We start from the raw sequence: 85,706 nt of genomic DNA, 5'->3' as shown, positions 1-85,706 counted from the left end.
TATATCAACTCTTAACTTTGAAGAAACAAGGAATTGTATAGCGGTAGCTATCGAAGAAAGATCAAAAATTTACAAAAAAGTGGTTAAAAAGGCATGAGTAACAATACAATATATCCAAATGTCAGAAAAAATGCCATCATTGCATTTATCTGGGTGAGAAAACAAAGTTAATCAAAATCCTCTATAGTATAATAATGATTAGCATAATATAATTGAGGGGATATAGGCAGGTGAAGGTACGAGAAGTATTGCAATCGTTATCATTGCTCTTACAATCAGCATCTCGATGCTTGGCTGTATAGAAGAGAGATCGAAAGGTTATAATGAAACTGGCTATCCAGATAGATATTTTGAGCATCCAAAGCTTGGTTGGTATATTAACAAAACATATTATATATACGAAACTCAGGGAATCGATGCAGCAAAGGCATACTATTCACATGACTCAAATGTAATTCTGGAGAGGGACAGCATTAAAGTGAGAATTATAGCCAAAGAAGAGGTAAATCAGACCAATCTTAATGTTTTAACGTCGCTTGGAATAAATATAATTACAGTATCTTCGACCCATATAGGAGCATTTGTTCCGATTCCAAAAATTCGTGATCTGGGGGAGCAGGAGTTTATTAGAGTTATATATCCTGACGTCAGGCCACGTCCACAGAATTCATAAGGAAAATAAGGAGGTATAAAAAATGAGAAAAATGATAGTATATATAACGGTAACGTTAGTAATGTTTTTAAGTGTCGGTATAACTACTGCTGCATCAGGAGAGGTTAAAAGTGCTGTATTTGGACCAGTTACTTATGAACGAACCACTGGCTCTCCGGATTTATTTGAGGCTGACTTCACAGTTCCAAGTCCAGATGATAACTTTACACTATATATTAAAAATGGAAACAGGAAAAACAGAGTAAGCAGCGCAATAATTACACTTAATGATAATGTTATTGTAGGGCAGAATGAATTCAACCAGCAGGTCGAGTTCATAAACAAATCCATAAAACTTAGACCTCACAACGTACTTCAGGTAAAATTGAACAGCAATCCTTCGCAGACTCTGACAATCTGGATCGAAGGAGAGTATCTTGGCCCTGTGGTTGATATACTATTTCCGATAGATAATACTTCTTTGCCAGTTACAGTTCCTCTTGATGGCTCTCAAGTTATTTTAAATACGACCGTTATCGGAACAATCCAAGGCCAAAATATAACAACAGCCACTCTTAAAGTCAACAATTATACTTTTACGATACCTGTTATTAATGGTAGTATTAGCCATAATATCACACTAATAGAGGGATTGAACAAGATAATGGTCAATGCCGTAGATTCTGCTGGAAATGTTGGAAGTAGATCCATTCAGGTTCTTGTACAGAATACAAACATGGATCTAGATATACCCTTGCCTCCGCCAAGTCCTTATCAAAATAAAAAACTGGGCACTGCTTTAAATTATACAGCCTATCTTTATGAGACCCAAGGAATGGATGCTGCACGCTCTTTCATAGCATCAGGTCATACTATAATAGAAGGAGATAACATAAGTTCCAGGATCGTAATAAAAGAATTTAATCAAATGAATCTGGATATTTTGGTATCACTGGGGATTAATATAACATATATTGATGGAAACATGCTGTATACCTGGACTCCGATCCAAAAAATTCGTGATCTGGAAGAGATTGAATTCGTGGAAATGATATATCTCGACTCGAAACCAGTTCCCCAATCTATAATAGAAGGCGATGCATAATCGGTTCGGATAAAGTTAGAAGGCTCGGCTTTACCGGGCTGAGACCTGATGGCTCGCGTGTGAAAATCGCCGTAATTGATGGTGGATCGCTACACGAAGCTAAAGTAATGGATGTTATTCGCTCAATTTCACCCGATGCCCAAATAACCAATTATAGCGGGAACTGGCTAAAAGGAATAGAAAATGCCAGAGGAGATGCAGTGGATATAATTTCAGTATCCTTAGCAGCACCGCACTTGAGGTTAGATGATGATAATAGGGATCTATATGAGCAAATAAAATTTTCAAGACAAAATGGGACTTTATATATAAACTCTGCCGGGAATTACGCCAACCTACATTACATGGGTACATTCCAGGATAGCGATAATGATGGAATGCATGAATTCTCAACTGGTTTATGGAGAGATGAGACGTTAGATGTTAAACTCTCTAAAATTCTTGATGGTAATATTTCTACATACCTATACTTAGACCCACAGGATGCAGATAAACTTGATATACGAGCTGGTGGAATCGAGTTAATTCCAGTTCTGAATCTGCTATATCCTGTAATTTTTGAAAATCCATCAAAGTTAGGGAATGATGGAGTCAAATGGGTAGAAATTTCAACCAACCGCTCAATCTCAGACATATATTTTTTAGTAACCAACGCCACAGGCTATAATTCTTCAGATGTAATTGGCACACCATTCCACATCTTTGTATATCCTGAGGCTAAAGAAATTCCTTTAATAAATATAAAAGTAGATGGGCAGCACCGATGGATAGATCACCCTGTTCAAGAATCCAGTATTTCAGCACCTGGGACAAGTAAATACTCTTTCACTGTAGGAGCAACATATTCTAATCTGGTCAAATCATATTCTGATAAAGTGGCATTTCTGGCCGCTGTAAGCGGGATAATACCTGGTCAGATCCCTCCAGCATTAGCAATAATACTTGATTCGCTTGCCATCGGGGACACTTTCCCTCAGGATGACCTTGCATATTTCAGCAGCCAGGGCCCGGTATATGATGCCGCAGGCAACAGTATAATCAAGCCGGATATAGTTGCCCCTACCTTTGTATCTACAGATAACGGTATTTTCGGAGGTACATCTGCCTCGGCCCCTCATGTTGCTGGCGCTGCTGCTCTATTGCTGAGTGCAAACCCGAATCTTACCGCTGACCAGGTACAGCAGGTTATTGAGGAGAGCGCAGTAGACCTTGGAGAGGCGGGCAAGGATAATAAATACGGCGCAGGAAGAATAGACATATACGAGGCAGTGAAAAGGGTAACACCTGATCTCGAGCCATCTAATATCCAGGTTATTCCAGATATTGTGACAAAAGGACAGAATATTACTTTAAAAGCCGATGTTCGCAATACAGGATACTGGGATGCTCAGAACATAGAGATGCAGTTCCTTAAAAATGGTACCATTATTAACGCTTCTATAATACCTGTATTAAAAGCCGGGAATATGGTAACAATAGAAACAAAATGGGTACCTGATAACCTTGGTTCGTATAATATCTCTGTAAGCGTTGATCCGGGAAACAGGGTTCCAGAATCCAATAAGAGCAATAACTATGTGAGCAGAATTGTAACAATAGTTCCACTGCCTGATTTTGTAATGTCTCCTATAACCCTTTCCACTGAAAGACCAGTTGCTTATACACCCTTCTATGCCTATGCCTCTATCTACAATGAAGGCACTGATACCGATACTCTTTATTACGTCTATGTGACCGCTACCCTGAACAGTGCTCAAGCATCCGCCTGGGTACCTGTATTCTCAGGAGGGCGCACAGATCTGAGTGTAGAGATTACCTGGTACCCAGGTACCTATACACTGACGCTAACTGCAGACCCACTTGATTACATCAGGGAGATCGATGAGACAAACAATGCTGCAAGTAAGACATTCACTATCTTTCCTTCTCTGACGATCTCAAGCGCAGAGCAGAGGAACGCCTCGCTGAACATCAGTTATAAGGAGACAAAAGGCCTGCAGAAGAAATAGATACCAGGATGGTGGCCCGGCGCCACCAATTATTACTACAGGATTTTAGCAAACTTTTAAAAACATTCTCTCATATTAGAGACCATCCGCCAATTCAGATGCTGTAAATGTATGAGTCCATCCGGATGGCACTATATAAGTAGTATAAACACCAAGGGGGAACCATGACCCACTACCTTGGCGAGTTATTACTGTACTGGTGTCCTTCCTGCAACCTCCCCGTACTTGGGGAAACCTGCGCCTGCACAGCCAGTACAAAGAAGATCGAGATAACCCCTCCAGGTGATATCAGACCGGCTTTTAAGTACGATATTGATCTTATCAACAGGACTACCGAGAGACAGTTCGGTGTAAAATTAATCCCTGAAGGTAAGCTTGTAGTCCTGAACAAGGCACCGTATGAGGACAGGATGGATGAGGTGGTCTTTGATGGTGCAATCATGGGCTCAATTCGTTTTGAACTTGAGAAGATGGAATGGGTATTCATTCCAAGGCTTGAGGGAGCAAGGCTGCTTACAGGGGGTAGAAAATGGGTAATTGTTGATGAAGGAGCAGTTGATTTTATTATAAAAGGTGCCTCAGTGCTTGCACCCGGGGTTAATGATGCTGATATAAGTATCATAGAGGGCGACGAGGTCATTGTGCTTACGCCGCACAAAGAGGTCATTGCAACAGGCAGGGCAAGAATGAGCGCAGAGCGAATGCTCACCCATGAAAAGGGCATTGCTGTGAAAACACGCTGGAACGGGAAACCTGTGCCTGTGGAACAACACACGGGACAGAAAAGAACCTGGGATGACGCTGTGGCTGCAAATATGCATATATTGAAAAAATTCGAGGAGAAAGCGCATAGTTTCATAAAGAACGTGATCAAGACCTCTAACAGACCGGTGAGCGTATCATACTCTGGTGGAAAGGATAGTCTTGCCACCCTGCTTCTTGTTCGCGATGCAGTTCCAGATTTCGATATACTTTTTGCTGATACGGGCCTTGAGTTCCAGGAGACTATCGATAATGTAAAACAGATAGCACAGGAGCTCTCTTTGCCTCTTAGATCCCATTCCTCTGGCGATTCATTCTGGCAATCCATAGATAATTTCGGACCGCCCACAGTAGAGGCAAGATGGTGCTGCAAGGTCTGCAAACTCGGGGCGATAGCGCAGTTAATCGAGAATAACTATGAGGATGGCTGCCTTACATTTATAGGACAGCGAAAATACGAAAGCGAAATAAGGGCAAACAGCGAGCACATCTGGAGAAATCCATGGGTGGGCAACCAGATAGGAGCTACCCCTATCCAGAACTGGACAGCACTGCATGTATGGTTATATCTTTTCTGGAAAAAAGCAAAATACAATCCTCTATATGAGGAGGGTTTTGACAGGATCGGGTGCTGGCTGTGCCCTTCAGCAAGCATGGCAGATTTTTCACGTCTGGCAGAGGTTCACCATGAGTTAAGTGAGAAGCTTGAAAGATATCTTCGTGAATATGCCGCCCGGAGTGGATTACCTGATGCATGGGTAACATACGGCTTCTGGCGCTGGCAGGTTCTTCCAAAGTCGATAAGATCGATCGCAGAAAAGATGGGTATTGATACTGTCCCAAAACCTGAGAAAAAACCAGTTCATTTTGCCATGACAGTGGGCTACAGGCCATGCAAAGCAGGCGGAATAACAGCAGAGGGCAGCTTCGGTACGTCCCTGAATCTCCCGGAGGTCTCAGAGACAGGACTGCTCAGGGTAATCGGAAGTACAAATTCCATTGATGGGGTAATTCTTACACAGCGAGGGGAGGAGAATGTGCATGTATATGCGAGCGGTACAGTGGTGGCAAGGGGTAGGGATGAGAAAAACACAAGACAATTAATTGAACTTGCAGAAAAAACTATATGGCGCGCCCTATCATGTACAGGATGCGGGGTATGTGTGGGCCAGTGTAAAGAGCGTGCAATCAGCATCAACGGCACAGCAAGAATCAACGAGAGATGTACACACTGCGGAAAATGCATCCGGGCATGTCCTGTGGTGAAGTTCGGTTCAGTTATTTAAATACGTGCGGTAATTAAGAATCAATGATACATATTCTCGAAGGCACGGCATTTATAGATAATCTGGATGAATTCCTGCATAAGATCAAGAAAATAAGTAAAGAGAGAAATATAACCATACAGGCACTTGATGCCGATAAACTGGCAGGCGAGAAGCATATCAGGTTCGCGGTAGAAAAAGCAATAAACTCATTCAAAACAGGCAGAAATATAGCAAACGATCTTGATAAAGAAATAATGCTCTATGCCTCAGGAACACGGCAGATAAATAGAGCGATTAGGCTTGGAGTACATAAGGGGGAAAATAACATTGTCCTGGTTGCAGTCGGGGAAGATCATGCAATACCAGGACTTGATGAACTATTTAATGAAATAAAACCCGTACATGTGCTTCAGTACAATGAATCCAAGAAAAAAGCAATCATGCAGGCCTTCGGTATCACTAAAGAAGAAATAGAAGCTGTGGGTAATGAGAAAATCCCTGAATTTGTATTAGAGAGGGTCGCACTCGTAGATGTGATTAAGTAGTACAATGACGATTTGAATAAATAAGTATATAAAGTGCTACACCACAAACGAAACTTTAATAACCATATAATTACGTTCAGATAACCACGCTCCGATAGTGTAGCACGGCCAATCATGTCAGACTCTCACTCTGACGACTGGGGTTCAAATCCCCATCGGAGCATTTTGTTATTAGTACGAATCCTGCCTTCGTCCTGCTATACAAAGACATATTAGAGTAAAATGACATTTATTTTCAGGATTCACCAACCATTTGCAGCACAATCTTTCTTGTCTTTTCGATCCTATCAAAGTTTATATAAACTATCTGCTGCCAGGTTCCAAGGGTCAATCTTTTTTCAACAAAAGGAACTGTAAGGCTTGGACCAATGAAAGTTGATCTTAGATGCGAGCCTCCATTGTAATCACCCCATGTTCTGTGATGGTGGTAGTTCCTGTCTAATGGTATCAGCGTATCAAGAGTTTCTGAAATATCTTTTGAAAGGTTCGACTCGAATTCCATGGTTGTTATTGCTCCAGTGGAGCCAATGCAAAAGATCGTGACCGTTCCATTTTTTATTTTTGAATTTTTAACAGCATCCGAGACTTTTTCAGTAATATCAACAATCCCACAATCCTCTTTACCAGTGACTGAAATCTCTTTTGTTTCTACAGGCATGAAATAATATAGGTGGATCGGATAAATATATTCTTGTATATCTCTATGTTACAGGCATTATTAACTTTAGCATCGCAACAATGACCGCTACAGCCAGCAAAGGGATTATAGCAACTGAAAGAGCTGCACTTAACCAGGAGAGTATGATATACAGATATAGAATGTTGATCCCGAAGTAGTTCAATGCATAGATCGCTGCCACAATAATAATTAGACCTGGAAGCATGCTAATGATATCGGTTCTACTGGGCGCTGCACCAGCTCCCAGCGTCAGTGCGAGGTAAAGAAAAACATATGTTCTCCAGTTCAAATAATCCAGGCCCGTGATAAAAGAAAGAGTTCCCTCGAGTAAAAATCTTGTTTCTATAAATATGTCAAAAGAACCTGGTGGGGAATCAAAATGCACTCCAAAGTAGCGGCTTATAAGCAGCAGTATTGCCGGACATCCGATCAATGGGGCAACTGATATAGCAGCATTTCCAATGAAAGGTATCTTTGGAGCAGTATGTTCTATGTATCCAAGGGTGTTCCCTGATGGCATAACGCTGAAATCTGTTATGCGTGCACCCATGAGCAAAGCAACCACTGCGTGACTGGATTCGTGTACTATTGTTCCTGGCAGCATAAGAACAACGTACAGAGTTTTCGATACTGACGACAGGGAACAATGTAAGTATCCTGAGATCAGATAAAGCGCAATTGCCAGGAGTAGTATGATATACATATTTAGTTGTACCAGTCAAGCATATGCATGACCTTGATAAATCGTTTTTTGTTCATTGTGGTTCTCTTTTCAGTATAGTTTTTGGCTAATAAAAGCATGCGGCTGGATATAGCCTTCTGGTTGGAGCGCAGAAGCTTTTGACAAATATCATCTCCCTGATACGGTTCGCCACAGGAAAGAGCAGTGTGCTTGAGCCTTTCCCTGAGACAATAAACCAGCGGTTTGAGAGGGGCGGAGCTGTGAGGCCGTATTAACTGTTCGGCGAGGAATTGGATAATATCACAGGCAATGTATCGCCATGTCTTATTTTAACTATCAGCCAGCCTTCAAGGACAGACTCAAGTTCCTTATGGCACTCAAAAATAACAATGAAAAAGACGATTATGCGATGTATATTGAACTTTTTCATACCAGAGCGCAAAGCCCGGCAATATTTACGACCGGCTGTGGAGAAGCAGCATCAATATAGAACACGGATGACACGGATCAGACAGGTTTTCGCGGGTTTTTTTAAAATTACCGATATTTTCAATCTGTGCGCGCCCGTGTCATCCGTGTAGTCCGTGTTCTATCGCAAAATTCATCTGGCGCGTCTGCGTTTATCTGCGGCCAATATTTAGTAAAAAGATGCTGGACTTCGCGGAAAATCAATACAAACATGCTAGGGACACTTATTTTATTTAACTGTCAAAGTTAGGTAGTATAGTGGGCAGTATGGATAGGATAGGAGGTGGAAATGGTTAAAAAAGATTTTTACCTGCCCACTATTTGTTCGTATATATACGAATAAAGTACTTAAAGCTAACTGAAGCAGAAGTATCTACCCTTTCGTTCCTTCAGCCCTCCTCTGCAGCCAGTTCTACAAAAAAATTAACAAATGTTTTAAAACTGCCATGAATTATGATAATACAGCCGATAGCCATTACAATTATGCCTATCAATATAGTCACTATGTCAGGCTCCCTTCTCGCCATACCAATGCCGATAAGTATGATAATCCCTCCAGTTATCCACCATAATATCAGGTAGACTATCATTTTAAACACAACCATCAGAGGTTTTATCCAGCGGGCCATACTACCATCCAGCTTTTATTGAGACCAATTTATTTCTAATTTCATTCCAGTAACAGTCTATTCCAGCCATGGCCACAGTTCTAAATTAAATTTGATACATAAAAACCCAGTATTATGAAAACCCCCCTTCCTCCGAGACGGGGGATGAGAACTATGGAGAGGATAATAAAAAAAACAATCGAGACAGATATTGATGAGAACATAAAATTAAATAGGTTTATCTGTCCTATGAGGAACCCGATATAAAGATATACGATAACTTCCAGTATCTTAATCATCTACTCCCTCCCATCTCATAATAATTAATAATATCATTTTCGTCTCTCACCGGATTAACATCTTGCTATGGCTGCTTTTGTTCTGTTCCCTTTGAGCAGATCAATTAAAAAGACTTTTACATAATGGCATATTAACAGGTATGGTAGTAAATGCCATATAACAACAGGTTGCTAAAAACAATAATTACAATCCTTCTTATATTACTGATCAGCTCATCTTCTTTTTTATATTTGAGCATTAAGGAAATAAAAACGAAGGATGAAACTGTCAGCTCCCTGAAAGATCTCACAGAGAAACAAAAAGAGAGGATATCAGAACTTGAAAGAAGTAATGATAATTTGCAGCTTAATCTATCCAGGAAAGAGGAGTTATTGAAGAACGAGACACAAACAAGACAGAGATACGAGGAAGAGCTCATCAACCTCGCAATGGTCGCTAAAAGCGAATCATGGGTCCTGGCACTGGATGATAATGATAAAGGCAACTTGATCCCGCTTGAGATTATAATAAAAAGTGGAAGAGGGGATCTTTTTCTTAATGTGGCCAACGTACTGTTCGATGAGACACTCCAGTCATCAGCTCAGACTGCGATCAAGGTCGCACGTGAGGTCACAGGAACAAGCCTGGTTGATAAGGATGTATTAATTTATATAAAAGCCCCTGTTGATACACGGGACACGACAGTCTCAGGCGGGAGCGCTGGCAGTGCCATCACCCTGGCCGCAATAGCCGCAATGCAGGGTAAAACACTGAGAGATGATGTATTAATCACTGGATCGATAAGAGAAGATCACTCAATCGGGAGGATAGGAGGGGCAAAAGAAAAAGCGCTGGCTGCAAAACAATACGGTGCAGTGCTGTTTCTTGTACCCACCGGGCAGAAAAGTGAAGTGGGAGAGATCGGGATTGAAATCATGGAAGTTAGAACTATAGAGGATGCTGCACGGTATTCCATACAGTCGTCTTGATCAGGGACATGCGCAAGCTTCATTTATCTATAGAACATTAAATCCTTAGATGAAGATTTTAGAAGGCTACCGAGCGTTTTTTGATAGATCCGATGACCCGAATCTCAAAGCTTCGAGAAAAAAGGACGGTATGTTTTTCATTTTTCGCTCAATAGATGCATGGAAGGAAGAAAAATGCAAGGATGAGGATGTTCCTGTAAAAGAACTTATCCTGGATGAGTTTAAAAAAAACAGGTTCATTGCCCACCCTTAATCTTTATAGTTAATTATATATATCCAGAGATACACGGGATAGCCAAAAACGAGGAAATTAATGGGCACTGTAAGAACTGCTATCCCAGGGCTTGATGAATTAATCGAAGGAGGTTATATCGAGAACGATATAATCCTTGTGACCGGTGGACCAGGGGCAGGTAAAACCACATTGGGTATACAATACCTGGTCGGGGGAGCAACGAATTTTAATGAGCCCGGAGTACTCGTTGTTATGGACGGAACACCGGAAAGAATAATCAGGGACTCATGGAGATTTGGCTGGGATATTGAGAAACTCATATCACAGAAGAAAATTAAAATAATATATGCAAACCCGTTCAAATACACAAAGTTTACAAAAACGCCAGAGGACAGAACCCCATGTGTTATCGTTGCAAGTAAAAATATCGCCGATACCCTCAGGCAAATTCAAATCGAAGTTGAAGAAATACAAGCAAAAAGACTGTTCATCGATTCCATAACATCCCTTAAATTAGCTGTAGACAGAACAGATGTCAGGCAGATCGTATCTGAATTGATCAAAAATCTTGAATATCTTGATTGTACTACCCTTATGACCAGCGAGATGCATAGTGCACAGTCATTCAGCATTGAAGAATATCTCTCATCAGGTGTTATCAGGCTGCATATATTCAGGGCAGGAGGATGCCGGCTTCGAGCAATAGAAATATTAAAGATGAGGGGCGTCAAGCATGATGAGAGCCTGCACCCATATGAGATTCAGGAAAGAGGTATAGTCGTTCATTCAACTGAAACCGTGATGAATGATAAGATTAGCCTTTTTGATAATATGGGCTGGTAATCTGGAGCAAGATAACATCGAGGATTGATATGGACCCAAGTTATGATGAGATAGTCAGGAAATTCGAGAGGTATGTATTCCAGACCTACACACGCCAGCCTCTGGCAATAAAAAGAGCAAGGGGAGCTGTTGTGACAGATATCAGTGGAAAAGATTACATAGACTGTGTGGCCGGGATTGCTGTGAATAATGTAGGCCACTGTCATCCTGCAGTTGTTGGTGCTATAAAACACCAGGCCGGGCAGTTAATACATGTATCCAACCTCTATTACACTGAAGAACAGGCAGTTCTTGCTGAGGAGCTTGTCAATCTGACAGGGATGGACAGGGTGTTTTTTTGTAACTCAGGAGCAGAAGCAGTTGAGGGAGCATTAAAACTTGCACGCAAAGCCTCGGGTAAAAAAGAGTTCATCGCGGCAGAACATGCTTTTCACGGAAGGACACGGGGTGCACTCAGTGTTACGCATAAAGAGAAATACCGCAAACCTTTTGAGCCGCTCTCACCCGCTGTATTCGTCCCGTATAATGATACTGATGCCATCCGGGCGGCTATAACTAAAGAAACAGCAGGCGTTATCCTTGAGCCGATACAGGGTGAAGGCGGGGTGATAGTACCTTCTGATGATTATCTCAAAGAAGTGCGGGAGATCTGCGATGAGACAGATACACTATTGATACTGGATGAGGTACAGACTGGCTTTGGAAGGACAGGAAAATGGTTCGCTAAAGAGCACTTCGGTATCAGGGGTGATATAATGACAGTGGCTAAAGCCATGGGAGGAGGGTTCCCGATGGGCGCAATGCTTGCTTGTGAGGATATAGCTGTAAAATTCGAGCGCGGCGATCATGCCTCGACCTTTGGTGGAAATGCGCTTTCCTGTGCTGCAGCACTTGCGAATATAGAAGTAATTAAGAACGAAGGACTTGTTGAGAGATCAAGAGAACTGGGTGAATACCTCATTAATAAGCTCAATGCCCTGGATAAGAGCTATATCAGAGAGATCCGGGGTAAAGGATTGATTGTAGGTATGGAACTCTCAATTAAATGTGATGATATCGTTAATAAGGCAAGAGACAGAGGCGTGCTGCTCAACTGTACATCAGAATCAGTGCTTCGCTTTATCCCGCCTCTTACTATCACGAAAGAGCAACTGGACAGGGTGGTGGAAGTACTTAATGGGATTTGATACACTGCTTCGACCTGCTGTAAGAGATATTGAGGAGTATGTGCCCGGGAAATCCATCGAGGAGATAGCCAGAAAATATGGACTCGATCCTGCCGGGATAATCAAACTGGGATCGAATGAGAACCCGCTCGGACCTTCACCCCGCGCCGTGGCTGCTATCAGAGAAAAAGCAGAGAGAATTCACATATATCCACCTTCAGATGCACTTGAGTTAAGAAGTGCAATATCAGGCAGCACAGGCTACAAGGTTGATAATATCGTAGTATCAGGAAACGGCATGGATGGAATACTTGATACAGTGATGAGGCTCTTCATGTCGCAGGGAGCAGAAACAATAATCCCGCTGCCTACTTTCTCTTATTATGATATCGCAACACTTGCAAATGGCGGGAAGCCAGTATTTGTAGAGAGAGATGCGAATTTTAAGATCAGATATCAGGATATCCTCGATAAAGTAAATAACAATACAAGGATGATCTTCCTCTGTTCGCCTAATAATCCGTCAGGAAATGTTACAAGTGAAGAGGAGGTGCGGCAGATCCTTGAATCGGTTAATGCAATTGTGTTCATTGATGAAGCTTATGTGGACTTCGCACAAACAAATCTTGCAGGACTGGTGAGAGAATATGAGAATATAGTAATCGGGCGCACGTTCTCTAAGGTATTCGGTCTTGCAGGGATGCGCCTGGGTTATGCACTCGTACCCGAATGGCTCTCCAGGGAATACATGAAAGTCATGACTCCGTTCTCTGTTGATGTACTATCGCTTGAAGCCGGTATTGCAGCGCTGAACGACAAAGAGCACCTGAAGATGAGCATCGAGACCGTAAGAAAAGGACGCATACAGCTTACAAGAGGGCTTGAACCATACTGTAAAGTATATCCCTCTGAGGCGAATTTTATCCTGATAGATGTGTCACCCCATACAGCAACCGGGATCTCAGAATCGCTCTTAAAAAGGGGCATAATAGTGCGTGACTGCACATCGTTCAGGGGCGCAGGAAGATCTCTGATACGGATAAGCGTGGGCACTCAAGAGCAGAACCAGAAGGTCATAGATACTCTGCAGGGTATCGGTTTATGATAATATCTCTTACAGGCACACCAGGTACTGGAAAAACCACTGTCTGCGGGTTAATACAATCCCAATACAGCGAGCAATATCATGTTATCGACCTGAATAAACTCATTATTGGTGAGAAGCTCTACACAGGAAAGGATGAGATGCGGGATTGCTATACTGCTGATCTTGAAAAGCTGGAAGAGCGGGTGAAGCAGATAATCGATAAAACACCAGAAGGTAAGGACATCCTCATGGAAGGCCATCTCTCGCATCTTCTGCCTGCTGATGCTATTATCGTGCTCAGGGCATCACCTGCAACTCTAAGAGAGCGTCTTATTAAAAAGGGCTATTCCTCTGAAAAGGTAAAGGAAAATGTAAATGCTGAGGCACTGGACGTAATACTTGTAGAGTCTGTGCAAAAAAGCAGCAGTGTCTATGAGATTAATACTACTGATATGATACCCCGGGCCATTGTAGAAGCAATTATTTTTATAATAGAGTCCTTGAGAGATAGAAAAATACCGGCCGGGTTTCTACCTGGAGAGATTAACTGGATAGATCAGGTAGAGCTATAGTATTACCAGGAGCTCTAATATAGTAGTACTCTAAATTTTTTCCAGTTCAGTCGGCAACTTTATATAACCCAAAAGCTAAACTACCAATCATTATCACCATGATAAATTAATGCGAAGTGAATAATAATGGATAAGGATAGAAAAACTAATGGATCTGGCTGTCCACAAACCTTTGTCTGCACTTTCTGCAAGCAGGAGTTTGTGTCAATGAACTCTATATTCAATCATATGAGCGAGATGCACTACTCTGCTCAAGATATATATAAAAGTAGAAAATAGTTTATAATTATATTTAATATCGTGATTTAATATATTCTGTCTGCTCTGGTAGTTACCAAGACTACTGTAAACATGACGATAACCGATAGTTTAAAGTAGTAGATAGTATAAAAGAGGACAATTCTGTTAGCCGTAGGAGATATTTAATCGAATACTACGGGAGGAATCTTAGTGGAACACGACAAAATACTAGATGCTGTAAAACAAGCTTTGGAAAAATCGCCACAGCGTAAATTCTCAGAGAGTATTGATCTAGCGATAAACCTTAAGAATCTTGATATGAACCAGCCGCAGAACAGGATGGATGAAGAGATTATCCTGCCGAACGGTCCTGGAAAGACGATAAAGATTGCGGTATTCGCTAAAGGTGAAACTGCCCAGAGGGCAAAAGGCGCAGGAGCTGATTATGTCTTCGACCCGGATGAGATCAGTGTCCTTGGGGAAGATAAATCAAGAGCAAAATCGCTTGCTGATGAAGTCAACTTCTTTATAGCTGAAGCTGCACTCATGCCTGCAATCGGTAAAACCCTTGGTCAGGTACTCGGACCGAGGGGAAAAATGCCCATACCCCTGACACCGGATAAGGATGTTGTTCAGCTAATCAATAGATCCAGGAATGCCATAAAAGTGAGATCCAAGGATAAGATGACATTCCATATCCCGGTTGGAAGAAAGGATATGGACCCTGTGAAAATATCAGAGAATATCGAGGCGATAGTAAATCGTATCGAACACAGGTACGAACGTGGTCTATACAACGTAAGATCAGTGTATGTCAAGACTACTATGGGGCCATCGGTAAAGGTGATCTAAATGGCAGCAGAGACTAAACATCACAGTACTCACATCCCTCAATGGAAAAAGGATGAGATCGAGGATATAAAGAAATTGATATCAGCCCATTCTGCAGTAGGCATTGTTGGAGTTCATGGAATCCCATCAAGCCAGCTTCAATTAATGCGCAAAAATCTGCGCGGTATGGCAGATGTTAAGGTATGCAGGAATAACCTTATCTACCGTGCACTGGAAACATCATCTGATGATGTCAAACAGATGAATAAGTATGTAGAAGACCAGACCGCTTTATTATTCAGTAACGAGGATCCCTTTAAATTATACAGGATTTTAGAGAAGGGCAGAGCATCCGCACCTATAAAAGCCGGGGGAATAGCACCAAGGGATATTGTTGTCCAGAAAGGTCCTACCTCTTTTCCACCTGGGCCAATAGTAGGAGAACTGCAAAGTTCAGGGATCCCGGCAGGCATAGAAGGCGGAAAAGTCGTAATCAGGGAAACAAGGACCGTAGCTAAAAAAGGTGACGTGGTCAATGCTAAACTCGCATCAATCCTTGCCCGCCTTGAGATTCAACCAGTAGAACTGGGTCTTGATCTTCGGGCAGTCTATGAAAAAGGCATAATATATGAATCTGAGATACTGGCGATTGATGAAACTAAATACATTGGCGATATAACCCAGGCGGTTCAGAGGGCATTTAATTTATCTATCAATGCGGCATATCCGTCAAAAGCCACGATCGGCACCCTGCTTGCAAAAGCAGCGTCGGAATCAAGAAATCTCGCTATAAATGCTGAGATAATAATGCCCGACTTTATAGGAGAATTACTTGCAAAAGCGAATACTCAGATGCTATCCCTTGCCCAGGTTGCATCACAGAAAGATGCAAATGCTATTAGTAATAAGTTAAGGGAGACGCTCCTGACTTCACCAAAAGAAGAAAAGGAACCTGAAGTTGTGGCGGCAAAAGAAGAGAAGACGGAAGAACATAAGAAGAAAGAAGAAGATGAAACAGCTATTGCAGCGGGCCTTGGTTCGCTGTTTGATTAAGTTTAATAAAAGGTGATCAAAATGGAATACGTATATGCAGCGCTGCTATTACACAGCGCAGGAAAGAAAGTTACAGAAGAAGGAATTGCTGATGTGATTAAGGCAGCAGGTCTGGAAGTTGATGTGGTAAGAGCAAAAGCCCTTGTTTCAGCTCTTGAAGGTGTCAATATCGAAGAGGCAATCTCAAAGGCTGCATTTGCAGCTCCAGCTCCGACTGCAGCACCTGCGGCTCCTGCCAAGGTAGAAGAGGCACCGAAGGAGGAGAAGAAGGAAGAAGAGGGGAAAGAAAAAGCTGAAGAGAGCGGAATGGAAGGACTCGGAGCGTTATTCGGCTGAGAACCAGCATTCCTCTTCTTTTTTATATTCTATTATTTTACAAGTTTTAACGCTGTTTTTAAGTCGATAGGTTTGATAAAACAGATACCCTGAATAACCCTGATTTTAGCTCTTCTATGTTGAATTTCACATCAAGGAACTGTTCTGTTACCCATATACTGGTCTTTGTGTGAAGGGTAATGGTTCTTGTTGTAAAAGAGCCGCCTCCAGCCAGTGCTATATAAGGGATTAACTGATCTGCAAGATAGATATCTACCCCTGCGCCGGATTTAAGTTCAGCAAGTATTGATTCTGCCGCACTGCTGCCTACTTTTTCAGCTCTTAAGCCAGGTCTGCCAAGAGCAGTCCCTCCGGCTGTACCGCACCATAATGTCAGGCCGCTTCCGGTTGATGGTTGTTCATTTACCTCAAGTGATATCTTCGCAGGATATCCTGCCTCGCGCAGTATTTTCTCAGCCGATGAAGCCTGCCGCTCAGTCACATGAGGCGGCAGACCAGATGAATGGGAGATCCCCTCAATGATAGCGCATTGATTCATATCAAAACTCCTGTCTCTTAATACCGAGGGATTGATAATAGCCTCAACATTCCCTCCTCCGCGCGGATAATAGCCCCTGCGTATAACATTAATCCCGCAATCATATCCCATACGAGAAAGTGCACCCAGTGTGACGAATCTCATGTAATCAATGGACGGTGACCAGGACACGTCTGTTCCGCCGGTAATACTTACTCTTACAGGCTGTGGCGCAAGCATGGCAGCAGGCATAAGACACTGGAGAAGAAGGGATATACTGCCGGCAGTGCCGATATCAAATTCATATGCGCCTCCTTTTATTTTTCCGGGCTTAAAACTCAACCGGGTGGAATGAAGTGAGCAGCCCTCCATCTCTGCTTCACAGATGGATGCAACGCTCTCCACGGCTTTTACATGCTGCGCCGCAAGTCCTGGTTTTGGCCGCTTTTTCCTGATATTATATATTTCAACCGGTTTTCCAGTAACCGCAGAAAGCGCTACTGCTGTTCTTAAGATCTGGCCCCCGCCTTCACCATAAGACCCATCCAGCTTCATAAACCCATTATCCATCTGTCCGCTCATAAGCCTTATTGTTAAGTAGCGATATTTATCGACTATGGTACCGGTATGTATAGCAGGTATGGCTCTCAATAGATCAATAGTAGCGTCTATAGGGAAGAATCCTGTCGATTCTGCAACTAAAGCAAAAAAGCTGGGTGCAGATATTATTGAGATCAGGCTTGATCTTCTGGAGATTGATATGGATATGCGCCTGATACTTCAGGATCTGGGGAAAACAGGATTGCCCGTTATTATTACCAACAGAATGAAGCAGGAGGGGGGCGCATGGTCGGGTGGCGAAGCCGAGCGCATCCTGGCATTGATCTCCCTGTTACCTCTTGCCGATGCGGTAGATATAGAATTGTGCGCAGAGAACAGGGATGCTGTTGTTAAAGAAGCTAAAAGTGCCGGGAAGATGGTTATAATATCCACGCATGATTTTAAAAGAACTCCGGGTTCTGAGGATATGGTGGAGATCATAAACGAATCCTTTGATTCAGGCGCTGATATCGCAAAGCTTGCCGTAACGCCGAACTCGCTTGAGGATGTGCTGCGGTTGTTCGATGTTACCCTGCATGCTAAAGATGCGGTGTGTACGATAGCCATGGGTGAGATAGGCAGGCACTCGCGCGTTATTGCGCCGATCTACGGCTCTATCATGACCTACGGATATGTTGAGAGCGCAACAGCCCCCGGGCAGCTCAGGGTGGATGAGATACGGTCGATATTGAAGAAAATAGCTTGAGTGAGATCATGAAGAGAATATACATTCGGATAATCGGGTTCATAATGTGTATTCCATTTATATATGCACTGTATTTTTGTACAGTCACTCAACCCACACTACTAATTATACCATGTATCCTGGGTGGCTCAACTTTAGCACCCTACGTGGTTATTGCATTAGCTATCGGTCTTTACCTCCTGATTACAGGTTAAAGCAGACATAAAAAAATTAATTGAAAAAATCTGATAAGGGTTTGTAGTAAAAATAGCAGCCATAATTTAACTATGAGTTAGAGCTATTATTGAGATCAAGTAGAGTGGCTTCAAAGAGTGGTTCGAGATAGGTAACAATTGAAGAGGTGATAATTCATTCCTGATTGGCCAGTCATCTGATTAGCCGTTTAGCCCTGCATTTTAACCCATTTTCCCGATTCATCTTTTTTATACTCCTTTTCAACCGCGGCCCATGCTACTTTGAACGCAACTTCCTCGCTCGATTGTTTCTGGCCGCCTCTTCTTTTCTCAGGCTCTTTGTACTGCTCCCATGCATTGTTGAACGCCTCCATGAATATGTGCTGTGCATGCTCTGGTAGGTTATTGCGGACTCGTTCAGGTAAATCTTTTAAACTGTTATAGTATGGCATTTGCTCCACTCCCAATTATCTTTTAGTTTAAAGCCTTTTGATATCCTAAATCAGGATTTAACTCCCATTAGACTTTAACATAATTATCATTAATATCCGGTCTATAAAAGGACTATGGTACGTTCTATACCTTAACATGAGAAAATACCAGACGAAAACCGAACTTCAAACCCACAGCTGAAAACATCTGTGATAAAAATAAAGTATATCTGTTGGTAAGCTGTAACTATCAGTATATACACAAATCAGTGTATATAAAGTAAAGAGTGGGTAGAAGAATATGACAAAATATGTAGTTGAATCAACGCACACTCCTGAAGAGTGTTTGCAGGCGCTTGATAAAATGCTTGAGAAAGGAGAAGATGTACTTAAACAATTCGCTTTTGGGTGCAAATCTGGTGAACATACAGGCTGGGCATATATAGATGCAGATAGCAAAGAAGAGGCATTGAAAATAGTACCAGAATTTTTAAGAGATAAAGCGTGTATCCATGAAGTCAGCATATTTACTCCCGAAGAAATAAGAGCGGCTCACGAAAAAGTATAATTTTTTTTCTTTTTTTTCATTAAAATTACTTGAAATTTTTCTTAATTTATAGCCTCTTGCCATTTCACCCCGGCTATCCTATAATTAAACCACCCTATCACCTTAACTCACTTATAAAAATAATCCGTAAACAAATCTTAAAAACAAATAGACCACCAACAACCAAATTAAAATAATAATTGCAGCAATATGAAGTATTGCTCCTCGACCGTATGAACATCAGAATTAATATCAGGATGCGGGGGATGGGATTCGAACCCACGAACTCCTGCGAGACAGGATCTTAAGTCCTGCGTAATTTATGGCGTAAGATTTATTGGTAAGCAAGCTAATCTAAGCACATGAAATATGCACCCGAGTTCACAACCGATATTGCAGGAAAGAATGTAGATATAGTGAAAAATTACAGGCGCGCTCTTGAACTGCAGCAGCTTGGTAAGCTTACAGTTAATGGTTATCTCTGGAAGATATACACACTTCTGGAATACTTCAAGTTCAAGCCCGCAAGTGAGATCACAAAAGATGATATTCAGGACTACATCATTCACAGGCGCAATAATAACAAGCAGCGCACCGTGAACGGTGATATCATTGCTCTCAGGAAGTTCTATGACTGGCTGAAACCGGGTAATGATTACTTCTCAGATATCAAAGTGAGGCAGCCGAAGAACTATTTACCTGTCGAGCAGCTTATCACGCCAGAAGATGTCAAAAAGCTGATCAGCACATGTAAGAGCCAGAGGGACCGCGCTATTATCATGCTGCTGTGGGATTCTGGATGCAGGTTGAATGAAGTCCTGAGCCGGAACATTAACCACATACAGCCTGACGAACATGGCGCCACAATGATAGTGAGCGGCAAGACAGGAATGCGTAAGATCAGGTTAATAGATTCTCTACCTGACATTAGGCTGTGGCTTAATCAGCATCCGCTAAAAAATAATCCAGATGCACCGCTGTTTGTCACAGAAAGGCGCTATGACCACAAAGAAGCTAAAGTCACGGCTGAGCGCAGGGTAGATCAGCGCACGGTCCAGAACATGCTTAAAACTGTGAGTAAATTAGCAGGGATCAACAAAAACGTTCACCCTCATGCGCTCAGACACGGCAGGCTTACTTTTTTCGTAAAACAGGGCTTCCTGGAGTCAGAGCTAAGGATCCTTGCAGGCTGGGAGAAAGAAAGCGGCATGCCTGCTACCTATGTTCATCTTGCAGGCGGTGATGTTGATCGGAAGCTCCTGGCTAAGAACGGCCTGATCACGGATGATGAAGAACTGATATTCAAGACTCTTAAGCCAGGGAAGTGCCCGCGCTGCACTGCCGAGAACCCTGTAGATGCTAAATTCTGCAGTGTCTGCGGGTTGGTACTCAATAAGAGTGCTGCAAAGGAGATTGAAGAAAAGAGCCAGACCATCCCTGAATTGTTTGCACTGCTGCAGAAGGACCCTGAAATCCAGAGATTACTTGCCAAGCACTTACAGGCATGAATTTTCTCGTCAAAAACATAACCTGTCGAGCGTGTTTAGCTTTAAAGAGCTTATATTACACCTGTAATACAAAGAAACGTTTAAAAAGCTTAGTTTTTGAATTAGAGGGCTATACATGGCAATAGTAAGTAAATAATTAAATAGTTAAACACGTATTATTACAGTGGAGGAAACATGAAATATACACGAACAATTCAAGCGCAGCACGGGTCGTATGTCTCCGTTTTACCGAAGCCCCTTGTAGAGTTGATGGAGCTTCGGGCCGGCGACAAAATCGTATTCAGGCTGCTAAAAAATGGGAAGAAGATTGTGGTTGCGCCGGTCAAGCCTGCCAAGACCAAGGCCGATGCAACACACGCAAATCACGTGGATGTGACCGCGGATGATATATTACCCTTGTAATATCATAAACTTTTGCTTTTTGGTGGCGGCATGTTGACCCTAACCCCGGACCAGGCCCAAAAAGCGAGGGCGCTCGCGGGTACAAATGAAAAACTACTCCCCGGTTTTAGCCCTTTAGAGCGCGCCTTTATTCTGACTTTAAAAGAATATTTAGGTGATAGCCTTTGCGGAGGTTGCGAAGTACCGCTGTCGGCTGAGTACGCAGTGAGTGACGTGGGGCGGCCAGATGAGTGGCCGGAGTGCCAGGCCTGCAGAAGGGCAGTCCAGGCAGCAAAAAGGGGTTTAAAATGAGCCGAGATGACATAGCTAACACACTCTCTTTCTTTTTTAAATACAGCCCCGTGCTAGAGATTAGAATACCCAAGGCGAAGCTGAACGGAAAATACGAGACAACAATAGCGGGATACTTTAATAACCTGGATAAAGCAGTCCAGAGCGTAATAAAATATGATACCAAAGTACCAGGGATATACGTTACTCTCAACCCCGTGAACCCGGCGTTACTATCCAGATGCAGCAACCGTCTAGACGAAAACTCTAAATTGACCACATCTGACAAGGACATACTCAAGAGGACGTTTTTGTTAGTGGATATAGACCCCATACGGCCTGCGGGTATATCTTCAACCGATGCAGAGCACAACGCGGCAATAGCAAAAGCCTATCACATCCGGGAAATTATGGCAAAACATGGATGGGCTGATCCGGTCGTTTGTGATTCGGGGAACGGTGCAAGCCTGATATACCATATAGACCTACCAAACAACGAAGAAAGCACCCAAACCGTCAAGAAGTGTCTGGAGGCATTCGATCTTGTTTTCGGTGATAAGGAAGTAGGGATTGACTTGACGGTATTTAATGCATCGCGGATAGTCAAGCTCTATGGGACTGTCGCCAAGAAGGGAGATAGCACCGCCGAGCGGCCGCACAGGGAGAGCAAGATACTGGAGGTACCTGCAGAAATAAACCCTATATCAGTAGATCAGATCGGTGAACTGATAGCAGTTATACCTGTGGAAGAAGAACACAAGCCAGACAAGGGATATTCCAATGGCTTTGACATCCAGGCCTGGATGAAGCAATACGATATAACAGTCGCTTCCACTAAGCCATGGAATAGTGGCACTATGTACGTTTTGGATAAGTGCCCTTTTGATGCGAGTCATAGATACCCGGATGCAAGTATCATACAAACGCAATCCGGGGCATTAGTTTTTCATTGTTTTCACAACTCATGCGCAAAGCATGACTGGAGGGCATTGAGAGATAAGCTAGAGCCGAACAGAGAAAAGAGAGGAAGTGAACCGCGTGAGAAGCAGAAGGCTAGTGGAAGCAAGGGCAATGGAGATTCGCAGGCTAGCGCACTCATACACTATGTCGAATCGAGTGATGTCGAGCTATTTCATGACGACGTCCTGAAGCTGTATGCGCGGATCAAGATCAATGGTGTCAATAAGATACTGTCCCTCAAGTCGCAGACCTTTGGAAGCTGGCTGTCAGGGAGGTATTATAGAGAGACTGGCACTGCGCCCGGGAGCGATGCTATCAACAGTGCATTGAGCGTAATTAAGGCAATAGCAGAGCACGACGGAAAGCAGTACAATCTATCCGTGAGATGCTGCTGGCACGATGGCGCCATCTGGTATGACCTGGCAGACTGGACAGCAGTCAAGATAACAGCGCAGGGCTGGGGGATTATGAAGGATGTGCCTATCCTGTTCATGACGCTATCGCACATGAAAAGCAGTAGTCCTACTCAAAACGCACCTATCGCAGAGGTGAAGAAGATACTTGAGTTTATCCCTATCAAAGATGAAGGGGAAAAGCTGCTATTCCTGGTAGCTCTTGTGTCTTACTTTATCCCGGATATCGCTCACGTATGCTTAGTATTTTACGGCGAGAAAGGCGCTGCCAAAAGCACTGTGAATGCCCTCATCAAGAGGCTTGTGGATCCGAGCGCCTTATCTCTCCTCTCCCCTGCCCCACGATAAGAAAGAGTTTGTACAGCAGCTGGCGCACCATTACTATGCCCCCTACGATAATATCACGTCCCTGCAGACATGGCAAAGCGATATACTCTGCAGAGCTATCACTGGCGATGGCATAACAAAGCGTGAGCTCTACAGCGATGATGAAGATTTTATCTACAAGTACAGGCGCTGCATAGGGCTTAACGGTATTAATGTAGTGGCGACTAAACCTGATCTGCTGGATAGGAGCGTATTGATAGGGCTCGAGAGAATACCAAGAAACAAGCGAATACCGGAAGCTAAATTCTGGGCCGCCCTTGAAAAAGTACAGGGAGAGATACTGGGCGGGATATTCACGGCAGTGTCAAGGGCCATGGCGCTGTATCCTTCTATAGAGCTTGATGAGTATCCCCGAATGGCAGACTTTGCTGTGTGGGGATGTGCGATTGCCGAGGCGCTGGGATATGGTATGGATGCTTTCCTGGATGCATATGATGCTAATATCCGGGCACAGAATCGGGAGGCGCTGGAAGGCAGCATTATAGGTGATCTGATTCTTAAGTTCATGGGGGACAGGACAGAGTGGCAGGGTACACCCTCCGAGCTGCTAATCGAGCTTGAGTTGCTGGGTGAAGCATGTCGAGTGAATACCAAGGCCCAGGGATTTCCGAAGGCGGCCAACACACTGACCAGGCGGTTAAACGAAATAAAAACAAACCTGCTGGAAGAAGGCATAATATTTGTGGCCATTCGAGATGCCCAACAGAGAACTATACAGCTTTCACGTTCCCCCTTACAAACTGCGGATAATACCGTCATACCGTCATTACCGTCATTTCCACGAGCAGGAGACAATGACGGTATTGATGACGGTACCAAAAATGAAAAGAATAGTATCGTCATTCATGAGGGTGGGACCAGAGACGTGACGACACCAAAAATAGTATCGTCATTAGTATCGTCATCAAGAAAACAAGAACCTGCAACACACCATGACGGTATGACGGTAATGACGATATTATCCAAAGTATCTAAGGGGGAGCCCTCACAGATCGATAAGCTGAAATTAGCTCGCAATCGCATCCTGCGAGATTACGGCTACCAACCAATAAACGCAAACGCCATGGAAGAAGAAGTCAGGTACTTCATAGGCGACATGTGGAGGGAACATAAGCTTACGATGTCCCACGAGGAAGCAGAGCTGCTAATCAAAGCCGCGATTACAGATCGTGACAGGGGGCGGTGAGACTATGAGCGGCGACACCTTCATGAATTGGCTGAAAGGCCAGAAGAAACGTGATGATCCAGTTGGCGACTTAGCAAGGGATGTGCTTCAGGACTCAAGAACCAGACGATTCACAACATATCTCCAGCTAAGGCGATACCTGGATAGCCGGGGGGTGCATAATTGTGTTAGTGAGGCGTGTAGGAGGGCGAATGATGAGTATCAGCATTCTAAAAGAGGAGATTAATATGATCCGCTCCTGCTCACTCCTTGCCTGCTCGAACTGCCCGCACAAGGAAGCCTGTCCTTTTTCTGGCGCTTTACGCGGCGAGAAAGGCATGTCAACGGCTATTATTATTTTAGAATCTTATTTTAATCATGCCCCTGGAGCCGGGGAAGGCGTGGAAGGAGGGCGTTATGCACCCAAATTGTAACCCTAACAGTGACCAGAGTTGTGACCACAACCCAGCTAAGAAGCGCGGCCGCGGTAGACCAAAGGGGTTGATACGGGTCAGTAGGTCTACGCATGGCGGTTTCACCAAAGATCCCATGCGCCTGCTCGATTTCTGGAAGAAGAACAAGCCAGATGTTGCTAAATTTGTTGAGGATGTATCCGAGTCCTTCAGACGGCAGCTTGACTGGGAACCAACGGACCCGCGCATGACTGAGCTCCTTTTCCTTTCGATCCAGATCGCTTCCCGCAATTTAATGACTGACACCGCAGCCGCAGCAGATTTCAAGCGGGCAGTGAAAGATTCAAAAACAGGCGCAGTCGTGAGATGGAGGGCGCACCATCTGCTCACCCCGATATTGAAATTCGATGTCAGGATACATGAAAAACTCAAGAATTTTGGGTTGTATGCTGAACAGGGGCCGCGCTACAACATGGAAGATTTGTATAAATTATTAAAAAGTAAAAATATAGAAGGAGATGATACATTTATGAAAATACTGGCGATCATGGCCACAAAAATGAGTGATCGAGAACCAGCGGAGGAATAGATGACGTTCAGATTCGAAATCTATTCCAAAAGTTCCGATGGTTTCGGGTCAGGAAGCTACGCGCCACATCTGCTGCGCGGGGCGTCCGTCCAGATCGAGCGCTCTTTGACTGAGGGCGACATCCTGAAGATCACCTCGAAGCGAAAAGATATGGATCCGCAGATCGACAAGACCAGGCCGGTCAGGTTCTATAAAGACAGTGTAAAGCTCTTCGATGGGCTCCTCAGGGCCCCGGAGTACACGCAGCAGTACAACAAACTGAGGACGCTGACCACAACAGCCTATTCCTGGGAGAAGGAGTTGAACTCAATTCGATTGCCTCCAGCCGGAGTCGATTATATCGATAAGTCGATCAATTTCATCTTCAATGATCTCTGCAGGATCAGCAACGATTACGGTGTCACGAAAAAATCCCTCTACAGATACGATACTTCAAAAATCCCTTATTACGGCGAACTCTCTGGTGTCTTCGAAACTGAGATCACAAGAACGTATAGCGGCAGCATCTGGTCTGCGATGCAGGATTTAACGCAGGCGCTGGATACCGCTTCAGTCAATCATGTCTGGGAATTTGCCTTGCGGGTAGACGCGCTGCAGTCTGATTTTAATATCTATATCGTTCCGATGCTGCTGAAAGTAAGTGATGCTGATGCAGCTGCAACCTTCACGGATCCGAAGCTCATCCTTCCAAAAAACACCTGGCGAGACTACCGACTCATAAATTTTATGGACGTGTGGGGGGCAGGGCTGCTGAAAAACCAGATCTACGCGCCGACCCCGATACTGAATGAAACGGCCATCCCAACCAACGAGGAGTACTTCAACGCAGCGGTTCAGCCGTCGGCGCGCCACTACCTGCTGGTCACGGTCACAAACCCAACTGGCACAGACAAGACCGGGAGCATACTGATCAATGGCTCTGACGATGCTTACCCGCCGCCACCGAACGAACTAAGTGAAAGGTTTTTCCTGCAGATCCCTGCGTACACGGCACGAACACACTTCACGGACCACCGTTATGCCGGCCTGGCAACGGGCGCGCTGAACAGCTTCAGAGCGGACTCGCTCTCAGGATGCACCTTAAAGGTTGAGGAGGTACTGCACGGGGTCGCCGGCCGCAGCATCAACGCCTTTGGCCTGAAGCGAAAATCGGTTATCGACAGCTCACTCGATAGCCAAACCAGAGTGAACGCCCGCTCTGACAAGGCTGTGCGGTTGTACCACGCGCCATTGATCTACCTGGAGGGCAACATCAAGGAAGACTATGCGGTATTTTCAGACCTGGTCGGGAAGAGGGTGGACTTTTACGATAACTTCTCAGGCGCTATGGAAGCGTTTGTCTGCACGAAGCAGCGGCTCACATTCGCCGGGACGCAGGCCAAAATGAGGATCGAGGGGATGCGATACAACATCGACTGGGAATATTCAGAATAGATTAAAGTCATAATATAATGACAATATAGAAAAAGAAGGAGAATAAGAAAATATGCAATCAAGCACAAAAACAAGACAACTTGAAGACGAGATCAGAAGTAAAGACGCCGAGCTCAAGAGGCTGCAGGCACAGCTAGACGCTGCAGAGGCTGAGAAGAGGGCGCCGCTGATCAAGCGGATCATCGATGCCGCGCCTGTTTTCCGAGAGGATGACTTTACGGGCTGGACCACAGAACACCTCACAGATCTCGCGGACCGGGTGGAGAGGCATAATGACATAAAAGCGAGGATCAACGATGCATACGCGAAAAAGGCGGGTGTCTGAAATGCAACTAAATAAAGAAACCATCAAAAAACTCGAACGGCTGAAGGCCGAAGCTGAAGCGAAGATTTCAGCAGCGAGAGCAGATATATTGAAGTATATCACCCTGGATCCGAAATATTCCGTTATAATTGATCCGTCGTATCGGGAGGAGGCGAAGTCGATCTCTGAGACTATGTTCGCCCTGCGCCAGGAGAGTGTTAAGCTCGAGAAGCTGATCGATGCAGTCAAAGAAGCCGCCAGAACTCTGGACGTTGGAAACTTTGAGTTCGGGGCTGAGCGAATGCGGTACGTTAGCTCGATCGCAACCAATGATCAGACACTCAAGCAGGGTGTGATTAAGGGCGTCCTGTCAAGAGAGAAATGCGCTAATCTCGAGGCTGCCATAACAGAGGCTGAATCAAAGTTGAAGAAGCACGATGAGGTAACGGCTCCGCTGGTCGCCAGGCTTGATGCGATCCCGGACTTCCCGCTACCTGCACCGCAGCGGTGAGCTATGGGGGGGCAGAAGAGGCACAGGATAGAAACACGGCAGCATAAACTCCATCCAAAGGGGTGCAAGGTCAACGACCTGACGAAGAAGCCTGGCAGCAACTGGTGGATACGGGAGGATTCGAGGCGCCGCCGAGAGCGATAACAAAACTTGATATCCCGCGGGTTCGGTCCTTTAGCCTCCGTGCCCGCGGAATATCAGGCATTGGATTTTTACACTGTTCCTGAAACTTAAGCCAAAAATCTAAAAAAAATTTTGGTGACGGGTACTCAATTTTACATAGAAAATTCTGCTAAAGTTTCCAGGCGATTTATGGGGATAGGATAACGTGGGTCGTATCAGCTTGTACCAGTGGCAAAAAAAGGAGCTACTTCATCGTAATAAACATGATAGCAGCAGGGGTAAGGAAGAGGATAGTCATAAGAATAACCAGGATAGCTATTGCATACGGCGACACTTCGGCCCGTTCATCATTCGATACTTTACGCAGCCTGGATACGATATTGAGATTATTCATAATTGATCACCCCTGACAACTTCATTTAATCAGCCTGCTGCATGTATCAGTGGCAAAAAAGAGAGGTACTACCCCCGGTAATACTCATCATATGCGCGGCCGAGATAGCAGACAAGATTCTTGTGGCACAGTTCAGGGAGATAGCACCGTGGATTAAATACCAGGTTGCAATATTGACAATTCAGATACAGGTCATTTCGATCTTTAGCATATTTAGTGATGGGAGCCATAATGATCCCACCTGGCAACTTCATTTAATCAAGTAGCCAGCAGCAAAAAAGAAAGAGACTACTGACCTGCAGGACCCTGCAGGATATAAGCTCTGCAGTATCCGCCCATGATGTACGGCTTTGGGCTCTGCATCCCATGAACAGTGGCTTTGGTGTAGCAGGCGCAATCCACCCGGCACATCATCTTTGAGAGGGGACAGAACATGTGTTCACGGTCTTTGTTCTTCCGCTCAGCCTCTTCAATCACGTCTGCAAGGGTTTTCTCGATCTCTTCTACACACTCTTCTATTGATTTTGGATTATTCATAATGATCAAGCCCGGCAACTTCATTTAATCGCCCGCTACCCGGTGGCAAAAAAAGAGCAAAGAGGATGAGATCTATTCCGTTTTTTGATTCTCCAGGCGCCAGGGGATTTCTCTTGAGATCACACCGAGGTTGGAGGAACACATCTCCAGGTAGGATTTCATAGCGGACGCTGCAATATCCTCTGCGCTTTCTCCCGTCATGGTGGTATAGTTCCTTAAGAACACATGATACTTGCGCGGCAGCCTGATGCTTACACAGATCTCTTGTTCTGCACTTGCTTTATCTGTTTTGTTTTTTTCACACATTTTAATCACCTTTTTGGATGTAGCCATACAGCTACACACCTGATAACTTCATTTAATTTGTTTTCCCACCCGCTATCCCGGCGCCCGGCAGGAGGGGGGGCTTTCCCCTCCCTTCTTCAAGCTCTTTACCATTCCTTTCAAGGAGATAGCACTCTACCGTCTTACGTGGCAGGTTAAGTACTCTTGCGATCTTCTCAAGGGGCGTTCTCATCCTGTGCAGCCTGTCAATCTCTTGCTTCTGATGTGTATGTAAGTGATGGCGTTTCTTCTCATAGAGGTGATACGTTACCGTCCTATAGGGCAGGTTAAGCACCCGCGCTATCTCTTTAGGGGGCGTTTTCATCCCGTACAATCTATCAATTTCCTCTATCTGGCATCTATGAAGGTGATGATATTTGCGGGTTGGCTCTCCTGGTGCGAGCCTCCAGATCGTGGAGATATTTTTATCGAGCCTTGCGGCTACCTCCTGGATCGATGCTCCGCTCTGAAACAGGTTATATGCTGTTACTTCCTCTTCAATGGTCATCGGCGGCCTTCTTTTGGACACTTCGACCATCCCAATGACCTTGTAGTAGTGCATCAGCAGTGAATACTGCGCGTCTGCAGATCGAACCTCCTCGATGATTCTGATGTGGCCGGTGCTTTTAGTCCTGGCAAGGATGGTCACTTCCTTGAGTTGACGAGGATACCACTGCCTTAATGGGGCCCCTCTGGTCGGGTGTGGATCCAGTGGAGCGTGCTGGTCATCGAACAGAGGAACCTCGAATACAGGCAGATCTTCGCCCAGCGCCAGATCGGACATTACTCCACCTCTTCTTTCTTCGCGTACTCTACAGAGAGCTCAGTGATCGCGTTCCTGAGGATCTGCACTGTGTTGCGCTCTGAATATACGCCAGGATTCGCCAGAGCTTCTGACATCACACCGTATGCTCTGCACAGCCAGTCATGGAATGCATCCCTGGATAGCTTATGCTGGGCTTTATCAAAGACAGCATCAAGAGGGGAAGTGGTCATTTAGACCCCTCCCAGAAAGTAGCTCATATCCCTGGCGACCGCGATTTCATGTTTACAGTGGTTGCCTTTCTTCGAATCAGGACATGAGCAGGTGATATCCCGTTCCGTGACGTTGACTCTGTACCTGTGCCTGTTCTTGCTGTTCACTGCCTCGAAGAACTCAAAGCGGTTCAGGATGGTGATATCTGCTGACCGTGACAGTCTGCCCAGCATTCCCGGATCCGAGACGTTCATGAAAACGCGATCCTTTCGCATCATCTACATCACCACCCGAGAGTTGCATGCCGGGCAGTCCACCTTATTATCTGTCACGAATTGTTGATAGGTGTCTATGCCACGCTTCCGATGGCCACAAGCAAATACTATCAAGATGATCCGGGAGAAGTATTTCATAACTTCTCCCCTGCATTACGCAGCATCTGTTCGAGCTCGCGCATCTCGTCAACGTACTCTCCCCACTTCAGCATCGATGCTGGATCGAATGGGTCTGGTATTGGCGCTTCGCGTGCACGCTTGATGAAATGTTCTCGTATCTGTTCTCGCTCTGACGATTGAGCGAAAGGCTTAATTCGATTCGATTCTATATCCATGGTTACGTCTCCTAAACAGACGGTAAGCGCATCTTCGGCACTCGCAGGATAGTACCCCTGCGACTGCTTGCGCTTCGGAGTCCTTTTGACTCACCCATGGAAACTTCATTTAATTGCATTCCCCACCGTGTGGCCTCAGGTACTCACCTGAAGAGGTCCCGTAAAGCTCTTAGTCTCCGTTCCTGGCGCTGGAACCTTGCAGCTTGATTGTTCATCGAACAGTCCAGCGCGCGGCGGATCCTCTCGTCCACCGAATGGATATTGTACTCGCCTGCAGCGATGTAGCAAAAGCCGTTCACTGAATCGGGACATGGATCGTCGGAATTGCATTTTACAAACGGGCTGAATACCTTTCTATCGGGTACAGGGCCATCACCAGTACACGGTTTGTTGGATCTCTTATACTCACGAAAGACGCTGTTAACCTGGCACCAGGTTGTCCTCTCGTTGTAATCCGACCAGCTGGCTTCAGCATGGATTATGGCACAGATCTCATCAACGCTGTAGCCGCAGAACTTCAAGAAGCCTGCAAGCCAGAGGCGGGAATAGTGATCAGGATCCTCTGAGTGCAGAATGTTGTTGAGCTCCTGCCGTTTCTCAAAGGATATGACCTTCGAGAGGCCAGTATCAGCTTTGCCCGTCATCTGCGCGTCCATATGATCACCCATCAAAACTTCATTTAATTTCATGCTCCAGGAGGGCAACAGCAGCCAACACTGGAGGAGGGGCAGCATCCAGCCATTTCTTCACTCGATAGTACCCCACTCAACGGGAGGATGGCGCTGTCTCCATTGCATATCTATAATTTACACTGTTAGAGAGTAAAATGCTCAGGATGCGATATAGGACGTTTTAAGCAAAAGAGTATGAGTGTATCGTCTGGCAGGAGAACGCTTGAAAGCTTTTAACGGCAGCCTGGAAAGAAATTGAGTTTGAGGGGTGCATGGCTCTTGCAATGGCTGTAAATAATACTATTGCATTGTAAAGATAATGTGAATACAACACGAAGTATAAGTTGCGAAATATATATATGCATGTGCGTTCCTATTTCGAACATGTTCATAAAATGGGCATATATTATTCTGATGGTTGCTTTGTTGCTGCCCCTCTCCGGATGCATCGGCAGCCCTGAAGTCGAGCCCGTCGCCGTTGATCTCGATGGGGCCGTGACCGGGCAGCCCGTGGCGACTGTGTCTGATGCCGAACGTGCCGATATAGCACGCGCTGAGGCATACCGCGCAGGGCTTGAGGGAAGGATCATTGAGGAAACGACGAAGTGGCGCAGGCTCGATGAGAGCTACGCCGAGGATATCAGGAGAATCAACAGCACCGATCTCACGAAATCGGGAAAGTTCATCAACAATGCTGAGAAGGAGCGGATGCTGTACAACAGCCTGAGACTTAACAACGTACTGCTCTACGATATTGAGATAAGCAAACTCGCCCTGTTCATAACCCATCTTGAGGAACTTGAGAGGAGCCAGGCTGGCTATGATATCGGGAAAGCTGAGAGGACGGGCATTGCGCTCAGGGAATACAGGAATGGGTACGAAGCGCTTAAGCGGCTGCGGAATGAGGAAAAAGACAAGATATTCAACCTGCCTATGCAGGCCGTGCCCGGAGAACTCTACAACATGGTTACGCTTGGCGACGATACGCATTATAAAGAAGGGTTCAGGGGATCCGGGCCGAGTCTTGCTGACCCGGAGCAAATAAAAGGTATGTTCGATCTGCGCGAGATGGCGGATGAATATGATGGGTTAGTCAGATGACCCGCGAAGTGTGATCAGCCTTGCCGTGACCTGCCTGTGGCAGATCGCGCAACGCCCTATATCGCATCCTGGAGGCTCAACTGTGTAAAGGTTCTTTCAAAATGCAGCTTTTTGAAACAAAAAAGATAAGATCACGTCTCTGCTGCAGCCAGCCTCTTCTCCAGGTCTGCGATCTTGTGCTCCAAGGCAGTTATCTTTTCGAGGACAGGAATACGCTTCTCAAGTGAATCGAGCCTGTAATGCAAGCCTGTAAATTCAGATTTTGTTTCATTTCTGAGGCTGTTTATCTTGTCCTCGAGGCGTGCTATCTCAGATCTGATCTCGTTCCTGAGACCTTCCGTTTCTGATTTTGTTTCATTTCTCAAGCTGTCTATCTTCTCGTTCGTTGAATCGATCCTTGTGTTGATTGCCTTGAGCTCGCCTTTTATTTCGCTGAGCTCAGGCATCAGGACTTGCTTTATCCAGCCGGGTACTTTTTCTGCGGTCATATATCACTCATCTCTCTATCTCCGGACGGCTTAATCTTATGCTCGCCGGTTTCCTTCGGCTTTTTAGACCAGTTAACAAGCAGAAAAAAGTCCTCATTGCGCCTGCGGCGTGAACACGGCCGCATTGTCCTGCAGGAAGTCCTGCCTCGTTCTTCAGCAGCTAACCTGCGCGCCGTTGTGACGTGATGGGTGGAAACGTGAAGGCGATAGGCTGCCCCCGCTGAAAGCGGCGCTTCCACGGGTCTGGGCGAAGCCCGGCGCTGAATGATAATTTAGTTGCTGCAGATGGATTGACTAATAGTGCTACCACACAGGATGACGATACTATACTTCTCATTTATAGTACCGTCATCAATACCGTCATTGTCTCCTGCTCGTGGAAATGACGGTAATGACGGTATGACGGTATTATCCGCCGTTTGTAAGGGGGAACGTGAGTGATAAGGTATGCGAGGGATGGGATTTGAACCCACGAATGCCTGCGCAATTGGATCTTAAGTCCAACTCCTTTGGCCGCTTGGATACCCTCGCAAAGTATATCTTCTTTAACGATAATTTGTTATTGCGCCCTTTTTTTAGTTTTACGTAATATAAATCTTGTGTAGCGTTTCGAGTATAATCTTAAGTCCTGCACCTTTGGCCTCTTTTGTATTTGGCCGGGCTTGGTTACCCCCGCAGATGGCTATCGTAAATGTATCTTGGATTATTTTAAGTTAACGTATTACTCGATATAATTATGTATAACTCGATTCAATTATGGCATATGTCCCTGCCCTTTATTACGTTCTCGCGCAACGTTTTCATCCCTCTTACCAATATCTGCAGGAATAAGTGCGGTTATTGCGGCTTCAGGCGCATGATAGGAGAACCTGAGGCAAAACTTCTCTCCCCTACTGAAGTAATGGATACACTTAAAAGAGGCGCACTTGCAGGCTGTACCGAGGCGCTATTCACGTTTGGAGAGCGACCACACGAAGTTGAAGGCTTCATGCCCCTGCTAATGGAGCTGGGATATGATTCTATTATTGATTATCTTGTAGAGCTGTGCAGGCTGTCAATAAGACTTGGTCTTTTACCCCACAGCAACCCCGGCATACTTGAAGCATGGGAGCTAAAAAAACTAAAACCATATAATGCCAGTATGGGACTCATGCTTGAGACCGTGGGTATTATCGATGCGCACGAGGGCTGCGCAGGCAAAGATCCAGAACTGCGGATTAGAACTATCAGGACTGCGGGTGAACTGGGTATTCCTTTTACTACAGGAATCCTTGTGGGCATAGGCGAAACATGGGAAGACAGAGTGCGATCGATCCATGCTATCAGGGAGATCCATGAAGAATTCGGCCATATTCAGGAGGTCATTATCCAGAATTTTATCCCCAAGCACGGAACTAAAATGGCTTCATGCCCTTCTCCTGGATTAAATGAGATGAAAAAGACAGTCTCGATGGCAAGACAGATTCTTCCCGGGGATGTGGCTATACAGGTGGCTCCCAATCTGATCGGCCCGAAGGAACTGATAAGGTGTGGCGCCTCTGATCTTGGTGGGATCTCACCCCGGACTATCGACTATATCAATCCTGAATCCCCATGGCCAAACATTATGGAGCTGCAGGCCATGGTAGATCTTCCCCTGCGGGAGCGATTACCTGTATATCCGCAGTATATTAAAAGAAAATGGTACAGTAAAGAGATTGCGCAGCTTATTCACAGTCTTTCTGATGCTGAAGGTTTTCGTAAACCATATTAACAGGTATCGCATTTAAACCCCAAATTCAGGTGGTATTATACAGATACTACAAAGCTTTAAGGATGATGTCCTCGGGCATATCGAGACAGGAAACTGCACAATGGACGATGCGCAGGCTCTTTATAATAGTCCATCGTTTCTTTTTCCCCTTGCTGACAGGCTTAGAAAAAAAGCAGTAGGAGATAAAGTAACCTATGTGATCAACAGGAACATCAATTTTACAAACAGGTGCATCGGAACATGCAGGTTCTGCGCGTTCAGGAAGCCTGATGGATATATCTTATCCATACCTGAGATCCTTGGAAAGGTAAGAGCCGCAGTCAAGATCAATGCCACAGAGGTATGTATCCAGGGTGGGCTTCTTCCTGATCGGGACGTTCTCAGCTACTGTGAGATTCTTGAGGCGATTAAGGAAGAATTCCCGCAACTGCATATCCATGCATTCTCTCCCATGGAAGTGCACCATGCCGCCCGGAACAGCAATGTAAGTGTAAAAGAAGCGCTCTTGAACCTGAGAAAATCAGGTCTTGGCTCCATGCCCGGTACGGCTGCAGAGATACTCGTTGACAGGGTTAGAAAGGAGATATGTCCTGAGAAGCTAACAACCAGTGAATGGATCGATGTTGTCAGGAGTGCCCATAAATCGGGAATTCGCACGACTGCAACGATCATGTATGGGCATATCGAAAACCTGGAGGAACGGATCGAGCACATTTTAATAATCCGTGATCTACAGAAAGAAACGGATGGTTTTACAGAGTTTGTACCCCTTCCATTTATGCCATCCAATAACAGCCTGGGCGCAGGAAAGCAGATCTATTATGGGTTCGAGGATCTAAAATTCCATGCGCTTGCCAGGGTACTCCTGTATCCACATATCAGGAACATCCAGGCAAGCTGGGTAAAGCTCGGTAAGAAACTGGCACAATCTGCTCTAAACGCCGGGGCGAATGACCTGGGAGGAACACTGATGGAGGAGAATATATCCAGGAGCGCAGGTTCAAGAAATGGAGAGTACATGGCGCCGGAGGAGTTTGAGCACCTGATAAGAGAGATAAACAGAATACCCCAGCAGCGCGATACATTATATAGATCTATAAATGAGACCATAGCATAACTTTTTCATAATCCAGCAGCATTATAATCTATCCTCATGGTCTCTTAAGCATCAAGGGTTGCGCCCCTTGAGCACTTAATTATAACACTATTAGTCGAGTTTAAACCCCATGATTATCAAAAGAAAGACGAGTACTGGCTGGTGAATTAAATAAACTGTCAGAGAGTTTTTACCTAAGGATATGAATATGCCAGCCAGCTTGCTTTTAAATCTTCTATTTGCTCTTCTGGTAATATATTTCCCGGAATATGCACCAAGCAAAAGCACTCCAAGCCATGGTATCAGGGGAAAGTAATCGAATGTAGAAAAGTTTTCAGGTATAAGGCCTAACCATAACAGGTAAGGGAAATCGAATTCTGTTCGCTGTAAGTATAAGCCTGATAGTATAATCGATACCCCGGCAATTAAGTTGAGTTTACTGTATTTAATGAAAAATGGCACAAGAAAAGAGCTAACAGCAAAAAAATGCAGTATGCCGAAGTATATTGTTCTCTCTGGCACCAGTATGTAAGTAAAAAGAGTAATTAAAAAAGCAAAAAGCAGAAGCTTTAACCCTCTTACAAAATATCTTTTGTTAAAATTCTTACTCTTCTCATAGCTTATATAGGCAACAACGCCTGATAAGAAAATAAAAATAGAAGCTATTGATCTTGGAAAAATAAACCAGTAGAGATAACTTGATGATAAGTAGATCAGTCCGAAATAACTTAAAGTGACGGAATAATTAAACAAAACCATAAGAATAATATCAACCCCTCTGATAAGATCAATGGCCTGGATTCTCTCTCCATCTTTTAACAGTGAACCATACGTAGTCATATTGCCTTGAGCTATTTAGAGAGAATTATAATACATCCAATCCTTAATATAGTGGCATCCTACTGAACTAAAACACGGAAGAATAACTATGATAACCCTACCTTCAGATGAAAAAATCCATGGAATATTTAAAGAATGCTGTGAGAAACTGGATATTGATAGCTCCAGAAAAAATATGGAGGAGCTGGTCATCTACGATATGACCGATGGTACCAGGACGTCTACCGAACTTGATGGATCTGAGGCATATTTCGATGGTGGATTATTTGTCATGAGATTTATCCACTTTCTCAGAGTGCTGGGTGCAAAGAACAGCTATATCAATGTTATACACGAGGGACATAAGGAAAGAGTAAATTACAGTGATATATATGAGGGCATGCGGCGGCATGTTGAAATGTACAGGGAGTATTCCAGGAAGAACAATGTCAGGTTAAGGTTTGTGGGTAAATACGACAGCAGTATTGGCCCGAAGGATGCTGATTACGATCTGAGAGAGGATCTAAGAAGCCTTGAAGAGATAACTGCAATAAGCGCTGAGCATACCGTGCATTTCCTGATTAACTACTCTACTAGATGGGCTGCATATGAGGGAAAGGAATTTTTTAAAACACTGCCAGAGGCAAATGTAATCCTCAGGCATGCCAAGGGTTATGTGAACGGCGATATGTGGCTTTATGGAAAACTGGATAGCAACAGCTTTGTTTATGCCCAGAACGGCTCTTCTAACATAAACTGGAGCGATAGGCAGATTATTATGCTTATTGCCCTGTGTTTGAGAAGCATGCTGCTTAATAAAGGAACACATCTATCTAAGAAATACGAAGGGAATGAAAAAGATATAGTAAGGAAAAAAAGAGAGATTGAGCTTTCGTTCATCCATAGATCCTTTTACGATAGATCGATAGAAACAAAATTACAGAAAAGGGTTATTATTTTCAGCTCGTATGGCCCGGAGATCTATGAATTTTAAAACCCATCCCTCACATAAAATCCGCAAGCCCTTTCTGCTTCACCTTATCGCTCTCAAATAAAGACCTCATCTCAAGCTCAAGCAACTCCAGCCTCTGCTTTGTGTACTTTCGCACATTGTACTCATCCGCGATCCGAATCGATGTCTCAAGGTATTTCCTGACCGAGCCTTCATGGACCGTAAGCACGATATTCCCCCCGCACTTCGAGCAGTTCCCGCGCAGGGGAGGGCGCCTGTATTTGGCATTGCACTTGGTACACCTGACCTTCTGTTTTGAGAACTGGCGCAGGTTCCCGATCAGATCAGGCAGGAAGTGCGAGTTAATGATCCTCTCTGCAACATCCTGCGCATCCACAGCCTTTATCTTCCGGGCCAGGGCAAGCTGTGCATCCATCTTTTCGATCATGCTCCCGAGCGTTTTGTATGCACTGTTCTTTGGGCCTGCTGCTATATTCGTGGTATCATGAGTGAAGCCAAAGCCCTCATACTGTCCTGGCGTGCCAAGCCTTCCGCTCACAGTATCTATGAGCCTGGCAAGGTCTTTGGGATTCTTGTATTCCAGCGTTGCCTCATAGAACTCAAGAGGGTACTGGAAGAGCACATCTATGTTATGCGCCTCCTTATCGACTTCATTTGGATCGATGCGCGAGGTCAGCACAAGAGGCGCATCCATCTGTCCGCCTCGTTTATCTGGAAGATATGAGCGCGAGAAGTTCAGAAGACCATCCATCAAGAGCATCACGCAGTCCTCATCGCCGTCGCACTGAAAGGTAGTAATTCCCGAGCAAATGAGGCTGTGGTGGGTATCGACTGTCAGATTATATACATATTTATCTTGAGAGCTTATCTCTTTTCTTTCTACAACTTTATCAATGAACACATCTTCATCAAAACAGGTTCTTGACCGACCTTTCTTAGCCAGCCATTTTTTAAGCAATTCTTCAGCATGCTTCTGCTTTTCACCGAGGAAGCCTATGTCTTCTATGAATCTTCTTGCTTCGCTGCCATAAATCCTTATCTTATATGAATGGATCAATTTCGGTTTTCCATAGAATTTTAGAATGAGGTTGCTTTTTACAGCCCGTTCTTCCTCGTAGATAGAGTGCTTAATTCCAGAAAACATCAAAAGGAAAGACACACCATCTATCAGCCATTTATTTACTGAAGTTAAATTGACCTCTAACGTGCTCTGCAAAGAGCACGATCCATCTCCGGTGAAATAACCTCTCAAAAATGCACTTATCTTATCCTCTGGTAGAGAGTACACAAAGTTCGGAACCCTCTTTGTTTTCGCATCTTTACCGACTTTCAGTTTCTCAAAAAGTTCGTAGACAAATCTTGAGCATATCGTTACATGGTTTCCTGAAATACTGGGGCATAAGCCAAAAACAGCGTTTATTTTTTCTTTTAATATGCGTTTTGTCCATTCTTTAGTAGCGGTTACAGATACCTGATGACAATTGATTTGATTCTTCTTAATAAACCCTTCAGCTAAATAAAATCCTAACAGTGATAAGAAATCTTCATCCACGGTTATGCTGGGTTTTATAGAAACCTTATCTCTTCTGCTCCCTATCAGGTAATTTCCTGTATCGATTACGTCAGGATTAAATCTGTTGACCAGCTCTAACGGATATGATTTTCTGTAAATATAATTCGTAAATGTCTTATAACTCATTCCAAGATTTTTGCTTATCTGTGAAAGAGGTACATTCTCCTCGAAAACATCGCTTTCTGTCCTTATCATTATGTCTTCAGCGTCGCTTATCGAAAGCAGGTCGATGTTCTCTTTAGTTTCAACAGGAGGTCTTTTGAGGTTCCAGGGGATTAATAATTCATCTGCATACTCCGCCCTCACTTTTATTCCTGATTTATCCGGGAACGGATGATCTTTAGTCACGATTATCTTTCTACCGCTTTTCGTTTTTATTTCGATCAGCTTTTCAGGAGGAATATGTTTTGAAACATGGGTTATATCCGCCAGCTCGAATTTTTTTGTTTTTATGTTGAAAGCGAATGTTTTCAGGCCTTGTATCTCCTTGTATTCGGTTCCAAAATCATCTTTTTCTCTTTTGCCGGTAAGACCGTGTTCAACAAGCTCGCGAATCGTTAAAAGCTCAAAGCCATCTCCTCTGTAAATCAATAATTTTTCATCTCCATGGAAGCAGTTACGTCTCTTTGCAGCATGGAAGAAGGGATGGGCATAGCCCACGGATGCGGACGTGAACCCGACCAGACGCCCGAGCACGCCTGCCGATGTATGGGGTGCAAGCCCTATTACCAGCTCTCCGATCAGGTCATCAATGCTGCCCAGAGAGTAATAGGGCTCTACTTTATAATATTTTGTCAGGAGGTCATCAATGAACCCTGCAGTCTTTAAGAGGTATTCAGCGCAGTCTTTTGAGACGATAATATCCTGGACTTTAAGCTCAAGTACCTGGTTCTTCTCAGCAAGCGGTTTTCCATGGATATCATACATATAACCGAGTTGCTTTAATTTTTCCACAGTAACGCCTATCTCATCAGGCCTGATATGCGTAAGAGGCAGATCCGATAGATCGTATCTCACAGTCCCGTCCTTGAACATCACGATATCATGTTTTGCGCGCAAAATCCCCTTCTCAAGCGGCTCAGGCGTCTTGTGTTTTGATGTAAGCCCTAAAACACCTTTTATCGATTCAAAAACATCCCTCTCGCCCACATTACTCAGGGCAAGCTGGTACTCTGATTTAAAGTCGATATCCATCTCTGTGACCGATGTCGTCTCTTTTTTACATTTAGGGCACAGGGGCTTATTTACCTCTATATTGCAGGATGGACATCTAAGCAGCAGATGCGTGAACTCACCGCATTTGCACCTGTTCTTGAATGTGCGGATTTTACACAGAGGACAGATGCGCTCACCTGCCTGGACTGTTATCGTACCTATCTTCTCTTTCTGGACAGATAGCCCGACTCTGAACTCGCTATTCTTTTCCTCACCGTTATCGACATAATCCTTTGCGCTCTTAAGTGAGCGCCTCCTCCCTCCTGCCTCGCCGATAGGGAAAAGCACATGAGGCGCAGGCCTCATCTCGCGCTTATCAGACTTCTCAGGCCTCCCCATCCTGCCCCCGATCCTTGTTGGTGCCCTTTTTCTGATCGTGATACCGCTCACTTTTGAGACTGTATCCATGATGTTAGATTCCGGCTCAGTCCATGTTTTGTTCAGGCTGCAATCAAGCCCGAGGCACCTCAGGAGAGGAAGGGGCTCCTCAATATGGATCTGCCTGTCGCGTACTTTATGGGGCACAAGAAGTATCTCAAGTATGTCTTTTATTTTATCATCAAGAGGAAACGAGACTATTTCAGCGTATATACCATTCTTCTGTATGTACTCTGCAAGCTCAATATACTGCTCTATGCTGATATCATGCCAGAGATAGGTATATTTTGGATGAAGCGGCACCGCATAGGTATCGGATAAGGAAAGTGCGGTTTTTTGATCTGGATTTTTCAGGTCTCCAGGTTCTATGGATGTTCTTGCCCCGAGTTCCTGTATCCACCACTCATAGCAGTATGAGGATGGCGCAAGGGGGTGGTTATTCTCAAGAAAATCCCCGAAGTTTATTAAGAGCTCACCGATATCAAGGATCACCTGTACTGACTGCCTTATCCTGAGGGCCTCTTCCTGGGTATCCACCCTCAGAACATCCCCGTTGAGCAGGCGGACAGTTGGCCCTTCAATCGTATCCACAGGCGCTATGCCTGCAGCTTTCCCCGGCCGCTCTACCTTGATCTGCGTGCCTGCTGCGATGAAATCTGCCATAATTACCATTGTGGCCGGGCTGATGCCTGCAGCGGCAAAACTTGTATTCCTGCTTCTTCCGTACCTGAGCCTGAATCCCCCTGGCATTGATGGGTATGAAAAAACAGGCCTGCCTGCTATCAGGTCCTGCAGGTACTTGTCCTTCGGCTTAAGTACTGCCGAGGTATCATCACTTTTAACCGTAACATTAAATTTATCAAGCCAGTCCCAGCCATCAAGCCTGAGCTTATCAACATGTTTTTTCACTTTCGGGGCCTTGAGGGCTATGCCTTCTGCAATGACAAGCGCCATGCCGCCGCGAATCCTGTTTGTCTCAATACGCGGAAGGTCGCGCCTTCCCTCAACCTCTGCCTCTTCTGTGGGCTCACCGTCTATGCATATAGGACAGTTTTTCACGATAAGCCGTATCTCGTTATCAGAGGGCAGGTACTGGAGATTGGCAACCCTGCGGTACGCTGTGATCTCCTCAACATACCGCTCAACCTCCTCAGGTCTCGGAATAAACGGGCTAATCCCCAGGCTCCTGCGCACATAATCTGCAGCAAGGACTGATAGTGCCTGTGCAGTACCGCCTGCACTCCGGATAGGGCCTGAGTAATATATACGGATATAATCCGAGCCGTCATCATTCTTTGAGAGATCGATCCTGGCAATACCTTCAATCGGGGCAGCTACCACTCCCTCTGTGAGAACTGCAACTGCTACCCGCACGGCTTTATCAATAGCATCTTTTTTAGATTCAAAGCTTGAGATTTTCCCACCTGCCACATCAAGGCCCACCTGCAGGGCAGCCTCTTCACGCGACATGGTCATCTCAAGTTCCCGCAGTCTTTTTGCAACCCCCTCCACGCCAATTAGCTTCTCGACCCGGTCAGCCAGGTCCTTTGCAATGGGTATCTCTATTTCTGGCCTTGGGTCGGCGCCGTTCGCTCGCGCACGGTTGGCGAGGGCGATGGCGCGGTTAAGTTCGGATTCGAGGGTGTTGAAGTAGGCGAGCATTGTGTCGCTGGCGGTGAATTTCATTTATTGAGCCCCCAACATTCCTTATTTTTTCGGATTGATTGAAACTTATTAAAAATTCTCTGTTTGATAAACATTACATGCTGATTTCAGGCTAAAATGAGATAAAGCTTGTCGTGATTATCAATTGCCTAAAAATGTTCGTAAAATCCACGTCATCCATATTCATCAACCGCGAATCAGAACAAAACCACCTTGAGTAGGAATACTCAAAAGCACGCCCGCCTTCCCGTCCATCCTCCAGAAATACTGAGATACATTCTTCTCGAAGACAAAGATTTTTTTTGGTCGTAAGCGGCTCTCTTGTGGGAACGATGCTAAGGGAAGTATTGTGAACTGGAACCATAAGTTGAAAGCAAAAACTCATAAGTTGAAAGTATGAACCCGTCACTACCTCGTGATGAAGAGGCTGTCCGGTAATTACTTGCAGTAATAAAAATCAACAAAAATTTTTCCTCGTTTTTCGATTTAAGGCCCTAATAAGTCTCCTTTTTTTCAAGGCTTTGAATTACTAGACAGACTCTGAATCACGAGGCATCCACGCGCTGGTGCATGAGGAGTTCTATCGTTCACTTGTCGCTTTTGGCTTTTGCTAATTGGAAGGGCACGAAACAAGTGGAATAAGTGATATAAGATTTTGAGATATATTTAACATAAATGCTAAATAGAATCAAAGGTTTTAGAGTATTATGACAAGGCAAGAAAGATTACAAATTATTAAAGAAATCGAAGAGGAACGAGGTTCAAAGATTATATCATATATTGCAGGAGATAGAAGGGGATTAGAAACAAGAATTGCAAGCGATATATTTCCTCTATTTTTTAAACACCTTTCACAGATAGGCCATCAAGATTCGATAGACTTATTTTTGTACAGTACTGGTGGCATAACTATAGCTGGGTATGGTTTAGTAAATTTAATTCGAGAGTTTTGTGATAAACTTACTGTTTTTGTTCCGTTTAAAGCATATAGCTGCGCAACTCTTATTGCTTTAGGGGCAAACGAAATTATTATGACAAAAATGGGGCAATTAGGTCCAATAGATCCATCCGTTAATCATCCTTTAAGCCCTACAGTTCCTATTCCGGGTCAACCAGGCGCTGTCATGAATGTTCCTATTAATGTGGAAGATGTTGTGGGTTATATGGACCTCGGTAAAACTCAAGCAGATTTTAAAAATGAAGATTCTAGGGTAAAAGCATTCGAACAGTTATCTTCAAGAGTAAATCCTATCGTTTTGGGTGCAGTTTATAGAGCAAGGGAGCAAATAGCATTCTTGGCAAAGACTTTACTTTCATATCATATGTCAGATGAAGATAAGATAGATTTTATTGTTAACACTTTGACAAAAGAGAGATTCTCACATGATTACCTGATTGGGCGAAAAGAGGCAAAAGATGTCTTTAAGTTAAATGTAATTGATGTTTCGGAAAGTCTGGATAAGAATACAGTCAAGCTTTACGATAAATACAATGAACTTCTGTCCCTTGACACACCTTATAGTCCAGAGGTCTTTCTAAGAACAGTTGAGACTCAAACAGGAAACTTTAATAGGGGTATCATTGAGTCTATAGATCTAACTCATGTGTATCGAACAACAAAAGAGGTTAGAAGGATGCAAATAAATCAGCCAGGGATACCAATGCCTGTGGTGGCATTCCAAGAAAGAGTACTGAGTGATGGATGGTTAATAGATAATACTATATAGTTTACCATCATACATATTGATAGGCAATATCGGATGTGTTAATAATGGAAACTTCAAGTTCTACAGATTCACCTTTCAAAAGTGCTGGATTGACGTCAGCGCGTCAAATAATTGACGTTACTACAAATATTATTTTCTCTGTAGAGAACACATCTTCAGCATCACCCGAACCTTTATTTCCTATACTTTCTGAAGAAGAGTGTTAGAAATATACTAATTTTTTCCGTGCCGGCACAATCCTAAAATCCAGTGATTTTTTGTCTGAGATTCTCTGATATGAAACATGATTCAATCTAAGCTGCTGGTAAATTAGCCCAAGTTGATTGAAAAATTCTGTTTTAATTTTCTCCCATGCAGTTCTTTTTTCTTCCAACATTTTACCACAATGCTTGCATAGATATTTGCCAATTTTTATTATGCCAAGACTTTTTTTAGTATACTCGTTGTAGCCGTTATGAACCATATTGTTCCCACATTCAGGACATTGAGGGGAAATTTTTCGGCGAAAGATGTTATTTTCAGTGAATTCAAACTCATTCCCAAACTCATTGAAAACATTTTGGTGGTTACCAATTCATAGGTTTACCATTTAAACTTAACTGTTTTTTATGCTTGCAGTAAACCAGTGTAACAGTTACAACATACAAAAGTAAAAATTATGTTAGCAAATTCTTATGCTATTGTAACATGTTACAACAGGAATAATGGCAAAGGAATTCATACGGGAAATCAAGGGGCGTAAGTACAAATATCTCACATATTGGGACAGGGTGGAAAAGAGATCAAAACAAAAGTACTTAGGAAGAGTTGATATTGAGAAAACAATAATTCTGAAGGTGCCTAATGAAAAAGAAGCTGCTGAAGTAATAGTAAAGATCGGAGGAGGTTTAATAGAACGAAAACATTTGGAAAAATGGATTAAAAGATTGAAGATTAAAGAGAACATGGATATGTTGAGGAGTCTATTCGTTGAACAATGATTTTACCTATTGTAACAAGTTACACTGGTACGGTAAAAGTTACCAATGGTTTTGAGTATGCGTTGGTAACCACCATTTTGAAGATTGGATATTTCGGAAAAGTTATTAAGGTTGGAAGCTATTGTTACCATTGCTAAAACCAAAGTAATATCATTACATTAAAGAATAAATAAGTATCTGTTGTGATGATATTACTCTTTTATTCATAACTAGATATTGAGATAGTGCCTTCCGTGCCCCGTTTTTAATACAATAATTATTATTATATCTTTTCATGATATTCTAAGGATGCACACAACTCCTATCGCCTTCAGTCACTACCCCGGGCTGAAAGCGCCGGGGCATCAGGAGGATGCTCGATGGTTTGGGATTAATTTCTATTTTTAGGTTCTATATTCCTTGTTCAGGCGCATGGTTAATATTGAAATTGGATAAGAGTACCACGAGAAATCTCATTTCTCCTTTGAATCAACACTCTTACCTTTCGAAAAATGTAATGTTAGAACTATCCATATCAACGTGAAAAGTGTTAATAGAAGGACTGTATTATCCATTAAGATCGCAAATTCTATATTTAGAATTTTAATAATTAAATAACTATTGATAAATAACCATAAAATTGCAACATAATCGCTCAGTGCAATTGTGAGTTTGCTGACTGAAAATCTTCTCGCACTGAGCCAGAAGCCATCTTTATCTAATCTCGGTTGCACTTCTTTGAATAATGGACCAATTACTTCATCTTCATTATTTGTAACGCATTGCTCCCAATTTTCCTGCCAAAACTTACTACCCCTATTTGCGAGGGTCCAGGCAATAGAACATGCTAAGCCAAAATTCGCGATAACAAAGCTTAAAATTGGATTGGATTTATATGATGCAACAAATGCAATAAATGCCGATGCGATAAAACCCCAAAAGAATAATGATCTTTTCCAAAATAATTCAATTTCAAACTTTCTGGTATCATTTGATATTTTTAGGCGTATTTTCTTTTTATCTAATTCATCCATTTCAGCCATACAATTATTTTAAATATTTAACTTTCCAAGGTAATTTCTGAATGCAAAGAATATGGCCAGAGTGCGGTTAGCACCGATATCCCAATATAATTTGTAAAGGTCATTAGGATGTTCTCTAAGAGACTCTACCTTCTCTATGCCCAGGTATTTACCTAAGTTAACCAGATCATCTATAGATAGAGCCCAAATCTTGGATAGGCAGATACGGAAATTAGGCTTCTGCCCTTCATAAGGCACAAGACGGAGCATTAATCTTAATTTTGATGGTCTTGCCTTAGCATTCAAGATATCCAACATCTTAATCTCTTCAAGAATTTTGTCACTCCGTTGTTTCAGGTCGTCAGGTCTCTGTGCGAGTAATCTATGGTCGACGGTGGAGAAGTTTAATGCGGCGTTCATTGACTCATCTCGCTCCCACCAGCTAAGGTCATCCCAGAACCTTTTCAAGTCTCGGATTTCGGCCTCATTTTTTTCAATTGAAAAGCTTAAGAAGCTGTTTACATTATTCATACCATGTCTCCGATAATAATATTTATAATTTTGTTTATAGAGTCTTATGCTGTACTTATAATTTTCTTCTTTATGAGCGCCTATTTTTCAGATGTGAAGTAAGTAGATAGCCAAAATATTAGTCCTATTACGTCATTAACTTATATGGAAGTGGGAACTATGACCAAAGACGTTGGACTATCCATTCCAGGCAGGTTAGGGCTAACCAGCGAAGATAAAGAAACATTATACAGATTTTTGCGAAATGAAATAGGAAGAGAAGGAATAAGAGCTCTTGTAATTATATGGTTTGATGAGGGAAGGACCGAGGCAGAGATCGGGAACTTGCTTTATATATCATCCAGGAATGTAAGACGCTGGATAAGGAGATACAGAGAAGCTGGAATTTTAGGCTTACATGATGGTGAAAGGACGGGAAGACCTAGAAAAGCTGATGAAAAAGTAGAGATAGCTGTTGAAGATGCAATGAAAAAGAATCCTGAAGAGGTAGGCTATAAATCCGGATTTTGGGTAAGCAATCTTCTTTGCATCCATTTGTTTGCTATATTCGGGTTGTTGCTCTCGGATAATACGGTGAGAAGAGTATTACACCGTATGGACTACGTTTTTAGAAGACCCAAACTTTGGTCTGGGCCAGGTGGAGAAAAACCACCTGAGATTGAAAAAGCCATTGAAGAAGTAAAAAAAAGAAAGCGAAGCTCTTTTATCAGGATGAAACAAGCTTCCACCTCCTACCAGTATTAAGGAAGATGTGGATGAAAGTAGGTCAGCAAGCGAAAATACTTACACCTAACAATTGGAACAGATATTTTTCTGTTTTTGGGGCTTTTTCTCCACTGGACGGTGAGATTATTTTCAAGATATTTGATCGTAAAAATGGTGGATACTTCATTGAATTCTTAGAGCTGCTTCTCAAAACCTATCCAACACTGGATATCTATCTTGTGGTAGATAGAGCAACCTACCATAGAAGCAGAATGGTGAAAGAATGGCTTACAAAAAATCCAAAAATTCATTTGATCTATCTTCCCCCAAAAAGCCCACGACTGAACCCTGTAGAACACATATGGAGATGGCTAAAGGGAGAAGTTGCGGCAAACAGGACTTATGTTGATTTAGAACCATTAAAGCAAGGATGCATAGAGAAGCTATCATCACTTACTTCCGAGGATGCGCTTAGAGTCGCAGGGTTAAAATCCTAATAGGCCAGAATTTTTGGCGGTTTACTTATATGTTCCGATTTCCTATAGCTTTACAAGCATGCAAACGAGCGTGGATTCAGTCACGAGGCATCAACGGGAGGATGCTCATGGTTTTTGTTATTCATGTCAATTTGTTTGTTTCATATAGAATTTCTCAGGCGCAGAACAATTTAATGTTCTAAAGTGGGATTTAACTTTGATCCCTTTTTTCTTAGAACAACATGACTCAATACTTGCTAATGATAACACAAACCAGAGTAAGATATTGGAAAAGGCTATTTTCTGAAGTAAGTAGAAACAATAATTTGAATTATAGCTGTTGCAAGGCTTGTCAAGAATGTTAGCGCGCCCCCAACAGATACCGGCCATTCAGCGAGGGTATGTATTTTATTTTGAATGTTCATGATTTTTTCCAAATGTTCTAACTCTTGAAAATCATGACCATTAAATACATTTTTGAAAGCATATTGCACTTCCGAATTAATCGTTTCAAGGTATGATTGCTTAATATTCTGCATTAGAAAATGAATTTGAAGGAATGACCAAGAAAACATGACAAGTGGATAACTCGCTAGACCAGTCAACCATATTAGCATTGCAGAATTCAAGCCATATGGCCCTCTCCATACAGCAATCACCAAACCAATATAATAAAGAACAATGAAGAGTGTTTGGATTAAATAGTAATTTTGCAATTTGGAAATAACACGATGGTGGGGCATAAAGAAAGGAATAATTGTGGGTCGATTTACAATTTCTCTTAGTGTTGAAAGTAAGCCAATCGAAATATAAAGGGTATTACCACAAAACATCAAAAAAATTGAGAAACAAATCAATCCTATTAAATTGAAGAGTTCAGACTTAAAAGGAAGTCCCAATAAGATAATAGTAATTAATCCTGCAACGAATATGAATCCTGTAACACATTTCGCCATCCAAGAACGAAGGGTAAAAATATGTATCTCTTTATTTTTTAACCATCTCTGAAATTCTGCATCATCTTGCCAAAAAAATATCGATATTTCCTGCATTGTTTTTCTAAAAGAATGAAAAAACCATATATTTATAATTGGTAAAGTCCCAAAAGCTACATTAAAAAGTAATCGGCTCCATAAAAAATAGTTTTCTGCAAAAAACCGAGTTAGTAACTCTCCGAGTACAAAAGATAAGAATCCAATTGCAGGCCAATATATCCAATATGGAATTCTTTTAAATAATATAATCGCTTCGAAAGTTGGCTTAGCCGATTCATTTTCCGTATTGTGTCCCATTTGTATTTCGATGTTGACCTTCAACTACATAGCACATTAATCTATCTGATGAATCGGAATATTAGCGCCTGAATTTCAGCATTTTGGGTGTAATTTGGGCTATTCCATCGCCTCTGAGAGCATGAAAACGAGCGCGGAGAGCAGTCACAAACCCCGGACTTAAGGACGAGCCTGTATATAGCGTTTTTTGCATGGTGCACATCCTGTGTCTCAATATATTTCTCGACCACCTCCCAACCCTGCCCGACATCACTATAAAAAATAAGGAACGTGTCGGGTATCATTTTTTTCTAACCCTTACAGCATTCGCATGAGCAGAAAGCCCCTCCGCCTCAGCCAGTCCGATGATCGCCTCACTTATGCTCTCAAGCCCCTTTTTCTCGATTATCTGCACGCTCGACTTCGTCACGAAATGATCAGTATTCAGTCCCGAGAACATACGTGCATACCCGGCTGTAGGAAGCACGTGATTGGTGCCGGAGGCATAATCCCCTGCGGATACTGGCGCGTACGGGCCAATAAATATAGATCCTGCATGTTTTATCCTGCTGATGATATCCTGCTCCGTCATTATTTCAAGATGCTCTGGCGCGAACTTATTTGAGAACTCAATGCACTCATCAAGCGTACCTGTGAGTATGGCGGCATTTTCCAGTGATTTTCTAATAATGTCCATTCTCACTTCGTTCTCTAAGCGCATGTCTATCTCTCGCTTAACCTTCTCTGCAAGTTCCCCGGATGGCGTCACAAGTATGGATACAGCGTTCGGATCATGCTCTGCCTGGGCTATCATATCAGATGCGATAAAATCAGCCCTCGCTGATGCATCGGCAATTATCAGGACTTCGCTCGGACCTGCCGGGAAATCAATAGCAACACCACAGACCATCTTTGCAGTGGTAACATACACATTGCCCGGTCCCACGATCTTATCCACCTGAGGTACGGTCTCAGTCCCGTATGCCATGGCTGCTATCGCCTGCACGCCGCCCACACGGACTACCCGATCAGCGCCCGCAATATGTGCTGCAGCAAGCGTGAGTGGATTGACAGTTCCATCAGGCCCTGGCGGGGTGCATACGATGACCTCACCGACACCTGCAACTTTAGCAGGTATCACTGTCATCAGGGCTGTGCTAGGGTACGAAGCCCTTCCACCTGGCACATACGCTCCCACAGCTCCAAGAGGGGTAATGCGCTGGCCGAGCCATATCCCTGGAGCAAACTCCCTTATCCAGTCCTTTGAGACCTGCGCCTCATGGAACGCACGGATGTTTGAGGCTGCATTATTCAGATGAAAAAGGAGTTTTTTATCAACAGAGAGCATGGCAGCATCGATATCATCACCGGGAACCTCGATTTTGTCTATATGCGCCCTATCAAACTGCAGTGTGAATTCCCGAAGTGCAGCATCCCCGTTCCTCTTAACATCCTTCAGTATTGAGCTCACAGGCCCGATTACATCCTGAAGCCCTGTACTGCGGTTCAGGAGCTTTGCAGTTTCATCTTCTGAAAGTTGAGAGATAGGCTTGATTAATATCAACTTCTCTCACTTCTTTTTACTTCAGCCACTTTTAGTGAATAACCCCTCCTGCAGTGCCCCGGCATCTCACCCGCCACTTCTACAACAGTGAATTTATCACCCCGTATAAGTCCGGAGGGATGGCATATACCATAATTCTCACAACTTGAATAATTGCATGCCACAGGTTCATATACTATTTTTGAACCTCTAATGGCTTTTCTGGCCTCAATGCTCATTCTGATTGGAGTTTCGATGACTTCTACGGCACAAACACCGCAGTCGTGTATAAAGCACTCAAGTTTCCCTCCTTTTCGAATGCTGTTTATCCTGTACTTGCTTCCGATATTCAATCCAAGACACGTTCTATTAAGTTTGCATGGTTCGCAGTCCTTTGCAGTACCTCTAAAGATGAACTCGTTTCCGATTTTCGCCAGTTTTGTTCCTATTAATGTTATTATTGTATCCGATTCTTCCATACAATTCACCTGATCTTATTTTTAATTATAATCATCAAATCACTTTTGTAATCCTTGCAACCTTCTCTGCTGCCTCGCGGGTCAATCCTGTCCCGAGTATGGTATATCTCTCAGGACGGATTTCATGAGCATTAAGGAGTGCCTGAATAATATATTCTTCCCCTATCCCCAGTTCAACAGCACAGCTGGGAGCACCGATTGTTATGAGGGAATCACGGATCTCCTGCCAGTTGCCGCCATGCAGGTACATCATCATTATAGTCCCTACGCCACACTGCTCTCCATGCAGGGCAGGTTGAGGAGCGATCTCATCCAGTGCATGACTGAACTTGTGCTCAGATCCGCTTGCCGGACGGGATGAACCTGCGATGCTCATCGCAACCCCGCTTGCTACAAGTGCTTTTATGACAGTCCATGCTGACTCCTCTATGCCAGGTCTTATCATCCGGGCTGATTCAATCAATACTTTTGCTGTCATCTTTGAGATAATAGATGCATATTCGCTAAAAGGTTCGTTACGCAGTCTGTGGGCAAGCTCCCAGTCTCGCACTGCGGTATAATTGGAGATGATATCGCCGCATCCTGCTATTAAAAGTCGGTACGGTGCTGCGGCTATAATAGCGGTGTCGGCTATAACAGCTATAGGGGTTGATGCAGCTTCTGATACAGTTCTGTTATCCTTCAGGATAGAGGCACGGGAGGAAACTATGCCATCGTGTGATGCTGCTGTGGGTATGCTTATAAAAGGCAGGTCAAGATACGTGGATGCAAGTTTGGCTATGTCTATCGATTTTCCGCCTCCCACACCCAGTAAGAATGAGGCTTTGATCTCGGTTGATAGTTCTTCAACTCTTTTTACCTCATCATAGGCAGGACTTCTAACAACAGCAATATCTACATTAAAACCGTACTCTTCCAGGCAGGCCTCTACCGTTTTTCCTGCTGCCTTCAGTGTGGATTCACCCGCAACTATCAGAGCATTCCCATTAAGTTTAAGGTCTTTACATACCTTACCAGTGTCACTGATTACATCATGACCAACTACAACATTCCTGGGAAGCTGCATCCACTTATTCTTATAGCTCTCTTTATTTTCTTTCATAGGGTCTCAACATGATAACAGATACAGTCTGGCAGTATATATATAAGTATTACATAAGCGGCATAGTCAATGATGCATCCTATAATCCTGTGGATACGATAACATACGCAATACTACTGGGTCTTAGTGTTTTTGGCATCTTAAAGTTACTGGAAAAACTCGATATTGAGATTGATTCACGGTTCATAGCCGCAGTAACGCCCTATATTCTTGCGGGCTCATCCCTGCGTGTGCTTGAGGACCTGAATATATTCACTCCACCGCTGCGGTACCTCTTTATAACACCCATTATCTATTTTTCCATGTTTGCAGTGACGGTAATCCTGCTTACGCTTGCGGTCACTCTTGAGAGAAAAGGAAAAATCAAAAGCTATCATGCGTTTTTTGGACTCATGGGGGTAGTATGGACAGTAATTAATATTGCAGTACTGCTGTCAGCAGGGGAAATAGAGAACCCAGTTCCGGCTGCTGTAATACTTATCTTAGGCGCAGTCTCGACGTATATTGCCTATCTTATATCCAGAACACTCAATTTTACGCTTCTTACAGATAAACTCAATATATCTATCCTGTTCACCCATCTACTGGATGCCTCTTCTACTTTCATCGGGATGGACTGGCTTGGATATTACGAAAAGCATGTGGTTCCGACGTTTTTCATTAATCTGGCAGGAAATTTTGTAGATTCCCCCTCGCTTGTGATGTACCCCCTGAAATTGCTTGTGTTCATACCAGTATTATATATGCTTGATCACCAATTTGATAATGATAAAGAAAAAAAACTTATCAACCTGATGAAACTGGCCATACTGGTGCTTGGGCTCTCACCTGCAGTACGAAATACGCTGAGGCTTCTGATGGGGGTATAAATTGAAACACAAAGACAGAGAGTACTTGTATTCTTTAAGAAAATACATCCTTATAGTAACCGGTCTTTTTATCCTGTCGTTAATTATAGGGCTGATGATATCGGTAATATATCCCGGATTTTCGGAGAATTACTTTGAAATGTTCCAGCAATCAGTGGGCTGGATAACAACGCTTAATCCCCTTGCCATAATGCTCGTGATTTTCCTGAATAATGCAATTAAAAGTCTTGTGGCTCTTGTCCTGGGTATCGGGCTTGGCATTATACCATTTCTTTTTGTGGCAGGCAATGGAATAATCCTGGGCATTGTGATAGGTTTTATCTCAAGGCAGCAGGGCGCTCTTTTTGTTATTGCTGCGCTCCTGCCTCATGGAATCATAGAAATACCGATGGTACTGATAAGCGCAGGTATAGGGCTCAAGCTGGGGTATGTGATGTACCTGTCACTAATTGGCATGCAAACTGATATAAGACAGGGAAAGCCTTATATAAAGACAATAATCACCCGACTAAGAACAGACATAAAACCGGAACTAAAGCAAGGCTTCTGGTTCTATATAAGATGGATCGCCCCTCTGCTCTTTTTAGCTGCGATTATTGAGACTTTTATAACTCCTGTAATCGTTTGGTTGTTGAGACTCTGGGAATTTTTATAATTCCATGGATCGTTTTTCTACTCTCTTGCCGCTTCTCTTACGATATCACTCACGCTCAATATTCCAATTGGCCTCTGTGATGCCCCTACGCCCCGCTCTGAGAAGATAAGTAATCTGTGAATATTCTTCTCGTTCATTATCTTTGCTGCTTCACCCAGCGTGCATGTCGGTCTGATGGTTTCCATATGAGAACTCATTATAGATTCTGCGGGTATATTTTCCCAGTTCTCTTTTCCTATCACTTTAAGTATATCCATGTCAGAGATTATACCCATTGCTTCACAATCAGGTCCAATGACAGCAACCCCCGAAAGTCCCTGCTTACTCAGCATTGCAGCAATCTGTTTGACTGTAGCATCCATTGGCACTGTTACTACGCCTCTGGTCATCACATCTCTTAATAATTTATGTTCCAGTCTCAAAATGTATTCCTCCTTAAATCATAGTTTAGGGATTGCTCTATTAAATAATTAATCGCTAATGATTAATAATAATTATAATTAATAATCCCGTATTTCTCGACAGGATAAACAGGATCTGCTGGATGAAATATAAACATTTATCCTGTCCATCCAGTGGACCCTGTCTAAAAATTTCAGGTTATTTTTATTTCGCAGCTTTTGCAACCTCGTTGAGTATGTTATTTATACATACATTACATTCCCTTGCATGTGCAGCGATATCAGCAGTCGATATTATTCCCACCAGCCTCTCGTCCTTCACAACAGGAACTCTTCTAAATCTATTATCCCCCATAATCCGTGTAGCATCCTCCAGTTCCATGTCAGGGCTGGCTGTAACAGGATTCTTTGTCATGATATCAGTTACCGGGATCTCAGCAGGGTCCAGACCACTAGCCACTACCCTTGTAGCGATCTGCCTGTCGGTCACTATACCTCTGAGATGATCCCCGTCTGCGACAAGAACAGCCCCCACATTTTCTGCTTGCATCTTCTCTGCTGCGTCCATTGCCATAGATGAAGGGTCTACTTTAACCAGATCCTTTGTCATTATTTCACTAACTTTCATACAATCACTCCCGCAATACAAACGTTAGATTGATTGAAATAAATAGGTTTCGGTCAGGATGAGATATCAATATGCCTATTCAGCTATCGATTCCTATAATGCCGATCAGATCAACAGAGAGATACATCAATATTTATAGTGGTATAGACTAACTCAAATATGGAGATGATATGCCATACAGATACCTTGAGGATATTGCGACATCCGATGCGGCTTTTGAGGCCGAGGGCAGGACGCTGGAAGAACTCTTTAGAGATGCAGCGGTTGCTACATCTGAAGTAATGGTTGATACTAAGAGCGTAGAGCCCAGGATAACCAGGGAGATTGAGCTGAGAGATGAAACCGTGGATGGATTATTCTTTGACTGGCTCTCAGAGCTTGTTTACCTGAAGGACGCTGAGTCTCTCCTCTTCAGTATATTTGATGTGAACATAAGGGAGAATGGTGGCTATGAGCTCAGGGCAAAGGTGTCGGGTGAGAATATCAATCAGGAGAAACACGGCCTCAGGGCGGATGTGAAGGCTGTTACCTATCATATGTTCGAGGTTAAAAAAACAGGGGAGAACTGGACTGCCAGGGTTATTCTGGACATATAATTCAATATATAAATGATATTGGATTGATACAGGGGGTTAGTATGGAGATAAAAAAGATATCCGATTATATCTGGGAGATACCCGCTACAGAGAAGGAGGGGATGCGTGTACCGGCGAGGATATACGCAACCGAAAAGCTTCTGCATGAGATGGATTCAGGGGTATTCGAACAGATCACCAATGTAGCCTGTCTTCCAGGAATACAGAAATATGCATACTGCATGCCAGACGGCCACCAGGGATACGGCTTCCCGATAGGTGGTGTTGCTGCCTTCTCTAAAGAGGATGGCGTTATCTCTCCTGGCGGGATAGGTTTCGATATAAATTGCGGGATGAGACTGATCAGAACAGACCTGACAGTGAGTGAGGTTCTGCCCAGGATAAGGGAGCTTGTAGACCTGTTATTTAAAACCGTGCCTGCAGGTGTGGGGAGCAAGGGGCTTATGAAGCTCTCTGTTGAGGAATTAAAGCAGGTAATGATCCGCGGAGTTGACTGGTGCATAGAGAGTGGTTTTGGCTGGGAGAGAGATCGGGAAAGAATAGAGGAGAACGGCCGCATATCAGGCGCTGACCCTTCAAAGGTGAGCGAGAAAGCAATAAGCAGGGGAATATCCCAGCTGGGAACCCTGGGCTCAGGAAACCACTATCTTGAGGTACAGATCGCCACCCCTGAGAACATATTCGATAAAAGCATGGCAAAGGCATTGGGGATCTTTGAGAACCAGGCCGTAATTATGGTCCACTGCGGTTCCAGGGGGTTCGGGCACCAGGTTGGATCGGATTACCTGCGGATCTTTGATACCGCTATGAAAAAATACGGAATTGTGGTCAGGGACAGGGAGCTTGCATGCGCTCCTTTTAACTCACCGGAAGGGCAGGACTACTTTAAGGCTATGAAATGTGCAGCAAATATGGCCTTTGCAAACCGGCAGGTAATAGTCCACAGGCTAAGAGAGGTATTCAGCGAGGTCTTCAGGAGAGAACCAGAGGATATGGGAATGGATATAGTATACGATGTAGCCCATAACATCGCAAAGATCGAGACACACGAGGTTGATGGTGTAGAGAAGGAACTCGTTGTCCACAGGAAAGGATCGACCCGGTGCTTCGGTCCGGGGAGAGCGGAATTACCAGAGATATACCGAAAAACAGGCCAGCCTGTAATAATCGGAGGCTCGATGGAGACAGGCTCATATCTCCTGGTCGGTACAGAGAAGGCTATGAGCGAGACCTTCGGTTCCACAATGCACGGCTCTGGAAGAACCATGTCAAGGGCTGCGGCAAAGAAGAAGGTTACTGGCTCTGAGATTAAAAAGAAGATGGAGGAAGAGGGGATAATAGTCAAGTCAACTTCCATGACAGGCCTGGCAGAAGAAGCAGGTTTTGCCTATAAGAATATCTCTGAGGTAGTTGATACTATGGAGATGGCAGGGGTCTCAAGGAAGGTGGTCAGGTTAAAACCGATCGGGAATATAAAGGGTTAGGTTTTTTAATTCAAATACGTTCTTTTACCTTTTCAAAAATACCTTTGCTTCTGGTTTTCTCACCGCTTATTTCAGCAAACTCCCGCAATAGCTGTTTTTGTCTCTCAGTTAGCTTTGTTGGAACCGCTACTTTTATTCTCACAATCTGGTCACCCTTCCCAAGCCCATGAAGGCCTGGAATACCTCTACCTTTAAGCCTGAACATCTGTCCGTTCTGGGTCCCGGACGGGATTTTCATCTCTGCTTTGCCATCCAGGGTGGGCACGACTATCTCATCTCCCAGCGCAGCCTGCGTAAAGCTGATAGTTGAGTCCATTATTATATTATTATCCTGGCGGGTGAAAACAGAATGGGGTCTGACATAGATCTCTACGTACAGGTCTCCTGGAGGTGCGCCTCTTTCCCCTGCTTCACCTTCCCCGGTCACTCTCAACCTTGAGCCTGTATCAACACCGGGAGGGATTTTAACTTCCAGTTTGCGTTTTTTCTGCACCGTACCTGCGCCGTGACATGTGGAACAGGGGGTATCAACTATCTCTCCTCTTCCACGGCATGTTGTGCATGTGGTGGTTGTCATAAACCTTCCAAAAGGCGTGCTCTGTGTTCTGCTCACCTGCCCGCTTCCGTGACATGTAGGGCATGTCCTGGGCGATGTTCCGGGTTTTGCCCCGCTTCCACCGCATACATCACATGTCTCTGTCCTGGGAATCTCCAGATCAACAGTTTTACCATATGCTGCATCCTCTAAATTTATGGCCAGCTCATAGAGTATATCCGATCCGCGCCTCGGGCCTTCGCGTCTTTCCCTTCCAAAAATTATATCAAAGATGCTTCCGCCCCTGCCAAAACCGAACCCACCCAGGCCAAAATCCCTGAGGATATCCTCGATATCCGGGGCCGCACCCCTGAAGATGTCCTCCTGGGAATACCTCATATCTATGCCTGCATGTCCGAACTGGTCATACTGCTGGCGTTTATTCTGGTCGGATAGCACTCCGTAGGCTTCTGATATCTCCTTGAATTTCTCCTCGGCATCAGGGGATTTGTTCCTATCAGGATGGTACTGCATAGCCAGTTTGCGATATGCTTTCTTGATATCATCCTGTGATGTGGTTTTATCCACACCGAGTACCTCGTAGTAGTCGCGTTTGGTAGTAGCCATGATTAGCAGTTAATTACAGTGTAGTTATTTCTTATCTTCATCTACTACTTTATATTCGGCCTCAGTCACTTTCTCTTCTTTCTTCTCTTCTTCTGGCTGTGGTCCTGCCTGTCCTTCCTGCTGTGCCTGAGCCTGCTGGTACAGTATGGTACTTATCGCATGCATCTCCTTTGTGAGTTCATCAATGGCAGACCTGATCCTTGCCGCATCTTCGCTTTTTACAGCTTCCCTTGTATTCTCAATAGCCTTCTGGACTCTCTCTCTCTGATCGGCAGAAACTTTATCACCGAGATCGCTGAGTGTCTTCTCTGTCGTGTATATCAGACTATCAGCCTGGTTCTGGAGCTCTACCCTCTCTTTCTTCTTCCTGTCTTCCTCTGCATATCTCTCAGCTTCTTTTACCTTCTGATCGATTTCATCTGAAGCCATCTTAAGAGGGGCAGTAATCCTCATGCTCTGTTCTTTACCGGTTCCAAGGTCTTTTGCTGTCACGTGCAGTATGCCGTTGGCATCGATATCAAAAGTAACTTCTATCTGGGGTATGCCGCGCGGTGCTGGCGGTATGCCAACCAGAGTGAACCTGCCAAGGCTTACGTTGTCGTATGCCATGGGCCTCTCTCCCTGGAGTACATGGATATCTACAGATGTCTGGCTATCCGCAGCAGTCGAGAATACCTGGCTTTTCCGTGTCGGTATCGTTGTGTTCCTGGGTATGAGCGGGGTTGCAACATGACCGAGTGTCTCAATACCGAGTGTGAGAGGAGTAACATCAAGCAGCAGCAGCTCTTTCACTTCGCCTGCTAGTACACCCGCTTGAATGGCCGCACCCAGTGCCACACATTCCATCGGGTCAACACCTCTTTCCACTTTCTTACCCACATAGTCCTCGACGAATTTCTGCACGATTGGCATTCTTGTAGGTCCGCCAACCAGGATTATCCTGTCGATATCTTTAGGTGCTAATTTTGAATCTGACATTGCCGTGCGCATCGGGCCTCTGCACCTCTCTACCACATCATTAACAAGCTCCTCAAGTTTGGCTCTGGTGAGCGTCATGGTCAGGTGCTTTGGACCGGTGGCATCTGCGGTCAGGAACGGGAGGTTAATATCACTGGTAAGGGTTGTTGAGAGTTCGATTTTTGCCTTTTCAGCAGCATCCCTTATTCTCTGCATTGCAACCTTATCATTGCGCACATCAACACCCTGCTGTTTTCTGAACTCTTCAACAATGTAGTCCACTATATTATTATCCATATCGGTTCCGCCAAGCTGGGTATCGCCGCTTGTAGCCCTTACCTCAAAAACACCACCGCCAAAATCCATTATTGTAACATCAAGCGTGCCACCGCCAAAGTCAAATACCAAAATCTTCTGCTCTTTCTCCTGCTTCTCCATGCCATAGGCAAGAGCTGCTGCAGTGGGTTCATTGATTATCCTTACGACCTCAAGGCCTGCAATCGTACCGGCATCCTTGGTTGCAGTTCTCTGGTTATCATTGAAATAAGCAGGCACGGTTATTACTGCCTGCTCGACTTTCTCACCCAGAAATGCCTCAGCATCACGCCTTATTTTTTGCAGCAGGATTGCCGAAAGCTCCTGAGGCGTGTACTCTTTCCCGGATATCCTGTACTTATAATCAGTACCCATCTTTCTCTTAAAGGCTGTGACCGTACCTTCGGGATTGGTAATCGCCTGCCTTTTTGCAGGTTCACCTACCAGTCGCTCTCCTGTCTTCGTAAAGGCAACATAGCTGGGAAATGCCTTTCCATACATAGTAATGCCCTCAGCACTCGGAATTATTACAGGCCTTCCTCCCTGCATAACTGCTGCCGCAGAATTGCTTGTTCCTAGATCAATACCTATGATTTTTGCCATTATCTCACCTCATTCTCTATTTCATCCTCTTTCCTTTTCGATACTCTGACTTTAGAATAACGAATGACCCTGTTATTTAACATATAACCCCTTGCAAGCTCCTCAAGGATTGTACCATCCTCATATTCATCTGTAACCGTCTGCATCATGGCCTCATGTCTATACGGATCGAATCTCTCTCCCAGCGCTTTGATCGGGGTCAGACCATTTTTTTCAAGTACGCCTTTGAACTGCTTATAAATTAGCTCCATTCCCTCAATTAACTTATCCTTATTATCCATTTTCTTTGCATTTTCAACCCCTCTCTCAAGATTCTCCATGATATCGATCAGTTCTGATATGAGCTTTTCATTTGCATATTTTATGAGCTCTTCTCTCTCTCTCTGTGTTCGTTTTCTAAAATTATCGAACTCCGCACCCATGCGGAGGTATCTATCTTTCTCTTCATCAAGCTGTTTCCTGGTTGTATCTAATTGCTTTTTAATTGTATCCAACTCTTTTATGAGCTCCTTTTCACTAACTTCAGCAACTTTAACTTCTTCTTTATATTTTAAGATTTCGCCCTCTTTTTCCCTGGCCTGTTCTTCTCCCTTATTCATACCTTCTCTGCTGTTCAATATCAAACAACTCCATAATTAATTTAAAAAATTAAAAATAAAGGACATGCTGACTCCTCTAACCAACATACTACTGCTTAAATTAATATGTTGTGTCTTATTCTATTTAATACTAGTCTTCTCCAACATCCGGTGCTTGAATCCCATCATAGTAATCTGCAGTATGCTCAGGCTTAACATCCATCATGCCTGTCTCCTTTGCCATCAGGATATCATCGATGCGTAAGATCATCGTCGCAGCATCTGTAGCAGATTTTATTATCTGTGTCTTCACACGGAGCGGCTCGATAATTCCTAAATCAAGCATATCCTCGGCTTTGCCTGTGGATATATTTAGCCCTGCTGTCCTTACACCTCTGTTGTGCATGTTTCTTAGTTCCGCAATAACGTCGATTGCATCAAGACCTGCGTTTTCAGCAATACCTTTTGGTATCTCCTCAAGTGCATCAGCATAGGCCATAACAGCAAGCTGCTCCCTGCCTGAAAGTGTTGTTGCGTAGCTTCTAAGCCTCATTGCAAGTTCTATTTCAGGTGAACCGCCTCCTGCAACGATCTTTCCGTCCTCTATCACGTCTCCCACCACGCGCAGTGCATCATCGAGCGCACGCTCTATCTCATCTGCCACATGCTCTGCACCGCTGTGAATCAGGATGGATGCAGCTTTTGGATTTTCGCAGCCTTCGACATAGACCATCTTGTAGTTGCCAACACCGCGCTCTTCGATTAGACCTGCCCTCCCAAGATCATCCTCTTCAACCCCATCTACCTTGGAAACGATACGCGCACCTGTTGCTTTTACCAGTTTTTTAATTTCATCTTCCTTGCATCTTCGTACAGCGAATATACCCCTCTTTACCAGGTAGTGCATTCCGATATCGTCTATGCCTTTTTCTGTAAATACGACATTGGCTCCGCTCTTTGCAAGCGCTTCAACTTTCTCATCCACAAGCCTGCCCTCTTCAAGTCTGGCTTCGCTGAGAAGTTCTGGTGATGTGATCTGGATCTTTGATTCAACCTGTGTTTTCTCAACCTCAATTCCAACATCAAGAACGGCAATCCTTGCATTCTCAACTTTTTTTGGCATATTCTTATGTGCCCTTGCCTTATCAATCACAATCCCGTGAATAAGCTTTGTGTCTTTTATGCTGCCGCCTCGCTGCTGGAGGATGTTGATGTTGTCCTTTATATTCACCTTGCCCGCCTCTTTAATCGATTGAGCGGTCTTAACACATAACTGAACAAGCGGATCCAGCGCAAGGTCTGAGCTCTTCCCTGTGAGCGCTGTTCTTGCGATATTATCAAGAACATCATCAGAAGCGTCAATAGCCAGCTCATCCAGTATCTCAAGTGCCTTTACAGAGGCAAGACTGTAACCCCTTGCTATGTTTGTGGGATGGACGTTCTGTTCTATCAGTGTTTTTGCCTTGTTCAGGAGTTCTCCTGCAAGAACGACTGCACTCGTTGTGCCGTCGCCAGCCTTGTCCTCCTGTGTACGGGCGATCTCCACCATCATCTTGGCTGCAGGGTGCTTTATATCCATCTCCTGCAGGATTGTTGCACCGTCATTGGTGATCACCATATCTCCGACAGGATTTACAAGCATTTTATCCATGCCTTTTGGGCCGAGCGTTGTCCTTACAGCATCTGCAATCGCCTTTGCGGCCGTGATATTGAATCCATGCGCCTCTTTCCCTTGAGTCCTTGTTTTATCTTTATCTAATACAATAATAGGCTGTCCGCTTAATTGGCCTGCCATAATCAATTACCTCCGAACAAAGATAATTCTAAGTGTTTGTAGTTCTATAAATAATTTGCGGGATAAGGGAGACCATCCAATTTACCGCCAGTGACACTGCCTGCCATAGGTATGCAGATAAGTGATATGCTTTCTTATCCCTACTTTTTAGTCTTTCTCTTTTTCATATAATCCGAAAAGCCAGAACTTAGCACAACAATTACTCCGGCAGTGAATACTAAAGCACCCAGAAGCTTGGGATTTGAGAGTTTTTCTTTTAGAAGAAGTAATACACCTGCATGCAGTACCAGGAGGCCCAGGATGAGTGACGCGAATTCCTTATACTTTGGATAAAGTATGTAGAACATAATGCCTGCCGACCATGTCCCAATGCCGAGATATTCATAAGAGATATCACTCCTTGCCGGATCAAAGATTCTATAGTACAGCCCTGAAAGGAAAAATACAGCACCCAGTAACCCCATGAAGATTATTTTTTGCCTATCCATATTAATCGCATCTACTCTCTTCTTCTTATACTTTGCCTTAAGTACCCGGGCTATGATGGTTACAGTTCACAGTTCAAGGGCTGCTTCCTGTTCTATCACCAGAGTTCTGATATGTTGGTCGTAATATCTGCATTACCATGCCACTGGCTCGGTTTTCTGTGGCAATCGCCGCATTTCTTTACATTCTGGCGGTTCATGTCCTTATTGTAGTGGCACATCCAGCAATCAGGATCATTTAACGTAGCTGGCGGGGTAGCATTAATGTCCTGGTGTATGGATTCATTGAAGGCTGAGATATCGACGAATGTTGTGGTTACCGAGGGTGAAGCTCCTATATAATTTGTACCATGGCACCTAATACAGTTGTTATGATTTTCGCCAGAATGACATGTTAAACAATTTCTTATCACTTCGGGATAATATTGTTGAGTGGTATTATCATATAGGATTTGATGACAGTATGTACAATTATATCCTCCTGTTGCAAGAAGATGATGTCTATCAGATGTATTATTGCCATGACAATTTCTGCAATCCTGTTCTGTATTATATGAAGGATACGTTGTCGCGAATCCCTGATATATTGCGGTAGTCATCAGTACTGCAAAAATTAGTATCAACAATCTTTTATTCATATTTTGATTCCCCTAATTAAAGTATCCACCGATATACTATACTTCAAGAGTCTGGACATTTCAACTATTCTTCCAGGCAGATCCTGCTTATAGAAAGCATTAATAGACCCTAGAAGAATAGTATATGCCGCCTATCCCTTAAAATCCATTCATAGCAGACGTTTTTTCAGGGATAGGTACTCCTTTGAAATAGAAGTACGACTCATTCTGCAGTTTTTGCAGGTGGGCTTTCTCAATTCTCTGTTAGTTACAATATTGGTGGCTATTATCCTTCATAAAACTATTGGTTTTTGTTTAATATAGAAAACTTAAATTATAATGCCCAAGCGTTGCGGTTTTTTATGTTCCATGCATGAATCCTGCTCATGAATATTTGTTTAAAGTTGCTGCAAAGATCGCTGTATAAGATGAAGATTTAAATCTCCATAGCCATAATAATAACAAAAGAGAAAATTATTTATATGATAAAGCCTAACGAACGTATGCTATGGATGGATATGGGAAAGGGATTATTCCTATGGAAAATTTAAATTGTAATGCTCTAGCGTTGCGGTTTTTCATGTTCCATGCATGAATCCTGCTCATGAATATTTGCTTAAAGTTGCTGTAAAGATCGCTGCATCGGATGAAGATCTAAATCTTCGTAGCTATAATAATAATAATAACAATAAGGAAAATTATATATATGATAAAGCCTAACAAACGTATGCTATGAATGGATATGGGACAGGTATTATCAAATGTCAGTAAGTAACTGCTAAATAACGAAATCCCTGTGTAATCTCAGAGCAATCTGAGATTACAACAAAAACGTGTCCCAATAGGAGGTGAATGAGGATAGGATAGGGATTATTCTAGCAACTGCTAGTAATTGCTGAAAAATCCATGTAATGCTTTGAAATAGGCTAAACGAAAATACGTCCCATGCAGATAAATACCGAAAATATATCTACATAACCAATAATCGAAAAGATTGGAAAAGATGTTGAACAGAATAATAAGAAATAAAGAATAAATATAATGGATAGGAGATATTATGAGAAAAATATACCTAGCGGCAGCTATCACCTTTTTGGTGTTAGTTGGCATATCTTGGGCAGTGGTACCTCCACCGCCAGTGAATCAGAACTTAGGTCTGTACGACACCAATATTGCAAACGTATCAAGTGAAACATGCAAAGGTTGTCATACAGCAAACCCTGCAAATATACATCACCTGATGTTATCAGGCGGAACTACAAACCTTGGTTGTTTGGATTGTCACCCAACACAGGGTACTTATCCCAGCCAATATCAGTATATTGAAAGGAGTTGTCAAAACTGTCACAACGGTACAGCATTCTGGGCAAATCCTGCTGTAAACCTGTCACAGCTTAGACCGCCTGGCAGACCACATCATAACACGACAAAGAACTCTGCATCAAGTGTGATTCAGGCTGCATATTGGGCAATAGATAGACAGTGCAATAAATGTCACGGCAGTAGTATACTGGCAAACTATGATGATGGACATTACATACCATCATATAACACATCTCTTGTAACTCCACTTGCTAATTACAAAGTGAAGAATGAAAGCGCGACTTTCCTGAAAGCATGGGGCGGATGTGATGCTTGCCATGATGCTGGACCAGATAACGTTCTCAGCAACTATGGAACGCATCATCAAGCAACAAGCGGTATGCAGGGCAGACAATGTACCTATTGCCACGTTGGCGACACCTCACGACTCAGACCTGATGGTAGCGCATACTATCTGAGAATCTACCTGACCGATGAATGGGGTCTTGGATGGGATACTGTCAATCCCAAAATGGAACTCAGAAATTCAACATTATTGAACGCTGGCGATGCGGTTAATGGCACAGGATGTCAAAAGTGTCATGATGTGGGAACGCTCCACAACATCCAGGTTGACTATGTACCAGGCGGCACTGGACCTGCTGGTTATGGTCACATAAACAATAACACAGATTGCAACGGTTGTCATGGATTCTGGGATGCAGGCGTGGAGAATCCATTCCTGGGACCAGTTGCTCCAGGTATGTCCAGCGTGACTCCAGATGTATTGACTCCAGGCGTGGCTACAACAGTGACCATCACAGGCACCAACTTTGTGCAGGATGGATACACAACTAATGTGTTGGTAGACGGAAATGCTATAGATGTGATATCTGTAACAAACACACAAATAGAGGTGACTGTTCCAGCGTTGAGTGCAGGCGTTCACAGTATCCAGCTTGAGAAAGGCGGCGTGACGAGCAAATTGTCTTCACTGGCAGTTGTAGAACCGGTAGATGTTGTAACAGCTAAGCTGGCCTCAGGAACGATAACTGTTACTGGTACAGGGTTCGGTATCGAGCCTGATCCAGCATTCAGTGATCTTGGCGTATTCATTACGAAGAAGGGTCAAGAAACTACATTCAAGGCTGAGGTCATCAGCTGGTCTGATACTGAGATTGTAGTCTCTGGCTCTGGAGCAAGCGTAGGAAACCTGTTGACTGTAAAAGCGTTGAATGGTGAAGACTCAACATCGATCAAGAGATAAATAAGCGAAAATATATATGGTGAGAAAAGAAGAGATTTATAACTCTTCTTTTCATTTTTTTTGATTACACCTATAACAACGAAGACATATGAACCAGAGTGATTAAAAAAGAGGATAGATAAATATGAAGTTACCTTCCAATCTCCCAAATCTCTTTTGCCAAACTATGAATAAGCGAAGATTATCTTTTCTCTGTCTTATTCTCGTTTTGATAACCGGGATAGCTGCAGGAGCAGATCGCGATGTAATTATTGGATTTAAAAACAAACCAGGTACTTCAGAAGAAGCTTTAATCCACAGTCATGGTGGAGTAGTAAAAAAGAGCTTCCATCTGATTCCGGCTATTGCCGCTAAATTGCCAGAAGGCGAGATAGAAAAAATGAAAAAGGACCCAAAAGTTGCTTATATAGAAGATGACAAAGTTTTCAAGGCAACAGATGAATACACCAGTTCCTGGGGAGTGCAATATATCGGTAGTAGTATGGTGCACAATCAAAGTATTACCGGAACAGGAGTAAAGATAGCTGTACTGGATACAGGAATAGATTATAATCATGAAGACTTGAAAGAAAATTATAAAGGTGGATATGATTTTGTCTTCAACGATTTAGATCCCATGGATGATAGTACCGGACCATATATCAATAGCCACGGTACTCATGTAAGTGGTATCATCGCTGCAGAAAAGAATGGTGCTGGTGTAGTGGGTGTTGCACCGAATGCAGATATATATGCGATAAAGGTGCTAAATGGCGGAGGATCTGGCCTTGCCAGTTGGATCATTTCTGGTATAGAATGGGCAGTAGACAATAATATGAGTATAGCAACGATGAGTCTGGGAGGTCCGGATGACATATCTATACGTAATGCTGTTGACAATGCTTACAATGCCGGTGTACTTTTGATAGCGTCAGCAGGTAATACTAACGGAGGTAGCGTAACATATCCGGCGGCATATGACTCCGTTATTGCGATTACGGCTACAGATGTTACCGGTCAGAAAGCAAGTTTTTCATCCGTAGGTCCTGAGATCGAGCTTGCCGCACCTGGAGTTGGTATATATTCAACAATAATAGGTAATGGCTATGATTATAAAAACGGAACATCTATGGCTGCTCCACATGTGGCAGGTGTAGCGGCTCTAATCTTTTCAACGGATTTTAACGATGTTAATGGTGATGGGAAAAGAGATAACAAAGATGTCAGAAAAATACTTCAGGATACAGCAAGAGATGCAGGAGACCCTGGAAAGGATAACATATACGGATACGGTCTAGTAGATGCCGGGAAAGCAGTTCTAGGTATCGAATATACTCCAGAACCGAGTCCTGACCCTACTCCTGAGCCAAGCCCTGGCCCTGCTCCTGAACCTCCTGAGGAGGAGCCATTTGTTATTAATTTGACATTGCTTAGGACAACTGGACCAGAAATAAATGATGCGAAAAATGTTTCTTTGTCACAAGGAAAATACTCGATAAAGATTAATAACATCGATCTATCAAAACTCGATATGGAAGTCTACGAGAATGATGTTATCCGAAAAGATCTATCCTCCAAATATACGTTCAATAAATCAAAAGACATAGAATTAGAGCTAGATGTTGAAAATATATTCAAAATTGTATTCATACCCTATGGCGGTAAAGGATCAACAGGACATATAACAATTAAGAAATTGTAGAATGGAGTGAAAACCTCAAAGTAGACAGGTAGTTAAGCTATGACAACTGGTGGGAAATACATGAGAAAAATAACAAGAAAAAGACACTCTCGTGAGTTAGAATCCTGATGCTGCCTTCAGCGGCAACGGCAATACTTACAAGTACGCTGCACGTAAGATAACCTCCTGTGCGTGAGAACGAGGTTCAAACTGCCGACTACCGATTCAAATCATATTATACAATTTGAAACGACTTCATTTATAGAAGCTTAACTTACTCTCCACTCAGAGGGGTCAGTCCAGGAGATATGTAAAAAAAACAGGAAGTATAGGAATGATAAATGATAAGAAAACAAAAAAAAGTATAATAAGGAGATGTTTGGAAAATGATAAGATATTGGTAATAGTTTTTACTACCTTGCTGATGTTTACAGCGATTTATAGTGCTTTAGCATCGACAACATATCCATCTTATAATACAGAGCAAGATTGTAGGAGTTGCCACGGAATTACAGTAGACAGGCACCATCTTTTAATACCAGACAGTTCGCTTCAATGTACAGACTGCCACGCAATGAAATATGACGATCAAAATCAAACATATTATCCTGAAGTAATTAGAAATTGCCTGATATGTCATCCTGGAAAAGATCACACTGATACCCATCATCTACTTGTACAGCAGGGTTTATTTGTATGCACAGACTGTCATCCAATAAAATATGATTCTCAAAGTCAGACGTATTATCCTGAAATTATATGGGACTGTACTGAATGTCACACGACAGTATTACAATGGAATGCAACATCAGATCCTACACCAACACCTACGCCGACTCCTACTCCACCGGTATCTCCGACAATAACTACCTTTTCTCCAATATCACCGGTAATCGATAATGCAGGAGACACCAGGGAATTCGATATTACGACTGATCAGATTGTCAATATAACATGGTTCATCGAAGATGCTCAGGTTCAGTTTAATGAAAGTGTTACTGATGCAAGCTATACTAATACGAGTGCTATTCTTGGAATATGGAATGTGAGTGCCGTTGCTTCTAATATTAATGGAACTGTTAAATATACCTGGACATGGAATGTGACAACGATTGTACCTGTTCCACCAGTCATTACATTTTATGCTCCATATTCGCCCACAAATGATACTGCAGGAACATCTAGAAAATTCGGTATTACGGTTGATCAAATTGCCAATATAACATGGTTTATTAATGGGATCCAGGTTCAGTCCAATGAAAGTGTCATGGGTGCGAGCTATACTAATACAAGTTCTTCTCCTGGAGTATGGGATGTTGTCATAAATGCGACGAATGCTAACGGCAGTACTTCATATTCATGGATATGGAATGTGGTCTCGCAACCGGTCTATGCACCGAGTATAATCTCATGGAGCAATAATAAGACCAATAATGATAGCCTGATACTGGCAGTAAACACTAGCGAATCTGTTAATTTCAACGCTACAGCCAACCAGACGATAACCTCATGGAACTGGTACCTAAATGATGTGAGCCAGAGCAATAACTATGACAATTTCATAGCATCCTGGGACACGGCAGGAACAGAGACGGTACAGGTAAACGCTACTAATAGCAATGGTACATCAAACGCCATTACATGGACTGTTACAGTCAAAGCACAACCTGTTATGTATATTCCTCCAACTCCCACAAACATAAACTCAACAACGGGCAGTTTCTGGGTAAATACAACGTGGCAGGCAGGAACTGGTAATGCAACTGATAGTTATAACTTAAGTGTAAATAATGTATGGACTAATGGAACCGCCAGCACTTCTGTTAATTCATCATCCCTACCAGCACATGCATGGCAGAATGTAACGGTCTATGCATACAACGCTTCTGGAGGCGGTTCATTGAGTACATCTCCGGCTATAAAGAATACTCAAATCCCGGATAATCCACCGGTACAGTCACCAATAGGATCTAAATCCGTAGATGAAGGGCAGTGGTTGAACTTTACTGTTAAAGCTACAGATGCTGATAATGATTTGATGACTTACGGCACTAATGCCACAAAAGGAAGCTTTAATACTACAACAGGCAACTTCTCATGGCTGATAACGTACTCAGATGCGGGAGTTTATACCTGGTACTTCAACTCAAGCGACGGCTACGGCGGAGTTACAACTGAAACAGTAACCGTTAATGTAAATAATATACCGCTATCTATTACTTCATTCTCACTTCCATCCGACCCAACAACTACACAGAGCACGGCACAGACTTTCAGTGTGACCTTGAACAGAACTGCTAATGTAACATGGTACATGAACGGCACTAAGGTTCATACCGATACAGGTATCACTTCATCTAGCTATACCAACTCAACTGCCGAAACGGATACATGGAATGTGACCGCAAGTGCAACAGATAATATTGATACAGTCTCAAGAACCTGGAACTGGAATGTGGTACCAGAATCTAAACCAACAACGGCAGTAGATCCGCCTGATGGACAAAATAGCTGGTATAAAACTAACACGGTTTATTTAAATGTTACTGATTCTGATGGAATAAAATATACGAATTATAGCGTAGATGGAGGTATCTCATGGAATAGTAATCCAGGATCAGGTCTTACTTTGAAAACTCCTGTTGTTTTATCAGACGGGAATCATTCAATACAATATTACTCAGTAGATACTTTAGGAAATACAGAATCTACTAAAACACAGGAAGTTAAAATTGATACGACATCGCCAGACATCAATATCGGAGGTGTGGTTGACAATAGCTACTACAATAAGAGCATAACGCCAGTCATAGCCATAACAGATACCAACCCGAATACTCAATCCATTACGCTTAATGGTACTCCATATACAAGCGGTACTGTAATATCTGAAGAGGGTAAATATACGCTCGTTGCATCTGCAACAGACAAGGCGGGTAACAGCGATTCTAAGACCATAAATTTCACAATTGATAAGACACCGCCCAGCATCACAGCAAGCGCAACCACAAGCGGCAATCCATACACTTCTGGCGCATGGACAAATCAGGACGTGACTGTAAGCTTTACATGTTCTGATGCTCTTTCAGGCATAGCATCCTGCAGCTCTCCAACGACTCTGTCTGGAGAAGGTGCTAATCAAGAAGCAACAGGTTACGCTACCGATCAGGCAGGCAACTCAGCCAGTGCTGCTTTTTCAGGAATCAGCATTGACAAGACGGCTCCAACTATAACGATCAACTCTCCAGTTAACGGAAATATATATGTTCTGAACCAGAATTTAGTCGCAGACTGGTCTGTCAGTGATGCTGCATCTGGCATCTCCACAGCAACAGGAACTTATCCAAATGGAAGCATTATAGATACAACCTCCGCTGGAACAAAGAATTTTGTTGTAAATGCGACGGATAATGCGGGAAATATATATACTAAAAATGTCACATATTATATCCATTCAGATTCTAAACCAGTAACGGCAGTAGATCCGCCTGATGGACAAAATGGCTGGTATAAAACTAACACGGTTTATTTAAATGTTACTGATCCTGATGGAATAAAATATACGAACTATAGCGTAGATGGAGGTATATGGAATAGTAATCCAGGATCAGGACTTACTTTGAAAACTCCTGTTGTTTTATCAGACGGCAATCATTCAATACAATATTATTCAGTAGATACTTTAGGAAATACAGAATCTACTAAAACACAGGAAGTTAAAATTGATACGACATCGCCAGACATCAATATCCAAGGTGTGGTTGACAATAGCTACTATAATAATGATGTAATACCTGCCATCACTATCACTGATACTAACCCTAATATCCAATCCATTACTCTGAACGGTGCTCCATATACAAGTGGTACTGCAATATCTGCTGAAGGCAGCTATATGCTCATGGCATCAGCTACAGACAAGGCTGGTAATCATAATTCAAAAACTCTGAGCTTCACCATCGATAAGACTCTACCGAGCATAACTATCAGTGGCGTGATTGACAATAGCTACTACAATAAGAGCATAACGCCAATCATAGCCATAACAGATACAAACCCGAATACTCAATCCATTACGCTTAATGGTACTCCATATACAAGCGGTACTGTGATATCTGAAGAGGGTAGATATACGCTCGTTGCATCTGCAACAGACAAGGCGGGTAACAGCGATTCTAAGACCATAAATTTCACAATTGATAAAACATCACCGACCATAACCGGAGCAGCAACAATATCTCCAAATGCTAACGGCTGGTACAATGACAGCGTTGTTATTCATTTTACAGCAGATGATGTGTTATCTGGCATAAATAGCGTCACACCTGATATAACGCTTTCAACAGAAGGAGCAAATCAATCAGCAACAGGAACTGCAATAGATAAAGCAGGTAACTCGGCCAGCTTTACTGTTTCAGGGATAAATATCGATAAAACAGCTCCGACTATAACGATCAACTCTCCAGTTAACGGAAATATATATGTTCTGGACCAAAATTTAGTCACATATTGGCTTGTCAGTGATGCTACCTCTGGTATCGCCACAGCAATGGGAACTTATCCGAGTGGAAGTGTTATTGACACAGCTTCGGTAGGAACAAAAACATTCAGTGTATATGCAGCAGATAATGCAGGAAATACAAATATAAAGAATGTCACATATTACATTGGTTACAATTATAGCGAAATCCTTCCACCTATAAAACCGGATGAAAGTAGTATTTTTAAATTGGGGAGCACAGTACCTGTAAAGTTCCAGTTATGGGATGCCAGCGGTAATTTTGTTACTGATGCGGTTGCAAGGTTTTATATTTCCAAAGTCAGTACGACTGTTACTGGAACAATTTTAGAGCCTTACATAATCGAAACTGAGACAACAGGTAATCTATTCGTATATGATCCTGCCAGCAACCTATACCAATATAACCTTGGAACCAAATCTCTGTCCACTGGAACCTGGCAGATAAGAATAGATATTGATGACGGATCCTCGAAAACTGTAATTATTTCACTGAAAAAGTAATACTCCTGTGTTGTGAAACCAGGTGCTATTGCGCAACAAGACCGCCATCTACAACCATGGGATGGCCTGTAACAAATGAAGCCCCATCCGAGCACAGCCACACTGCTGCTTCAGCCACCTCTTCCGGCCTGCCCATCCGTCCTACAGGTTCAAGCGCAATGAACTGTTCTTCAGCCTCCGGTTTGCCGCCAGTGACCCTGTCTACCATAGGTGTGCGGATAACGCCAGGGCACACTGCGTTAATACGGATGCCGTCCCTGGCATACTCCAGAGCAGCAGTGCGCGTCAGCTGCACTACGCCGCCCTTTGATGCACAGTAGGCAGGCAGGCCCTTAAAACCAACCAGCCCGGCCACGGATGCCATGTTGACGATTGCCCCTCCACCCTGCTTGATCATCTGCTGGATCTCGTATTTCATGCACAGCCACACGCCTTTCAGGTTTATGTTAATCGTTCGGTCCCAGTTCTCCTCAGTGCAGTTCACAGTTGGGGCAATAACCCCCTCGATGCCGGCATTGTTAATAGCGTAATCCAGGCGGCCATAGGTCTTTATGACAGTATTGATCAATGTCTCGACCTCGACAGCCATTGATACATCAGTCCTGACGAATATTGCCTCACCACCTGCCTCATTGATCTCCTGCACTACCCTCTCCCCATCTTCAACCATAACGTCAGCTACCACTACCTTTGCCCCTTCCCTGGCAAACACAAGTGCACAGGCTCTACCTATTCCCAGACTTCCACCTGTCACCAGGGCAACTTTACCTCTTAGACTTCCACCCAACCTGATACCTCCTTTATCTCATTCAGCTCTTGCATTCCCCCAAAATCTATAATTTTATTTTAGTATCCTGTGAACTTATATCCTTCCCAGGATTTCAAGCGATTTGCTTTCTTATCCCTACTTTTTAGCCTTTCTCTTTTTCATATAATCCGAAAAGCCGGAGCTCAGCACAACAATTACTCCGGCAGTGAATACTAAAGCACCCAGAAGCTTGGGGTTTGAGAGTTTTTCTTTTAGAAGAAGTAATACACCTGCATGCAGTACCAGGAGGCCCAGGATGAATGACGAGAATTCCTTATACTTTGGATAAAGTATATAGAATATGATGCCTGCCGACCATGTCCCGATGCCAAGATATTCATAAGAGATATCACTCCTGGCCGGATCAAAGATTCTATAGTACAGCCCTGAAAGGAAAAATACAGCGCCCAGTAACCCCATGAAGATTATTTTTTGCCTATCCATATTAATCTATCCATATTAATCACATCTACTCTCTTCTTCTCTTAGAGCCTATTTTATACTTTGCCTTTAGTATATGATACTATGCAAATTATATCCGATTGAACACAGGAGAATGGATGAGCATCTTGAGAGTATAAAAAATCACGCTTTGAGATCCGATGTGCTGATCGTAACGCACTACCATTTTTTAAAGAGCATCCTTTAAATGCACGCAATAGCATACATATAAGGTAGTAATGATCATAGGCGCTTCTTCATTTGCTGCATCCCTGCCCGAGCTGCGCATGGAGGTAAAGAGTATAGAGCTCTACATCCCCAGGCTTGGGCTGTACAGGGGGAGCGAATTGATAAAGGAGAATGTATATAAGCTGCGCGACAGCCTCTCAACTGATAGTGTACTCACCTCGATCCATGCTCCCTATTATGGGGAGGCACCGACCTATCCTGCCGAACTCATAGTGGATACCGCGCATATGGGCAAAGCACAGTTCAGGCTCATGGAGGAGAACATCTTCCTGGCCTGCGAACTTGGCTCAGGTGTGATCGTGGTTCACCCCGGGAACGCAATAGGAGACAGGGAGGAATCCTTCGTGCAGATGGTGGATAACCTGAAGCATCTCTCAAGCGAAGCTGAGAACTGCGGGGTTATCCTTGGACTTGAGAACAAGGAGGGAACAGATCCGAACAATCTGTGCTGTACGGTAGAGGAGCATCTGCGTGCTATAAAAGAGGTGAACTCACCAAATTTAAAGGCCACCTTTGATATAGGGCATGCTAACCTCACATACAGCGGGGATATGGAGAAATTGCGAGACTTCGCAAGAGAGCTGAGGGGCAGTGTTGCGCATGTGCATGTGCACGATAACATCGGCAGACCGGGAGGAAAATACCTCGGGGACATGCACAGAGCACCTGGAGAGGGCAACATCGATTTCTCAGTGCTAAAAGAGCTGCACTTTGATGGCGTATATAACCTTGAGGTATTCTCGATAGAGGATGTGCGCAAAGGTAAGAGGATGCTTGAGAAACTATATATAAATTATTAAGTTATTATGACCGTAATATGATGGAAGATATCGGAAAAATTATAGGTCGCGGTCTTGATACATACACAAATAACCTGAACCTGGGTATTCCTTTTATCATTAATCTGGTTTTAACAGGTTTATTCTTCGTCATCATGCTCTCTTTTGGAATTGCGTATATCTTTGGCGCATCTTTATCCTCTCTTGAGAATGCCACAACCCCTGAGCAGGTGATCTTAATTATCCTTCCCATTATAACCCGAAATCTTTTTGGGATCGCGGTTCTGGTAATAGTATATCTTCTTGTTTCCCTGTTCTTTCAGTCTTTCTTCACGGCAGGAGCTATAGGAATGGCAAGACAGGCTACCGAGGCAGGGAGAACAGATCTCTCTACCATGATGGATGCCGGTAAAAAGAATGTTGTAAACCTTTATCTTGCCCAGATCTTAGCAGGGTTGCTCTACCTTGCAGGTATTGTATTTCTTGTGCCTGGAGCCCTCAGCGCTAATTTAGATCAGATGCTGTCTTCTGCAGATACAGGCGCGCTCTTACTGCTTGCAGGCGGGTTTCTGTTATGGATAGTATATATACTTGTTTTAAGTCTTGTTCTTGCAATCTACAGGTACTCCCTGGTAGTAGATAATCTCGGGCCTGTTGATGCAATAATCACAGGTATCGGGTTTTTTAACAGGCATAAATTCGATGTATTCCTGCTGTGGCTGATTACAGGAGCAATTGCAATTATCTTTACAGTTATAGGGCAGATCATGGGACTCATTCCGATTATGAACATAATCTGGCCGTTTATCGGTGTATTTATCAGTGTTCTGGTCATCCAGCCCCTCACTGCGGTCTGGTGGACACGTCTATACATGACACGAACCGACAAAAAGATCTATTTTAATGAGCTTCTGGCTCACCCGAATGAGCTTAAAGCCTGAAAGTAAAAGCCTAAAGACCCTCAATAAAAGCCTGGATTCGTGAGAGGGCCTCGGTCAGCTCCTCATACGATGTTGCGTATGAGCACCGCAGATACCCTGCACCGCATTCACCGAACACATCGCCAGGCACAACAGCTACCTTCTGTTCTTTTAAGAGCCCTCCTGCAAACTCATCAGAGGTAAGACCCGTGCTCTTTATGCTGGGAAATGCATAGAACGCGCCTTCTGGCTCAAAGCACTCAAGACCCATCTTATTCAGGCCGTTTACGATAAGACGTCTTCTCCGGTTATACTCACCCACCATCTTTTTCATCTCTTCATCGCCGTTCCGCAGGGCCTCTATTGCCCCCATCTGGGCTGTAATTGGGGCACACAGCATGGTATATTGATGGATCTTGGTCATGGCGCTGATTATCTCCTCACTTCCAACAGCAAAGCCTATGCGCAGTCCCGTCATGGCATGTGATTTGGAAAGCCCGTTTAATATTATAGTCCTGTCCCTCATTCCCGGGATGGATGAGAAACAGGTATGAACGCCGTTATAAGTTAGTTTGCAGTAAACCTCATCCGATACTACCACAAGATCATTCTCACTGGCCACATCGGCGATCTCCTCAAGGTCACTTCTTCTCATGACAGCGCCTGTGGGGTTATTGGGATAGCTCAATATCAGCGCTTTTGTTCTATCCGTGATGCTCCTCTTTATCTGCTCAGCAGTAACCCTGAACTCATCCTCCTGGTACGTTGGCACAGGGATGGGTCTTCCGCCTGCAAAAACAACGCTGGGCTTATATGAAACATAGCATGGCTCCGGAATTATTACCTCTTCCCCAGGGTTTATTATCGCCCTGAGCGCAAGATCTGCAGCCTCGCTCACGCCTGTGGTGATGAGAACCTCATGTTCCGGATTGTAATCGATATCATGGTCTTTTCTGTAGCATCTGGAGATCAACTCCCTCAATTCAAGAATACCGTGGTTTGAGGTATATGAGGTAAACCCTTTTTCAAGTGAGTATATACATGCTTCCCTGATATGCCACGGAGTGACAAAATCAGGTTCTCCGACACCAAGCGATATAACATCATCCATTTCGAGCACAAGATCAAAGAATTTTCTTATACCAGAAGGAGGGACGCCTTTTATATGCTCTGAAATGTATCTCTCTGACATACTACCACTATCAAGGAGAAACAGCAAGGCGTTCCGGGTGTTCTTTCTCGAACATGATCTCACCGTCTTCTTTGTATGTGCGCAGCACAAAATGCGTCACAGTCCCCTGAACCTGCTCAAGGGTGGCTATTTTTTCAGCCACAAAAAAAGCCACATCCCTCATCGACTTACCGCGAACGGTGAGTGAGAGGTCATGATCACCTGAGATAAGGCGTACAGACCTGACCTCGGGGAACTTTGCTAATCTCTCAGCAATAGAATCATAGCCTGTTCTTGCGTTCAGGGTGACCTTTATTTCGATGATCGCATACACATATTCCTCCCCTGCCCTATCCCAGTCGATTACGGTCTTATATCTCCGTATTATCCCCTTCTCCTCCATGTCTTTTATCCTTGAGGCGACTTCTGCTTCAGTGATACCCGTCATGGTTGCGATCTTCTCAGGTTCAATTCTGGGATTGTTCTCAATTATCTCGAGTATTTCTTTCATTGTCGTGCCTCGCCCCCTGTCTATGTTACAAGGGTTAATAGGCTTTGCGAAAGAAAAAATTAAGGGTTTTTTTATACTTTCTTTGTTATATATAAAGATTTGGGAGCAAATAAAGCTATGGATACAAAAGATTTGGAGAGAGATGGGCGGATAGTAGAGTGGTTCATGTGTCATCGGTTAAGACCACCAGTCATCCCTAAATCGATATCTATTGACATGAGGATCAAGTGCTTGGCTAGAATAGACATTCATGACAGTCTCAAGAGTTCTTTCAATCCCACAATATCGAAGTATTAGAGTAAGTTGTCTATCAGCATTTTCAGTGAAAATCGTACTCCACCTCAATTGGGTATAGCGAGCCACCATTTCTTTTGGATTATACTTTCGAATCAGTGAATATATTCTTCTGCTTATAAAAAGAGTAAGAACCGCTATCCAGATATAAGCTTCAACGATCTGCGTATTCTTAGTATTTACAACATCAAGAGCGTATCTGCTTTTTAGTTCTTTAAAAATCAGTTCAATATCCCATCTTGCACCATAGAGTTTCGCAACATTTTCCGGACTTAAAACATCTTTCGAAATATTGGTGAGATAAACATGGTACTTAGTCTCATCTTCGTTAAAAACAGCTACCAATCGAAATATTTCAGTATCCAGTCTGGTCTTACTTTTGCCATTAAAATTCTGTCTTCTGAAAGAGATCTCAACATCAACATCAAGTATCCTTCTCTTTAATTTTGGCAGAATTTCACTGATGCGTTTTCCCTTCACATCAATACTGTTGCCCCGACATGTATTATGCAAATCTACAATGAGAGGATCAGCATTTCCCTTCAACCTGGATACAAAGTAACCGCCATTCTGTTCGATCCTTGCAAAAATCTGGTGTTTATAAAAACCAAGATCGATAAGAAGAATTCTATCTTTTATCCAGGGACCTATTCTCAGAGTTTTCAATTCATTTGTACTTTCAGCATGAATACTGATACTTTTTGGACTATTTGCCACGGCACTTACTAATATACTTACTTTAACGCCTGCTGCTACTGTTCTTGATCGTGCTGCTGGCCATTTCTTGGCAAGAGACTTATGCAACCTGATTATTGTACTATCCTGTATCAATACATCCTGAAATTTGGAGAGCTTTTGGTTAAGAACTTTGGTTTGCTCCAGAGCAAGCTGTTCAATGGCATGAGTGACACATAGTTTCAGGAATGCAACAAGTTCGGGTGTAAATCTCTCATACCAGCTGCTATCGCTGAGTTTTTTATTTGACGATTTTTCATAATTCCGTTTGATGTTCGCAAGATTTCGGGCAAGATGGACACCGTAACTATTGACAAGAACCCAAAACATTTCTACGGCAGTTACTTTTCTCTCTCTTTTTATTAGTCCAGTTTCTCTTGCAGCTTGGTTTAACCATTCTGGTGAGAAGAGGGTGCAGAGATCTTTTTCGATAATGTCTGGTTCATAAGGTGGGATTTCTGTGTTGGGTTCTTTTGTCTTCTTCATGCTCCTAATCCTCTTTCTAATTTTAATACAGTAAAATTAAAATTTTTAAGTAATACATACGTTCTTAGAGAATAAATGCTTCGCTATCGCACGATTATTTCAACTGGAAACAAAGAGATCTGACTAAAAATAAGTAATTATACAATCTTTTTTAAAATATCTCAATGAGAAATCCTTAACCGATGACCAATGGATTGATAGCACAAAAGATGATGAGGAAAAGCAAGCTAAGGAGTTGAAGAAGTTAATTTTATCTTGATCCACTTCTGCACTTAAAGTCGGCTTTTTGCAGATTCCACTAGACATATCCAACAAAGCCAGAAGATAACAAACTATATATTCAACAGATATAATAAAGTGCAATAAAATGAATTCAAGCCTAGATTTTTTAGTCATAAAAAAGTATCTTGATAAGCAGAAAAATAAAGTTGTAGAGACCTATGATTTTGAGGTTAAAAAAGTAAAATACTCGGAGAAAATAAAAGGCTGGAAAATCGATAAGTTCAGGGGAGACGAAGAAGTAGTTCGGGCATTTATTCTTTCTAGACTCGTAAACGAATTAGGATATAAACCTGAAAATATTGAAATAGAAAAAGAATACGATATCGGAAGACCTAAAACAAATAAGCCGAGGATAGATGTCATTGTTCGAGATGAAGACGGAAACGCATTTCTTTATATCGAGTTAAAAAGCCCAGAAGAGTATGAAAAAGAAAAGGACGGAATAATTGAAAAGCAGCTTTTCAATCTTGCCAGCCAAGAAAGGGGACAAGGGAAAGAAGTAAAATATCTCGTTCTGTACACTTTTGAAATAGTTAAGGATAGCATCAAAGATAAGTGCATCCTCATTGATTATGAAAAATTTACTTCCTTCGATTCTTGGAAAGAAAAAAGAGATTTTGCAGATGCGATTCCTGTAAGGTACGGCAAGGCACAAAAAGAGCCGTATGTTAAAAACGGTAAAAAAGATTTGGATACCACGTTCACACATGAACAACTGGATAGTTTAAGGAAAAATCTTCATAATGTGCTTTGGGGAGGTGGCGGAACGGATGATAATGATGTTTTTTCATCGCTTGTAAACTTGATTTTAGCAAAGATTCAAGATGAAAGTGAGAAAAAGAAAGGCGAGAAATATGATTTTCAGATATTTTCTTATAAAGATGGAGAAAGCTTCGAATCAAACGAGGAACTTTTTGATAGGATTAACGAACTTTACAGAAGAGCATTAAAGCAGAGGCTAAATATATTAGAAGAATCGAAATTAAAAAAATCTTTTGTTATTGACGAAAATAAGTTCTCTTTAAATAAGCTGAAATATACTGTTTCTGAGCTTGAGCGGTTTTCTTTTGTTGATGGGAAAAATAGTTTTGATGGCAAAGATATTCTAGGAGATTTCTTCGAGGGTATTATCAGGGAAGGATTCAAACAAACAAAGGGTCAATTTTTCACTCATATTAACATAGTTAAATTCTTGCTATGGGGATTACAGCTTGATAAACTTGCTATTAAAAGAGTAAACGAGGATTTAGAAATTCCATATATTATTGATCCTAGTGCCGGAAGCGGAACTTTTCTAATAGAGTATATGAAATTTATTACTCAAAACTTAAAGTATAGGTTCAAGGATAAACTTGACGAAACAAGAGATGTAGAAGATAAATTCAACCAGTGGTTCATGCCAGATCCTAGGGAACATAAATGGGCACAACACTTTATTTATGGTGCAGATATAAATTTTAACCTTGGGACTGCAACCAAAGTAAATATGATTTTGCATGGGGATGGATCTGCAAATGTGTTCGTCAAAGATGGTCTTTTGCCGTTCAGGTACTATCACAAAGAAACTGCACCAAATTTCTTAAAACAATATGAAGAAGACAAACTTTATTTCAACAAAGAGGTCAATCAGCAATTTGACGTAGTTATTTCTAATCCGCCTTTTAGTGTTGATTTGGATAACGAGACAAAAAAGAATGTCAAACAAGAATTTATTTTTGGGGACAAAAAGAACTCCGAGAATCTTTTTGTTGAAAGATGGTATCAGCTTCTAAAGCCGAACGGACGTTGTGGCGTAGTTTTGCCTGAAAGTGTGTATGACACAACTGAAAACAAATATATCCGGCTTTTTATCTACAAATATTTTAAAGTAAAAGCTGTTGTTTCTCTTCCACAGCTTACTTTTGAGCCGTTTACTTCTACAAAGGTTAGTTTGCTTTTTGCTCAAAAGAAGACAAAGAAAGAAATTGAAGAATGGAATAAACTCTGGAATAAATATTCAAATGAATGGAATCAATTTAAAACAAGATGTGAAAATTTGATAATGGTTTATCTTGATGGAAAAGATAGAAAGAAACTTCCATCAATTAAAGATTTAACTGAGAAACAAGAAACGGATATTTTGGTGAGACTGCTAAAAGATTCTATGGAAGAAGATGACAAAAAGCTTTCTTCAAAAGACATTATTGAAAAATACAAAGATGAGCTCGAAGACCTTTGTAGATATGATAAGGATACAAAGGACACTTTTGGTTTTGTAAATACTTGGTGGGTTTTTGGCGAGGTTGCCAAGGAATTAAATTATAAAATTTTTATGGCGGAAGTGGAAAATATCGGCTACAAAAGAACCAAAAGAGGAGAAAAGCCTATGCCAAATGAACTTTTCAGAGTAAATGAAAAAGGTGATGTTTTAGTTGATGATGGAAAGGAAGAAGCGACTCTTGATTATCTCCGGAAGATAGAATGGGAATAAATTGTGACACTAAAGCAATTTACCATTAATTCTGAAGTAATTTCTTCAGGGAAACATTGTCGTTTAGACCAAAAATACACCTGTTTCACTCAAATTCAAAACTGGGAAGTTTTTGAAACTAAACTTAAACAAGTAAAGATATCTGACTTTCTTATAGAATTACCTATCGTAAAAATCCCAAAGGGCGAATTAGAAGATGATGCATTCTTAGTAAATATATCTGACCAACAACAAATAAGTGGGAAACTAGAAAATATAGAAAAAACAAATGAGATTGGTTCAGATAAGACATTTTTGGGAGAGGCAGATATATTTATTTCAAAACTTGGCATGCCTAAGGGGTACGTGTTTATAAATACTTTCAAGGGGAAGAATATTTTAGGTTCGTCAGAATTTATTCCATACAAGGTAAAAGACCTTAGTTACCTCAAATATTTAAAATATATTCTACTAAATCGCAAAATGCTGCTTGCATATTCTGCATTAGAATCAGGGAAAACACCATCACATAAAAGAGTTAATCCCTACGAATTTCTTAAAATTAAAATTCCTTTAATCTCTAAACCGAACAGAGACAAAATCATTGCCGAAATAGAACCGATTGAGCAAAAAATAAAAGATCTCAATAAACAAATTAAAGAAAATCATGAAATTATAAACAATGTTTTTGCTAGAGAGTTTCATTTTGATTTAGATACGTTTAATGAATTGAGAAAGATTAAAAATTATAACCTATATTTATCAAATTTTGCAAACAATAAAGATGTAAGGCAAAGTGTAAAATTTCATAGAGAGTCTGGTCTTTTTGTGATTAAAGAGCTAAAGAAAATAACGGATAAAAAAATCAAACATTTTATTTCCGATCCAATAGTTCTTGGTTCCGGTATTTCTCCTTCTGACTACGATGATAACGGAGATTTTAATTATATATCTATGGCAAATATTAAAAACTGGAAATTTGAAAGCGAAGACTCTAAAGCAGTCTCAAAAGAATACTCTGACAATAATAAAAATAAAACAGTTACAAAAAATGATATTATTTTAGCTCGTTCTGGAGAGGGAACAATTGGAAAAGTCGCTTTAATTGAAGATGAAGAACTTAAAGGTATTTTTGCTGATTTTACAATGCGAATCAGGTTAAAAAACTATAATCCTCTTTTTGCGTACTACTATTTTAGAACTGATTACCTTCAATATTTAGTTGAAATAAATAAAAAAGGACTTGGAAATAACACAAATATTTTTCCTAGCCAAATCCAAGAGTTTCCGCTTATTGACATAACACCGAATGAACAACAAAAAATCGTTGATGAAATCAAAGCTGAATTAGATAAACAGGATGAAGTAAAGCAGAAGATTGAAACTGAAAGAAATAAAATAGACGAAATTATTGAAATGGCTATTGCATAAAACCATTGCGCCATAATCTATATTGCTGGAGAATCGTTAAATATGCCAAAAAGACCAGCCAAAATGTCCTAATTGCGGCGAAAAAATGACTCTCATAGATGGTACAGAACATAGCTATATATGCGGATTCTGTGGTGCAAGGAATATCAGTTCACGGGATAAGAAGTACATGGAGGAGTATATCGAACAGCGTAAAAGAACGCTGAATGAAAATAAATTCGCATAAAGCTTCAAAAAGCCACAAAAATAATCGCTGTCATCACAGCAGCTATAGAAAACGTCAGCAAATCTAGATGTTTGTTATTCTTCAATATTGCCTTCTTCAAAAACAAGGATTTCGGCAAAATCCAAGAGAAAAAACTTAAAATCACTATGAGGAACAACCAACCCAGAGGGTGTTGTATATTTTCAGTGCTTTTTATTCGCACCCCGTCACTCGAAATTGAAAGTCTTTGAGGCGCATTCTGGTCTAAAATAAGCGGAAAAAATATATTAGATTGTATGCAGCGCGTAAAGAAGTTCAACTTATACGTTCAAAGCGCGGATTTCTCAAATTGGTTTGAGGATTGGGCGTGAACCCAACTAATCCTTTATTTTCAAATTCATGACCTATATTACCTTGATTTAGCCTATAAATTTTTAATAGCTCTTCTCAGTGCAGCCTCTTGAAAGCACTCGTGCTTCTGATCAGATCAGCTCTTCCCACCCAAAAAGCTGTAATTGCAGTCAATAAGGTCGTAATCAATGTGATCAACATGAATAACTCAGCCTCGTCCTCTCCCCTGTTTGACATCCTATCCCGCCTATAACCCCATTTATCCCGGCTGAACTCTCTTTCACATTCACTTCTCCTGTTAGCGATTCGTTCCAATACTCGTGGATCAGTTACTTCTACATATTCAGGATGAAACGTCTTACCTTTTTCAGTTTTAATAAGCTCCTTATTTCCAAAATCTCTTGCCTGAATATATGCTCCTATCCCTTTTTCTTTGCAAAATTTGTTATTCTTTTCGCTATCCATTCCCTTATCGATAGACAATAACTCAGGATAAAATCCATACCCTTTATGAAAATCTTCAATAATCTCGATCAGTAAAGGATTTTCATTTGCACTGCCCTTGTATCGTTGAACCAGCATGGGTAGCCCATACTCTATATCTACAAGCTTATATGCGAGATGACCCACACCTTTGAGATAATTACCTCTCACATACAATCCAGCATATTTATCCGTGTATTCTTCCATCTCTTTATTTTTATGGGCACTGGTATTTGATTTTATCAGGCTTCCATCGACTCCGATCATTCTACCCTTCATTAAACCAAGAGATAGACACTCTTTTGTCATATCGATAGCGATCTGTCTAAAAACCTCGATACCTGTTCTATCAGCAGCTCTGCTGAATATTTTTCTATCTGGAATGCATTCAGGATTTAACTCACAAACCTTTGCCAGGTTTGGGTTTTCTCTCAATTCTTCAATTAGATCAGAGTATGTTCTGATACGTCTCTTGCACATGAATATTTGTGTTTTCAAGATTGATCTGAGTTGATAATCTCCTATCTTGTCTGCATATTTTTTTTCGATTTCATCTACCTTGCTCCAGTCGTAAAATAGAAATAAATGGCGGATATCGCCTTTGTAGCCAGGATAAAATTCATACGCTATTTTTTCGGTTCTTGTGAGGTTATCTCCTTCATATCTCTTACAAAAGACTGTTTTTAGTCTGGGTACATATTTACTTACTCTGTCCTTTATTTTATCCAGTAATCTCAGGAAATCGGTTATCTGCTTTTGAACCCCTTTTTTAACGTATAGGAAAGTATAAACGCATTTCTTCCTCCTCATCTTGAAATCTGATAGTCNTCGTTTTGAGTTAGTATAAGTTCGTTGTTAATAATTTTGCCCCCGCAGGGGCTTTCTTGATGTCATTTAAAATTTTATTGAATCGTGCAGTTACTTGTTTGAAGTGCTTTTTCTTATTTTTAGCAAAGCATATATGGTATGGCCGCCAATTTTTGCTCGCAAAGGATACTTGCCCGATGAAATCGGGTAATTGATATTGGATATAAAATCCGTCCTTTGTAAAGACTTGAATCAAATTAAATACCTCTGATATAGTTTGGATTTAGATTTTGGTTGATATCAGAGGTATTTAATCCAAAATAAGCTTTATTATTTTCTCGAAATAGAAAAGTATTTATATAACTTTAAATGAGATTTTAAACTATAGTACAAATTTTTAAGGTAAAAAACAACTAATAAAACCTTATAACTTAAAAATAGCTTGAGTTAGACTTCATTCCCAATCCTCAAACCAAAGTGGCAGTTATCGATCACTTCTGGGACTTCTGGATAAACGATCTTGCCGCATTTTTTGCAGTAGCTCTGTTTGATGATATATTTTGTAATATAAAGAGTGAGAGGGACTATATCTTCAGTATATCTCTCCCGTGTTTGCTCAAGCTCACTTATTTCTCCATCACAGCAAGGACAAGCGTC

At 42.8% G+C, this 85,706-nt stretch carries 87 protein-coding genes, 2 tRNA genes and 1 pseudogene; 49 read left to right on the top strand and 41 right to left on the bottom strand.

The features are described 5' to 3' along the window. Window positions 1-286: 286 nt before the first annotated feature. The 6 genes from ANME2D_RS03590 (at window position 287) to ANME2D_RS03565 (ending at window position 6,504) form a co-directional block, all read left to right on the top strand. Entirely contained in the window at window positions 287-673 is a 387-nt protein-coding gene (locus ANME2D_RS03590; protein ID WP_048089151.1) for a hypothetical protein, read from the top strand. A gap of 22 nt (window positions 674-695) precedes the next feature. Further along, window positions 696-1,757 carry a hypothetical protein gene (locus tag ANME2D_RS03585; protein ID WP_048089150.1) on the top strand — a complete coding sequence of 354 codons (1,062 nt, stop codon included), beginning with the start codon at window positions 696-698 and terminating at the stop codon, window positions 1,755-1,757. Between the two features lie 59 nt (window positions 1,758-1,816). Then, a complete protein-coding gene (locus ANME2D_RS03580) occupies window positions 1,817-3,766 on the top strand; it encodes a CARDB domain-containing protein (RefSeq protein ID WP_157833945.1) in 1,950 nt (649 codons plus the stop codon). A gap of 164 nt (window positions 3,767-3,930) precedes the next feature. Next, the gene (locus ANME2D_RS03575; RefSeq protein ID WP_048089148.1) at window positions 3,931-5,814 is read left to right on the top strand and encodes a phosphoadenosine phosphosulfate reductase domain-containing protein; all 1,884 of its coding nucleotides are present in this window, start codon (window positions 3,931-3,933) and stop codon (window positions 5,812-5,814) included. Between the two features lie 23 nt (window positions 5,815-5,837). Beyond that, window positions 5,838-6,341 carry a KEOPS complex subunit Cgi121 gene (gene cgi121 / locus ANME2D_RS03570; protein ID WP_048089147.1) on the top strand — a complete coding sequence of 168 codons (504 nt, stop codon included), beginning with the start codon at window positions 5,838-5,840 and terminating at the stop codon, window positions 6,339-6,341. A gap of 88 nt (window positions 6,342-6,429) precedes the next feature. Then, window positions 6,430-6,504, top strand: a tRNA-Glu gene (locus ANME2D_RS03565). A 72-nt stretch (window positions 6,505-6,576) separates the two neighbouring features. Here the strand turns inward: ANME2D_RS03565 and ANME2D_RS03560 are convergent. Both ANME2D_RS03560 and ANME2D_RS03555 read right to left on the bottom strand, forming a co-directional pair. Beyond that, window positions 6,577-6,999, bottom strand: coding sequence for a secondary thiamine-phosphate synthase enzyme YjbQ (locus tag ANME2D_RS03560; RefSeq protein WP_048089146.1), 423 nt, complete (start codon window positions 6,997-6,999; stop codon window positions 6,577-6,579). 43 nt (window positions 7,000-7,042) lie between these two features. Further along, entirely contained in the window at window positions 7,043-7,723 is a 681-nt protein-coding gene (locus ANME2D_RS03555; protein ID WP_157833944.1) for a M50 family metallopeptidase, read from the bottom strand. 137 nt (window positions 7,724-7,860) lie between these two features. Between ANME2D_RS03555 and ANME2D_RS17250 the strand changes: the two genes are divergently transcribed. Next, complete coding sequence (locus ANME2D_RS17250; RefSeq protein WP_157833943.1) at window positions 7,861-7,977, top strand: type I restriction-modification enzyme R subunit C-terminal domain-containing protein; 117 nt, start codon at window positions 7,861-7,863, stop codon at window positions 7,975-7,977. Here the strand turns inward: ANME2D_RS17250 and ANME2D_RS18970 are convergent. Beyond that, window positions 7,974-8,132: a hypothetical protein gene (locus ANME2D_RS18970; protein ID WP_394295687.1), complete on the bottom strand. Its 159-nt coding sequence runs from the start codon at window positions 8,130-8,132 to the stop codon at window positions 7,974-7,976. The genes ANME2D_RS17250 and ANME2D_RS18970 overlap by 4 nt on opposite strands. A gap of 427 nt (window positions 8,133-8,559) precedes the next feature. Beyond that, the gene (locus ANME2D_RS03550; protein ID WP_157833941.1) at window positions 8,560-8,760 is read right to left on the bottom strand and encodes a hypothetical protein; all 201 of its coding nucleotides are present in this window, start codon (window positions 8,758-8,760) and stop codon (window positions 8,560-8,562) included. Between the two features lie 548 nt (window positions 8,761-9,308). Between ANME2D_RS03550 and ANME2D_RS03540 the strand changes: the two genes are divergently transcribed. From ANME2D_RS03540 to rpl12p, 9 genes are all read left to right on the top strand, one after another. Beyond that, window positions 9,309-10,046, top strand: a complete 738-nt coding sequence (locus ANME2D_RS03540) for a S16 family serine protease (protein WP_157833940.1) — start codon at window positions 9,309-9,311, stop codon at window positions 10,044-10,046. A 49-nt stretch (window positions 10,047-10,095) separates the two neighbouring features. Beyond that, complete coding sequence (locus tag ANME2D_RS03535; protein WP_048089141.1) at window positions 10,096-10,299, top strand: hypothetical protein; 204 nt, start codon at window positions 10,096-10,098, stop codon at window positions 10,297-10,299. 60 nt (window positions 10,300-10,359) lie between these two features. Next, window positions 10,360-11,124, top strand: a complete 765-nt coding sequence (locus ANME2D_RS03530) for an RAD55 family ATPase (protein WP_048089140.1) — start codon at window positions 10,360-10,362, stop codon at window positions 11,122-11,124. Window positions 11,125-11,153: 29 nt separating this feature from the next. Next, window positions 11,154-12,311 carry an acetylornithine transaminase gene (locus tag ANME2D_RS03525; RefSeq protein ID WP_048089139.1) on the top strand — a complete coding sequence of 386 codons (1,158 nt, stop codon included), beginning with the start codon at window positions 11,154-11,156 and terminating at the stop codon, window positions 12,309-12,311. Continuing rightward, the gene (gene hisC / locus ANME2D_RS03520; protein WP_048089138.1) at window positions 12,301-13,395 is read left to right on the top strand and encodes a histidinol-phosphate transaminase; all 1,095 of its coding nucleotides are present in this window, start codon (window positions 12,301-12,303) and stop codon (window positions 13,393-13,395) included. The genes ANME2D_RS03525 and hisC overlap by 11 nt, the downstream gene beginning before the upstream one ends. Beyond that, complete coding sequence (locus ANME2D_RS03515; protein ID WP_048089137.1) at window positions 13,392-13,949, top strand: adenylate kinase family protein; 558 nt, start codon at window positions 13,392-13,394, stop codon at window positions 13,947-13,949. Before hisC ends, ANME2D_RS03515 begins: the two co-directional genes overlap by 4 nt. 450 nt (window positions 13,950-14,399) lie before the next feature. Beyond that, window positions 14,400-15,041, top strand: coding sequence for a 50S ribosomal protein L1 (locus tag ANME2D_RS03510; RefSeq protein ID WP_048089136.1), 642 nt, complete (start codon window positions 14,400-14,402; stop codon window positions 15,039-15,041). Next, entirely contained in the window at window positions 15,042-16,073 is a 1,032-nt protein-coding gene (locus ANME2D_RS03505) for a 50S ribosomal protein L10 (protein WP_048089135.1), read from the top strand. 21 nt (window positions 16,074-16,094) lie between these two features. After that, a complete protein-coding gene (gene rpl12p / locus ANME2D_RS03500; RefSeq protein ID WP_048089134.1) occupies window positions 16,095-16,409 on the top strand; it encodes a 50S ribosomal protein P1 in 315 nt (104 codons plus the stop codon). A 58-nt stretch (window positions 16,410-16,467) separates the two neighbouring features. Here the strand turns inward: rpl12p and rtcA are convergent, their stop codons facing one another. After that, a complete protein-coding gene (rtcA, locus tag ANME2D_RS03495) occupies window positions 16,468-17,508 on the bottom strand; it encodes an RNA 3'-terminal phosphate cyclase (protein ID WP_241763297.1) in 1,041 nt (346 codons plus the stop codon). A gap of 34 nt (window positions 17,509-17,542) precedes the next feature. On the opposite strand from rtcA, the gene aroD reads away from it, so the two are divergent. Next, the gene (aroD, locus tag ANME2D_RS03490) at window positions 17,543-18,232 is read left to right on the top strand and encodes a type I 3-dehydroquinate dehydratase (RefSeq protein WP_048089133.1); all 690 of its coding nucleotides are present in this window, start codon (window positions 17,543-17,545) and stop codon (window positions 18,230-18,232) included. A 382-nt stretch (window positions 18,233-18,614) separates the two neighbouring features. Here the strand turns inward: aroD and ANME2D_RS03485 are convergent, their stop codons facing one another. Next, window positions 18,615-18,857 carry a ChaB family protein gene (locus ANME2D_RS03485; protein ID WP_048089132.1) on the bottom strand — a complete coding sequence of 81 codons (243 nt, stop codon included), beginning with the start codon at window positions 18,855-18,857 and terminating at the stop codon, window positions 18,615-18,617. A gap of 280 nt (window positions 18,858-19,137) precedes the next feature. Here ANME2D_RS03485 and ANME2D_RS03480 point away from each other — a divergent pair, with 280 nt between their 5' ends. The 12 genes from ANME2D_RS03480 to ANME2D_RS03430 all read left to right on the top strand — a co-directional run bounded on the left by ANME2D_RS03480 (window position 19,138) and on the right by ANME2D_RS03430 (window position 27,739). Continuing rightward, window positions 19,138-19,404: a hypothetical protein gene (locus ANME2D_RS03480; protein ID WP_048089131.1), complete on the top strand. Its 267-nt coding sequence runs from the start codon at window positions 19,138-19,140 to the stop codon at window positions 19,402-19,404. 341 nt (window positions 19,405-19,745) lie between these two features. Then, window positions 19,746-20,891, top strand: coding sequence for a site-specific integrase (locus ANME2D_RS03475; protein WP_048089130.1), 1,146 nt, complete (start codon window positions 19,746-19,748; stop codon window positions 20,889-20,891). 174 nt (window positions 20,892-21,065) lie between these two features. Then, window positions 21,066-21,293 carry an AbrB/MazE/SpoVT family DNA-binding domain-containing protein gene (locus ANME2D_RS03470; protein WP_048089129.1) on the top strand — a complete coding sequence of 76 codons (228 nt, stop codon included), beginning with the start codon at window positions 21,066-21,068 and terminating at the stop codon, window positions 21,291-21,293. Between the two features lie 30 nt (window positions 21,294-21,323). Next, window positions 21,324-21,584 carry a hypothetical protein gene (locus ANME2D_RS03465; RefSeq protein WP_048089128.1) on the top strand — a complete coding sequence of 87 codons (261 nt, stop codon included), beginning with the start codon at window positions 21,324-21,326 and terminating at the stop codon, window positions 21,582-21,584. Further along, entirely contained in the window at window positions 21,581-23,284 is a 1,704-nt protein-coding gene (locus ANME2D_RS16700; protein WP_052368537.1) for a hypothetical protein, read from the top strand. The genes ANME2D_RS03465 and ANME2D_RS16700 overlap by 4 nt, the downstream gene beginning before the upstream one ends. Further along, window positions 23,220-24,509: a hypothetical protein gene (locus ANME2D_RS03455; protein WP_157833939.1), complete on the top strand. Its 1,290-nt coding sequence runs from the start codon at window positions 23,220-23,222 to the stop codon at window positions 24,507-24,509. Before ANME2D_RS16700 ends, ANME2D_RS03455 begins: the two co-directional genes overlap by 65 nt. A 4-nt stretch (window positions 24,510-24,513) precedes the next feature. After that, window positions 24,514-24,735 carry a YozE family protein gene (locus ANME2D_RS18965; RefSeq protein ID WP_157833938.1) on the top strand — a complete coding sequence of 74 codons (222 nt, stop codon included), beginning with the start codon at window positions 24,514-24,516 and terminating at the stop codon, window positions 24,733-24,735. After that, window positions 24,701-24,922: a hypothetical protein gene (locus ANME2D_RS03450; protein WP_157833937.1), complete on the top strand. Its 222-nt coding sequence runs from the start codon at window positions 24,701-24,703 to the stop codon at window positions 24,920-24,922. Before ANME2D_RS18965 ends, ANME2D_RS03450 begins: the two co-directional genes overlap by 35 nt. Beyond that, window positions 24,906-25,490 (top strand): hypothetical protein, encoded by a 585-nt coding sequence (locus ANME2D_RS03445; protein WP_198527338.1) that lies wholly within the window; start codon window positions 24,906-24,908, stop codon window positions 25,488-25,490. Before ANME2D_RS03450 ends, ANME2D_RS03445 begins: the two co-directional genes overlap by 17 nt. After that, window positions 25,491-26,924, top strand: a complete 1,434-nt coding sequence (locus tag ANME2D_RS03440; protein WP_048089124.1) for a hypothetical protein — start codon at window positions 25,491-25,493, stop codon at window positions 26,922-26,924. It abuts the gene before it with no gap. A 52-nt stretch (window positions 26,925-26,976) separates the two neighbouring features. Beyond that, a complete protein-coding gene (locus ANME2D_RS03435) occupies window positions 26,977-27,249 on the top strand; it encodes a hypothetical protein (RefSeq protein ID WP_048089123.1) in 273 nt (90 codons plus the stop codon). A gap of 1 nt (window position 27,250) precedes the next feature. Further along, window positions 27,251-27,739: a hypothetical protein gene (locus ANME2D_RS03430; RefSeq protein ID WP_048089122.1), complete on the top strand. Its 489-nt coding sequence runs from the start codon at window positions 27,251-27,253 to the stop codon at window positions 27,737-27,739. 367 nt (window positions 27,740-28,106) lie between these two features. On the opposite strand, the gene ANME2D_RS17825 is transcribed toward ANME2D_RS03430, so the two are convergent. The 8 genes from ANME2D_RS17825 to ANME2D_RS03390 all read right to left on the bottom strand — a co-directional run bounded on the left by ANME2D_RS17825 (window position 28,107) and on the right by ANME2D_RS03390 (window position 31,392). Then, the gene (locus ANME2D_RS17825; protein WP_157833936.1) at window positions 28,107-28,256 is read right to left on the bottom strand and encodes a hypothetical protein; all 150 of its coding nucleotides are present in this window, start codon (window positions 28,254-28,256) and stop codon (window positions 28,107-28,109) included. A gap of 288 nt (window positions 28,257-28,544) precedes the next feature. Then, a complete protein-coding gene (locus ANME2D_RS03420; RefSeq protein WP_048089120.1) occupies window positions 28,545-28,817 on the bottom strand; it encodes a hypothetical protein in 273 nt (90 codons plus the stop codon). Between the two features lie 48 nt (window positions 28,818-28,865). Then, a complete protein-coding gene (locus tag ANME2D_RS03415) occupies window positions 28,866-29,099 on the bottom strand; it encodes a hypothetical protein (protein WP_157833935.1) in 234 nt (77 codons plus the stop codon). A gap of 52 nt (window positions 29,100-29,151) precedes the next feature. Continuing rightward, window positions 29,152-29,901 (bottom strand): hypothetical protein, encoded by a 750-nt coding sequence (locus ANME2D_RS03410; RefSeq protein ID WP_048089118.1) that lies wholly within the window; start codon window positions 29,899-29,901, stop codon window positions 29,152-29,154. Then, window positions 29,901-30,113 (bottom strand): hypothetical protein, encoded by a 213-nt coding sequence (locus tag ANME2D_RS03405; protein WP_048089117.1) that lies wholly within the window; start codon window positions 30,111-30,113, stop codon window positions 29,901-29,903. The genes ANME2D_RS03410 and ANME2D_RS03405 overlap by 1 nt, the downstream gene beginning before the upstream one ends. Next, window positions 30,114-30,371, bottom strand: a complete 258-nt coding sequence (locus ANME2D_RS03400; RefSeq protein WP_048089116.1) for an SWIM zinc finger family protein — start codon at window positions 30,369-30,371, stop codon at window positions 30,114-30,116. Between the two features lie 131 nt (window positions 30,372-30,502). After that, window positions 30,503-30,703, bottom strand: a complete 201-nt coding sequence (locus ANME2D_RS03395; protein WP_048089115.1) for a hypothetical protein — start codon at window positions 30,701-30,703, stop codon at window positions 30,503-30,505. Between the two features lie 143 nt (window positions 30,704-30,846). Continuing rightward, window positions 30,847-31,392: a hypothetical protein gene (locus ANME2D_RS03390; protein WP_157833934.1), complete on the bottom strand. Its 546-nt coding sequence runs from the start codon at window positions 31,390-31,392 to the stop codon at window positions 30,847-30,849. Between the two features lie 303 nt (window positions 31,393-31,695). Here ANME2D_RS03390 and ANME2D_RS03385 point away from each other — a divergent pair, with 303 nt between their 5' ends. Next, complete coding sequence (locus tag ANME2D_RS03385) at window positions 31,696-32,475, top strand: hypothetical protein (RefSeq protein ID WP_157833933.1); 780 nt, start codon at window positions 31,696-31,698, stop codon at window positions 32,473-32,475. Between the two features lie 131 nt (window positions 32,476-32,606). Here the strand turns inward: ANME2D_RS03385 and ANME2D_RS03380 are convergent, their stop codons facing one another. From ANME2D_RS03380 to ANME2D_RS03375, 3 genes are all read right to left on the bottom strand, one after another. Continuing rightward, window positions 32,607-32,963 (bottom strand): hypothetical protein, encoded by a 357-nt coding sequence (locus ANME2D_RS03380; RefSeq protein WP_048089112.1) that lies wholly within the window; start codon window positions 32,961-32,963, stop codon window positions 32,607-32,609. After that, window positions 32,960-33,202 (bottom strand): hypothetical protein, encoded by a 243-nt coding sequence (locus ANME2D_RS17820; RefSeq protein WP_157833932.1) that lies wholly within the window; start codon window positions 33,200-33,202, stop codon window positions 32,960-32,962. Before ANME2D_RS17820 ends, ANME2D_RS03380 begins: the two co-directional genes overlap by 4 nt. 209 nt (window positions 33,203-33,411) lie before the next feature. Continuing rightward, window positions 33,412-33,494: transfer RNA gene (locus tag ANME2D_RS03375), tRNA-Leu, on the bottom strand. A 232-nt stretch (window positions 33,495-33,726) separates the two neighbouring features. Between ANME2D_RS03375 and cofG the strand changes: the two genes are divergently transcribed. Together cofG and cofH are read left to right on the top strand one after the other, a co-directional pair. After that, window positions 33,727-34,716 carry a 7,8-didemethyl-8-hydroxy-5-deazariboflavin synthase CofG gene (gene cofG / locus ANME2D_RS03370; RefSeq protein ID WP_048089111.1) on the top strand — a complete coding sequence of 330 codons (990 nt, stop codon included), beginning with the start codon at window positions 33,727-33,729 and terminating at the stop codon, window positions 34,714-34,716. A 43-nt stretch (window positions 34,717-34,759) separates the two neighbouring features. Further along, window positions 34,760-35,833, top strand: a complete 1,074-nt coding sequence (cofH, locus tag ANME2D_RS03365) for a 5-amino-6-(D-ribitylamino)uracil--L-tyrosine 4-hydroxyphenyl transferase CofH (RefSeq protein ID WP_394295690.1) — start codon at window positions 34,760-34,762, stop codon at window positions 35,831-35,833. Between the two features lie 90 nt (window positions 35,834-35,923). Here the strand turns inward: cofH and ANME2D_RS03360 are convergent, their stop codons facing one another. Further along, entirely contained in the window at window positions 35,924-36,652 is a 729-nt protein-coding gene (locus ANME2D_RS03360; RefSeq protein WP_048089109.1) for a heparan-alpha-glucosaminide N-acetyltransferase, read from the bottom strand. Window positions 36,653-36,740: 88 nt separating this feature from the next. Here ANME2D_RS03360 and ANME2D_RS03355 point away from each other — a divergent pair, with 88 nt between their 5' ends. Next, window positions 36,741-37,625: a hypothetical protein gene (locus ANME2D_RS03355; RefSeq protein ID WP_048089108.1), complete on the top strand. Its 885-nt coding sequence runs from the start codon at window positions 36,741-36,743 to the stop codon at window positions 37,623-37,625. Between the two features lie 10 nt (window positions 37,626-37,635). Here ANME2D_RS03355 and ANME2D_RS03350 read toward each other — a convergent pair whose 3' ends face one another. After that, on the bottom strand, window positions 37,636-42,456 hold the full coding sequence (locus ANME2D_RS03350; protein WP_048089107.1) for a DNA polymerase II large subunit: 4,821 nt from the start codon (window positions 42,454-42,456) through the stop codon (window positions 37,636-37,638). 686 nt (window positions 42,457-43,142) lie between these two features. Here ANME2D_RS03350 and ANME2D_RS03345 point away from each other — a divergent pair. Beyond that, complete coding sequence (locus ANME2D_RS03345; RefSeq protein ID WP_048089106.1) at window positions 43,143-44,162, top strand: SDH family Clp fold serine proteinase; 1,020 nt, start codon at window positions 43,143-43,145, stop codon at window positions 44,160-44,162. Between the two features lie 202 nt (window positions 44,163-44,364). Here the strand turns inward: ANME2D_RS03345 and ANME2D_RS03340 are convergent, their stop codons facing one another. Continuing rightward, window positions 44,365-44,625: a hypothetical protein gene (locus ANME2D_RS03340; protein ID WP_048089105.1), complete on the bottom strand. Its 261-nt coding sequence runs from the start codon at window positions 44,623-44,625 to the stop codon at window positions 44,365-44,367. Between the two features lie 241 nt (window positions 44,626-44,866). On the opposite strand from ANME2D_RS03340, the gene ANME2D_RS03335 reads away from it, so the two are divergent. After that, on the top strand, window positions 44,867-45,142 hold the full coding sequence (locus ANME2D_RS03335; protein WP_048089104.1) for a hypothetical protein: 276 nt from the start codon (window positions 44,867-44,869) through the stop codon (window positions 45,140-45,142). Window positions 45,143-45,594: 452 nt separating this feature from the next. Here the strand turns inward: ANME2D_RS03335 and ANME2D_RS03330 are convergent, their stop codons facing one another. After that, a complete protein-coding gene (locus ANME2D_RS03330; protein ID WP_048089103.1) occupies window positions 45,595-46,164 on the bottom strand; it encodes a RipA family octameric membrane protein in 570 nt (189 codons plus the stop codon). A 9-nt stretch (window positions 46,165-46,173) separates the two neighbouring features. Then, window positions 46,174-46,674 (bottom strand): hypothetical protein, encoded by a 501-nt coding sequence (locus ANME2D_RS03325; protein WP_048089102.1) that lies wholly within the window; start codon window positions 46,672-46,674, stop codon window positions 46,174-46,176. Between the two features lie 144 nt (window positions 46,675-46,818). Between ANME2D_RS03325 and ANME2D_RS03320 the strand changes: the two genes are divergently transcribed. Then, window positions 46,819-47,418, top strand: coding sequence for a helix-turn-helix domain-containing protein (locus ANME2D_RS03320; RefSeq protein WP_081810100.1), 600 nt, complete (start codon window positions 46,819-46,821; stop codon window positions 47,416-47,418). Then, window positions 47,412-47,876: pseudogene (locus ANME2D_RS03315) on the top strand (IS630 family transposase); the annotation flags it as partial. The gene ANME2D_RS03320 and the pseudogene ANME2D_RS03315, both read left to right, overlap by 7 nt. A gap of 275 nt (window positions 47,877-48,151) precedes the next feature. Here ANME2D_RS03315 and ANME2D_RS03310 read toward each other — a convergent pair. The 4 genes from ANME2D_RS03310 to ANME2D_RS03295 all read right to left on the bottom strand — a co-directional run bounded on the left by ANME2D_RS03310 (window position 48,152) and on the right by ANME2D_RS03295 (window position 52,250). Then, the gene (locus tag ANME2D_RS03310) at window positions 48,152-49,147 is read right to left on the bottom strand and encodes a hypothetical protein (RefSeq protein WP_157833931.1); all 996 of its coding nucleotides are present in this window, start codon (window positions 49,145-49,147) and stop codon (window positions 48,152-48,154) included. A 280-nt stretch (window positions 49,148-49,427) separates the two neighbouring features. Beyond that, window positions 49,428-50,687, bottom strand: coding sequence for a histidinol dehydrogenase (gene hisD, locus ANME2D_RS03305; RefSeq protein ID WP_048089278.1), 1,260 nt, complete (start codon window positions 50,685-50,687; stop codon window positions 49,428-49,430). Then, window positions 50,687-51,148 (bottom strand): UPF0179 family protein, encoded by a 462-nt coding sequence (locus tag ANME2D_RS03300; RefSeq protein ID WP_048089099.1) that lies wholly within the window; start codon window positions 51,146-51,148, stop codon window positions 50,687-50,689. The genes hisD and ANME2D_RS03300 overlap by 1 nt, the downstream gene beginning before the upstream one ends. A 34-nt stretch (window positions 51,149-51,182) precedes the next feature. Beyond that, on the bottom strand, window positions 51,183-52,250 hold the full coding sequence (locus ANME2D_RS03295) for an NAD(P)-dependent glycerol-1-phosphate dehydrogenase (protein ID WP_048089098.1): 1,068 nt from the start codon (window positions 52,248-52,250) through the stop codon (window positions 51,183-51,185). Between the two features lie 11 nt (window positions 52,251-52,261). Between ANME2D_RS03295 and ANME2D_RS03290 the strand changes: the two genes are divergently transcribed. Both ANME2D_RS03290 and ANME2D_RS03285 read left to right on the top strand, forming a co-directional pair. Further along, window positions 52,262-53,119 carry a DUF63 family protein gene (locus ANME2D_RS03290; RefSeq protein WP_048089097.1) on the top strand — a complete coding sequence of 286 codons (858 nt, stop codon included), beginning with the start codon at window positions 52,262-52,264 and terminating at the stop codon, window positions 53,117-53,119. A gap of 1 nt (window position 53,120) precedes the next feature. Further along, complete coding sequence (locus ANME2D_RS03285; protein ID WP_048089096.1) at window positions 53,121-53,774, top strand: stage II sporulation protein M; 654 nt, start codon at window positions 53,121-53,123, stop codon at window positions 53,772-53,774. A 17-nt stretch (window positions 53,775-53,791) separates the two neighbouring features. On the opposite strand, the gene ANME2D_RS03280 is transcribed toward ANME2D_RS03285, so the two are convergent. Then, window positions 53,792-54,196, bottom strand: a complete 405-nt coding sequence (locus ANME2D_RS03280) for a CBS domain-containing protein (RefSeq protein WP_052368535.1) — start codon at window positions 54,194-54,196, stop codon at window positions 53,792-53,794. Window positions 54,197-54,380: 184 nt separating this feature from the next. Further along, window positions 54,381-54,803: a CBS domain-containing protein gene (locus ANME2D_RS03275; protein WP_048089095.1), complete on the bottom strand. Its 423-nt coding sequence runs from the start codon at window positions 54,801-54,803 to the stop codon at window positions 54,381-54,383. Window positions 54,804-54,973: 170 nt separating this feature from the next. On the opposite strand from ANME2D_RS03275, the gene ANME2D_RS03270 reads away from it, so the two are divergent. After that, window positions 54,974-55,399 (top strand): archease, encoded by a 426-nt coding sequence (locus ANME2D_RS03270; protein ID WP_048089094.1) that lies wholly within the window; start codon window positions 54,974-54,976, stop codon window positions 55,397-55,399. Window positions 55,400-55,440: 41 nt separating this feature from the next. Further along, window positions 55,441-56,883, top strand: a complete 1,443-nt coding sequence (locus ANME2D_RS03265) for an RtcB family protein (RefSeq protein ID WP_048089093.1) — start codon at window positions 55,441-55,443, stop codon at window positions 56,881-56,883. Between the two features lie 10 nt (window positions 56,884-56,893). Here the strand turns inward: ANME2D_RS03265 and dnaJ are convergent, their stop codons facing one another. The 6 genes from dnaJ to ANME2D_RS17815 form a co-directional block, all read right to left on the bottom strand. Then, complete coding sequence (gene dnaJ / locus ANME2D_RS03260; RefSeq protein ID WP_048089092.1) at window positions 56,894-58,045, bottom strand: molecular chaperone DnaJ; 1,152 nt, start codon at window positions 58,043-58,045, stop codon at window positions 56,894-56,896. 24 nt (window positions 58,046-58,069) lie between these two features. Beyond that, complete coding sequence (gene dnaK, locus ANME2D_RS03255; protein WP_048089091.1) at window positions 58,070-59,920, bottom strand: molecular chaperone DnaK; 1,851 nt, start codon at window positions 59,918-59,920, stop codon at window positions 58,070-58,072. Continuing rightward, on the bottom strand, window positions 59,920-60,537 hold the full coding sequence (gene grpE, locus ANME2D_RS03250; protein WP_157833930.1) for a nucleotide exchange factor GrpE: 618 nt from the start codon (window positions 60,535-60,537) through the stop codon (window positions 59,920-59,922). Before grpE ends, dnaK begins: the two co-directional genes overlap by 1 nt. 112 nt (window positions 60,538-60,649) lie before the next feature. Then, a complete protein-coding gene (gene thsA / locus ANME2D_RS03245) occupies window positions 60,650-62,293 on the bottom strand; it encodes a thermosome subunit alpha (RefSeq protein ID WP_081810099.1) in 1,644 nt (547 codons plus the stop codon). A 140-nt stretch (window positions 62,294-62,433) separates the two neighbouring features. Then, the gene (locus ANME2D_RS03240) at window positions 62,434-62,781 is read right to left on the bottom strand and encodes a hypothetical protein (protein WP_048089089.1); all 348 of its coding nucleotides are present in this window, start codon (window positions 62,779-62,781) and stop codon (window positions 62,434-62,436) included. A gap of 95 nt (window positions 62,782-62,876) precedes the next feature. After that, window positions 62,877-63,416: a molecular chaperone DnaJ gene (locus tag ANME2D_RS17815; RefSeq protein WP_157833929.1), complete on the bottom strand. Its 540-nt coding sequence runs from the start codon at window positions 63,414-63,416 to the stop codon at window positions 62,877-62,879. Window positions 63,417-64,452: 1,036 nt separating this feature from the next. On the opposite strand from ANME2D_RS17815, the gene ANME2D_RS03235 reads away from it, so the two are divergent. The 3 genes from ANME2D_RS03235 (at window position 64,453) to ANME2D_RS03225 (ending at window position 72,647) form a co-directional block, all read left to right on the top strand. Beyond that, window positions 64,453-65,964, top strand: a complete 1,512-nt coding sequence (locus tag ANME2D_RS03235) for an IPT/TIG domain-containing protein (RefSeq protein WP_048089088.1) — start codon at window positions 64,453-64,455, stop codon at window positions 65,962-65,964. Window positions 65,965-66,130: 166 nt separating this feature from the next. Continuing rightward, complete coding sequence (locus ANME2D_RS18795; RefSeq protein ID WP_048089275.1) at window positions 66,131-67,645, top strand: S8 family serine peptidase; 1,515 nt, start codon at window positions 66,131-66,133, stop codon at window positions 67,643-67,645. A 553-nt stretch (window positions 67,646-68,198) separates the two neighbouring features. Next, entirely contained in the window at window positions 68,199-72,647 is a 4,449-nt protein-coding gene (locus tag ANME2D_RS03225) for a PxKF domain-containing protein (RefSeq protein ID WP_048089087.1), read from the top strand. Between the two features lie 25 nt (window positions 72,648-72,672). On the opposite strand, the gene ANME2D_RS03220 is transcribed toward ANME2D_RS03225, so the two are convergent. Both ANME2D_RS03220 and ANME2D_RS03215 read right to left on the bottom strand, forming a co-directional pair. After that, the gene (locus ANME2D_RS03220) at window positions 72,673-73,434 is read right to left on the bottom strand and encodes an SDR family oxidoreductase (RefSeq protein ID WP_048089086.1); all 762 of its coding nucleotides are present in this window, start codon (window positions 73,432-73,434) and stop codon (window positions 72,673-72,675) included. Between the two features lie 117 nt (window positions 73,435-73,551). Continuing rightward, window positions 73,552-73,899 carry a hypothetical protein gene (locus tag ANME2D_RS03215; RefSeq protein WP_048089085.1) on the bottom strand — a complete coding sequence of 116 codons (348 nt, stop codon included), beginning with the start codon at window positions 73,897-73,899 and terminating at the stop codon, window positions 73,552-73,554. A gap of 236 nt (window positions 73,900-74,135) precedes the next feature. Here ANME2D_RS03215 and ANME2D_RS03210 point away from each other — a divergent pair, with 236 nt between their 5' ends. Then, window positions 74,136-74,945 carry a sugar phosphate isomerase/epimerase family protein gene (locus ANME2D_RS03210; RefSeq protein WP_048089084.1) on the top strand — a complete coding sequence of 270 codons (810 nt, stop codon included), beginning with the start codon at window positions 74,136-74,138 and terminating at the stop codon, window positions 74,943-74,945. Between the two features lie 17 nt (window positions 74,946-74,962). Beyond that, complete coding sequence (locus tag ANME2D_RS03205) at window positions 74,963-75,865, top strand: DUF7847 domain-containing protein (protein WP_048089083.1); 903 nt, start codon at window positions 74,963-74,965, stop codon at window positions 75,863-75,865. A 10-nt stretch (window positions 75,866-75,875) separates the two neighbouring features. Here ANME2D_RS03205 and ANME2D_RS03200 read toward each other — a convergent pair whose 3' ends face one another. The 3 genes from ANME2D_RS03200 to ANME2D_RS03190 all read right to left on the bottom strand — a co-directional run bounded on the left by ANME2D_RS03200 (window position 75,876) and on the right by ANME2D_RS03190 (window position 79,011). Beyond that, window positions 75,876-77,036 carry an aminotransferase class I/II-fold pyridoxal phosphate-dependent enzyme gene (locus ANME2D_RS03200; RefSeq protein WP_048089082.1) on the bottom strand — a complete coding sequence of 387 codons (1,161 nt, stop codon included), beginning with the start codon at window positions 77,034-77,036 and terminating at the stop codon, window positions 75,876-75,878. Window positions 77,037-77,046: 10 nt separating this feature from the next. Beyond that, on the bottom strand, window positions 77,047-77,526 hold the full coding sequence (locus tag ANME2D_RS03195) for an Lrp/AsnC family transcriptional regulator (protein ID WP_048089081.1): 480 nt from the start codon (window positions 77,524-77,526) through the stop codon (window positions 77,047-77,049). 177 nt (window positions 77,527-77,703) lie between these two features. Further along, complete coding sequence (locus ANME2D_RS03190) at window positions 77,704-79,011, bottom strand: IS4 family transposase (protein WP_102044954.1); 1,308 nt, start codon at window positions 79,009-79,011, stop codon at window positions 77,704-77,706. A 397-nt stretch (window positions 79,012-79,408) separates the two neighbouring features. Here ANME2D_RS03190 and ANME2D_RS03185 point away from each other — a divergent pair, with 397 nt between their 5' ends. From ANME2D_RS03185 to ANME2D_RS17810, 3 genes are all read left to right on the top strand, one after another. Next, window positions 79,409-81,793, top strand: coding sequence for a restriction endonuclease subunit M (locus tag ANME2D_RS03185; protein ID WP_048089079.1), 2,385 nt, complete (start codon window positions 79,409-79,411; stop codon window positions 81,791-81,793). A gap of 3 nt (window positions 81,794-81,796) precedes the next feature. Further along, a complete protein-coding gene (locus ANME2D_RS18370) occupies window positions 81,797-83,203 on the top strand; it encodes a restriction endonuclease subunit S domain-containing protein (protein WP_198527337.1) in 1,407 nt (468 codons plus the stop codon). An 85-nt stretch (window positions 83,204-83,288) separates the two neighbouring features. Further along, window positions 83,289-83,429: a hypothetical protein gene (locus tag ANME2D_RS17810; protein WP_157833928.1), complete on the top strand. Its 141-nt coding sequence runs from the start codon at window positions 83,289-83,291 to the stop codon at window positions 83,427-83,429. A gap of 426 nt (window positions 83,430-83,855) precedes the next feature. Here ANME2D_RS17810 and ANME2D_RS03170 read toward each other — a convergent pair whose 3' ends face one another. Together ANME2D_RS03170 and ANME2D_RS18960 are read right to left on the bottom strand one after the other, a co-directional pair. Next, window positions 83,856-85,052 (bottom strand): transposase, encoded by a 1,197-nt coding sequence (locus ANME2D_RS03170; protein ID WP_048089077.1) that lies wholly within the window; start codon window positions 85,050-85,052, stop codon window positions 83,856-83,858. A 444-nt stretch (window positions 85,053-85,496) separates the two neighbouring features. Beyond that, window positions 85,497-85,679 (bottom strand): hypothetical protein, encoded by a 183-nt coding sequence (locus ANME2D_RS18960; protein ID WP_394295689.1) that lies wholly within the window; start codon window positions 85,677-85,679, stop codon window positions 85,497-85,499. Window positions 85,680-85,706 lie beyond the last annotated feature (27 nt).

It is taken from the genome of Candidatus Methanoperedens nitratireducens, assembly GCF_000685155.1.
GTDB lineage: Archaea > Halobacteriota > Methanosarcinia > Methanosarcinales > Methanoperedenaceae > Methanoperedens > Methanoperedens nitratireducens.
This window is presented reverse-complemented; position numbering and strand designations above follow the sequence as displayed.

Coding starts and splice junctions, on each gene's coding strand:
- ANME2D_RS03590 (WP_048089151.1), top strand. CDS start 287: ATGCTTGGCTGTATAGAAGAGAGATCGAAAGGTTATAATGAAACTGGC.
- ANME2D_RS03585 (WP_048089150.1), top strand. CDS start 696: ATGAGAAAAATGATAGTATATATAACGGTAACGTTAGTAATGTTTTTA.
- ANME2D_RS03575 (WP_048089148.1), top strand. CDS start 3,931: ATGACCCACTACCTTGGCGAGTTATTACTGTACTGGTGTCCTTCCTGC.
- cgi121 (WP_048089147.1), top strand. CDS start 5,838: ATGATACATATTCTCGAAGGCACGGCATTTATAGATAATCTGGATGAA.
- ANME2D_RS03560 (WP_048089146.1), bottom strand. CDS start 6,999: ATGCCTGTAGAAACAAAAGAGATTTCAGTCACTGGTAAAGAGGATTGT.
- ANME2D_RS03555 (WP_157833944.1), bottom strand. CDS start 7,723: ATGTATATCATACTACTCCTGGCAATTGCGCTTTATCTGATCTCAGGA.
- ANME2D_RS18970 (WP_394295687.1), bottom strand. CDS start 8,132: ATGAAAAAGTTCAATATACATCGCATAATCGTCTTTTTCATTGTTATT.
- ANME2D_RS03550 (WP_157833941.1), bottom strand. CDS start 8,760: ATGATAGTCTACCTGATATTATGGTGGATAACTGGAGGGATTATCATA.
- ANME2D_RS03535 (WP_048089141.1), top strand. CDS start 10,096: ATGAAGATTTTAGAAGGCTACCGAGCGTTTTTTGATAGATCCGATGAC.
- ANME2D_RS03530 (WP_048089140.1), top strand. CDS start 10,360: ATGGGCACTGTAAGAACTGCTATCCCAGGGCTTGATGAATTAATCGAA.
- ANME2D_RS03525 (WP_048089139.1), top strand. CDS start 11,154: ATGGACCCAAGTTATGATGAGATAGTCAGGAAATTCGAGAGGTATGTA.
- hisC (WP_048089138.1), top strand. CDS start 12,301: ATGGGATTTGATACACTGCTTCGACCTGCTGTAAGAGATATTGAGGAG.
- ANME2D_RS03515 (WP_048089137.1), top strand. CDS start 13,392: ATGATAATATCTCTTACAGGCACACCAGGTACTGGAAAAACCACTGTC.
- ANME2D_RS03505 (WP_048089135.1), top strand. CDS start 15,042: ATGGCAGCAGAGACTAAACATCACAGTACTCACATCCCTCAATGGAAA.
- rpl12p (WP_048089134.1), top strand. CDS start 16,095: ATGGAATACGTATATGCAGCGCTGCTATTACACAGCGCAGGAAAGAAA.
- rtcA (WP_241763297.1), bottom strand. CDS start 17,508: ATGAGCGGACAGATGGATAATGGGTTTATGAAGCTGGATGGGTCTTAT.
- aroD (WP_048089133.1), top strand. CDS start 17,543: ATGGTACCGGTATGTATAGCAGGTATGGCTCTCAATAGATCAATAGTA.
- ANME2D_RS03485 (WP_048089132.1), bottom strand. CDS start 18,857: ATGCCATACTATAACAGTTTAAAAGATTTACCTGAACGAGTCCGCAAT.
- ANME2D_RS03480 (WP_048089131.1), top strand. CDS start 19,138: ATGACAAAATATGTAGTTGAATCAACGCACACTCCTGAAGAGTGTTTG.
- ANME2D_RS03475 (WP_048089130.1), top strand. CDS start 19,746: ATGAAATATGCACCCGAGTTCACAACCGATATTGCAGGAAAGAATGTA.
- ANME2D_RS03470 (WP_048089129.1), top strand. CDS start 21,066: ATGAAATATACACGAACAATTCAAGCGCAGCACGGGTCGTATGTCTCC.
- ANME2D_RS03465 (WP_048089128.1), top strand. CDS start 21,324: ATGTTGACCCTAACCCCGGACCAGGCCCAAAAAGCGAGGGCGCTCGCG.
- ANME2D_RS16700 (WP_052368537.1), top strand. CDS start 21,581: ATGAGCCGAGATGACATAGCTAACACACTCTCTTTCTTTTTTAAATAC.
- ANME2D_RS03455 (WP_157833939.1), top strand. CDS start 23,220: ATGCCCTCATCAAGAGGCTTGTGGATCCGAGCGCCTTATCTCTCCTCT.
- ANME2D_RS18965 (WP_157833938.1), top strand. CDS start 24,514: ATGAGCGGCGACACCTTCATGAATTGGCTGAAAGGCCAGAAGAAACGT.
- ANME2D_RS03450 (WP_157833937.1), top strand. CDS start 24,701: ATGATGAGTATCAGCATTCTAAAAGAGGAGATTAATATGATCCGCTCC.
- ANME2D_RS03445 (WP_198527338.1), top strand. CDS start 24,906: ATGCACCCAAATTGTAACCCTAACAGTGACCAGAGTTGTGACCACAAC.
- ANME2D_RS03440 (WP_048089124.1), top strand. CDS start 25,491: ATGACGTTCAGATTCGAAATCTATTCCAAAAGTTCCGATGGTTTCGGG.
- ANME2D_RS03435 (WP_048089123.1), top strand. CDS start 26,977: ATGCAATCAAGCACAAAAACAAGACAACTTGAAGACGAGATCAGAAGT.
- ANME2D_RS03430 (WP_048089122.1), top strand. CDS start 27,251: ATGCAACTAAATAAAGAAACCATCAAAAAACTCGAACGGCTGAAGGCC.
- ANME2D_RS17825 (WP_157833936.1), bottom strand. CDS start 28,256: ATGAATAATCTCAATATCGTATCCAGGCTGCGTAAAGTATCGAATGAT.
- ANME2D_RS03420 (WP_048089120.1), bottom strand. CDS start 28,817: ATGAAGTTGCCGGGCTTGATCATTATGAATAATCCAAAATCAATAGAA.
- ANME2D_RS03415 (WP_157833935.1), bottom strand. CDS start 29,099: ATGTGTGAAAAAAACAAAACAGATAAAGCAAGTGCAGAACAAGAGATC.
- ANME2D_RS03410 (WP_048089118.1), bottom strand. CDS start 29,901: ATGTCCGATCTGGCGCTGGGCGAAGATCTGCCTGTATTCGAGGTTCCT.
- ANME2D_RS03405 (WP_048089117.1), bottom strand. CDS start 30,113: ATGACCACTTCCCCTCTTGATGCTGTCTTTGATAAAGCCCAGCATAAG.
- ANME2D_RS03400 (WP_048089116.1), bottom strand. CDS start 30,371: ATGATGCGAAAGGATCGCGTTTTCATGAACGTCTCGGATCCGGGAATG.
- ANME2D_RS03395 (WP_048089115.1), bottom strand. CDS start 30,703: ATGGATATAGAATCGAATCGAATTAAGCCTTTCGCTCAATCGTCAGAG.
- ANME2D_RS03390 (WP_157833934.1), bottom strand. CDS start 31,392: ATGAAATTAAATGAAGTTTTGATGGGTGATCATATGGACGCGCAGATG.
- ANME2D_RS03380 (WP_048089112.1), bottom strand. CDS start 32,963: ATGACCGCAGAAAAAGTACCCGGCTGGATAAAGCAAGTCCTGATGCCT.
- cofG (WP_048089111.1), top strand. CDS start 33,727: ATGTCCCTGCCCTTTATTACGTTCTCGCGCAACGTTTTCATCCCTCTT.
- ANME2D_RS03360 (WP_048089109.1), bottom strand. CDS start 36,652: ATGACTACGTATGGTTCACTGTTAAAAGATGGAGAGAGAATCCAGGCC.
- ANME2D_RS03355 (WP_048089108.1), top strand. CDS start 36,741: ATGATAACCCTACCTTCAGATGAAAAAATCCATGGAATATTTAAAGAA.
- ANME2D_RS03350 (WP_048089107.1), bottom strand. CDS start 42,456: ATGAAATTCACCGCCAGCGACACAATGCTCGCCTACTTCAACACCCTC.
- ANME2D_RS03345 (WP_048089106.1), top strand. CDS start 43,143: ATGACAAGGCAAGAAAGATTACAAATTATTAAAGAAATCGAAGAGGAA.
- ANME2D_RS03340 (WP_048089105.1), bottom strand. CDS start 44,625: ATGGTTCATAACGGCTACAACGAGTATACTAAAAAAAGTCTTGGCATA.
- ANME2D_RS03335 (WP_048089104.1), top strand. CDS start 44,867: ATGGCAAAGGAATTCATACGGGAAATCAAGGGGCGTAAGTACAAATAT.
- ANME2D_RS03330 (WP_048089103.1), bottom strand. CDS start 46,164: ATGGCTGAAATGGATGAATTAGATAAAAAGAAAATACGCCTAAAAATA.
- ANME2D_RS03325 (WP_048089102.1), bottom strand. CDS start 46,674: ATGAATAATGTAAACAGCTTCTTAAGCTTTTCAATTGAAAAAAATGAG.
- ANME2D_RS03320 (WP_081810100.1), top strand. CDS start 46,819: ATGGAAGTGGGAACTATGACCAAAGACGTTGGACTATCCATTCCAGGC.
- ANME2D_RS03310 (WP_157833931.1), bottom strand. CDS start 49,147: ATGGGACACAATACGGAAAATGAATCGGCTAAGCCAACTTTCGAAGCG.
- ANME2D_RS03300 (WP_048089099.1), bottom strand. CDS start 51,148: ATGGAAGAATCGGATACAATAATAACATTAATAGGAACAAAACTGGCG.
- ANME2D_RS03295 (WP_048089098.1), bottom strand. CDS start 52,250: ATGAAAGAAAATAAAGAGAGCTATAAGAATAAGTGGATGCAGCTTCCC.
- ANME2D_RS03290 (WP_048089097.1), top strand. CDS start 52,262: ATGATAACAGATACAGTCTGGCAGTATATATATAAGTATTACATAAGC.
- ANME2D_RS03275 (WP_048089095.1), bottom strand. CDS start 54,803: ATGAAAGTTAGTGAAATAATGACAAAGGATCTGGTTAAAGTAGACCCT.
- ANME2D_RS03270 (WP_048089094.1), top strand. CDS start 54,974: ATGCCATACAGATACCTTGAGGATATTGCGACATCCGATGCGGCTTTT.
- ANME2D_RS03265 (WP_048089093.1), top strand. CDS start 55,441: ATGGAGATAAAAAAGATATCCGATTATATCTGGGAGATACCCGCTACA.
- dnaJ (WP_048089092.1), bottom strand. CDS start 58,045: ATGGCTACTACCAAACGCGACTACTACGAGGTACTCGGTGTGGATAAA.
- dnaK (WP_048089091.1), bottom strand. CDS start 59,920: ATGGCAAAAATCATAGGTATTGATCTAGGAACAAGCAATTCTGCGGCA.
- thsA (WP_081810099.1), bottom strand. CDS start 62,293: ATGGCAGGCCAATTAAGCGGACAGCCTATTATTGTATTAGATAAAGAT.
- ANME2D_RS03240 (WP_048089089.1), bottom strand. CDS start 62,781: ATGGATAGGCAAAAAATAATCTTCATGGGGTTACTGGGTGCTGTATTT.
- ANME2D_RS17815 (WP_157833929.1), bottom strand. CDS start 63,416: ATGAATAAAAGATTGTTGATACTAATTTTTGCAGTACTGATGACTACC.
- ANME2D_RS03235 (WP_048089088.1), top strand. CDS start 64,453: ATGAGAAAAATATACCTAGCGGCAGCTATCACCTTTTTGGTGTTAGTT.
- ANME2D_RS18795 (WP_048089275.1), top strand. CDS start 66,131: ATGAATAAGCGAAGATTATCTTTTCTCTGTCTTATTCTCGTTTTGATA.
- ANME2D_RS03225 (WP_048089087.1), top strand. CDS start 68,199: ATGAAATATGACGATCAAAATCAAACATATTATCCTGAAGTAATTAGA.
- ANME2D_RS03215 (WP_048089085.1), bottom strand. CDS start 73,899: ATGGATAGGCAAAAAATAATCTTCATGGGGTTACTGGGCGCTGTATTT.
- ANME2D_RS03210 (WP_048089084.1), top strand. CDS start 74,136: ATGATCATAGGCGCTTCTTCATTTGCTGCATCCCTGCCCGAGCTGCGC.
- ANME2D_RS03205 (WP_048089083.1), top strand. CDS start 74,963: ATGATGGAAGATATCGGAAAAATTATAGGTCGCGGTCTTGATACATAC.
- ANME2D_RS03200 (WP_048089082.1), bottom strand. CDS start 77,036: ATGTCAGAGAGATACATTTCAGAGCATATAAAAGGCGTCCCTCCTTCT.
- ANME2D_RS03195 (WP_048089081.1), bottom strand. CDS start 77,526: ATGAAAGAAATACTCGAGATAATTGAGAACAATCCCAGAATTGAACCT.
- ANME2D_RS03185 (WP_048089079.1), top strand. CDS start 79,409: ATGAATTCAAGCCTAGATTTTTTAGTCATAAAAAAGTATCTTGATAAG.
- ANME2D_RS17810 (WP_157833928.1), top strand. CDS start 83,289: ATGACTCTCATAGATGGTACAGAACATAGCTATATATGCGGATTCTGT.
- ANME2D_RS03170 (WP_048089077.1), bottom strand. CDS start 85,052: ATGAGGAGGAAGAAATGCGTTTATACTTTCCTATACGTTAAAAAAGGG.